This window comes from Gilvimarinus sp. DA14 (assembly GCF_024204685.1).
In the GTDB taxonomy this organism is placed as follows: Bacteria; Pseudomonadota; Gammaproteobacteria; order Pseudomonadales; family Cellvibrionaceae; genus Gilvimarinus.
In genome coordinates, this window is sequence record NZ_CP100350.1 from 287439 (window position 1) to 402781 (window position 115343).

Annotated in this window: 91 protein-coding genes and 1 tRNA gene (2 of these 92 cut by a window edge); 56 read left to right on the forward strand and 36 right to left on the reverse strand. The window is 53.4% G+C overall.

The window, feature by feature from the left end; all coding sequences use genetic code 11:
• The 7 genes from NHM04_RS01175 to NHM04_RS01205 form a co-directional block, all read left to right on the forward strand.
• A protein-coding gene (locus tag NHM04_RS01175) for a M23 family metallopeptidase (protein ID WP_254265232.1) crosses the window boundary here: on the forward strand, positions 1–208 show its final stretch. 626 nt of this gene lie to the left of the window's left edge; only the last 208 of its 834 coding nucleotides appear in the window; its start codon lies beyond the left edge, outside the window; it ends in the stop codon at positions 206–208.
• Between the two features lie 85 nt (positions 209–293).
• Positions 294–491 carry a Trm112 family protein gene (locus NHM04_RS01180; protein ID WP_254265233.1) on the forward strand — a complete coding sequence of 66 codons (198 nt, stop codon included), beginning with the start codon at positions 294–296 and terminating at the stop codon, positions 489–491.
• 61 nt (positions 492–552) lie between these two features.
• Positions 553–3153 (forward strand): alanine--tRNA ligase, encoded by a 2601-nt coding sequence (gene alaS, locus NHM04_RS01185; RefSeq protein WP_254265234.1) that lies wholly within the window; start codon positions 553–555, stop codon positions 3151–3153.
• Positions 3154–3297: 144 nt separating this feature from the next.
• Entirely contained in the window at positions 3298–4533 is a 1236-nt protein-coding gene (locus NHM04_RS01190; protein WP_254265235.1) for an aspartate kinase, read from the forward strand.
• 228 nt (positions 4534–4761) lie between these two features.
• Complete coding sequence (gene csrA, locus NHM04_RS01195; RefSeq protein ID WP_020209341.1) at positions 4762–4953, forward strand: carbon storage regulator CsrA; 192 nt, start codon at positions 4762–4764, stop codon at positions 4951–4953.
• A 188-nt stretch (positions 4954–5141) separates the two neighbouring features.
• Positions 5142–5231, forward strand: a tRNA-Ser gene (locus NHM04_RS01200).
• 660 nt (positions 5232–5891) lie between these two features.
• Positions 5892–7154, forward strand: a complete 1263-nt coding sequence (locus NHM04_RS01205) for a glycoside hydrolase family 5 protein (protein WP_254265236.1) — start codon at positions 5892–5894, stop codon at positions 7152–7154.
• Positions 7155–7189: 35 nt separating this feature from the next.
• On the opposite strand, the gene NHM04_RS17340 is transcribed toward NHM04_RS01205, so the two are convergent.
• The 3 genes from NHM04_RS17340 to NHM04_RS01225 form a co-directional block, all read right to left on the reverse strand.
• Positions 7190–8485 (reverse strand): PAS domain-containing methyl-accepting chemotaxis protein, encoded by a 1296-nt coding sequence (locus tag NHM04_RS17340; protein ID WP_305881956.1) that lies wholly within the window; start codon positions 8483–8485, stop codon positions 7190–7192.
• Between the two features lie 162 nt (positions 8486–8647).
• A complete protein-coding gene (gene metH / locus NHM04_RS01220) occupies positions 8648–12349 on the reverse strand; it encodes a methionine synthase (RefSeq protein ID WP_254265237.1) in 3702 nt (1233 codons plus the stop codon).
• A 114-nt stretch (positions 12350–12463) separates the two neighbouring features.
• Positions 12464–13393, reverse strand: coding sequence for a D-hexose-6-phosphate mutarotase (locus NHM04_RS01225; RefSeq protein WP_254265238.1), 930 nt, complete (start codon positions 13391–13393; stop codon positions 12464–12466).
• Positions 13394–13577: 184 nt separating this feature from the next.
• Between NHM04_RS01225 and rapA the strand changes: the two genes are divergently transcribed.
• The 7 genes from rapA (at position 13578) to NHM04_RS01255 (ending at position 23285) form a co-directional block, all read left to right on the forward strand.
• Complete coding sequence (gene rapA / locus NHM04_RS01230; RefSeq protein ID WP_254265239.1) at positions 13578–16529, forward strand: RNA polymerase-associated protein RapA; 2952 nt, start codon at positions 13578–13580, stop codon at positions 16527–16529.
• An 85-nt stretch (positions 16530–16614) separates the two neighbouring features.
• Positions 16615–16902 (forward strand): hypothetical protein, encoded by a 288-nt coding sequence (locus NHM04_RS01235; protein ID WP_254265240.1) that lies wholly within the window; start codon positions 16615–16617, stop codon positions 16900–16902.
• An 85-nt stretch (positions 16903–16987) separates the two neighbouring features.
• Complete coding sequence (locus NHM04_RS01240; protein ID WP_254265241.1) at positions 16988–17539, forward strand: PH domain-containing protein; 552 nt, start codon at positions 16988–16990, stop codon at positions 17537–17539.
• Positions 17526–19043: a PH domain-containing protein gene (locus tag NHM04_RS01245; protein WP_254265242.1), complete on the forward strand. Its 1518-nt coding sequence runs from the start codon at positions 17526–17528 to the stop codon at positions 19041–19043. The genes NHM04_RS01240 and NHM04_RS01245 overlap by 14 nt, the downstream gene beginning before the upstream one ends.
• Before the next feature lie 1301 nt (positions 19044–20344).
• On the forward strand, positions 20345–20779 hold the full coding sequence (locus NHM04_RS01250; protein WP_254265243.1) for a hypothetical protein: 435 nt from the start codon (positions 20345–20347) through the stop codon (positions 20777–20779).
• A gap of 850 nt (positions 20780–21629) precedes the next feature.
• Complete coding sequence (locus NHM04_RS17395; RefSeq protein WP_371872566.1) at positions 21630–22085, forward strand: hypothetical protein; 456 nt, start codon at positions 21630–21632, stop codon at positions 22083–22085.
• A gap of 159 nt (positions 22086–22244) precedes the next feature.
• A complete protein-coding gene (locus NHM04_RS01255) occupies positions 22245–23285 on the forward strand; it encodes a hypothetical protein (RefSeq protein WP_254265244.1) in 1041 nt (346 codons plus the stop codon).
• Positions 23286–23672: 387 nt separating this feature from the next.
• Here NHM04_RS01255 and NHM04_RS01260 read toward each other — a convergent pair whose 3' ends face one another.
• Positions 23673–25370, reverse strand: a complete 1698-nt coding sequence (locus NHM04_RS01260) for a DEAD/DEAH box helicase (protein WP_254265245.1) — start codon at positions 25368–25370, stop codon at positions 23673–23675.
• Between the two features lie 374 nt (positions 25371–25744).
• Between NHM04_RS01260 and NHM04_RS01265 the strand changes: the two genes are divergently transcribed.
• Both NHM04_RS01265 and NHM04_RS01270 read left to right on the forward strand, forming a co-directional pair.
• Positions 25745–26590 carry a phage antirepressor KilAC domain-containing protein gene (locus NHM04_RS01265; RefSeq protein WP_254265246.1) on the forward strand — a complete coding sequence of 282 codons (846 nt, stop codon included), beginning with the start codon at positions 25745–25747 and terminating at the stop codon, positions 26588–26590.
• Between the two features lie 14 nt (positions 26591–26604).
• Entirely contained in the window at positions 26605–26997 is a 393-nt protein-coding gene (locus NHM04_RS01270; RefSeq protein ID WP_254265247.1) for an HIT family protein, read from the forward strand.
• Positions 26998–27068: 71 nt separating this feature from the next.
• On the opposite strand, the gene NHM04_RS01275 is transcribed toward NHM04_RS01270, so the two are convergent.
• The gene (locus NHM04_RS01275; protein ID WP_254265248.1) at positions 27069–27605 is read right to left on the reverse strand and encodes a DUF3806 domain-containing protein; all 537 of its coding nucleotides are present in this window, start codon (positions 27603–27605) and stop codon (positions 27069–27071) included.
• Positions 27589–29157 carry an FMN-binding glutamate synthase family protein gene (locus tag NHM04_RS01280; RefSeq protein WP_254265249.1) on the reverse strand — a complete coding sequence of 523 codons (1569 nt, stop codon included), beginning with the start codon at positions 29155–29157 and terminating at the stop codon, positions 27589–27591. The genes NHM04_RS01275 and NHM04_RS01280 overlap by 17 nt, the downstream gene beginning before the upstream one ends.
• A gap of 91 nt (positions 29158–29248) precedes the next feature.
• On the opposite strand from NHM04_RS01280, the gene NHM04_RS01285 reads away from it, so the two are divergent.
• The 3 genes from NHM04_RS01285 (at position 29249) to NHM04_RS01295 (ending at position 31281) form a co-directional block, all read left to right on the forward strand.
• On the forward strand, positions 29249–29611 hold the full coding sequence (locus NHM04_RS01285; protein ID WP_254265250.1) for a hypothetical protein: 363 nt from the start codon (positions 29249–29251) through the stop codon (positions 29609–29611).
• A 28-nt stretch (positions 29612–29639) separates the two neighbouring features.
• The gene (locus tag NHM04_RS01290; RefSeq protein WP_254265251.1) at positions 29640–30398 is read left to right on the forward strand and encodes an AsmA family protein; all 759 of its coding nucleotides are present in this window, start codon (positions 29640–29642) and stop codon (positions 30396–30398) included.
• A 556-nt stretch (positions 30399–30954) separates the two neighbouring features.
• On the forward strand, positions 30955–31281 hold the full coding sequence (locus NHM04_RS01295) for a hypothetical protein (protein ID WP_254265252.1): 327 nt from the start codon (positions 30955–30957) through the stop codon (positions 31279–31281).
• Between the two features lie 80 nt (positions 31282–31361).
• Here NHM04_RS01295 and NHM04_RS01300 read toward each other — a convergent pair whose 3' ends face one another.
• Positions 31362–32678: a type II toxin-antitoxin system HipA family toxin gene (locus NHM04_RS01300; protein ID WP_254265253.1), complete on the reverse strand. Its 1317-nt coding sequence runs from the start codon at positions 32676–32678 to the stop codon at positions 31362–31364.
• The gene (locus NHM04_RS01305) at positions 32672–32998 is read right to left on the reverse strand and encodes a helix-turn-helix transcriptional regulator (RefSeq protein ID WP_254265254.1); all 327 of its coding nucleotides are present in this window, start codon (positions 32996–32998) and stop codon (positions 32672–32674) included. Before NHM04_RS01305 ends, NHM04_RS01300 begins: the two co-directional genes overlap by 7 nt.
• A gap of 579 nt (positions 32999–33577) precedes the next feature.
• On the opposite strand from NHM04_RS01305, the gene NHM04_RS01310 reads away from it, so the two are divergent.
• Positions 33578–34054, forward strand: a complete 477-nt coding sequence (locus NHM04_RS01310) for a DUF6231 family protein (protein WP_254265255.1) — start codon at positions 33578–33580, stop codon at positions 34052–34054.
• A gap of 360 nt (positions 34055–34414) precedes the next feature.
• Complete coding sequence (locus NHM04_RS01315) at positions 34415–35179, forward strand: CPBP family intramembrane glutamic endopeptidase (protein ID WP_254265256.1); 765 nt, start codon at positions 34415–34417, stop codon at positions 35177–35179.
• Positions 35180–35237: 58 nt separating this feature from the next.
• On the opposite strand, the gene NHM04_RS01320 is transcribed toward NHM04_RS01315, so the two are convergent.
• The 8 genes from NHM04_RS01320 to NHM04_RS01355 all read right to left on the reverse strand — a co-directional run bounded on the left by NHM04_RS01320 (position 35238) and on the right by NHM04_RS01355 (position 46153).
• The gene (locus tag NHM04_RS01320; RefSeq protein WP_254265257.1) at positions 35238–37832 is read right to left on the reverse strand and encodes a glycoside hydrolase family 9 protein; all 2595 of its coding nucleotides are present in this window, start codon (positions 37830–37832) and stop codon (positions 35238–35240) included.
• 228 nt (positions 37833–38060) lie between these two features.
• Positions 38061–39155, reverse strand: coding sequence for a metalloprotease (locus NHM04_RS01325; RefSeq protein WP_254265258.1), 1095 nt, complete (start codon positions 39153–39155; stop codon positions 38061–38063).
• Between the two features lie 8 nt (positions 39156–39163).
• Positions 39164–40846: a BatD family protein gene (locus NHM04_RS01330; protein ID WP_254265259.1), complete on the reverse strand. Its 1683-nt coding sequence runs from the start codon at positions 40844–40846 to the stop codon at positions 39164–39166.
• A gap of 5 nt (positions 40847–40851) precedes the next feature.
• The gene (locus NHM04_RS01335) at positions 40852–42753 is read right to left on the reverse strand and encodes a tetratricopeptide repeat protein (protein WP_254265260.1); all 1902 of its coding nucleotides are present in this window, start codon (positions 42751–42753) and stop codon (positions 40852–40854) included.
• Entirely contained in the window at positions 42750–43769 is a 1020-nt protein-coding gene (locus tag NHM04_RS01340; RefSeq protein ID WP_254265261.1) for a VWA domain-containing protein, read from the reverse strand. Before NHM04_RS01340 ends, NHM04_RS01335 begins: the two co-directional genes overlap by 4 nt.
• Positions 43762–44253 (reverse strand): DUF4381 domain-containing protein, encoded by a 492-nt coding sequence (locus tag NHM04_RS01345; RefSeq protein WP_254265262.1) that lies wholly within the window; start codon positions 44251–44253, stop codon positions 43762–43764. Before NHM04_RS01345 ends, NHM04_RS01340 begins: the two co-directional genes overlap by 8 nt.
• Positions 44250–45194: a DUF58 domain-containing protein gene (locus NHM04_RS01350; protein WP_254265263.1), complete on the reverse strand. Its 945-nt coding sequence runs from the start codon at positions 45192–45194 to the stop codon at positions 44250–44252. The genes NHM04_RS01345 and NHM04_RS01350 overlap by 4 nt, the downstream gene beginning before the upstream one ends.
• The gene (locus tag NHM04_RS01355) at positions 45194–46153 is read right to left on the reverse strand and encodes a MoxR family ATPase (RefSeq protein ID WP_254266667.1); all 960 of its coding nucleotides are present in this window, start codon (positions 46151–46153) and stop codon (positions 45194–45196) included. The genes NHM04_RS01350 and NHM04_RS01355 overlap by 1 nt, the downstream gene beginning before the upstream one ends.
• A gap of 464 nt (positions 46154–46617) precedes the next feature.
• Between NHM04_RS01355 and NHM04_RS01360 the strand changes: the two genes are divergently transcribed.
• The 4 genes from NHM04_RS01360 (at position 46618) to NHM04_RS01375 (ending at position 54310) form a co-directional block, all read left to right on the forward strand.
• Positions 46618–51414, forward strand: coding sequence for an NAD-glutamate dehydrogenase (locus tag NHM04_RS01360; protein WP_254265264.1), 4797 nt, complete (start codon positions 46618–46620; stop codon positions 51412–51414).
• Positions 51415–51442: 28 nt separating this feature from the next.
• Positions 51443–52912 (forward strand): NAD-dependent succinate-semialdehyde dehydrogenase, encoded by a 1470-nt coding sequence (locus NHM04_RS01365; RefSeq protein WP_254265265.1) that lies wholly within the window; start codon positions 51443–51445, stop codon positions 52910–52912.
• Between the two features lie 19 nt (positions 52913–52931).
• Complete coding sequence (locus NHM04_RS01370; protein ID WP_254266668.1) at positions 52932–53144, forward strand: DUF2835 domain-containing protein; 213 nt, start codon at positions 52932–52934, stop codon at positions 53142–53144.
• A 62-nt stretch (positions 53145–53206) separates the two neighbouring features.
• On the forward strand, positions 53207–54310 hold the full coding sequence (locus NHM04_RS01375) for a quinone-dependent dihydroorotate dehydrogenase (protein WP_254265266.1): 1104 nt from the start codon (positions 53207–53209) through the stop codon (positions 54308–54310).
• Positions 54311–54409: 99 nt separating this feature from the next.
• Here NHM04_RS01375 and rmf read toward each other — a convergent pair whose 3' ends face one another.
• A complete protein-coding gene (gene rmf, locus NHM04_RS01380) occupies positions 54410–54631 on the reverse strand; it encodes a ribosome modulation factor (protein WP_254265267.1) in 222 nt (73 codons plus the stop codon).
• Positions 54632–55061: 430 nt separating this feature from the next.
• Between rmf and rlmKL the strand changes: the two genes are divergently transcribed.
• A complete protein-coding gene (gene rlmKL, locus NHM04_RS01385) occupies positions 55062–57290 on the forward strand; it encodes a bifunctional 23S rRNA (guanine(2069)-N(7))-methyltransferase RlmK/23S rRNA (guanine(2445)-N(2))-methyltransferase RlmL (protein WP_254265268.1) in 2229 nt (742 codons plus the stop codon).
• 5 nt (positions 57291–57295) lie between these two features.
• Positions 57296–57565, forward strand: a complete 270-nt coding sequence (locus NHM04_RS01390) for a hypothetical protein (protein ID WP_254265269.1) — start codon at positions 57296–57298, stop codon at positions 57563–57565.
• A gap of 15 nt (positions 57566–57580) precedes the next feature.
• Here NHM04_RS01390 and NHM04_RS01395 read toward each other — a convergent pair whose 3' ends face one another.
• Positions 57581–59410: an ABC transporter ATP-binding protein gene (locus tag NHM04_RS01395; RefSeq protein ID WP_254265270.1), complete on the reverse strand. Its 1830-nt coding sequence runs from the start codon at positions 59408–59410 to the stop codon at positions 57581–57583.
• A 370-nt stretch (positions 59411–59780) separates the two neighbouring features.
• Between NHM04_RS01395 and NHM04_RS01400 the strand changes: the two genes are divergently transcribed.
• Together NHM04_RS01400 and NHM04_RS01405 are read left to right on the forward strand one after the other, a co-directional pair.
• Positions 59781–60170 carry a hypothetical protein gene (locus tag NHM04_RS01400; protein ID WP_254265271.1) on the forward strand — a complete coding sequence of 130 codons (390 nt, stop codon included), beginning with the start codon at positions 59781–59783 and terminating at the stop codon, positions 60168–60170.
• A gap of 29 nt (positions 60171–60199) precedes the next feature.
• On the forward strand, positions 60200–60748 hold the full coding sequence (locus tag NHM04_RS01405) for a hypothetical protein (RefSeq protein ID WP_254265272.1): 549 nt from the start codon (positions 60200–60202) through the stop codon (positions 60746–60748).
• A gap of 56 nt (positions 60749–60804) precedes the next feature.
• Here NHM04_RS01405 and NHM04_RS01410 read toward each other — a convergent pair whose 3' ends face one another.
• Both NHM04_RS01410 and NHM04_RS01415 read right to left on the reverse strand, forming a co-directional pair.
• Positions 60805–61656, reverse strand: a complete 852-nt coding sequence (locus NHM04_RS01410; protein ID WP_254265273.1) for a pirin family protein — start codon at positions 61654–61656, stop codon at positions 60805–60807.
• A 61-nt stretch (positions 61657–61717) separates the two neighbouring features.
• Positions 61718–62323 (reverse strand): FMN-dependent NADH-azoreductase, encoded by a 606-nt coding sequence (locus tag NHM04_RS01415; protein ID WP_254265274.1) that lies wholly within the window; start codon positions 62321–62323, stop codon positions 61718–61720.
• Between the two features lie 129 nt (positions 62324–62452).
• Between NHM04_RS01415 and NHM04_RS01420 the strand changes: the two genes are divergently transcribed.
• The gene (locus NHM04_RS01420; protein WP_254265275.1) at positions 62453–63361 is read left to right on the forward strand and encodes a LysR family transcriptional regulator; all 909 of its coding nucleotides are present in this window, start codon (positions 62453–62455) and stop codon (positions 63359–63361) included.
• 6 nt (positions 63362–63367) lie between these two features.
• Here NHM04_RS01420 and NHM04_RS01425 read toward each other — a convergent pair whose 3' ends face one another.
• Positions 63368–63733, reverse strand: a complete 366-nt coding sequence (locus NHM04_RS01425) for a SirB2 family protein (RefSeq protein ID WP_254265276.1) — start codon at positions 63731–63733, stop codon at positions 63368–63370.
• A 373-nt stretch (positions 63734–64106) separates the two neighbouring features.
• Between NHM04_RS01425 and NHM04_RS01430 the strand changes: the two genes are divergently transcribed.
• The 3 genes from NHM04_RS01430 to NHM04_RS01440 are packed head-to-tail and all read left to right on the forward strand — an operon-like array spanning position 64107 to position 68650.
• Positions 64107–65309 carry an efflux RND transporter periplasmic adaptor subunit gene (locus NHM04_RS01430; RefSeq protein WP_254265277.1) on the forward strand — a complete coding sequence of 401 codons (1203 nt, stop codon included), beginning with the start codon at positions 64107–64109 and terminating at the stop codon, positions 65307–65309.
• A complete protein-coding gene (locus NHM04_RS01435) occupies positions 65306–68449 on the forward strand; it encodes an efflux RND transporter permease subunit (protein WP_254265278.1) in 3144 nt (1047 codons plus the stop codon). Before NHM04_RS01430 ends, NHM04_RS01435 begins: the two co-directional genes overlap by 4 nt.
• A gap of 12 nt (positions 68450–68461) precedes the next feature.
• Positions 68462–68650, forward strand: coding sequence for a hypothetical protein (locus tag NHM04_RS01440; RefSeq protein WP_254265279.1), 189 nt, complete (start codon positions 68462–68464; stop codon positions 68648–68650).
• Positions 68651–68749: 99 nt separating this feature from the next.
• Here NHM04_RS01440 and NHM04_RS01445 read toward each other — a convergent pair whose 3' ends face one another.
• Both NHM04_RS01445 and NHM04_RS01450 read right to left on the reverse strand, forming a co-directional pair.
• Entirely contained in the window at positions 68750–69037 is a 288-nt protein-coding gene (locus NHM04_RS01445) for a hypothetical protein (RefSeq protein WP_254265280.1), read from the reverse strand.
• Positions 69038–69376: 339 nt separating this feature from the next.
• Positions 69377–72232, reverse strand: coding sequence for a valine--tRNA ligase (locus tag NHM04_RS01450; RefSeq protein WP_254265281.1), 2856 nt, complete (start codon positions 72230–72232; stop codon positions 69377–69379).
• Positions 72233–72421: 189 nt separating this feature from the next.
• Here NHM04_RS01450 and NHM04_RS01455 point away from each other — a divergent pair, with 189 nt between their 5' ends.
• Positions 72422–73060, forward strand: a complete 639-nt coding sequence (locus NHM04_RS01455; RefSeq protein ID WP_254265282.1) for a hypothetical protein — start codon at positions 72422–72424, stop codon at positions 73058–73060.
• 133 nt (positions 73061–73193) lie between these two features.
• On the opposite strand, the gene NHM04_RS01460 is transcribed toward NHM04_RS01455, so the two are convergent.
• The 8 genes from NHM04_RS01460 to uxuA all read right to left on the reverse strand — a co-directional run bounded on the left by NHM04_RS01460 (position 73194) and on the right by uxuA (position 82898).
• The gene (locus NHM04_RS01460; protein ID WP_254265283.1) at positions 73194–74642 is read right to left on the reverse strand and encodes a methyltransferase domain-containing protein; all 1449 of its coding nucleotides are present in this window, start codon (positions 74640–74642) and stop codon (positions 73194–73196) included.
• A 48-nt stretch (positions 74643–74690) separates the two neighbouring features.
• Entirely contained in the window at positions 74691–75725 is a 1035-nt protein-coding gene (gene dapD, locus NHM04_RS01465; protein ID WP_254265284.1) for a 2,3,4,5-tetrahydropyridine-2,6-dicarboxylate N-succinyltransferase, read from the reverse strand.
• A 36-nt stretch (positions 75726–75761) separates the two neighbouring features.
• Positions 75762–76112 carry an ArsC family reductase gene (locus NHM04_RS01470; RefSeq protein ID WP_254265285.1) on the reverse strand — a complete coding sequence of 117 codons (351 nt, stop codon included), beginning with the start codon at positions 76110–76112 and terminating at the stop codon, positions 75762–75764.
• 139 nt (positions 76113–76251) lie between these two features.
• Positions 76252–76926, reverse strand: a complete 675-nt coding sequence (gene nth / locus NHM04_RS01475) for an endonuclease III (protein WP_254265286.1) — start codon at positions 76924–76926, stop codon at positions 76252–76254.
• A 2-nt stretch (positions 76927–76928) separates the two neighbouring features.
• Positions 76929–78125, reverse strand: coding sequence for a succinyldiaminopimelate transaminase (gene dapC, locus NHM04_RS01480; RefSeq protein WP_254265287.1), 1197 nt, complete (start codon positions 78123–78125; stop codon positions 76929–76931).
• 12 nt (positions 78126–78137) lie between these two features.
• A complete protein-coding gene (locus NHM04_RS01485) occupies positions 78138–80837 on the reverse strand; it encodes a [protein-PII] uridylyltransferase (protein WP_254265288.1) in 2700 nt (899 codons plus the stop codon).
• A gap of 2 nt (positions 80838–80839) precedes the next feature.
• The gene (map, locus tag NHM04_RS01490) at positions 80840–81610 is read right to left on the reverse strand and encodes a type I methionyl aminopeptidase (RefSeq protein ID WP_254265289.1); all 771 of its coding nucleotides are present in this window, start codon (positions 81608–81610) and stop codon (positions 80840–80842) included.
• A gap of 103 nt (positions 81611–81713) precedes the next feature.
• On the reverse strand, positions 81714–82898 hold the full coding sequence (uxuA, locus tag NHM04_RS01495) for a mannonate dehydratase (RefSeq protein WP_254265290.1): 1185 nt from the start codon (positions 82896–82898) through the stop codon (positions 81714–81716).
• Positions 82899–83186: 288 nt separating this feature from the next.
• Here uxuA and rpsB point away from each other — a divergent pair, with 288 nt between their 5' ends.
• The 16 genes from rpsB (at position 83187) to dnaE (ending at position 101546) form a co-directional block, all read left to right on the forward strand.
• Complete coding sequence (rpsB, locus tag NHM04_RS01500) at positions 83187–83930, forward strand: 30S ribosomal protein S2 (RefSeq protein WP_254265291.1); 744 nt, start codon at positions 83187–83189, stop codon at positions 83928–83930.
• A gap of 106 nt (positions 83931–84036) precedes the next feature.
• On the forward strand, positions 84037–84906 hold the full coding sequence (tsf, locus tag NHM04_RS01505; protein ID WP_254265292.1) for a translation elongation factor Ts: 870 nt from the start codon (positions 84037–84039) through the stop codon (positions 84904–84906).
• 137 nt (positions 84907–85043) lie between these two features.
• The gene (pyrH, locus tag NHM04_RS01510) at positions 85044–85787 is read left to right on the forward strand and encodes a UMP kinase (RefSeq protein WP_020209202.1); all 744 of its coding nucleotides are present in this window, start codon (positions 85044–85046) and stop codon (positions 85785–85787) included.
• Positions 85777–86334, forward strand: coding sequence for a ribosome recycling factor (frr, locus tag NHM04_RS01515; protein ID WP_254265293.1), 558 nt, complete (start codon positions 85777–85779; stop codon positions 86332–86334). The genes pyrH and frr overlap by 11 nt, the downstream gene beginning before the upstream one ends.
• 109 nt (positions 86335–86443) lie before the next feature.
• Complete coding sequence (gene uppS, locus NHM04_RS01520; RefSeq protein WP_256527035.1) at positions 86444–87199, forward strand: polyprenyl diphosphate synthase; 756 nt, start codon at positions 86444–86446, stop codon at positions 87197–87199.
• Complete coding sequence (locus NHM04_RS01525; RefSeq protein WP_254265294.1) at positions 87192–88040, forward strand: phosphatidate cytidylyltransferase; 849 nt, start codon at positions 87192–87194, stop codon at positions 88038–88040. Before uppS ends, NHM04_RS01525 begins: the two co-directional genes overlap by 8 nt.
• On the forward strand, positions 88033–89238 hold the full coding sequence (gene ispC / locus NHM04_RS01530) for a 1-deoxy-D-xylulose-5-phosphate reductoisomerase (protein WP_254265295.1): 1206 nt from the start codon (positions 88033–88035) through the stop codon (positions 89236–89238). Before NHM04_RS01525 ends, ispC begins: the two co-directional genes overlap by 8 nt.
• 10 nt (positions 89239–89248) lie before the next feature.
• Positions 89249–90604 (forward strand): RIP metalloprotease RseP, encoded by a 1356-nt coding sequence (gene rseP, locus NHM04_RS01535; protein WP_254265296.1) that lies wholly within the window; start codon positions 89249–89251, stop codon positions 90602–90604.
• Positions 90605–90691: 87 nt separating this feature from the next.
• The gene (gene bamA / locus NHM04_RS01540; RefSeq protein WP_254265297.1) at positions 90692–93352 is read left to right on the forward strand and encodes an outer membrane protein assembly factor BamA; all 2661 of its coding nucleotides are present in this window, start codon (positions 90692–90694) and stop codon (positions 93350–93352) included.
• 56 nt (positions 93353–93408) lie between these two features.
• Positions 93409–93921: an OmpH family outer membrane protein gene (locus NHM04_RS01545; RefSeq protein WP_254265298.1), complete on the forward strand. Its 513-nt coding sequence runs from the start codon at positions 93409–93411 to the stop codon at positions 93919–93921.
• A 19-nt stretch (positions 93922–93940) separates the two neighbouring features.
• Positions 93941–94966 carry a UDP-3-O-(3-hydroxymyristoyl)glucosamine N-acyltransferase gene (lpxD, locus tag NHM04_RS01550; RefSeq protein ID WP_254265299.1) on the forward strand — a complete coding sequence of 342 codons (1026 nt, stop codon included), beginning with the start codon at positions 93941–93943 and terminating at the stop codon, positions 94964–94966.
• A gap of 54 nt (positions 94967–95020) precedes the next feature.
• Entirely contained in the window at positions 95021–95458 is a 438-nt protein-coding gene (gene fabZ, locus NHM04_RS01555; protein ID WP_254265300.1) for a 3-hydroxyacyl-ACP dehydratase FabZ, read from the forward strand.
• A gap of 20 nt (positions 95459–95478) precedes the next feature.
• Positions 95479–96249, forward strand: coding sequence for an acyl-ACP--UDP-N-acetylglucosamine O-acyltransferase (gene lpxA, locus NHM04_RS01560; RefSeq protein WP_254265301.1), 771 nt, complete (start codon positions 95479–95481; stop codon positions 96247–96249).
• A gap of 7 nt (positions 96250–96256) precedes the next feature.
• The gene (lpxB, locus tag NHM04_RS01565) at positions 96257–97429 is read left to right on the forward strand and encodes a lipid-A-disaccharide synthase (protein ID WP_254265302.1); all 1173 of its coding nucleotides are present in this window, start codon (positions 96257–96259) and stop codon (positions 97427–97429) included.
• 3 nt (positions 97430–97432) lie between these two features.
• Positions 97433–98038, forward strand: coding sequence for a ribonuclease HII (rnhB, locus tag NHM04_RS01570; protein ID WP_254265303.1), 606 nt, complete (start codon positions 97433–97435; stop codon positions 98036–98038).
• Between the two features lie 4 nt (positions 98039–98042).
• Entirely contained in the window at positions 98043–101546 is a 3504-nt protein-coding gene (dnaE, locus tag NHM04_RS01575; protein ID WP_254265304.1) for a DNA polymerase III subunit alpha, read from the forward strand.
• 36 nt (positions 101547–101582) lie between these two features.
• On the opposite strand, the gene NHM04_RS01580 is transcribed toward dnaE, so the two are convergent.
• The 4 genes from NHM04_RS01580 to NHM04_RS01595 all read right to left on the reverse strand — a co-directional run bounded on the left by NHM04_RS01580 (position 101583) and on the right by NHM04_RS01595 (position 107352).
• Complete coding sequence (locus tag NHM04_RS01580; RefSeq protein WP_254265305.1) at positions 101583–104639, reverse strand: error-prone DNA polymerase; 3057 nt, start codon at positions 104637–104639, stop codon at positions 101583–101585.
• An 8-nt stretch (positions 104640–104647) separates the two neighbouring features.
• A complete protein-coding gene (locus NHM04_RS01585) occupies positions 104648–106024 on the reverse strand; it encodes a DNA polymerase Y family protein (protein WP_254265306.1) in 1377 nt (458 codons plus the stop codon).
• 3 nt (positions 106025–106027) lie between these two features.
• Entirely contained in the window at positions 106028–106711 is a 684-nt protein-coding gene (locus NHM04_RS01590) for a hypothetical protein (RefSeq protein WP_254265307.1), read from the reverse strand.
• A 152-nt stretch (positions 106712–106863) separates the two neighbouring features.
• A complete protein-coding gene (locus NHM04_RS01595; RefSeq protein ID WP_254265308.1) occupies positions 106864–107352 on the reverse strand; it encodes a MarR family winged helix-turn-helix transcriptional regulator in 489 nt (162 codons plus the stop codon).
• A gap of 371 nt (positions 107353–107723) precedes the next feature.
• Here NHM04_RS01595 and ectA point away from each other — a divergent pair, with 371 nt between their 5' ends.
• The 6 genes from ectA to uvrB all read left to right on the forward strand — a co-directional run bounded on the left by ectA (position 107724) and on the right by uvrB (position 114475).
• On the forward strand, positions 107724–108215 hold the full coding sequence (ectA, locus tag NHM04_RS01600) for a diaminobutyrate acetyltransferase (protein WP_254265309.1): 492 nt from the start codon (positions 107724–107726) through the stop codon (positions 108213–108215).
• A gap of 55 nt (positions 108216–108270) precedes the next feature.
• Complete coding sequence (ectB, locus tag NHM04_RS01605; protein ID WP_254265310.1) at positions 108271–109545, forward strand: diaminobutyrate--2-oxoglutarate transaminase; 1275 nt, start codon at positions 108271–108273, stop codon at positions 109543–109545.
• Positions 109546–109617: 72 nt separating this feature from the next.
• Positions 109618–110016: an ectoine synthase gene (locus tag NHM04_RS01610; RefSeq protein ID WP_254265311.1), complete on the forward strand. Its 399-nt coding sequence runs from the start codon at positions 109618–109620 to the stop codon at positions 110014–110016.
• Positions 110017–110063: 47 nt separating this feature from the next.
• Entirely contained in the window at positions 110064–111500 is a 1437-nt protein-coding gene (locus tag NHM04_RS01615; RefSeq protein WP_254265312.1) for an aspartate kinase, read from the forward strand.
• Positions 111488–112402 carry a tetratricopeptide repeat protein gene (locus tag NHM04_RS01620; RefSeq protein ID WP_254265313.1) on the forward strand — a complete coding sequence of 305 codons (915 nt, stop codon included), beginning with the start codon at positions 111488–111490 and terminating at the stop codon, positions 112400–112402. Before NHM04_RS01615 ends, NHM04_RS01620 begins: the two co-directional genes overlap by 13 nt.
• Positions 112403–112468: 66 nt before the next feature.
• A complete protein-coding gene (gene uvrB, locus NHM04_RS01625) occupies positions 112469–114475 on the forward strand; it encodes an excinuclease ABC subunit UvrB (RefSeq protein ID WP_254265314.1) in 2007 nt (668 codons plus the stop codon).
• A 28-nt stretch (positions 114476–114503) separates the two neighbouring features.
• On the opposite strand, the gene NHM04_RS01630 is transcribed toward uvrB, so the two are convergent.
• Positions 114504–115343 carry the end of a bifunctional serine/threonine-protein kinase/formylglycine-generating enzyme family protein gene (locus NHM04_RS01630; protein WP_256527045.1) on the reverse strand. The gene runs 1725 nt beyond the window's last position, so 840 of the gene's 2565 nt are visible here — the last part of the coding sequence; its start codon lies beyond the right edge, outside the window; it ends in the stop codon at positions 114504–114506.

Consider the following 115343-nt stretch of genomic DNA (forward strand, 5'->3'; position numbering starts at 1 on the left):
CGACCATGGACAGGGGCTGTCATCAACCTTTATCCATCTGTCTAAAATTCTGGTGGCGCTGGGAGATCAGGTGACCCAAGGTGAGGTAATCGCCGAAGTGGGCGCCAGTGGCAGGGCTACTGGCGCGCATCTGGATTGGCGCATGAACTGGCTGGGTGAAAGGGTTGACCCCACCACGCTGGTTGGCCCTATGCCAGAGCAGCCCTGAGCAGTAACGCCGCAAGACACAAGGGCCCGGGCGGTGTAAACTACCGCCCCTTGAATTTGTCGCCAACCCTATTAGGTAGTGAGCAATGATAGACAAAAAGCTGCTGGGAATTCTGGTATGTCCGGTCAGTAAGGGCGAGCTGGAATACCACAAAGAGGCCTCGGAGCTGGTGTGTTACAGCAGTGGCTTGGCCTATCCGGTGCGCGATGGCATTCCGGTAATGCTGGAGTCCGAGGCGCGCCGCCTGAGTGATGAAGAAAAACAGGCACACAAAAACCGCTGATTCTGCCCGCCGCACGAGTCCGCATGCAATCGATTGACGAGAGTGATCCGACGGAAATTCTATGAAAAGCGCTGAAATTCGCGACGCCTTTTTAAAATACTTTGAATCAGAAGGGCACACCATTGTGCCATCCAGCTCGCTGGTGCCGGGCGATGATCCGACCCTGCTGTTTACCAACGCGGGAATGAACCAGTTTAAGGATGTGTTTTTAGGCAGCGACAAGCGCGCCTACAGTCGCGCCACCAGCTCGCAGCGTTGTGTGCGCGCAGGTGGTAAGCACAATGATCTGGAAAACGTCGGCTACACCGCGCGTCATCACACTTTCTTTGAAATGCTGGGCAACTTCAGCTTTGGCGATTATTTCAAGCGTGATGCCATTAAGTTTGCCTGGAAGTTTCTCACTGAAGTGCTGGGCCTGCCCCCCGAGCGCCTGTGGGTAACGGTGCATATTTCCGATGACGAAGCTGCGGATATTTGGCAAAAAGAGATGGGCGTTAGCCCAGAGCGTTTCTCGCGTCTGGACGAAGACAATTTTTGGCAAATGGGTGATACCGGTCCCTGTGGGCCCAGCTCTGAAATTTTCTACGATCACGGCGCCGATGTGCCGGGTGGTCCGCCGGGCAGCGAAAACGACGATTTAGACCGCTATATCGAAATCTGGAACCTGGTGTTTATGCAGTACGAGCGCCAGGCGGACGGAGAGTTAAAACCCTTGCCGAATCCCTCCATTGATACCGGTATGGGCCTGGAGCGTATTGCGGCGGTCATGCAGGGCGTGCACAACAACTACGATATCGATTTGTTCCAACACCTGCTCAAAGCCGCTGCTAAGGCGACCGGCTCGGACGATTTAGAACATAAATCGCTGCGGGTGATTGCCGATCACATTCGCTCCAGCGCCTTTTTGATCAGCGATGGCGTACTCCCCTCTAATGAAGGCCGCGGCTATGTGTTGCGCCGTATTATCCGCCGCGCTATCCGCCATGGCCACAAGCTGGGGCAAAAAGACGCTTTCTTTAACACCCTGGTGGATGCTCTGGCCGAGGTAATGGGCGAAGCCTACCCCGAGCTAAACGAGCGCAAGGCACAGATTGCCAAAGTACTGCTCACCGAGGAAGAGCAATTTGCCAAAACCTTGGATAAAGGTATGGGCGTTTTGGAAGAGGCACTAGCCGATTTGTCCGGCACCGAAATTCCCGGCGATGTGGTGTTTACCCTGTATGACACCTACGGCTTTCCGGTGGATTTGACCGCCGATATCGCGCGCGAGCGGGATTTAACCATTGACCAGGCGGGCTATGAGGCCGCCATGGAAGCCCAGCGTCAGCGCGCCCGCGCGGCGGGGAACTTTAAAGTCGACTACACCCAGGCCTCTCTGGATGTGCCTGCGACCGAATTTACCGGCTACAGCGAGCTGGCCGGTGAGAGCAAGGTGCTGGCTCTGCTGCGCGACGGCGCCAGTGTCGAGCAAATCAGCGAAGGCGAAGAGGCCGCGGTGGTGCTGGATAGCACACCGTTTTACGCCGAGTCTGGCGGCCAGGCCGGTGATAGCGGCTATCTTGAGGCCGAGGGAATTCGCTTTGAAGTGCGCGATTGTATTAAACAGGGCAGTCACTTTTTGCACCTGGGGCAGCTGTTGCACGGCAACCTGGTCTCCGGTGCATCCTTGCAGGGGCAGGTGGACGGCGAAGTGCGTCAGGCAACCGCGTTGAACCACTCGGCCACTCACTTGTTACACGCAGCCCTGCGCAAGGTGCTGGGTGACCATGTGACCCAGAAGGGCTCACTGGTGAATTCCGAGCGCTTGCGCTTTGATTTTTCGCACTTTGAGCCCTTGGCCCACGAGCAGATCAAAGCTATTGAGCAGATGGTCAACGAGCAAATTCTTGCCAATACCCCCGTAGCCACCGAGCTGTGCGATATGGAAACCGCCCAGGCCAAAGGTGCGATGGCACTGTTTGGCGAAAAATACGGCGACGAAGTGCGCGTGCTGAGCATGGGCGTGGATAGCTTCTCAGTTGAACTGTGTGGTGGTACCCACGTTAACCGCACCGGCGATATTGGTTTAATGCGTATTGTCAGTGAGTCGGGTATTGCTTCGGGAGTACGCCGGATTGAAGCCATTACCGGCAAGGCGGCGCTGGCGGCCTTTGACCAGGCTGAAGCACGTTTGGCTAAGGCCGCTGCCCTGATTAAAGCCAATCCAGATAATCTGGTGGAAAAGCTGGAGCAGTTGACCAGCCAGAGCCGCAAGCTGGAAAAAGACCTGGCTGCGCTCAAAACCAAGCTGGCCACCGCTGGCAGCCGCGACTTGATGGCCGAGGCCGTCGAGGTGGGTGGTCTTAAGGTTCTGGCGGTTAAGCTCGAAGGCGCCGATGCCAAATCCCTGCGCGACAGCGCCGATCAGCTGAAAAACAAGCTGGGCTCGGGCGTAGTTTTATTGGCGGCTGAAGATGCCGGCAAAGTGGCTTTGGTTGCAGGTGTGACTAAAGATGCCACCGCCAAGGTCAAAGCCGGCGATTTAATGCGCTACGTGGCGGAACAAGTGGGCGGCAAGGGCGGCGGCCGTCCGGATATGGCTCAGGGCGGCGGCACCGATGTCGGCGCTATTGAGGCGGCACTGGCATCGGTTGCCCCCTGGGTTGAGAGCCAGCTGGGATAAATATGACAATTCTGTAAAAAAATGTTTTTACAGCTCAAAAATTGATTAACTTTTGACAGCTTATCGTGTTTAATTGCCGCTTTTTGCGCCCAGGCGCAGCAATTGTGCGTCGATAAGACGTTAAGTGTGAGGGATAGGCCGGGAATGAGCTTATTGGTACAAAAATACGGCGGTACCTCTGTGGGTACGGTCGAACGCATTGAAGCGGTCGCGGAGAAAGTGGCCGGTTTCCGTGCCCAGGGGCACGATATGGTGGTCGTGGTGTCTGCCATGAGCGGCGAAACCAACCGCCTGATTGCCCTGGCCAAGGATATCCAGAATACCCCGGACCCCCGGGAGATGGATGTGTTGGTCTCCACCGGTGAGCAGGTGACCATTGCGCTGTTGTGCATGGCGCTGAAAAAGCGTGGCTGCGATGCCCGCTCTTATACCGGCGGCCAGGTGCGCATTCTCACCGATAGCTCCCACACCAAAGCCCGCATTCAGGAAATCGACGAAGCCAATATGCGCGCCGATTTGAATGCCGGACGGGTCGTGGTAGTGGCGGGTTTTCAGGGGGTGGACGAAAGCGGCAATATCACCACCTTGGGACGCGGCGGCTCCGATACCACAGGTGTAGCACTGGCGGCGGCGTTAAAAGCCGACGAATGTCAGATCTATACCGACGTTGACGGCGTATACACTACAGACCCACGGGTGGTCGACAAGGCCAGACGCCTGGAGAAAATCACCTTTGAGGAAATGCTGGAAATGGCCAGCCTGGGCTCTAAGGTGTTGCAAATTCGCTCAGTAGAGTTTGCCGGCAAATACAATGTACCACTGCGGGTGTTGTCCAGCTTTAAAGACGGCCCCGGCACTTTGATTACCCTCGATGAGGAAGACAGCACTATGGAACAGCCCGTTGTTTCCGGGATTGCGTTTAACCGCGATGAAGCCAAAATTACCCTGGCCGGTATCCCCGATACCCCCGGCATTGCCTCTAAAATTTTGGCGCCGGTGGGCAAAGCCAATATTGAAGTGGACGTTATTGTGCAAAACGTTGGCGCCGACAACACCACGGATTTAACTTTCACCGTAAATCGCGGGGATATGAATAAAACCGTCGATTTGTTGTCTAACGTAGTGAAGGAAATAGGCGCGCGCGAAGTCATTAGTGATGATGCCATTGCCAAGGTTTCCATTGTCGGTGTGGGCATGCGCTCTCACGCAGGTGTTGCCAGCACTATGTTTACGGCACTGGCAGAAGAGGGCATTAATATTCAGATGATCACCACCTCAGAGATTAAAATCTCGGTGATTATCAGTGAAAAATACTTAGAGCTTGCTGTGCGCACCTTGCACAGTGCGTTTGGCCTGGACGCCGAACCTGCGCAGGCTTAATTGAGCTTTTTTTGCTCGCTGCGCAACAATAAGGTCGGATGATCTTGGGTTTGAAAAAACCTGAAAAATATTTGGGGGCAGTTCCCCTTTTCGCGAAAAATGGACAATACTTAAAACAAGGAACGTTCTTCACCGCGCAGGTGGTTAACGATCGCAAAAAGGGGCTAATAGCGGCAGCGGAGTTGGATTCCCAGCCGCACTCACAGGATGGATTGAAGGAGTTTTACTATGTTGATCTTAACCCGCCGTATTGGCGAAACCCTGATGGTTGGTGATGAAGTTACAGTTACCGTGCTGGGTGTAAAGGGCAATCAAGTGCGTATCGGCGTTAACGCGCCCAAAGACATTGCTGTACACCGCGAAGAAATCTACCAGCGCATTCAGCGTGAAAAGCAAAATCAGCAAGAAGGCTTGGTATAAGCTTCCACTGATTGCACAAACGGCAACCACAGGTTGCCGTTTTTTTATGCGTTTTGTTTATGCCTTCGGCGCTGCGGTTAAAAAGTTTCTACCTAAGCCACACAAGTCTTTGAATTTCTGCCAAATATGGTATGATGCCGCCCCAGTTGACGAGATGCCCCGGCAACTCGATCTGGACAATTTGATACGGAGAAGTGGCCGAGTGGCCGAAGGCGCTCCCCTGCTAAGGGAGTATACCTTGATCGGTATCGAGGGTTCGAATCCCTCCTTCTCCGCCATACAAAAAGCCCAACCGAAAGGTTGGGCTTTTTTTATGCGGGAAGGCGGGTGAGAAGCCTCGCCGGGTTCGACAAAACGCCGGGAGCGTTTTGCACCGAGCGTAGCGAGCCCGCAGGGTGGGCGCAGGACGCGTCCAGTACATCCCTCCTTCTCCGCCATATATTAAAACCGCCGAAGGTCATTTAACCTCCGGCGGTTTTTTTAGACACAAAAGGTTAACAGGAGGCGTTCGACCGCTCATCTGCCTCCCTGCAGTCGCGGCATTTGTGCATCCATGCACATCAAACCCGACTGAGGCTCGACAAAACGCAGGGAGCGTTTTGCACCGAGCGCAGCGAGCTCGCAGGGTGGGCGCAGGACGCGCCCAGTAAATCCCTCCCGCAGCACATACCAAATCCGCCGAAGTCCCTATCATCTACGGCGGTTTTTATACACTAAAGCCCCGCAACCGACGCTCGACCCCAAAGCCATTACACTTGCCTCACCGAGCTACTCCCCTAGCATTCCCCGTACCCCGTACCCCGTACCCCGTACCCCGTACCCCGTACCCCGTACTCCGTACCCCGTCGATTTCATCATAAATAAATAACCATTTAAATATAAAAACAAGTACGGTAAAGTAATCGATTACACAATAACGAATAATACGAGGAGAGTCTGTGTCTCGCTTAAGTCATATCTGTATTCCCGCTTTTGTCTTGGCCTTGTGTGCCTGTGGATCAGGCGGCGGTACAAGCCCGTCCAGTAACAATGTATCCAGCCAGGTCTCGTCTGTGGCGTCCAGCTCGTCGGTGTCGTCTGTGACCGAGCCCGGCAGTGAGTCCTCATCCAGTCAATCCTCTGTCGCCAGTTCTGAGCCCAGCAATTTTGATTTAAGCAGTGTCGCGCTCAGCCAGAAGCTGGGCGTTGGTTGGAACTTGGGTAATACCCTTGAGGCCGTGGGTGGTGAGACGGCCTGGGGCAACCCCAAGGCCACTCCCGAGCTTATGCAGGCGGTCAAGGCGGCGGGCTTCGATTCAATCCGTATTCCTGTAGCCTGGAGCCAGTTCAGCGATGCCGCCAACTTTGTTATTGCCACCGAGTGGATGGACAGAGTTGAAGAGGTGGTTAATGATGCGCTGGATGCCGAGTTGTACGTGATGATGAATATGCATTGGGATGGCGGCTGGATGCAGCCCACCTACGCCGAGCAGGATTATGTGCTACAGCGTATGGATACCATGTGGCGTCAAATTGCCGAGCGTTTTGCGAATTACGACGAGCACCTTATTTTTGCCTGTACCAACGAGGTGATGGTGGAGGGGGACTATGGTACCCCGAGCGAAGAGTATTACACAGTGCAGAATGGCTATAACCAGCAGTGTGTAGATACGGTGCGCGCCACCGGCGGGAATAACCCCCAGCGCTTTTTGGCGGTGCAGGGCTTTAACACTAATATTGACCACACATTGAGTTTTTTTGCCTTACCCGAGGACCCGGCCGACGACAAACTGTTGGTTGAAGTCCACTACTATGATCCTTTTAACTTTACCCTTAACGCTGAAAGCCAGATTACCCAATGGGGTGATGAGGCCGAGGACCCTAGTAAAACAGAAAGTTGGGCCAATGAAGGTCACGTCGATCGTCAATTTGGGCGAATGAAAGCGCGTTTTGTGGATCAGGGCATTGGGGTGATTCTGGGCGAGTATGGCGCCATGCATCGCCCGAATATCGACCATCACCAGCAGTATCAAGTGTATTGGGACGAGTACATCACCGCCTCTGCGCTTGAGAATGGCCTGGTTCCCGTGGTGTGGGACAATGGCGTTACCGGTAATAACGGACTGGGACTGTTTAATCGTTCCAGTGCCGAGCAGGCTTTTCCAGTGCTGATAGACGCGATCACCGGGGCGCGCCATAGCGCTAACTCTTTTGTCCGGTAATCGATGCGATTGTCTTCGCGATAGGTCGTCTGGCGTTAGTTTTCCGCCAGACGATTTACGGTTTGTGCAAAATTCATCACGCCCTGTTCGATTTGGTCGACCCCTTCGGATACATGGTGAATCTTGGTTTCTCCCTGCTCGGAAATTGAGCTCACTTCTTCCATTTGCGATTTGATCTGTTGCGCCAGTTCGTGGTTGTCGCCTACCACACGAGAGATCTCTTCAGTGGCCTCGCTGGTGCGCCCGGCCAGCTGACGTACCTCATCAGCCACTACCGCAAAGCCCCGGCCCTGATCGCCCGCACGGGCGGCCTCAATGGCGGCATTAAGCGCGAGCAGGTTAGTTTGATCGGCGATTGAGCGAATGGTGGTGACAATTTCTGAAATGTTTTCAGATTGAGCGTTTAGCTTATCGGTGATCTCGGCGGCCTGTTTAATTTGTGCGGCTATTTTTGTTGAGGTTGCCACCGCATCGTCCAGCAGGCTTTTGGCGTTGAGGGTGATTTGCGAGGTTTCCTCGGAGGTGGAAGAAGCCGCCTCCACCGCTTGCATGGCCGTGCGCACACGCGGTGAAATGTCACTGGCAAACTTGATGACTTTATACACTTTACCCGACGCATCGCGTACGGGGTTATAAGTGGCTTCTAGCCACAGCGTTTCGCCATGCGCATCTTTGCGTTCAAATTTACCAGACATAAATTGTCCAGCGGCGAGTTGGGCCCAAAAATCCGGATTCTTCTGATAAAAATTGTCGTAGCAAAACATTCGATGGTGTTTGCCGACAATATCCTCCAGTTGGTAGCCAATAGTGTTTAGAAAGTTGCTGTTGGCGGTAAGGATATTGCCAGTCGGGTCGAATTCAATAACCGCTAAAGAGCGGTCAAGCGCTTCAAAAAGGGCATTGCGATCGAGCAATGAATTGCGAGACTCGGTCACATCGGAGGCGATTTTAATGACTTTCGAAACCCGATTGCCTTCAAAAACCGGAAAATAACTTGCCTCAAGCCAGATCACATTGCCGCGCTTGCCGTAGCGTTTAAACGTTCCCTGCTGGCCTTCACCGGCCGCCAGGGCGCGCCAGAAGCTTTGATATTCCTCGCTGGCAGCATAGCCTGAGTCGCAAAACATCCGATGGTGGCGGTTACGTATTTCTTCAAGAGGATAACCGACCACATCCAGAAACAAGTTATTGGCATCGAGGATATCGCCCGACGGCGTGAATTCGATATAACCCATATGGTTGCGTATGGCGTCGAGACTTGCGGCCAGTTCGCGATTATTGTTTTCTAGCTCCCCAATATGGGCTTCCTGCTCTTTATTTTTGCCAAACATATCCTTTTTTGCTCCTTATCAAGCATAGGCAAAAATAATTATCGGCAATATTTGATCTAGCTCAAGTTTTATTTGAAAAAAACTGGCTAAAACATCGACAGTAAAAGCAAAAACCACCCTAGAGGGTGGTTTTTTCGCTTAGATCTTCTGTTATTTGGCCACTCACGGCTCATAGCCAAGCACGGGACTTAACCAGCGCTCAAGCTCGGTCTGTGACATGCCTTTTCGTTCGGCCAGCGATTCCACCTGGTCTTTTTCGATTTTACCAATGGCAAAGTATTCGGACTCGGGGTGCGAGAAGTACCAACCAGAAACGGCCGCAGTGGGGAACATGGCGTAGTGCTCGGTCAGGGTCAGGCCGGTGTTTTTCTCGGCATCCAGCAGCTTAAACAAGGTACCTTTTTCGGTGTGATCCGGGCAGGCGGGGTAGCCAGGTGCCGGGCGAATACCCCGATAGCGCTCGCGAATCAAATCCTCGTTTGCCAGCGCCTCGTCTTTATCGTAACCCCAAAACTCTTTGCGCACCCGCAAATGCATATGCTCGGCGAGTGATTCGGCCAAGCGATCCGCCAGGGCTTTAACCATAATCGCGTTATAGTCATCGCCTTTGGCTTCATACTCTTTGGCCAGCTCTTCGGCGCCAATGCCGGCGGTGACCGCAAAGCCGCCAATATAGTCTTGCTTGCCGCTGTCTTTAGGGGCGACAAAGTCGGCCAGCGAAAAGTTGGGTTTGCGGTTGCCGGGCTTTTGCTGCTGCTGGCGCAAGTGGTGCAGGCGCGCCAGCTCTTCGCCATCTTCGCCAAACACGGCAATATCGTCGTGATCGACGGTATTGGCGGGCCAAAAGCCGAGTACCGCACGGGCTTTCAGCAGCTTTTCGTCGATAAGCTTTTTCAGCATCTTTTGTGCGTCGTCAAACAGGTTGCGCGCCGCTTCGCCCACGACTTCGTCTTCCAAAATGCGCGGATACTTACCCGCCAAATCCCAGCTGATAAAAAACGGCGTCCAGTCGATGGTGTCAATCAGCTGCTCCAGCGGGTAGTCGTCAAAGACTTTAACGCCGGTAAAGCTGGGGGCAGGGGGGGTGTAGTTTTCCCAATCGGCCTTAAAACCGTGCTCAATGGCGTCTGGGTAGGTGCGCAAAGTGCCACGGGGTTTGCGGTTGGCGTTGCGCACCCGCACGGCTTCGTACTCGGTTTTCAGGTCGGCAACAAAACCGTCGCGGTTGGCATCGCTTAGCAAGGTGGAGCATACCCCCACCGCGCGCGAGGCATCGGCCACATAAACCACCTGGTTGATATTAAGCGCCGGATCAATTTTGACGGCCGTGTGCGCCTTAGAGGTGGTGGCGCCGCCAATCAGCAGGGGTTTATCGATGCCCTGGCGCTCCATTTCGCGGGCGACGCTGACCATTTCGTCCAGCGATGGCGTAATCAAGCCGGACAAACCGATAATATCGCAGTTTTCTTCTACGGCGGTTTGCAGGATTTTTTCGCCGGGTACCATCACACCCAAATCCACCACTTCAAAGTTGTTGCACTGCAAGACTACGCCGACAATATTTTTGCCAATGTCGTGCACATCGCCCTTTACCGTGGCCATTAAGATTTTGCCGTTGGGTTTTGCCCCTTCGACTTTTTCTGCCTCGATGTAGGGCTGCAAGTAAGCCACCGACTGTTTCATCACCCGCGCGGATTTCACCACCTGGGGCAGGAACATTTTACCGGCGCCGAATAAATCGCCCACCACATTCATGCCGTCCATCAGCGGGCCTTCAATCACATCCAGGGGTTTTTCTGCCTGTTGGCGGGCCTCTTCGGTGTCTTCAACAATGAAGGCCGAAATACCTTTTACCAGCGAGTGCTCAATGCGCTTGTTAACGTCCCAGCTGCGCCACTCCAAATCTTCTTTTTTGCCGCTCTCGCCACCGCCTTCGCGGTATTTTTCGGCAATATCTAACAGCGCTTCGGTAGCATTGTCGTTGCGGTTTAAAATCACATCTTCGACTTTTTCTCGCAGCTCCTCGGGCAAATCGTCGTACACGGCCAGCTGGCTGGCGTTAACGATGCCCATGTTCATGCCCACTTTAATTGCGTGGTACAGGAATACCGAGTGAATCGCCTCGCGCACCGGGTTGTTACCCCGGAAGGAGAAAGACACATTGGACACGCCGCCGGATACACCGGCGTGGGGCAGGTTTTCGCGAATCCAGGCGGTGGCCTCAATAAAATCCACCGCGTAGTTGTTGTGCTCTTCAATACCTGTGGCAACGGCGAAAATATTGGGGTCGAAAATAATGTCTTCCGGCGGGAAGCCGACTTTATCCACCAGCACCCGGTAGGAGCGCTCGCAAATTTCTTTTTTACGCGCGGCGGTATCCGCCTGGCCGGTTTCGTCAAAGGCCATGACTACCACGGCAGCGCCATAGCGCATGCACAAGCGGGCCTTTTCAATAAACTCCTCTTCGCCTTCTTTAAGGCTGATGGAGTTCACTATGCCCTTGCCCTGAATGCATTTAAGCCCGGCTTCAATCACCTCCCACTTGGAAGAGTCCACCATGATCGGCACGCGGGAAATGTCCGGCTCGCCTGCAATCAGGTTTAAAAAGCGCACAATCGCCGCTTCGGCGTCGAGCATGCCCTCATCCATATTAATGTCGATAACCTGAGCGCCGCCCTCGACCTGCTCCAGCGCGACTTCTAACGCGGTGTCATAGTCTTCTTCGACAATTAGGCGTTTAAAACGGGCCGAGCCTGTGACGTTACAGCGCTCGCCCACGTTCACAAACAATGAATCTTGGGTGATGTTAAAAGGCTCCAGGCCCGACAAGCGGCACGCGGGCTCGATATCGGGAATCTGGCGCGGCGGGTGCTTGGCCACGGCCTCGGCAATGGCCTGAATATGATCGGGCCGTGTGCCGCAGCAGCCGCCGATAATGTTTAAAAAGCCGGACTGGGCGAACTCTTCGATAATCGCCTGCATTTCCTCGGGCTCTTGATCGTACTCGCCAAACTCGTTGGGCAGGCCCGCGTTGGGGTGAGCCGATACATGGCAGTTGGCGATACGCGACAGCTCTTGTACATACTGGCGCAGCTCGGCCGCGCCCAGGGCGCAGTTAAGGCCAATGGACAAGGGCTTGGCGTGGGCCAGCGAGTTATAAAAGGCTTCGGTCGTCTGGCCTGACAGGGTGCGGCCCGAGGCATCGGTAATGGTGCCCGAGATCATCAGTGGCAGCTCGGTGCCCAGCTCTTCGAACACCTCCTGCACCGCAAATATGGCGGCTTTGGCGTTTAGCGTGTCAAAGATGGTTTCGATCAGAATCAGATCCGAGCCGCCCTCAATCAGCGCTTTGGTCGCTTCTATGTAGTTCTCTACTAGCTGGTCAAAGGTGACGTTGCGCGCGCCCGGGTCGTTAACGTCCGGCGAGATAGAGCAGGTGCGCGAAGTGGGGCCCAACACCCCGGTGACATAACGGGGTTTGTGGGGTTCGGCCTCGGTAAGCTCGTCGGCTACCTCGCGGGCGATGCGTGCCCCGGCCAGATTCAGCTCGTAGGCGAGATCTTCCATGCCGTAATCGGCCATGGAGATTCGGGTGGAGTTAAAGGTGTTGGTTTCAATAATATCCGCACCGGCTTCCAGATATTCCCGGTGAATCTGCTTCATTAGCTCGGGCTGGGTGATGTTCAGCAGGTCGTTATTGCCCTTTACATCGCGGTCGTAATCGGCGAAACGTTTGCCCCGGTACTCTTCCTCGCTGAGCTTGTGGCTCTGAATCATGGTGCCCATACCGCCGTCGAGCACCACAATGCGCTCGGTTAGGGTTTGTTTTAGTTGGGCAATGCGTTGCTCGCGAGGGTTGTTCATGGGGTAAACCTGTTTCTCATAGCGGAATAAACAAAAGCCCGCGATTTTACAGTAATTGCGGGCTAAGGTCGTGTTTTTACTGATACAAGTGCCGGGCGGCGAACCGCTCTTAGCTTAAGCGGGCTTAATGCTCATATGCGCGCTTCGCACTTGTCCGGCGGGCAGGTGCCAGGTATCGCCAAGGCAGGCGCCGCGCTCAACGCACACATAGCCCTTGTGATTGTCGGGACCGATATCGGCAATTTGGCTGCCGGCCTCGGCGCCGATATTCCACACCACCACGCTCGGGCACAGGTCGCCTTCAATGCGGTAGCGGTGCTGGCCGTCATCCAGGGTCACGGGTAGCTGAATATCTTCGTACACCCGGTCAACTTCGCCGCTGAATGTAACCGGGCCGCTCTGGGTAAAGTACTTACCACCTTCTACTTTGTCGGAATACTCACGCCCGTCCAGACCCTCGACTCGGGTTGTCTCTAAGCTGTTGATGGCGAAGTAGGTGTGCATTACCCAGCTGGCGTCAAAGTCCGACTGGCCGGTATTGGTTAGACTCAGGTGCAGCGTTGGCGTGAGTCCGAGAGACAGGGTCAGCTCGGCGGTAAAATCATGCTCGAACAGCTCGTCGGCGCTGTGGTGTAGGCTGAGCTTAAGGTGACATACGCCTTCGCTGTCCAGACTGGCGCTGTTTAGCTGCCAGGTGCGGGTGCGGGCTATGCCGTGTTTCGGGCGCGAGCTGTCCGTCGGGTGGGGGCCAAACCACGGCAGACACAGAGGAATACCGCCGCGCAGGCTGGCGCCCGGACTGAACTGGCAGTTGGGGCTAAGCCACAGCAGCTCATCGCCACCGGCCGGGGTAAAGCTCAGCAGGTGTCCGCCATTGGTACTGACAATAGCTGTGCAACTGTCGGTTGCTATTTTGATCAGAGTCAGGCCTGTGCCCTGGCTGCCGGGAAAGCAGGTTTTACTGTCTGTCAGGCTTAAAAAATCGTGTTGATCCACAATATCTTGTAGCGCTTGCGGAACCTCGGGGCTAGGATTTTGACTCATACTGCATCCATTTTCTGAATTTGGTTTTGACGAGCCAGCTATTTTAACAAAAACCGAATGCGGGGTTTAGGGCGGTTTGTTCGGCTCGTGCCGCTCTCGCGGTTAAACGCAAACCCGCTGCATCCTTTAGTTTGCCGTCCAGTCGCAGTATGATGCGCGCCCAAATCACAGCAGCGAGGTTACCGTGTCGCAGGTAGAAGTCACCTTAGGTCAACGTTATGTCAGTGATACCGAACCCGAGTTGGGGTTAGGTGTGGTGTTACAGGTGGACGGTTCTACCGTGGATATCGGCTTTCCCGCCGCCGGTGAAAGGCGCACATACTCGCTTAAGCAGGCACCGTTAAGTCGGGTGCGCTTTACCGAAGGCGAGAAAATCAAACACCAGGATGGCACCCGTGTAGAGGTGCAAGAGGTGATAGAGCAGGCCGGTTGCTTGCTTTACCAAACCCTGACCGAAGATGGAGAAGAGCGCGCCGTGCCCGAATTTGAGCTGGACAGTTACGTTCAGTTCTCAACCCCTCGCGAGCGTTTATTTGCCGGGCAAATCGACAAAAGTAATCACTTTTCGCTGCGCTACCAAAGCCGGGTGTTGCGTCATAAGGTAGAGCAAACCGACACCTTTGGTCTGGGTGGGCCGCGAGTCTCACTGCTGCCGCACCAGCTGTACATTGCCGAACAGGTCGCCTCGCGCTTTAGCCCGCGGGTATTGCTGGCCGATGAAGTAGGCCTGGGTAAAACCATTGAGGCGGGCATGATTCTGCACCGCCAGCTGCTTACCGGGCGCGCCTCTCGCGCTTTGATTATTGTGCCCCCGGCGCTGTTGCATCAGTGGCTGGTGGAAATGCTGCGCCGCTTTAACCTGTCGTTTACCCTTCTGGATGAAGAGCGCTGCCTGTCGTTAGAGGGCAAAGACACCGAAGAAGATTTGTTGGACTTTGAGCTGGACGGCGAGGCATTGCTAGATGAAGCAGAAGCCGAGGCCATTAACCCCTTCGAGCAGGCCCAGTTGGTATTGTGCTCGCTGGATTTTATTACCGCCAATGAGCACCGACTTGCTCAAGCCGAGGCCGCCGATTGGGATTTGCTGCTGGTGGACGAAGCGCATCACCTGACTTGGAGTCCGAACGCTGCCAGCGAGGAATATCAGGCGGTGGAGCGTTTGGCCCAGCGCGCGCGCGGCCTGCTGCTGCTTACCGCAACGCCGGAGCAACTGGGGGTAGAAAGCCACTTTGCCCGCCTGCGCCTGCTGGACCCAGACCGCTACTATGACCTGGAAGCTTTTACCCGCGAGCAGGCCGATTACGGCCCGCTTAGCGATCTGGTGGAAAGACTGCTGGCGCTGCGCCCGGCCGAGAGTGAGCAAACGGGCGCTATTCCCGCCGATATTCAGACCGAGCTGGCTGAGTTCTTAGACAAGCCCCAATTAGAGTCTTTGCAAAAGCAGGCCAGCGCAGATTCTTTAGCGGCGACCATTGATGAGCTGATCAGCGTGTTGCTGGATCGCCACGGCACCGGCCGCGTACTGCTGCGTAATACTCGCCATGCGGTGGCAGGTTTCCCCCGTCGCCATCTGCACACTTACGAGCTGGAACTTGAGGCAGGCGATGCTGACGTTCTGGCGGCAATGGACTTAGCCGCACAGCTGCACCCGGAAGAGTACTGGCAGGCACAGGGCGACTGGTGGCTGAACGACCCGCGTGTGCTCTGGCTAAAAGACTTGATAAAAGAAAAACGTGGGCAGAAAATTCTGGTGATCTGCGCCAGCAGCGATACCGCGCAATCGCTGGAGCTGTACTTGCGGTTGCGACACGGTATCGCCTCGTCGGTTTTCCATGAGGATATGAACCTAATTGCCCGCGACCGGGCCGCAGCTTATTTCGCCGATACCGAAGAGGGCGCTCAGGTGTTGATTGCCTCGGAAATCGGCAGCGAGGGGCGTAACTTTCAATTTGCGCAGGATTTGGTGTTGTTCGATTTGCCGCTCAATCCAGACCTGCTGGAACAGCGCATCGGCCGTTTGGATCGCATAGGCCAGGCCGGGGATATTCATCTGCACCTGCCGCTTTACAGTCATGCCGACAACCCCACCGCGCAACAGAAGCTGGCGCGCTGGTACCACGAGGGTATCAACGCCTTTGAGCATACCTGCGCAATAGGCCACAGTGCCTTTGTAGAATTTGAAACGCGTTTGCTAAAGGCGCTGCAGGGCGAGGGCGAAGACTTCGCCGCGGTACTGGACGATACCCGCACCTATGCCGACAAGCTCAATGCCGAACTTCAGGCCGGGCGCGATAAACTGCTGGAGCTGAACTCCTGCCGCCCGGGTAAGGCCGAAGCTTTGGTGCACAGCCTGAGCGAGCAAGACGCCGACCCGGAGCTGCCCGAGTACATTATGCGCGCTCTGGACAGCTTTAACGTGGACTATGAGCGCCACAGTGAAAATGCCTGGGTGCTGCATCCGGGCGAGCATATGCGGGTCGATCCATACCCGGGCCTGCCAGAATCCGGTTTAACCGTTACCTTTGATCGGGAGCAGGCCCTGTCGCGGGACGATATGAGCTTTCTTACCTGGGAGCACCCTTTGGTGCGAGGCACCCTGGAGCTGATAGCCGACACTGAATACGGCAATACCGGTGTGGCCACTCTGAAGCTGCCACCACTTAAGCCCGGCACCTTAATGGTCGAAGCGGTATTTTGTCTCTACAGTCCCGCCCCGTCTGAATTGCAGTTAAGTCGCTATATCCGCGAGCCTTTGGTTCGGGTATTGTTAGACAGCAATGGTAAAGACTTTGCCCAAGTGCTGGGGGCTGACAAACTGCATCAGTTGCTGAAAAAAGTCCCCCGCGCCAGTGCACAAGAGTTGGTGCGCCACAGTCGCGAGCCTATCTCCAAACTACTGGACCAGGCCGAAGCACAGGTAGCGCCACTACGCGACCAGCAGGTGGCCGATGCCCAGGCGCTGGCTAAAGCCGATATCGGCCGCGAGATTGAACGTCTGCAAGACTTGGCTCGGGTTAACCCCAACATTCGTGAAGAAGAACTCAATTACCTGCAAACCCGGCTGGACACCAGCTTGGAATGTTTAGACCACGCCAGCTTAAAACTGGATGCAGTGCGGGTAATTATTACGGTGTGATTTTCCGTCTGAAGTCCGATGTCTGACGTTTAAGTGTTTACGTCTGACGTCAGACCTCCGACATCAGACAGTTTTCGAGGCTTTTATGTTTATATTTTCCGCCGACGCCACGGCCCGCAAAGACATCGACGAAGATGTTAAACAGGGCCAGCAGGTGCCGTTTATTGTCTATATCCACTTTGCGGATATGTTCGGCGCCGAGCAGTTGTGCAAAATTTATTTAATGCGCGCGGGCTTTACCGATATCAAAATCAACAATCGCAAAACGGTCGCCCCCTCGCTGCTAGCCGATGAGCGCGTACTCGCCGCCGACAAAGCCATGAGTGAAGCGGTGGACGGTGGCTATCATATTCAGATGTTTGACGATTTTTAAACTTTCACCACCGGCCGCGTAACCCACCATACGCGACTCCCATATTTCAGATAAGATACCCTCATAATAATCAAGGAATGTGTTTATGAGCCTGCAAGACGCGGTAGTCACCGCCGAACAACTCCCTCCGCTTGACCGTGAGCCCTGGTCTGCGATCTCGCCATCCTATCGCGCCGTGCTGCGCTGGACGGTGTTGCTGTATTGTCTGTTTCCCCTTATTGGTCTTGGGTTGGTCATTACTTTTAATCTGGAGCATTTGCAAACGCCCGCCAAAATTGCGGCGGCGGTACTCATTGTTTTCGCCTTGTTTTTGCTGGGGGTGTGGGTACCGCGAAGGGTGCATCACACTCAGTATTTGCTGCGAGAGCTGGATATTCACAAGCGCACCGGCTTTTGGTGGCATAAAACCGTATCCGCGGGCACCAATCGCATTCAGCATATTGAAGTCACTCAGGGGCCCATTGAGCGCTTGTACCGTTTAAGCAAGCTGGTGCTGTACACCGCTGGAGGTTATCAGTCTGATATAAAAATCCCGGGTCTGCCAACCGACGAGGCGCACCGTTTAAAGCAGTATTTAACCGAGCGCATTGCTACCGAAGAACTGGCAGATGCGGAGACCGACCATGGCCAGCATTGAGGCGGAGGCCTTAACCTGGCACCGCGTTTCGCCCATTGCCACGGTTTACTTTGCGTTAAAAACCATTCCCGCCCTGGGCCACCTGTGGCCCGCACTCATTCCGCTGGTGGCCGCGGGTGAGACCGTGCGGCATTTCTTCTTCACCTGGGGTTTTCCGGCGCTGATTTTACTGGTGCTGGTGGGGGTGGTGCTGCACTGGTGGTTTTTCAGCTTTGCGATTGAAGAAAAACGCCTGACGCTGCGCAGCGGGGTGCTTAACCGCACCCGTTTAAGCCTGGACTTTGAGCGTGTGCAGCAGGCGGATATCGCTCACCCGTTTTACTTTCGCCCGTTTAACCTTGCCACGCTGGGGTTAGAAAGCGCCGGCTCTTCGCAGCAGGAAGTAGACATACCCGGCATACCCATTGCGCTTGCAGAATCATTGCGTCGGGATATTTTAGAGCAGCAGTTGCAAGCGAAAAGTGATAAGCAAACGCTTGAAAGCGAGACGCGAACAACACAAAAAACCGCACCGGATTATCAGCTGAACTTAAACGCTGCAGAAATTGTCCGCTACGGCTTAATGCATAATTCTCTGTTGTACTTAGCGCCTCTGGCGGCACCTTTTGGTCAATATTTGGGGCCAGTGTTCGAGCAATCACTCGCGCAGCTTGAGGCCTCGCAGTGGTATTCATTGTTCGATTGGCTGAGCACTAATCTCGCTATTTCCATCGGCGTGGTGTTGGCGGTGTTTGCGGTGCTGGTGGGTACAACATTCCTGTTTGGTTTGTCGGTGATCTTAGCGTTATTTCGCTTTTGGAATTTCGAATTAACCCGCGTAGGCGAGCGCTATCAAAGCCGCGCCGGGCTCACCACCATTCGCACCCGCGGTTTTAAAACTCACAAGCTGCAAAAAGTCACCTTAGCTCAGGGGCTAATCGCCAAATGTTTAAAACGCTATACCGTGCACATCAGCAAAGCCGGTGGCGGCGTTGCCGTGCAAACAGCCCAGTCGCAAGACAAGCACTTTCTTGTGCCGGTAGTCGATTGGCTTAACTGGTTGCTACTGCGCGGTGAACTAAACATGCCAGCGGCTCGCTGGCGGCGAGTGCACAGCTTTAGCTGGCGTTTTCCCTTTGTGGTTTACTCGGCGTTGATTTGTACCTTGAGCGCAGCCTTCGCCATTGCCTTCGGCCCCTGGGCGCTGCTAGGTTTGTTGCTGCTACCGCTGGTGTTTTTCATCAGCCGCCGCCTGTGGCGACAGAAGGGCTATTTTTATAACGGCGAGTGGCTCGCCTGGCGCAAGGGGTTTATCGGCTTTAGCGAACAGTGGTTGCCGGTGGGCAAACTGCAAAAAGTCGAGGTGTGCGAAACACCGCTTAAGCGCTGGGTGGGTTTGTGCGATCTGCAAGCACTAGGGGCGGATGGCAAGGTGATTTTGGTGTGTTTGCCGAAGGCCGAAGCGCTTCGGCTTCGGGATGCGCTTTTGACAGGAGTGGTGATGTATAAAAAGCCTTGGTTTTAGGCTTTTTGTTTGCCCGGGTCGCCGGGTGGGCGAGTCACTTTTCTTTGTTTGGGCAAAGAAAACTAACGAAAAGAAAGCCCACCCCGGCGAATGGCCCTTCGGGTACCCTCACTACGGTCAATTTTTGAGGGCCGTATCGACGCGTCGTCCGTGGCGCGGGGATACTTGCGCAAACGTCCGTGTTTGCTTACCCACAAAAATAGACCTTCGTTCGGCTCATTCGCAGGGGCCCGGGGTGTGCCATGCTGATAATTAGGCGGATATGGATCATCCGATTGCGCTTATTTTGTCGCAGGGCAATCATTTTCTTCGTCGAACTTCAGACGTCCGACATCAGACGTTACCCCGTTGCCAAACGGGGTAACCTGTGGCACTATTTTCATCAAGTGTTTAGTGGTCTTGGTCGGCTTGTTTAAGTCGGATTAAATCCACATCCGGGCCAGCGGAAAGGTAGGGTAAACAGTGCGTCGGGACTGATGTGCGGGCACTTCGCCCTTCTGTTTTGAAATCCAATCTTTCCCTTTGGCCCGTTATGATATGTCGTGAACTATTGGTTTTTGATCAGCAAAACCATTGTGATTGTAGAAAGTAAGCTGGCTCACTTTGTTTTTCTGGTTTCACTGATGTTGCTGCAATAAATGCGATAGTATTCAGCTGCTTAGAGCGTAAATCTAATACTCTAAGCAGGAGTGATATGTTGCCAGTGTGAAAGTAAGACGGCTTCTTTACAAACTAGAATAAATACGCCAAGTGGTCATCAATTTGAGAGTTATCATAAGCTTGGAAGAAATTCTTAAAAGTTTTCTAGGGAAGATATATTGCCTAGCGTATTTTTCAACTCGCACATTAATAAGCTGTTAGTGTTCTTTATGAAGAGTAGAGTGCCAATAATATTTGTAATTTTACTCGTTCTACTATTGATGGCGGGCGGGACTTTCCTGGGCCTTTTTTCTTGCGGCGGCTATATTTGGCATGAGCAAGTAATTTATTCATTAATCATTGTGCTTGTAGCTCTTTGTATGTTCAATCCAGTTCGCGCGTTCAGAGGTAAGTGGCAAAGAGGCCTCATTCCTATAGCCGCTTTGGTATCGTTCCTTTCTGTTAGAGCGTCGGTATCAGCATTTTATCCAGCGGCACCAGATTCAATTGCGTCTTTTATCCAATCTTTTTGGGTCGGTCTTATTCATGGTCCGTGCTAAAACACTAACAAGTCAATTAACTACGCGCCTACGGCGCCGGACGCAGAAAAGCTGCGCCGGTTATTGAGGCGTTAGGCGCGCGAGTAAATTGAGCAATAAAATATGAATCCCATTCAAAATCTCAGACAGCATATAACGAAAGATTACCTAGAGCGTCTCAGTAATATGGCACTTGCAGCGGCGGGTTTTTCTAGCGGTTTAATTGTTTTACTCGTTCAAGCAAAGGGTCAAGCACACTACAACGAAATTTCCGTTTGGTCTGCCATACTGTCACTAATGTTATCACTTGGTGGGTGGCAGTATTTTCTACCTTATATTTTGTATGGGGAGAAAACGTACGAGCATATCAATTTATATTTGGTGGCCTTCTTGCAGGTATTTATTGTGCTTGCACTTTTCATTGCTGTGTGTGCACTTGTGTGGAAGTTGATGTGGTGTGCAGGGGTGGCTCTTATAGTTACAGGTATTGGCCTAGTTATATTTGTAGTCCGCCACAATTGGAAAGTCGCAAATTACAGTGGTAGTCAAAAAGCCTAACAAGGCCCATCAGGCTCAGCCGCGTAGCGGCTTGGACCTCCGTTGCGGTGCTTGTTTTGCGGTTTACGCTACGCTACCGCAAAACATTCACCTCCACTGCGGCCCCGGTGGGTGGTGTTACGTGTGTCAAGATATGAAATGTTTTCGAGATAAGTCGCACTATTTCTATTGGTTTTTGGGAGTGGCGATTATCGGTTTTGCCTCAAGGGTAGCTTATAAGGTTTACAGTGGAGATGGTCTTGAGACATATCTCAGCGTTAGTTTAGTTCAATGGAATTACGTTGGCGCTTTGGTTTTTTTGGTATCTGTGCCGGTGGCATGGATACTTTTTAGAGTTTGTTTCAGCCTGGAGGAGAAAAACGCCTTTCGTAAATGGAAGTCGGCCTTGAAAGAGAGTAGAGCGAATCGTGCTAGCAAAAGTAGAAACACGAAGAAAAGGTGACAGATTTATTTTTCGTGTTTTACGTCGAGTGAGCCGGGTTTCGCCCGATTACATCTGAGCTGAACGGAGGCCTGTTTTAGTGGTTGAGCGCTCTGGACGAGCGCGAAAGGATTGAGCGCACAGGGACGTGCGATTTAAACCGACCGCTAAAGTAGGCCGGAGAGAGGGCACCCCGCAGGGGCCAGATGTTGGGCAGGGTTTTTGGTTACTTTTTGCCGCAAAAAGTAACTCGCAACGCCCGGCGATGCGGGCATATAAAAAGCCGTTAATTTATAACTTATCACGAGCTATTGAGACAAGAGATTCAGTTAAATAAGCGATAAATGGGGACAAGCGTGAGTATATACTCACGCACACCAAGCTGCCTATTACATAATTTTGGCTTTTACCTGTGATGAAATAGTATCTATGATCGACCACGAGAGATTTCGGGCCTTGGTTAAGGATCTTTATGCCACGGTCAACGAGCTGGAGTGTATGTTTCCGGGCAGGCACTTTACACCGGATGGGCATATGGTCGGCAGCTTGGGAGAGTGCCTAGTAGCTGATGCCTACGATTTGACGCTTATGACAGCATCTAACAAAGGCTATGATGCTGTGACGGAGAGTGGCTTAGAGGTTGAGATTAAGGCGACACAATCTAATACTGTTGGTTTCCGAAGTCAGCCTCAGCATGCAATCATCATCAAAATTATGCGTGACGGGACATTCGAAGAAATCTATAACGGGCCCGGAGCTTTAGTATGGGAGCTATTCACGGGTAAACGGCTACCGAGTAATGGTCAGTTTCAGGTGTCTCTCAGTAAGCTACGACAACTTAACCAAACTGTGATTCAAACGGATCGGGTACCTAGAATTAACTGAAATGGCAATATTCGTATTGCTGAGGACTCGGCCTTACATTTCCGCCTAAGCGGTAAATGAATCAGCATTCTAAATAAGCATCGCGACATACAGATAAACATTGGGGCTAAAATGCTGAGTAGGCGGCATACAGCAAAATATGAGTATAGATAAAGGAATATGCGTTTTAACACTAAGCTATTAATTGGCGCTGTGGTTTTTCTGCTTCTGGTTTTTGTCAGCTTTAAGGTGGTATTAAAATCCACAAATCAGGAATATCCTGCCAAGTGGCAAAATACAGTGGTAAATCCAGTCGCTCGCACTCCAGCGGCCGATCCGTCAAAGAGCGAGAAAACCGAAACGGCGAGCGGCTTGTCGAGTGAAGCGTCTCAGGCTCGGGGATATCACGGGGGTGAGACGTTTGAAGATTGGTTGGTTCAGTACTTAGCGAATTCGGCCAGGCCGAATGAGATGCTGGCGTTGATGTTGATGCGTATACCCGATAGTTCAGAAGAAGTCGCGCGTCTACGTGAGCTGATCAACCAGACATCAGAAAAGGCGCTGGCGCTGTGCCTGTTGGCTCAATCCAGTGTGGAGGATGCCCCAGTCATCACTTCGCAAGAACTGGAAATGTTGAAATCTTTGGCGCCGGATAATGCGGTGGTGGACGATATTCTTGCTGAGCACGCTTATCGTTCTGGTGATTTTTCTCAAGCGTTAGAGCATTTTCAGAACGCCGGAAATGCGCCGAGCAATAATGCCTATCAGGCGAAATATATAGAGATGATTGGCGATGTGTACCTTGATCGCTACGGTTATCTCACCGGCGATGAGTTCACAGATATACTAGGCGTGAGCGCGGCTCAGACGGTGCCTGGCTTGAGATTCGTTCATCAGGTTTGCTATGCAAACGCCCTTGATGCTGCTTGGCATAGTGCGTGTGCCAAACGTGCGGACGTTTTATTTAGGCAAGGAGAAACGCTGGTCGAACGCGCGGTCGGCGCTGGTCTAGCGTTAGATTTCGACGACACTAATGCTGCGCGGTATAGCGAGCAGATTCAACGAGATCAATTGGAGTTTATGGAGTTGAGCGAAGCCTTGAATGAGAAAATTACCGTTTCCGGCGGCATGATTAACCGCGAGCTTTGGCAGGAATATATCGCCCTCTACGAACAAGAAAGGCAACTGGCTGCGTTACGTTTTCTGGTGAAAAGATTGTAAGAGGCTAAGATAGCTTTGATAAACGGATCAGGTGAAACCTGTACATCCAATGATCAGAGTGGCACACCTGGGGCCCCTGCGAATGAGCCGAACGAAGGCCTGTTTTTGTGGGTAAGCACGCAGGACGCGTGCGCAAGTATCGCCGGGACAGGGAGGTCTTGTCGATACGGCCCTCAAAAATAGGCCGTAGTGAGGGGGACCCGTCAGGGCCATTCGTCGGGGTGGGCTTCTCTTTTCGTTAGGTTTCTGTTGGCCAAACAACAGAAAAGTAACTCGCTACGCCCGGCGATGCGGGCATATAAAAAGCCGTTAATTTATTAACGCCCAATAAAAAACCGCCACAGCAGTCTCCTGCTGTGGCGGTACATCAATTACCCGTAGGTGAGCTTACGCTTTACGCTTACGCGGCTTAGCCTTCCCCTTATCCCCACCTTTACGCATAGGCCCGCGGTCCTCACTCAGTGACAACTGCTGACCACGCACATGCAGCGAGGCAATTTTCTTCGTCTGTGCGGGAGCTAGGTCTTCAGGCAGATCCAAGGTCGCGAAGCTGTCGAACAGTTTAATCTGGCCGATGCTGCGGCCTTTTAAACCGGCTTCGTTGGCGATGGCACCGACGATATCACCTGGGCGTGCGCCGTGGTTGCGGCCCACTTCAATGCGGTAGCGCTTCATGCCTTCTTCCGGGCCACGGTTGCTGCGACGGGGGCGTTCGCCACGCTCGCCGCGATCACGGCTGCGCTCGCGCTCGGGTTTGATTTCGGCAAATTTAACCTGCAGCGGACGGTTCTTTTGCAGCAGGTAGGCCAGGGCGGTGGCAATCGCTTCTGGCTCTAGGTCGTTCTCACGGCTGTATTTGGCCAGCAGCTCTTCGAAAAAGCTCATGTCTTCTTCGCTGTTGACCACATCGGTAATCTGCTGCAAGAACTGATCGATACGCGCGGCACTGACCGTGTCGCCGCTGGGCAGCTTCATGGCTTCAATGCGCTGGCCGGTGGCTTTCTCGATTGAGTAAAGCAGGCGTTTTTCGCGCGGGGCGACAAACAAGATGGCTTTGCCCGAGCGACCGGCGCGGCCGGTGCGGCCAATGCGGTGTACGTAGGCTTCGCTGTCGTAAGGAATGTCGTAGTTAATAACGTGGCTGACGCGCTCAACGTCAATACCGCGGGCGGCAACGTCGGTGGCAATCAGAATATCCAGCGATTTGTTTTTTAAGCGCTCAATGGTGCGCTCGCGCAGCGCCTGGTTCATGTCGCCGTTAATGGCGGCAGCACTGTAACCACGGGCTTCGAGTTTTTCGGCAAGTTCGACGGTGGCGGTTTTGGTGCGCACGAACATGATGATGCCGTCGAAAGGCTCCACTTCCAGAATACGGGTTAGGGCATCCAGTTTGTTGGTGCCGCTTACCATCCAGTAGGCCTGCTCGATGTTGCTGCCAGTGGTGCTTTCGCGGGCAATTTTAATTTCTTCGGGCGAGCGCAGGTAGGTGTTGGCAACACGGCGAATTTCTTTGGGCATGGTGGCCGAAAACAACGCGGTTTGGCGGGTCTCGGGGGTGTGCTCCATAATCCAGGTCACGTCGTCAATAAAGCCCATGCGCAGCATTTCGTCGGCTTCGTCCAGCACCATGGCTTTAAGGCCGGATAAATCCAGACTGCCGCGACGCAAATGGTCCATAACACGGCCGGGGGTGCCTACCACCACTTGAGCGCCACGCTTTAACTGGCGCAGCTGGCCGCGCATATCCTGACCGCCGTAAATGGGCAGTACGTGAAAGTTGTTCAGCTCGCTAGCATAGCTTTGAAAGGCTTCGGCGACCTGAATGGCCAGTTCGCGGGTCGGGGCCAACACCAGCACTTGGGTGTCGGTGCTCTTGGTGTCGATGCTCGACAGCAGGGGCAGGGCAAAAGCGGCGGTTTTACCGGTACCGGTTTGTGCCAGGCCGACAATATCTTTACCGTCCAGCAGCGCGGGAATGGCGCGTGCTTGAATCGGTGAGGGGGTTTCGTAGCCAATTTTAGAAATGGCGTTAAGAACGGGCTGAGACAGGTTCAGCTCGGAAAAAGCAATGTTTTCTGATGACATGAATACATCCAATTGTGGCGCGGGGCGCCGATTGCAAAATGGCGTAATGCGTACGCCGCGAGTCGGAGATTGACTCAAACAGACAGGTCAGGGCGCCAAAGCGCCGGTAACAATCACAGGTTTACCGCAGTGCCCGCAGGCCGCTGCTTTCAGGTATCTAATTCAGGCGGGAAATACATAACCGCTTGAGGCATACGCTGGAGTAAATCTCCATCAGTAGTTGCCTCATAGCACGGTGCGCAAATGGCGCGGGTCTCGAACGGAGCTCTTAGGGCTCTTGTGAGGCTTTCACTGAGGGCGCGGAGTATAGGGTATTGTTTAACCTTTGGCCAGTACTTTCGTGCTAATCTTGCACAAAAGTAATGGGCGGGCTTATGAGTAGGGACTCACAGCAAAAACATCTATCCACCACGGCGCTGGCGAAGGCGATTGGTAAAGACAGTAAAGAGCTGTTTATTTTGCTGGCCAACAGCGGTTGGATTATTAAGGTGGACGGTCACTGGCAGTTGACCGAGAAGGGGCGTTTTGAAGGCGGTACCTACGCCAACCACCCCAAGTATGGTGAGTATATTGTGTGGCCCGAAAGTTTGAAGAACCATCCGGTGATGGGGCTGTTACCCGAGGCGCCGTTGGGTGCGCGTAACTTGGCGTTAAAGCTCAGCCTGCCGGCGCGATTAATTAATGTGTTGCTGGCCGAGCGCGGCTGGATTGAAAAGCACGTGCACGGCTGGCTGGCGACCGAGGCGGGTAAAGCCCTGGGGGCGCAGCAGCACGTCAGCGAGAGCACCGCTATCCCTTTTGTAACCTGGCCCGAAACCTTGCTGGATAACCCAGCCTTGCAGCAGACCGTGGCGGCTTTAAAGCCCGATGCGGCACATTGCTTAGACGGCCACGAGCCTGCCGAGAGCGGCTTAAACCTGATTAACAATTGGCTGTATGTCACAGGCTTAACACACGCCCGACGTTATGCTTTGGCATTGACCTTGGGGCAATACCGTGATCAATCAGTGACGGTTGATTTTTATTTACCGCAGCAGCGGGTGGCCATTGTGTATTGGCCTGCCGAAGCCGCTCCGGGAAAGTTGGCCGCCACGCTTGAATTGCGCGAAAAACTCAAGGCCGCCCACTGTCCGGTAATTGAATTAGAGCAAGCGCAGCTGGATAATCTGGACGAAGTGTTAGCGCGCGAGCTGATGAAGCTCGGAGTTGCTGTTTATTAATTAAGGAGGCCACTATGGCAAGTGTATTCAGCAAAATCATTGCCGGTGAATTGCCGGGGCATTTTGTTTACGAGGATGATATCGCGGTGGCCATAATGACCATTGCGCCGCTAAAAGATGGCCATGTACTGGTGATTCCCCGCGAGGAAATCGACCACTGGTACGACCTGCCCGCCGAGACTCTGGCGCATCTGACTGTTATTAGCCAAAAGGTAGCCAAGGCGCTGCAAAAGGCTTTTCCGGCCACCCGCGTGGGTATGATGATCGCGGGGCTGGAAGTGCCCCACACCCACCTTCACTTGGTGCCTATGGATGAAATGAGCGAGCTGGATTTTGCCAATGCCAAGCCCGCTGAAGGTGATGTGCTGGCTGCTCAGGCAGAGAAGATTAAGGCGGAGTTGGAGTAAAGCTGTCGGACGACTGATGTCTGAGGTCTGACGCGTTAGCATCTGACTTCAGACATCCGACTTCAGGCTTTTTAATAAGCCTTATACTCCCGTACCTCGCCATAGGGAAGTTTGGGCAGTGATTCGGCAATCAGCTCCAGGGCTTCTACGTAAACTTTTTTTACATCCGGCTTTAACCCTACGCGCATGCGCCGTGACAGCATAGTCACTGGGAATAGGCACTCTTCGACGCTCATGGCGCACAGGGCGCGCGAGCGGCCCACTTTGTCTTCGTACACTTTCCAGGTTAGCTCTTGTTCGTCTTTGAGCATGACATCGCCCAGTACCACTCCCAGCGCCTGCTGGGTGATGGTGTCATCTTTTTTGACCAGCTCGCGGTCGATAATGCGTTGCAAGGTGCTCAGGTCTGATTTGTCGCCGCGAATCTGGCTGCCTAAGTTTTCCCGCGCTAACCGGTCGATACGTGCACGCTGTTGCGATAAAAAACTTTCATCGGTCCAGCTTAAATCGCTGATGGTGACCACATCTGGGTTGTCATTTTGCTGCGCCTGAACACTGCTGCAGACGACTAGTGCGATGAACGTCAGCCATTTAATTGATGCTTTCATGGGGTACCTCTTTGTTCGCTTTGCCGGCGCTGCTGGCGTGCGCCTGGTCCTGGTCGTCTATCAGAGTCACAGGCTCGGGGTGAAGTTCACTTAACGGCGCCGATAACCCAGATGCCATAACAATTTGCACATGGTCGCGGCGCAGTCCGCGCGGCTCCGCAACCCCGCAGGCGTGGGCAATCAGGCCTACGCCGTAGGTCATATTGCGTTGATAGTGGGCCACACGCTCGGCTTTGTCGGCCGGGACGAGGCCGCGCTGCAGTTTCGGGTCGTGGGTGGTGACCCCAGTGGGGCAGGTATTTTTGTGACACTGCATGGCCTGAATACAGCCCAGGGCGAACATAAAGCCCCGCGCGCTCACGGTAAAATCAGCGCCGCAGGCCAGGGCCCAGGCGACTTTAGAAGGGGTAACCAGCTTGCCCGAGGCGATCACTTTAATACGGCTTTTTAAGCCGTGCTGGGTTAGCAAGTCACACACCCAGGGCAGGCTCTCTTTGAGCGGCAGGCCCACATAATCTATCAACGGCTGGGGGGCGGCGCCGGTACCGCCGTCGCAGCTGTCAATGGTTATAAAGTCCGGTGCCCGGTCGATGCCGCGTTGTTTTATGGCAGCGACTAAATCTTCCAGCCATTGCTTGCTGCCAATGACCGCTTTAAAGCCCACGGGTTTGCCGGTGACTTCACGCACATGCTCAATCATATCCAGTAGATCATCCACCGAACGGATATCCGGGTGGCCGTTGGGGCTGATGGAGGCGTGACCTTCGGGAATGCCGCGAATAGCGGAAATTTCGGCCGAGACTTTTTCGGCGGGCAGAATACCGCCCTTGCCGGGTTTGGCTCCTTGGCTGAGCTTGATCTCAATCATTTTTACCTGTTCGTGCTCGCCCAGGTGCTTTAGCCGTTCATCGCTGAGGTGGCCTTCGTGGTTGCGCACGCCGTATTTGGCGGTGCCTATCTGGAACACGACATCGCAACCGCCTTCCAGGTGGTAGGGCGACAGGCCACCCTCGCCGGTATTGAGCCAGCAGCCCGCTTTGGCGGCGCCTGCGGAAAGCGCGCGTACGGCGGGCTTGGACAAGGCACCAAAGCTCATGCCGCTGATGTTAAAAATGGAACTGGTGGTGTAGGGCTTGCGGCAATAGGGGCCTACAATCACCTCTGAGGGCAGCGCGGCATCTTTTTCCAGCGTGGGAAAGGCGGAGTTTAGAAACATCACTTCGCCGGTTTTACTTAAATCGCGGGTTGAGCCGAAAGCGACATTGGCGTCCACATTTTTGGCCGAGCGATACACCCAGGCGCGCTCGGCGCGGTTAAAGGGCAGCTCTTCACGGTCCATGGCAAAAAAGTACTGGCGAAAAAATTCCCCCAAGTGTTCAAACAGGTAGCGAAAGCGGCCAATGACCGGGTAGTTGCGGCGAATGGTGTGAGCGCTTTGGTTGACATCGACCACATACATAATGACCACGGCGATAATGGTCAGGACAATGGCGCCGGTAAATAAGATGGCAATAATGCCCAGTAAATTCAGGGCGAGAGAGCTATCATTCATAAGAGCTTGTTTTCACGGTTGTGTTTTGTTGCTTAGTGCGCGTTATGATAGGCGTTTTTCAGCGTTGGCGCATTGCTTAGGAGAAGTGAATATGGGGTTTTTCGCGCGTTTACTACTGATTTTATTGGTTATTGCGGTGTCGGCGCAGGGCGCGGCACTGTACTGGGGTTATCAGCAACACATGCAGCTTAAGGCCCGGGTGGCCGAGCTGGAAAGCCAATCGGCGGATTTACAGGCGCGCGCCCAGGCGCTCAGCAACACAATTAAGAAAATGGAGCAGGATTCGGTTGGCGCTATGGTGAAAAAGGCCAACCAGGTGATCGTGCAGGGCTGGGATGCGATCATCAACTCGGTGGAAGCGGAGATGGATCGCGCCCGCGAAGCGCTTGAGCATTTAGATGACGAGCCTGCCACTGGCGGACAAGCTGCGCCGCAAACACAGCCAGCTCCTTAAAACTAATTTTCGGCAAAGGAATACCTATATGAAAGCGTTAAAAATCATTCTGATTATTTTACTGGTGCTGTTTTTGTTGATAGGCGGCGGTATTTATTATTTGGTTAAAAACTTAGACACCATAGTCGCGGGTGCGATTGAGCGTATTGGCACCGAGGTGCTGCAAACCGAAGTCAGCCTAGACTCCACTCACTTTGAGCTAAAGCAGGGGAGAGGCGAGCTGCACGGTTTGTCTATCGCCAACCTGGAAGGCTTTAATGAGCCCTACCTGTTTCAGTTAAATGAGGTTGCCCTGCAGGTTGAGCCGGCCACCTTGCGCGACCCGGTGATCGTTATCGATGAAATCCTGATCGATGGCGCGCAGTTAACGGTTGAGGACAAAGGTATTGCGCAAACCAATATTCAAGAGTTGATGCGCCGCTTGAATCAGGGAAGCTCGCAAGAAGAAGCACAGCCGGAGTCATCCTCAGGCGCCGCACCGCGCTTTATGGTGGAAAAACTGAGCTTTACCGATATTTCCATGGACTTGGTATCGCCGCAGTATAAAAATCGCACCGTGGCTCTGAGCGATATTACCCGAACCAATCTGGGCGATCGCGAAAACGGCTTAACCGGGCCCCAGCTGGCGAAAGCCATTGTTCAGCCATTGATCGATAAAGCGCGCGATCGTGCCGAGGCTGAACTTAAATCTCGTGCCCAAGACGCCGCGCAAAAGGCGATTGAAGAGAATTTGTCAGACGAAGATAAAGAGAAAGTGAATCAGTTGCGTGGGTTGTTGGGGCAGTAATACTTGTCACTTTTCTGCTTGTCCAGAAAAGTAACCAAAAGAAGACACCCCGGTTCGCGGCCCTGCGGGTGCCCTCACTCCAGCCTATTTTAGCGGGCCGTATCGACGCGCCGTCCATGGCGCGGCGATACTTGCGTGAGCGTCCTGCTCACTTACCCCCTAAAATAGGCCTCCGTTCGGCTCGCTCGCAGGGGGGCGGGTGTGCCAAAGTTAGATATGGGCAGTTTTTCGTTGTCTTTCTCGGCCACGAGCTTAATTTAGTCAAACTTGTTTGCGGCAATCATATTGTGAGGTCTTAGGGAGTGAAATTCAGAACTGACAAGGAGACGTTAAAGACAGTCGCTATTCTTGTGCTTTTGCCTTTGTTGGCTTTATCGATTGTTCGTGAGGTGTTTGTTAGCCGTTTTTTATTAGATATGACGACGGAAAGTATGGAAAATTTTACCGAGGGAAGACGTATAGAGCGTCAGGTCGATTTTTCCACGAGTCGAACTTACATCGATCGTTTGAGAGCAATAACACGCGAGAGGTTCTCTATAGCCTTTACAAGGCTGCAATGGACGATATTCAGTGCGTAGATGAAGCTGTATCGCAATGTATTGCTCCGGGAAACCGCGAAGAGTTTAACGCTAAGTACGAGGCCTTTATGGCTCGCGAGTGTGATAATAACTTTTACCCGGCCTGCCTGTCTTACGGTGATTTCCTATCTCAGCGTGATGATTTTGACCTTGCTAGCAAAGCTTATGTGAAAGCCGCGAACAATGGTAACGAGGCAGCCACCTCGCGCTTGTATTACTTGTACAGTAATCAACATTGGGACGGCCACTCTGATGAAAAATCCGAATATTGGCTGGATCGGTTGACTGCAGAGCAACCAAATTGATCTCGGGTGGGCGGGTTTACGCAGTAGCGGCTATATCTTTATCTGTAGTTTTCCTCGCTTTTGTTGTAATTGAGTGAAAATTATAAGTCCAATCTAAAATTTCCCTCTATTTCTTTAAGCAAACTTTTGGGTACGGCATGTTCGGTGGCGAGCGTTTTCCATTTACTTACGCTGTCGCAGGTTTGCTCTAACGTTTGGTCGATTTTCTTACGGGTGAATAGGGGGCTTATTTTGCTCAGGCTGTACAAGTCGTCGCGGGTGAACTGGTCGCGTTTACCGTTTAAGGTCATCCAGTGGCTGTTAACCCAGCGGCTGCCGGGTTTGTAGCTGTAGGCGATGTCGTAGGCCGGGGCCAGACGCCAGGTGTTGTCTTGCAGGGTGAAGGCGAAGTTTTTGGCGTGGTCGTCGTGGTTGCGCGCGACAACGTTAAACACCAAACGCTTTAGCAGTTGTTCGGCGTCTTCGGCTGGCAGTTTCAGCTGCCGCGCCACTTCAAATAATTCGGCGTAGGAAAAAGAGCCGGGCATTTTGTAGTTCACGTGAGCCAGGCCGTTTAGGGTTTGCACGTGTATTTTATCGTTGCCTGTGCGGTCAAAGCGCTGGGTGATAAAGTGGCGCCGCTCGCCCTCGTTGATTAAATGGCAGGGCATCATATTAATGTCGCAGATTTTGGCCATTAAGTAGTACACATATTCCATGGCGCCAAAACCCATGGGGTCGCCAAAGGTTTCGCGGTCGGCATTGTGTTCGCTGACGCCGTCGAATTTCATGATGTAGTGCTCAAAGCCTTCTGGCACCCGCGCCTGGCCAGAGCGCACCTGGGTAAAGTCTTTATTAAAGGCCAGCACGGCCTTAGGGCGTGCGCCGCCCGCGCTCATGCCCACAGAGAGTAACGCCAGCATGGCTTCGCGCTCGTCGCTGCCATCGCTTTGCAGGGAAACCTTAAATTCTTCGCGCTGGTCCAGAATTTCCTGCGCAATCGTCACCAGTTGTTCCACTTCAACCTGGGTGGACGCATTCAGACTTTTTAAGCGGGTGGCCGGATGGTATTCCAGCGCCCCCATGCCCCGACGGCCGGTGTATTGCAGTCTCTGCAAGGGGGTGATGTCGGCGGTCTGTTTGCCCTGGCTGGCGACCCAGGCGTTAAGTACCGCGTTGCCAAAGTCGTCGGGCAGCGAGTCGGCAATCATTCCCGGCAGGCCTTTAAAGGTGTGAAAGTCCAGCTCGGGGAAGGTGTAAATACGCCGCGCCAGCGGCATTTTCAAGGGCGACAGCTCGATGCCAGTTTTGATAAAGCTCTGGGTGTATTCAAACGCGCCCAGGCCTGTGGCAGTATCAAAGCTTACCGCACCCACCTCGTGTTCACCGTAGGTGACAGCCACCACTTCCATTACCATGCGCTGGGCTCCTCGTCGTGCTCATCTTTACGGCTGCCGGAGGCGCGCTTGCGCTTTTTGCCCTGTAGTTTGGCCAATTGCACCGGAGAGACGGGCGGGGGAGGCAAAAAGTTATCCAGCTGCGCGGCCTGATCAAGTGCGTGCATAATGGCAACAAACACCTCCAGAGTCGCTTGGCCCTTTTCGGCGTTTAACACCGCTTTGCGGGTAACACCCGCGCGCTCGGCGGTCTCCACCTGGGTCAGGTCGAGGTTAAGGCGCGCCTGCTTTAGGCGTTCGCCCAGATCGGCGGCGGTGATTGTGTCGTTGCTTTGTCTCATAAAGTGCTAAAAGTCGAATTTTGTTGCGGTATTCTATGTTTGTGTTCCTAATATAGCACTTTAAGTGGTGTTTTTGTAAGTCCTTTATAAGGGATTTATTGGCTGAAACACCAATTAAAGTTCCAAATATTGAACTTTATGGTGGGGTTCGTGCTTTTACTGGTCGTTAACCGTCTATTGGTCTGAGCTTTTTTTCGTGATGCGCATTTTGCCGACGGCTTCAGGTGAAGATTCCGCGCCCGTTTCACAGTTTTCAGCCTAAGCTCGGTGTTGGCCGTGGCTTGGGGCACCCTTGTTGTTTTTCATACTTCACCTGGGCGATCTTCCAGCCTTGGGCTGGGGGGCGCTGGTTTAATCTGCACAGCGACAAATGGTAAGGCGACTTTTCGGCTGTTGTCCCTCGGGGTGTGTGTTATTGCCAGCGATCTTCTATTTTAAAAAGCTCGGCAAAATGTCATTCCCTGGGTTCGTTATCGTTTAAAAATAGTCCTCGTCAAGCAGCAAGGTTCTTATGCTTGTCTTGCGACCTCTTCACTAAAGGTGTGATACTGAAAAGCACACTCAACTTCTTAGCACTCTATGTCCGAATCAAATCAAGCGCTAGCTAATATCATCGACGCTTGCCAACCCCAAACAATCGTTGTCCTAGGTGACACAAGTGAAGCCTTGGCACAGCGGTGGTCGGAGCATCATTCCTGTAAGGTTACTTGTCTTGCGCCGGGCGATACAAAAGAAGGCTTGGCGCTTTCCGAGATACAGGATCTTGCCTTGGTGACCGAGACACTTGAGCACATAGATCACATCCAGGGGCAAACGTTAATCGGCCTGCTGCGCAATTACGGTACTCGCCAGATTGCGGTACTCGTGAGTGAGAAAAGCGGTTGGAGTAAAAGCGATTTTATCGGCTTGGGTTTTAAAAGGCAGGCGCAGTTGGAAGAGGGTGGCGAGGCCTTGGCTCTCTACACCTATAATATCAGCAACTATAACCATAAACGCGCCTGGAATAACCCGCGCTTTTGGGCCAACCCGGAAATGTGGGATAAAGCTCGTTGGTAGGCGTGCTTAATACAATAATAATTATCACGGAGTTGTATGTCGCACCAATGCCCGAGCTGCTGGCACGTCTTTACAAGTCAGCAGGCGCTATGCGAAGAGTGGCGCAATCCAGAAAAATCCTTCGGGTGCCCTCATTGCGGTTACTATATCCGCAAAGACTTGAGTCCCAATATCCGTCAATCCGTTTGGGTGGGTGTTATGGCGGGGGGAGTTACAACACCCGCGCGAATGGCACGGTCAGAAACCTGGACGTGTGGTACCAGGCCTTTTCTGAGGGCCCGGACGATGCGCTGTATCTGCCAAGAGAACAGCGGATTAGCACATGGTAAGCATTTTTTTAAAAGGGTATAGTGCGTGACGATGAGCAATACGGCAGCTAAGCCTTTGGTGAGGGGGCTGGAGCGCCCCGGCGATGACTTCCCGTTTTATGCGGGCCAGCCCGTCACAATATCTACCCGCCAGTGGTTGATGGTATTGGCTGCAGTGGCCTTGGGTTTTACCTGCTTGACACTTAATGTTCCCGTACTGACCGGTGACCCGGGTATTTTAATTCGCACCCTGTTGTTTCCCGCTATTCCCCTTGCGGTTCTGCGATACGTCGCTGGCCCCCATTGGCGGAGTCTGTTTCGTAGGCTTCGCGCGGCAGATTTCGGTTGGATGCTGGCTTTTGCCCTGTTGAATTTGGTGGTGAGTTCGTTGGTGGGCGTGTTGGTGATCAAGCTTTTCGGCGCCGACCAGAATATTGCGGTGCAAACCTTGGCCGACCAAAGTCTGGCGCAGCGCGAATGGTTTTTTCTGCGCAGTATTCCCCAGCTTTTTGGGGAAGAGGTTCTGACGATACTGCCGCTGCTGGCTATTTTGTATTTAGGCCACCAGCGTTTGGGGTTGTCCCGTACCAAGGCGGTGTTACTGGCCTGGTTGCTTTCATCCGTTATCTTTGGTCTGGTTCATCTGCCATCTTACAACTGGAATTGGCTCCAGTGTGTGCTGGTGATTGGCACGGCTCGATTGGTGTTGACGCTCGCCTACATTAAAACCAAAAATATTCTGGTTTCTACCGGCGCTCACATTATTAACGATTGGGTGATTTTCGGTATCGTGCTGCTAGGGGCAACTAAGGGGTAATGAAAAAAGGCCGACACCACAGGGGTGTCGGCGCAAGGCTCACATTTCCACGCAAAAACTACTTTTCTAACAAGGCCTGGGCGGCGTGGGTCAAAAACAAATAGCGGCTGCCCATAGGAATCACATACTCATTCTGTCCCCAAAAGAAGGGCCAATTGCTTTTGTTTTCGGGTAAGTCCGGTGCCAATACCAGTACCCCGGGCACAACCCCGCCGGGAATATAGGAAAAGTCCGCGCGGTTGCTGCCGTAGGCAGCGGTTTGCGACTCGGCGCCGATACCCGAGGCAAAAGAGTAGTTAGAGTCCGGGTGGGTGCCGTAAATATAATTCAGGCTGCGGAATACCAAGTCTTTTTCTACGATCTCGGGGAAGGCTTTGTTCAGCCAGTAGTTGGTGATACCAAAACCCATAACGGTGCCGTTACCGGCCCAGCCACCGCGAGTAATGGGGACACCGTAGGGGTTATCTTTTTCGATTTCGCTAATGCCCTCGCGATATTCGCGCGCCAGGGTTTCCAGCTCGGTGGCGTAGGCGTCATCCATATAGGGCAGAGCGGCGACTAGCATGGTGACGTTTTCACCGTGAAAGTTTTCTTTTACCTGGGGCAGTAGCTCGCGCACCGCGTCCGCGTACTTTTGCTCTTGGGTGGCGAGCAATAATTCCACTGCCGCTTTCAGGTGCTCTTCTTCCAACTGGCCGCCGGTGGTATTGCCAAAGCGGTAGGTGTTGGGTTCGCGGCCCGCTTCGTAATCCCACACTTTTTTCGCCGTTTCCAGGCTTTCGGCGGCGAGATCTGCGTTTAGCGACCCCAATACTCGGCTGGCACCGGCCAGGGCGGCGGCCGAGCCATAGTTAAGGGCAGTGGTATTGCTGGTAAAGGCCCAACGGTCGTCAAAGCGGCCACTGTGAGTGCCGTTTTCGGGCATCAGGTCTTCACCGGCGGTGGGGTCTACAGTCGAGGGCTCGTACATATCGCCCACGGCGCGTTCATCGGCGTGGGGGTCCATGCTGGCGTCGTAAACCATATTGTCGGTTTTGGTGGAGCCATCGCCCAAGTGGGGGTACTGGTATAAACGCCCGGCGACAATACCCGGAATGGCGTGGCCAATGGCGCGATGCTGGGCAATCAGCGCCAGGGTGCCGTGTTCAATCTGCTGCAGAATATCCTGCTGGCCGTCCGGGCGATTTATTTGAGTGAATTTTTTCGCTTGGTCGACGGTGGTGTTGTCGCGCTCAATGCCAAATTCTTCCACCGCATGCACCAGCCCTTGCACTGTGTGGTATTGCGACTGAGTGCGAATGTCGTAGTCACCGGCGTCGTACCAGCCACCGTAGTTTAAGCCGTCAATATGTTCAAAGGGCGCAAAGTCTGTGTCCAGGTTTTCATCGTGGGCGTAGAGGTCAAAGTGCTCGTAGCTGGGTGGCGCCTGCAGGGCATCGTCCATGTGCGAGCGACCATGCCAGACGCGGTAGGCCTCGCGCACTAGCATATGGTCCATTTGCACCGGAAAGAAAAAGTCCAAGGTCGGCTGCCAGACTTTGGTCAGCACATCTTCACTGATGGGGAAGGCGTTACCGGTCTGCTTGCCGTAGCGCAATTGATACAGGCCGGGTTCATCAACCTCGGAGAAGTCGAAGGTGAGGTACTGATAGCGAAGATAATCGCCCCAGGGTTTGGGTTTGCCGCTTAGGGCCACTTCTGTGCTGCCGTCGGCGTTGACACGCAGAAGCTGGATGTTGCTTTCGGGGCTATCGTTAGGGTCCAGCTCAATCACCGCTTGCTTGGATTGCGCTGGGTGATAGCCTACCTGTGAATAGCCCACCACGGGTTCGCGCACCCAGTCAGGGATGGCGCTAATCTCTATGTCCCATTCCACCACTTTACCGCTAGCGCCGGCCGGAATCATATCGCGAACCACATACCAGCCGTTTTGTGCCTTGGTACGACCATCAAATAGCATCAACTCGCCATCACCCAGGCTTTCTTTAATGGTTACGCGGCGTTCGTCATCCTCGGGCGCCAGTACCAGGGTTTTACCCCGAGCAAAGGGCGTGGGTTCGGTTAAGCCGTCATCGTTTATTAACATGCCGTCGGTGGTGGAGGCAGAGCGTGGGAATTGGCCCGGCTTGCCGTCGGCCAAATAGGTTTTATCCCAGTATTCAGCGGGCACAAATTCCATATTAAAGCCGGCTTTGCCTTCCAATTCGGGCGGTAATGGCTGGTCTAAATGCACACTGACAGTCACACCCGTGGCGTTTGCGCTAGCCTGCACGCGGTAGCTAAAGTCGTGCTCGGGGTAGGCCAGTTCGGTGGTGATGGTGCCGGTTTGCGGGTCGACATCGCGGTCGACAAACTGCCCCATACCGTCCCACTGCTCGGGGGTGTGTAACAGACGAACATCACCGTTGGTGGCGGTGCGCTCGCCGTGTTGAACAATTTCAATACCCGCGGTTTTAGAATCAAAAAACAGGCCGCCCGGTTTGCTGGAAAAGGCAAAAACATCCACGGCGGCCGAGTCAAAATACTCTTTGTCGTTAATGCTAAAGACTGACTTCTGACTCGATGTGGGTTGGCTGGCGCAGGCGGCGAGCAGGGTGGTTCCGGCAATGGCGGCCGCCAATGGGCGCCAATTAAAACGGGTGTGGCTATACATGAGTGTCTCCTTGTTATTGTGCACTTTCTGTTGTTATGTTCAGTGTGACTATATGGAAATAAGATAGCGCAAATTTGAGACGATTGCGATAGCCAGAGATTCAGCGAAAGATTGGACGCCAGACTTTACGGGGCGGGGGCTGCGGAAGGTTTTAGGGGGATAAAGCCTAGGATAAGGTTTGTAAATTTTTACCTTTTCGCCCTAAGCGGGTAAGGCGCGAGCAAGGGGTCAGCTTGAGAGAAATACAAAGGGCAGGTTTGCCCCGGCAATCCCCGAGCCCGCCATGGCCCAGGAGATAGCCACCAGCACCGAGACAACAAAAAAGTAGAGCCCGGCGCACACCGTCATGCCATAGGTGTTCATGGGCACCTGGCGTTGATACTCCTTGCTGCCGCTGGCGAGTAAATCAACCGCGCCTAAAATGCCAAAAAACACCAGCAGAGTAAATCCGAAGGCGGCGGCTCCGGCCACCAGTACGGCGCTCAAGGCCAGCATAATAATATGACCGAGTTTGCCGGGTTTGCTGTAGGCAATGGCTTTAATCGCCTGACCGCCATCCAGTGGGACAATAGGCAACAAATTAAAAATATTTAATAGCAAGCTAACGGCGGCGAAAATCGCGAGAGTTTGGTTGCCGGTTAACAGCCAGGCAAGCCAGCCAGCAACAGCACCGGCGCCGCCCACAATCGGGCCTGCCATGGAAATTTTATAATCCTGCCAGCGGGTTTTGGCCTGTTCACTGACCGCCGCGCCGCCCAAAAAGGGAATAAGGTAAATACCTTTTACCTTTAACCCACACTGGCGCATGGCCATCACATGGCCAAACTCGTGAATAAACAGTGCGGCGATAATGCAAATGGCCACTTCCAGGTTAAACAGCCAGGCCCACCCGGCCAGAGCGGTACCGGCGAGCGCGGCTTTTAGCGCGCCCGCGCTTTTGATCAATTTAAAAAATAATCCGAATAGGGCAATGCCGTGATTTTTTACCGCGTCGGTGGCTTTACTTTCAACGTTGTGTGAGCTGGATTTTGATTCAGTCGCATTGAATGGATTTAGCTCTCCGGTGATAACTGATTGGCCTTCGGCTAACACCTGCTGGCCCGAAAGAATACGGTAGTTGCAGTTGCGGGCGGTGTTATCCAGGGAATACTCGAGGGTAACTGTGCCATGGCCCGGCAAGTGAAAGGCGTGCACGCCGTGCCATTCACGGCGCAGGTTTAAAGACACTACCTTGTCGTCCAGGCGCAGCTCATCCAGAGAACTCTGCAAGCGCCGCAGCTTTAATATATGGCCTTCAAGTTCAAGGTTTAGCAGCTCGGTCATTGGTTAACTTACGCCGGGTAGAGTGGGGCGAGCGTTTCGCTTTTGCCGTCGCGTTTGTTAACGCGCAGTTGTTGCAGCTCGGGTAATAATTTGCCCGGGGTAAAGTTATGCAGTTGGCCGCTGTAAATGGCTTTGTCTAGCTCGTGCAGTTGTTGGCGAATAGTGTCGCTGTTGGTAGTTTCTTTGCCGGCCAGTCGGCTCAGCTCGTCCAGTCCTTTTACGGGGCTGTGCCAATGCACGCTCGCCCACTGCAATAAATTTTGGCGCAGCTGGCCCCAGTTCTCATCGGCAGCGCTGCGTTTGACTTTTTTCCATAGGGCCTTGTCGCTGGAGTCACTTTCTTTATTGCGACTGTGTGTTGGCTTGGCTGTTTTGGGGGCGAAAAAATAAAGCGCGGCAAACAGGACCAGCAATAAAGCTGTGATTGCCTGGCTGATAATCAACCACAAAGGCGCCCGTTCGATTACTGTCACCTCGCCTGTGCCTCCACTGGTGTCAGGCTCGCTGGCGATACTTACAGCTTTGCCCGGTTTACTTGGCAAGGTGGCATTCACCTCCAATGCCGGCAGGCTTGCCGTTTCAAACTCACCTGTGGTGGTGTTAAACCAGCGCAGCTCTACCGGTGGCAAGGTGGCGCGCCCTGCGGCATTGGGTACCAGTGCCAGGGTTTCGGTGCGGGTACTGGTTACGCCCGAGCTGCTGCGGTTTTCATCGGTTTGGGCTTTGTCTTTGTAGCTGCTGTAGCCATCGATAGCGCCAAACTCAATAGGCGGGAGTTGGGTGGGCAGTAAACCCTCGGCCTCTATGGTGACGCGTCGGGTAACCGGTTCACCAGCCACTAGAGTTTCCGGATCATGACTAAAATGTTGCGTCAGCTTAATCCCTTTTGCCGGCAGCCAGGCGCTACTGCCATTGGCCGCAGGAATGGGTTGCACCTCAATATCCAAAGCCTGACTGCGACCGCGACGCACCGGGCCAGAGCTAAAACTCATGAGTGAACGGCCGCCGCTGCGTAACTGCGCGGCGTACTGCAGCGGAGGAATACGCAGGGTGCCACTTTTTTGCGGGTAAAGGGCAAACACCACTTCGTACACCAGGTGTTGCACACCATTAATGGTCGAGACGTACTCGTCTTCACTCACGGCTTCAACCAGGGCGTTGTCCAGTTCAAAACTACCCAGCTCGCGCCCGCTCCAGTTGTACTTTGAATACAGCTTGGCGGTAACCAGCACTTGCTCTTGCACATAAACCGAGTCTTTGTTCGCGGTGACTTCTAAAAAAGTTTCTGCATTGGTGTCGGCGGGTGAATCGGGTGCGTTAGTGACATTAATGGTAACGGGCTCGGAGCGCACGCCGCCGGCCTCTAAGCTGGGAATAATAATATCGCCGCGTACCTTGGGCGCTAACGCCAGCTGCCAGATAACCGAGGATTCGCTGCGGCCATTAATACTTATCGATTGCACCCGACGGCTGATGTCCAGAATATCAAAGTCGTCGCGCAGCACCGAAAAGTCTGGTTCATCGCTGGTGCTGGCGTCTTTTAAAGTGACATTCAAAGTCAGCTGATCGGTTATCGCCAGGGTATCGCGGCCGGGTTCAACCGTTAAACTGGCGGCCCATAAAGGGCTGACCGTTAACAGCAAAAAAAGCGCGATGAGGTAGCGGGTCATTGAATATTTTTGCGTGTTCATTTGCTTCACCAGCGTTGCTCCGTATTGCCCATATCGTTTAGCTGCTTAAGCTTTGATTCCAGGCGTTTTTGCTGATATTCGTACTGAAATTTATTGCGCAGCAGGCCCGATGGGTCGTCGGGTATTTGCCGTAGCCACTGCTCTTGGGCTTGTTGTTCTTCCAGCTCTTCAGGGGTAGGCTGGGCGCGCACCTCGGCTTCACTTTTTTCGCCCTCAGCCGTCGCGCTGGAATTTTGTGCCTGGCCCTGGCTAGACGATTGCGCAGCGCCATTTTGGGGTTCGTTTTCCTGGCTATTGCCACTGCTGGCGCTGGAGGACTGGCCCTGTTGGTTCTGCCCGTTTTGATTCTCGGGCGAGCTGCTTTGCCCCGCTTGAGCTTGCGAATTGTTGGGCGCGGCTGAACTTTGCTGTTGCTCGCTTTGCTCTTCACCTTGCTGGCCAGACGAGCTGTTTTGTTGCGACTGATTCTGCTGCTGATCCTGATTTTGTTCGCTGTTCTGCTGCTTGTCCCCGTCCTGATTTTGCTGTTGCTGCTCTTGTTGCTGTTGTTTTATTTGCTCGACAATTTCCTTATTGGCTTTGGCATCGGCAAAATTCGGGTCGCGCTTTAGCGCTTCGTCATAAGCTTTTAAAGCTTCGTCTAATTGATTGGCGCGCGCCAGCGAATTGCCGCGATTGTAGTGACCGAGCGCAGTGTCTACTTTGCTAAAGCTTTCGGCGGCCGCTTCGTAATTGCCGGCGCGATACTGTGCAGTGCCGCGCCAGGCGGGGTTGGTAAACGCTTCGGCCGCCGCTTCGGGCTGGTTTTGCTGCATCGCACGGGCGCCGCGCTGGTCGGGCGTCAATAGGGCATCAGGCAAAGCTTGCGCCTGCACAGGCGTGGGCAGCAAGCCTGCGGCGGGCACCAGCAACAGCGCCAGGATAACGCCGCGACGGAAGGTGTAGAGCGCAATGGGTAGCAGTATTAGTACCAGCCAGGGGCCGCGATCCAGCCAGATGTCCATGCTGGAGTCGGTTTGCTGGTGCCTGGCGCTAAGCGCGGACACGTTCTGGCTTAAGTAGTCCACATCGCGGGTGTCAAAGGTGCTGGTGATGTAGCGTCCGCCGCTTTGCTGGGCTAAACGCTGTAAATCTCCACTGCCAAGCTCGGTGGTGACAATATTATTTTGTCCGTCACGCAGAAAACCGCCCTGACCAGAGCGAATAGGCACGGGTTCATCGCTGCCTATGCCCATAATGGAAAGCGTGTAGGGGGTTTCGGCCAGCAAATCGGCAATGGTGCGTTGCGCGCTGGAGGCAACCCCATCGGTCAGTAAAAGCAGGCGGCCGCGATCAAAACCGGCATCTTGCAGCAGGGCGATAGCGCGTTCTACGCCCGCTTCGGGGCGACTGCCGGGCACTGGCATCATGCCCGGCGACAGCACGGGCAAGAGCGACTGAATGGTTTCGGTGTCTTCGCTAAGCGGTGTCACGACATGGGCGTCATCGGCGTACACCAGCATGGCCGTTTCCCCCTGGTCGCGCCGCTGCAGCAAGTCGGCAATTTTTAACCGGGCCCTCACTAGGCGGCTGGGTTTGATGTCGTCGCCAATCATTGAGGGCGATAAATCCAGCAAAATCACTAACGCATCTGACTGACGGTGTACCTGGCTTGGGGCGCGCTCCCAGGTGGGGCCGGCAAGGGCGAGGCAGGCTAGTATCCAGGCTAAACTGAGCACCACCAGGTAAAAGCGCGATTGTTTTTTCTGCTTGCCGTCGCTCAGCGCCGCCAGTAGCTCTGGCGCAATCAGAGACTGCCAACCGCCCAATCGGGTGCGCGAAAACCACAATAAAATGGCAATCAGCAACAGTGGCACTAACGCCAGCAGGGCCCAGGGGCGAATAAAGTGAAAGTCGGCAAGCGTCACGACAGTCCTCCATTGGCCTTGGTGCGGCCGAGGTGAATGCGGCTGGCGGCCAGTAGTGCTGAGAGCAACAGCGCCACACCCAGGGGCCAGTAAAACAGCCGATTCATCGGACGCACGGTGCGTTCGTCCAGTTCGATGGGTTCGAGGGCATCCAGTTGTTTGTGCACTGCGGCCAGTTCTTCGGTAGATTCGGCGCGGAAAAATGCACCGCCGGTCAGCTCGGCAATTTGCTGCAGGGTGCGTACGTCTAAATCTGCCGAGGCGCTGCGGCTGAAGAAGCCCCCGGTCGAGCGATTGGAGCCGAAGCCAATGGTATACACCTTAACGCCCATGTCGGCGGCAATGCGCGCAGCTTCCAATGGCTCGGTGTTACCGGCGGTGTTAGCGCCATCGCTGAGCAGAATAATACGGCGGCTGCCCTCGGGGCGTTCGCGTAAGCGTTTAATGGCAAGGCCTAGAGCGTCGCCAATGGCGGTGGCCCCCCCGGCAAAGCCTATTTGCGCCTCTTGCAAAAGCTGGTTAACGGTTTGGGTGTCGTAGGTTAACGGCGCCTGCACATAGGCCTGATCACCAAATAAAATAAGGCCCAGGCGGTCGCCCTTGCGTCTTTGCACAAAATCTCCCACCACGGCTTTCACCGCGACCAAGCGGTTAATGGGTTCGCCGTTTTGAAACTGCATGGCGACAATGCCCGGCGGCAACATATCGCGAATTTCCATACTCTTGGAAATATCCACCGCGAGCATCATATCGCGACCGCTGTAGGGTTGTGACTGCGCCTCACCAATCCAGCGTGGGTCCGCCGCTGCGGTCACCAGCAAGCTCCAAATAAGCCACAGGGTGAGGCCTTTACCCAGGCGTTTGCGTTTTATCTCTCCGCTGCCCGCCAGCGCTGCCGCGCTTTGGTAAAACGGCACTTGAATAGCGGGGGCCGAATCGGTTTTGGGCTTTACCCAGCGCATAAGTAAGGGGGCAGGCAACAGCACTAGCAACCAGAGCAAGCCAAACTCAAACATGCTTGCCCCTCCGTATTAGCGCTGATTTTTTCTGGTGATGTTTAATCCAGCTGGCGGCATAAGCGCGCAAAGCGGCTTGGTCGAGACTTGGGTTGGCCTGGTAAGCGGCGTCTGCCAAGGGCCGGGCATTTTCAGCGTTGAGTTTGGGCGCACTTGTGCGTAAAAAAGCCAGCCACTTTTCCCCGTGCAAGGTGGCGCAGGCATTTTCGCCATAGGCGCTGATGGCGGTGCGTTTGAGCAGCGTGTTGAGCTGCAAAGCAAAGGTCTGATTGTCCTCATCGGCTGGAAGCTTATGCAACTCTAGCAGTGCTGTGCGGCGATACTGATTGCGCCGGTAGCGCTGCATTAACAGCACAATAACTGTTGCCAGCAGGATTAACGCAAGCGCAATAATGACCCACCACAAAGGCGCCAGCGGCCACCAGCCGATGGCCTCGGGCGTGTGAATATCTTTTAATTGCGCCATAGGATCGGAGGCGTTCATGAGCTCCTCCTGGCACCATAGCGCTGTCGCAACAGCTCGCGGTAGTCGTCTGCAGTCGAAGCGCTGATTATTTCCAGCCCCAGTCGCTTGGCGCGCTCTTCCAACGCCTGCTGCTGCGTTTGCGCCTGTTGCGCGTAGGCTCTTTGGAACTGTCTGTCATGCGCGGGCAACTGGGCTTTTGCCTTGCCGTCGGTAATGTTCAAAGCCGCCGCGGAGCGCAATTGATGCTCTAGCGGATCGGTAATTTGAATCAAGGTAATGTCCAAGTGGCGTGCGAGATGAAACAACTGCTTTTCCGCTTCATCGTTCAAGTCGTGCAGGTCGCTCAATACAAATAAGGCGGCGCCCGGGGTAGCAATGCGCCTGGTGTCTTTTAACATTTGCGCCAAATCGAGCTTTGCGCTAGCGGCCACTGGAGAGTTGAGCTGGACATTAAAGCTGTGCAGCAGTTGCAGGGTTTGCAGAACAGTGTGCTTGCTGCGCTTGGGGCGAATATCGCGAAACTGGTTATCGCCAAAAATTACCGCGCCAATGCGGTCGCCACTGTTAAGTGCGGCCCAGCTCAGTTGGGCGCCAATGTGGCAGGCGAGGGTGCTTTTAAAGCAGTTCACACTGCCAAAAAACATGGGCGCGCGCTGGTCGCATAAAATGTACACCGGCCGTTCGCGCTCTTCACTGTAAAGCTTGGTGTGAGGTACCTGGGTGCGGGCCGTGACGCGCCAGTCGATGGAGCGAATATCATCTCCGGCCTGGTACAGACGAACTTCTTCAAAGTCTACGCCACGGCCGCGAAAGCGGGTGCGAAAGCGTCCGCTTTGCACACTCTGCACGGTTTTACGGGCAAATAAATTTAGCTCGCGGGCGCTAAAACGCTCGCGCAGCAGGGCCTGTAAATCGCAATAGGGCCCCTGGGCCAGATTGTCTGACGCTGCTTGGCTCATTAGGCGATGGCTACGGATTTTAGCAGTAGGTCAATGACTTGGTCGCGGGTGGTGCCGTCAGCTTCGGCTTCAAAGCTTAAAATTATTCGGTGGCGCAGGCAGTCGTGTAGCACGGCGGCGACATCGTCCGGGCTAACAAAGTCTTTGCCCGCCAGCCAGGCGTGGGCTCGGGCGCAGCGCTCCAAAGCGATGGTGCCACGGGGGCTGGCGCCGTATTCGAGCAAACCGGCCAATTGTTCGCTGTACTGGCCAGGGCGGCGGGTGGCGTTAATCAGCTGCACGATATATTCCTCTACCGCTTCGCTCATATGCAGCTTGAGGATTTCCTGGCGCGCCCGCATGACCGTTTCTTGGCTCAGCGGCGCCGGTGCTGATTGCGCTTCGTGGCTGGCTTCGGCGCGTACCAGTGAGAGAATTTTGCGCTCCGCTTCAACACTTGGGTAGTCGACATTTACGTGGAGCAGAAAACGGTCCAGCTGCGCTTCCGGCAGTGGATAGGTGCCTTCTTGTTCAATAGGGTTTTGCGTCGCCATCACCATAAACAGCGGTGGCAGAGGGTAGGTTTTGTTGCCGACGCTCACTTGGCGCTCAGCCATAGCTTCAAGCAGCGCCGATTGTACCTTGGCAGGGGCGCGGTTAATTTCATCGGCCAGCACTAGGTTGTGGAAAATCGGGCCGGCCTGAAACTCAAACGAGCCCTGCTCCGGGCGATAAATGTCGGTGCCGGTCACATCGGCCGGTAATAAGTCGGGGGTAAACTGAATACGGTTGTAGTCGCCTTCAATGGCATCGGCCAGGGTTTTAATAGCTTTGGTTTTGGCAAGCCCAGGAGCGCCTTCGACCAGCAGGTGGCCGTCGGCTAAAAGCGCGATTAACAGGCGCTGTACCAGGTGCTCTTGACCGATGATCTGGCTGCTAAGCCAATCCGTAAGCGTTGCAAGCTGCTGTTGCATGTTCATACCCTTTTGTAATGCTGGTGTTTTATTGGCGCTGTATGACATTGCCATGTGGAGGCAGTTCCGCAAATTTCAACTCCGGGGCGTCTATACTGGTGGCGACACCCGCTGCGGCGCCAAAGTAAGTCTTTGCCGACGGTTGCAAATTAAAAGTTAACCTATAGGTTTGCGCTAGGGCCTGTTAACACTAATTAGATGCAGCCTGTTGCGACTAAAAATTTGCCAAGCAAGGCGCGAGGAGAGTGGTTTGGTTATTCCAAATGAACGACGAGCAACGCAGAGTGGCGGATTTTTAGCCGCAACCCGAAGGGCTGGAGCCAGTTTTGCCCCCAGCGTTGTTGCCGATCGCTTATTTGGGGTTACCAAACTACGCTCACGGCGCCTAGCTGGAGACAAAACTGGCTTCCAGCAGGCGCATCTAATTAGTGTTAACAGGCCCTAGCGAGATCAATTTAGGGAGAATGTGAATGGGACATGCACAAGAATCGTCAATCGATATCGACACACTCGCCGAGGCCGTCGGTGAGCAAGCCCAGCCCAGTGAACGCGACGCGTGTACAGAATTTGTACGATTGTTTTTTCATCATTATCGTCCGGCCGATATGGCCATCGATTCATTGGATCATTTGCAGGCGTGCCTCAGTTACTTGTGGCAGCTGGCAAGAGTCGCGAGCGACACATCCGCCGTAGAAGTATTTAACCCCAGTGCGGATGACACAGGCTGGAGCAGTCCTTACACCCTGGTGGTCATTCGCCAGACCGATATGCCTTTTCTGGTCGATTCCGTGCGTATCGAGCTGGCCAGCCGCAATATTCCCATTTACAGCATAAACAGCACCCCCTACTGCGCGCAGTGGGAGGGCGAGGTCATTACCCAGGTCAGTGCGGTTGCCTCGCAAGAGGTGCCAGCCCAGGCTCTAATTTATCTGGAAGTGGGGGCGATCAGTGCTCATGGTTTTCTGCAGGAGTTGCGCGACGCCTTTACCGAAGTGCTGGGCCAGGTGACCCAGGTAGTCAGTAGCTTTAGCCCGCTGCGCCAGCAAATGTTAACGACAGCCGATCAACTTGACGTGGTAAAAGACCAGGCGGGCGTTCAGGATGTGGCGCAAACTCAAGAGTTTTTACGCTGGCTGGCGAGAGATCACTTTACTTTTTTAGCCTACACAGAATTCGATTTGACTGAGCGCGACGGTCGCCAGGTGTTGGTGGAAAATCGCGAGGCGCGTCTGGGCTTATTCGATGATGCCAGTAAGGTCAAATTTAAAGCGTTGGACGACGCCCACCCAGGGGTAGAGCGCTTCTATTTATCGCCTGCGGCCATTGCCTTTTCCAAGTCGCCACAGCGCTCGCGGGTACATCGCAATGCTTATCCTGATTACGTGGTGGTGAAGCGTTACAACGATCGCGGTGAGGTGTGCGGCGAAGCGCGTTTTTTAGGTCTGTACACATCCAGTGTTTACAATATTTCACCGCGTCGGATTCCCCTGCTGGACAAAAAAATTGCTCATATTTACGAGCGTATGCAGCTTAATGAGTGGAGCCACGAGGGTAAGGCGTTGGAGCAAGTGGTGGAAACTTTCCCCCGCGACGAGTTGTTCCAGGCCAGCACCGCCGAACTTTTCGATACCCTGCAAGGGGTGCTTTCTATCAGCGAGCGGTACCAGGTGCGCTTATTTACCCGACGCGATCGCTTCGGCAAGTTTGTGACTTGTTTGCTGTATGTGCCCCGAGAGCTATTTTCCACCCGGTTGCGCGAACAAATTCAGCAGTTTATTGCCGAGCGCGTGGGTGCCAGCGATCAAGAATTTACCACCTTTTTTTCCGAATCGGTATTGGCTCGGGTTCATTTGGTGTTTCGCATCGCTAAGAATCAGGCGCTCGAGTTTGATCCGCAGTCGCTCGAACAAGAGGTGGCCGAGCTTGCGAGATCCTGGAGTGATAAGTTGTTCGCGGGTTTGCGTGAGACTTACAACGAAGAGCAGGCGCGCAAGCTGGTGTCGCGCTATCGCAATAGTTTTGGCCCCGGTTATCAAGAGGCCTACAGCGCTTTGGATGCCCGACGCGATATAGAGTTGCTCGATCAGCTTGAGCAAGGCCAGACTCAGGCTTTGGATATGTTCGCCGATGCCGATATGCTGCGCTGCAAGCTTTTTGTGCGTGAGCAGGCGGTGGCGCTGTCTGACATTATTCCGGTGTTGGAAAATTTCGGTTTTTGTGTGCTGTCAGAGCACCCATACAAAATTTTTGATAAAAACGGCGATTGTCTTTGGCTGCACGATTTTTACTTGCAACCCCAGGGGCAAAAGGCGAGCGATATTGCTGAGCGTGCTGAAATTTTTAAACAGGCGCTGTGGGCGGTGCGCGACGGCAAGGCAGCCAATGACAGCTTTAATAAACTGGTGCTGGCCGCCGAATTGGATTGGCAGCAGGTAAATTTGCTGCGGGTTTACGCCGCGTATATGCGCCAAACCCAGTTTTACTATGATACTGAAACTATTGCCAAGGCGCTGATCAGTCAGGCGCAGTTGACCCGTCGTCTATGTGAATTATTCAGCCTCAAGTTTGACCCACAGAGCAAGCGGAATGAAACCAAGCAAGAAACTTTGCTGGAGGAGATATATCGCCAGCTAGAAGAGGTTCCCGATCTGGGCGAAGACCGAGTGATTCGCCAGTATCTGGCACTGATTAACGCCAGCCTGCGCTGCAACTATTACCAAGACAAGGAGCGCGATTTTTTAGCGATTAAATTCGCCGCTCGCGAAATCCCGGATATCCCCGAGCCGCGACCGATGTTTGAAATATTTGTATTCTCACCGCGTTTTGAAGGCGTGCATTTGCGCGGTAGTAAAGTGGCACGCGGCGGTTTGCGTTGGTCCGACCGATTGCAGGATTACCGCACTGAAGTGCTGGGCTTGGTCAAAGCGCAACAGGTAAAAAATGCGGTGATTGTGCCGAGCGGAGCTAAAGGTGGATTTGTCTGTAAGCAAGCCGAGGGGCTGGACCGCGATCAGCGTCAGCAAGAGGGCATTGCCTGTTATCGCCAATTTATTACCGCCTTGCTGGACTTGAGCGATAACTTAAAAGACGGTGAGATTGTGGCGCCGGAAAATGTTGTGCGCCACGATGAAGACGATCCGTACCTGGTGGTAGCGGCCGATAAAGGCACGGCCAGTTTTTCTGATATCGCCAATGAAGTGGCCAACCAGGCAGATTTTTGGTTGGGTGATGCCTTCGCTTCTGGCGGCAGTAATGGCTACGACCACAAGGCCATGGGCATTACTGCAAAGGGCGCATGGGTCAGTGTGCAGCGCCACTTCAAAGAGCGCGGTTTAAATGTTCAGCAAGACGCATTTACCGTCATTGGTATTGGCGATATGGCCGGCGATGTGTTCGGTAATGGCATGTTGTTGTCAGAGACTTTGCAGCTCACGGCGGCGTTTAATCATTTGCATATTTTTATTGACCCCAACCCGGATGCAAAGGCCAGTTTTGCTGAACGCCAGCGGCTGTTTGAAATGCCCCGCAGTCAGTGGACGGACTATGACGACGCTCTGATCAGCGAAGGCGGCGGGGTATTTGAGCGCTCCGCAAAATCTATTGCTATCACGCCGCAAATGCAAGAGCGGTTTGCCATCAAGGCCGATAAACTGACCCCCAACGAGCTGTTGCATGCTCTGCTTCAGGCGCCAGTAGATTTGATTTGGAACGGCGGTATTGGCACGTATGTTAAGGCAGAGTCCGAATCTCACAGCGATGTCGGTGATAAGGCCAATGACAGCGTGCGTGTTAATGGTAAACAGCTGAACTGTAAAGTGTTCGGCGAAGGCGGAAACCTGGGGATGACTCAGGCCGGTAGAATCGAATTCTGTCGCAGCGGCGGCGCGTGTAATACAGACTTTATTGATAACTCAGCCGGGGTGGATTGCTCAGATCACGAAGTAAACATCAAAATCGCCCTGGCAGAGCTGGTAAAAGCCGGTGAGCTCGACTTTGCCGAGCGCAATCAGCTGCTTGAGCAAATGACCGATGCGGTGGCTCGGGATGTGTTAAACAATAATTACCGGCAGACACAGGCGATCAGTCTGGTGCAGCGCGATGCTTTGTCACGCACCTCGGAGTTGCGCCGTTTTATCAATCAGCTGGAAGACACTGGCCGTCTCAATCGCGCTCTAGAGAACCTGCCCTCAGACGAGGCTCTGTTAGAGCGCCAGGCAGCGGGTGAAGGCTTAACCCGGCCAGAGCTTGCGGTTTTGCTTTCTTACGCCAAGGTGGGGTTAAAAGAAGATTTGGCGGTAGAGGATATCAGCGAGGATCCTGTTATTGCTCCGCTGTGTGTTGAATTTTTTCCTGAGCGGTTGCAACGGAATTACCCTGAACTGCTGCAAAAGCATCAGCTGCGCAAGGAAATTATCGCGACTGCTCTGGCCAATGAAATTGTCGATTTTCAAGGGCCGACATTTGTTCAACGCATGCAGGATGCCGCTGGTGTTAGCGCCGTGACCGTGGCGCGCGCTTATGTGGTGGCGCGCGACAGTCTCGCGCTTACGGACTTGTGGCAGGGCATTGAAGCGCTGGATTATCAAGTCGAAGCCCAAGTCCAGCTCGAGCTTATGAAGCAGTTGATGCAGCGCATGCGTCACGCCTGCCGTTGGTTTTTACGCAACCGGCGGGGCGATTATCAAGTGGCCGAGCAAGTGGATACTTTCGCCCAACCGCTAAAGACCCTTAGCGATTATTTGCCGCCTCTGCTTAATGACGCCGCCCGTGCAAACCGCGCCCAGCAGCTTGAAAAAATTACACACAAAGGTGTCCCCGCTGAACTTGCGGAAGCAGTCGTGTCCCCGGGTTATCTTTATTCTGGCCTGGGTATTGTTGATGTGGCCGAGAGTTTGCAAATGGACTTAGAAGCGGTCGCCCAATTGTACTTGGCGCTGATTGATAAGCTTCGCCTGGATGGCTTCGCCCGCCAACTGACCGAGGCGCGGGTGGATAATTACTGGCAAGCGATGGCCCGAGAGTCTTATATGGACGATTTAGAGTCTCAGGTGCGCAGCTTAACCGCCACTTTGGCAAAACGCCTGAGCCATTGTTCTATCGACGAGCTGCTAGAGCAATGGCAGAGCGATCATCAGCTCTTGCTCAGTCGATGGAATACCATGGTGACTCACGCTCAGGCGAACACGAGTACAGATTATGCAATGTTTGCGGTGGCGCTGCGCGAGCTACTGGATTTGGCGCAGGTGACTAAGCACAAACCCGAATAGACGACGTTTAACGACAAAGGTGATGTTAATGGATATTGCACTGCAAGACTCCCGGTTATTCCGCCAAGCCTGTTATAGCAACGGCGAGTGGGTGAGCGATGGCAATGCCGGGAGTATCGAAGTGGTTAACCCGGCTACCGACGAAGTGATTGGTCGTGTCCCCTCGCTGGATGAAGGGCAGGTGAGCGCTTCAATCGCAGCGGCGGCCGAGGGCTTTGCCAGCTGGCGAAAAATGTCTGTTGCCGATCGCTCCGCCTGCCTGCGACGTTGGTTTGAGTTAATGCACGAGCACAAGGAGGATCTGGCTCGCATTATGACGTTGGAGCAGGGCAAGCCCATCAGCGAGTCGCTCGGAGAGATTGACTATGCTGCCTCCTATATTGAGTGGTTTACCGAAGAAGCTAAGCGTGGTTACGGCGAAGTTATTCCTGCGGTAAAAGCCAATCAGCGTATTGTCGTGCGCCCGGAGCCTGTGGGTGTAAGCGTGGCCATCACCCCTTGGAATTTTCCGGCGGCCATGATTACTCGCAAAGCCGCCGCTGCGCTGGCGGCGGGTTGTTCTATGTTGGTTAAACCTTCAAGCCTAACACCCTTTAGTGCCTTGGCATTGGCAGAGCTGGGTGAGCGCGCCGGTCTGCCCGCGGGGGTATTCAGTGTGTTAACTGGCTCTTCCTCGGTCATTGGCGAGGTATTTACCCAGTCGACCACAGTGAAAAAGCTGAGCTTTACTGGCTCGACCGAAGTCGGGCGCAAACTGATGGCCATGTGCGCTGATAATCTGCACAAACTCTCATTGGAGCTGGGCGGTAATGCGCCGTTTGTGGTGTTCGATGACGCAGACCTGGACTTGGCGGTTAAAGGTGCGCTGGCGGCTAAGTTTCGCAATACCGGGCAAACCTGTATTTGCCCCAATCGTTTTTTAGTTCAGGCGGGGGTGCATGATGCCTTTGTGGACAAGCTGAGCGCGGCGTTAAGCGAATTCAAGGTTGGCGACGGTTTTGCTGAAGACGTCAAGCAAACTTCGCTTATCAACGCCGATGCAGTAAAAAAGGTCCAGCGTCACTATGATGACGCCCTTGAGCATGGCGCCAAGGTAGTCTTGGGTGAGCGCCCGGGTGCGCTGGCAAATAATCGGGTCGCTCCCATTGTGTTGACAGGCTTAACGGCCGATATGCAGATCTGGCAGGAGGAGACCTTCGGCCCTCTGGCGCCGGTAATGAAGTTTGACTCTGAGCAAGAGGGCATAGACGCGGCCAATGACACACCCTTTGGCTTGGCAGCCTACTTTTACGCCAGCAATAACGACCGAGTATGGCGGGTTAGTGAAGCTTTGCAGGCCGGTATGGTAGGCGCTAATGAAGGGGGCATATCCAACGCGATGGCACCCTTTGGCGGGATTGATCAATCCGGTTTTGGTCGTGAAGGTGGCCGTCAGGGTATGGCAGAATATCAGCAGTTGAAATATGTGTGCTTCGGCGAGTCGGGGCCCACGATGTGAGGAATCTGTATTGCCCCAGGTGGTTGTCAGCTTGTCCATTAGCCCCGAGCAGCTGCAACGCTGGTATGCGGGCAATGTCCGCGATGTACTGGCCTACGCCCGCGATGGACGCAAGGTGCGCTTTCCGGTATCGGTGTTGCGACCTCATGTGACCCATCGGGGGGTGCAGGGGCATTATGCGATTGTCTTTGATGCCTCCAACCGCTTTCAAAAGCTGGTTAAAATTGGCTAAAAGTGGGCTTTTTCAGTATGCTTGCGGCCCATTTCATTCCTGCATAGCCCCGAGAGGATTCCATGTACTCCGCCATTCGTAAATTGCTCTTTTGCATGAACCCCGAAGTCTCCCACGAGTTCAGTTTGGATGCCTTAGGCGCCTCCGAACGCCTGGGTTTGAGTGGGCTAGTGGGCAAGAAGATAGCCGACGACCCGGTGGAGGTGATGGGGCTGTGCTTTCCCAATCCGGTGGGTCTGGCGGCTGGTCTGGACAAAAATGGCGATTATTTTAACGCTCTGGGTAAGCTCGGCTTTGGCTTTGTCGAAATAGGCACGGTTACTCCACTGCCGCAGCCGGGTAATGCTAAACCTCGGTTGTTCCGCCTGACAGAGCAGGGGGCCATCATCAACCGCATGGGGTTCAACAATAAGGGTGTTGAGCATTTGGTCGCCCAAGTTAAAAACCGCCGCTATCAGGGGATTTTGGGGATTAATATCGGCAAAAACGCCAAAACGCCGGTGGAAAATGCATTAAGCGATTACAAGATTTGCCTGCGTAAGGTATATCCCTACGCCGACTATATCACCGTAAATGTTTCTTCACCCAACACTCCAGGGTTGCGCAGCCTGCAGTTTGGCGACAGCCTGAAGGATTTGCTGGGCGGCATTAAGCGCGAGCAGTTGAAGCTTGCCGATGCCCAGGAGCGCTATGTGCCTATCGCGGTAAAAATCGCTCCAGATATGGACGACGAAGCCATTGAATCTGTGGCCAATACTCTGCTCGATTTGGAGTTAGATGCGGTTATTGCCACCAATACCACCATTGGCCGCGAGGGCGTGGAGTCTAACCCACTGCACGAAGAGGCCGGTGGCTTGAGTGGCAAGCCGGTGCGCGACAAAAGCACCAGAGTGATCGCCAAGCTTGCCGAAGTGCTGCAGGGGCGCTTGCCCATTATTGGGGTGGGGGGCATTGACTCTGGTGAGGCGGCGGTAGAAAAGCTGCGTGCCGGAGCCAGTTTGGTTCAGGTTTACTCCGGGTTTATCTATGAAGGGCCTGAACTGGTAGAAGAGTGTGCAAAGGAGATTGCCAAGTATCGCAAAGAGCAAAGCCCGAGTATGGAAAGCCAAGGCGCGCAGGCGGAAAAACCGGCAGCGAGTCACACCGAGGATAAGTCCGAAGGTTAATTCATGCCGTAAAAAAGCCCGCTTAAGCGGGCTGAGTCTGCTGGTGGCAGACGTTCGGTGGCAATACTTAACAGACTGTCAGATTGTGTAGCATTCGTATTAGGGCATACCTCCGTAGGAAAGATTGCTGAGCTTTTGCACTTGCGCCATGCGATTGAAGCCGTCCCATTGATCGGTGCGCGCTTCGCGCCAGCCACTCATCCATTGCTGTCGGGCCATTCCAGACACGTGGGGGCAGAGACTTCGGGATCTCCCGTCAATGCCGGCCTGGTAGCCTTTACCGAAAGCTCGTTCAATATGATCACGTTTTTGGCGTTTCATGCTTAGCAATACCTCTGGTTAGTCATTAAGATGACGGCGTGCCGGAGATGCCGGAACCGATCCGTCGTTGGTCAATTGCGTAAAGCCGATTGCCTCCCTCTGTTTAGGTTAGCGACTCAGTGGCGACTTTTTTCAGGCCGAACAAGTCCGCGGTGCGCTTTAATATGTAAAGCGACCGGATGGCCCAAGAGGCCGTCACTGATGTTGGATTGCCCGCTTAAGAAGCCGAGATAAATTCGGCGATTTGAAGTTTTCTGTAGCGGGACGTTCAGTACATCAAAATGCGGACGGCTTGTGAACGAATTTATTCTTATAGGCAGTCTGTCTTATAGATCAGTTGAGTCTTAAAAATGTCATCTATTTTTGTTAGCGGCCTCTGCGATAATAAAGGTCCGATATATCGATCAACCCTACAGGCCAAGGCTAAACAATGACGAATGCCGACACTCATACACAATATTTCGCTACATGCCCTAAGGGGCTGGAAAGTTTGCTGCTGGAGGAGCTGCAAGCGCTGGGCGGCGAAGATTGCCGGGCCACGGTGGCAGGGGTTTATTTTAGCGGTACACTGGGCGCCGCCTACCGTGCCTGCCTTTGGTCGCGTTTGGCCAATAAGGTGTTGTTGCCCCTGACGTCTGGAAGTGTGCGCAATGCCGACGAGCTGTACGAGTTGGTTAAAACCTTACCCTGGCAGGAACACTTGAGCACTGAGGGTACCTTGTTGGTAGATTTCAGCGGCCAGGGCAGTGGTATCCGCAACACCCAGTTTGGCGCAGTTAAGGTTAAGGATGCGATTGTCGACTGCCTGCGTGAACAGACGGGTATGCGCCCTTCGGTGGCCAAGGTAAATCCGGATGTGCGGATCAATGTGCGCCTAAATCGCGGCCGTGCCAATATCAGCTTGGACTTATCCGGTGACAGTTTGCACCGGCGCGGTTATCGTCAGCAGCAGGGTGAAGCCCCACTGAAAGAAAATTTGGCGGCCGCTATTTTAATTCGCGCCGGCTGGTGTGCCCAGCCAGAAACCGCGCTGCTTGACCCTATGTGTGGCTCGGGCACCTTCTTGATTGAAGCGGCACTTATGGCGGCTGATATCGCCCCCGGCCTTTACCGCAGTGAGTTTGCTTTTGAACGCTGGCGCCAACATCAGCCGCTGGTGTGGGCCGAGCTGATTAAAGAGGCGCGTGAGCGGCGTCTGCAGGGGCTGGCGCGAGACGACTTACCAGAGGTGCGCGGCTATGATGCCAACCTAAAAGTAATTCGCGCCGCCGAGCAAAATATTACCCGCGCCGGACTGGACGACTGGTTGCGGGTATCGCGCAAAGAGCTACGCGAATTTAAACGCCCCACTCACACATCCCTGCAGACGGGTTTAATTGTGTGTAACCCTCCCTATGGTGAGCGTTTGGGTGAACTGGAGTCGATGAAGATTCTCTATGCGCATATGGGTGAGCGTTTTCGCGATGAGTTTACCGGCTGGCGCGCCGCTGTCTTTACTGGCAACCCCGAGCTCGGCAAGCAAATGGGGTTGCGCGCTCATAAAAAATACAAGCTGTTTAACGGCACTATCCCTAGTGAGCTTTTGCTGTTTGATATTGCCAACGAGCAGTTTGTCAGCGCACCGCCGCCAGCTGACTCTCAAGATACGCAAGTTCCGCAAATTAGCCCCGACGCTCTCACTGACGGCGCGCAAGGACTGGTTAACCGCTTGCAGAAAAATCAGAAAAAGCTGAAGAGTTTTCTCAAACGCAGCGGCGCGACTTGCTACCGTCTGTACGATGCAGATATACCCGAATACGCCTGCGCCATCGATGTATACCAAGGAGTGGGTGTGCCTGGCGGTGGACAGAAATTACAGGTGCATGTGCAGGAGTATCAGCCACCGCGCTCGGTGGATGAAGACAAGGCGGCCGAGCGCTTTGCTGAAATCCAGGCGGCTGTGCCTGTGGCGTTAAACGTTGCCCCCGAGAATGTCAGCTATAAACAGCGACGTCGCAATAAAGGCACCAGTCAGTATGAAAAACTGGCGGATCAGGCCGCAGGCGAGCTGCTGCAAGTTCAAGAAGGGCAGGCGCGGTTGCTGGTGAACCTGTGGCAGTATTTAGACAGCGGAGTGTTTTTGGATCATCGTCCACTGCGTTTAAAAATTGCCCAACAAGTCAAAGGCAAGCGCTTTTTAAACCTGTTTTGTTATACCGCTGCCGCCAGTGTGCAGGCCGCAGTGGGCGGTGCGCGTTTTACCCTCAGTGTGGATATGTCGCAAACCTATTTAAATTGGGCGCGAAAAAATCTTGCTCTGAACGGTTTGTCTGAATCGAAAAACCGGCTAGAGCAAGCGGACTGTTTGCAGTGGTTGCAACAGCCACATACCCAGAAGTTCGATATGATTATGTTGGACCCACCGAGTTTTTCCAACTCTAAGCGCATGGCTGATGTATTAGACGTTCAGCGCGATCATGTGTTTTTGCTGCAAAAAGCCATGGCGTTGCTGGAAACCGATGGGGTGCTTTATTTTTCCAATAATTTGCGCAGTTTTAAGTTGGATGAACAAGCTCTTGAGGCATTCGATATCAAGAACATCACCCGAGAAACCATCCCGGAGGACTTTGTACGCAATCAAAAAATTCATCACTGCTGGGAAGTGCGCCATAGGCGCTAAGGCTAATGTTCAAGCGTATGCTAAACAGCGTCTGGCGTCACAATCCGATCACCCGGATTGTCTACGCCAAGGCAGAAAAAGAAATAAAATTAATTGCTCTGTCTTTAGTGTTAGTGTTGGTGTGCGCTCTGCCGTTAATGCTTAACAACCTGTTTCAGCTGGTAGAGCCAACGCCAAAATTTTTGGTGTACTTGTTTGCTGGTGGCGCCTTGCTGGCCCACGTTGGGTTTTTAGTGGGCCTGAGCGCTATGATCTGCAAAAACTATTTTCGTTAGCTGCGGCGGCTAGGCTTACTCTTCGCCCAAAAAACCACCAGATTGATGGGCCCAGAGTTGAGCGTACAAGCCGCCTTTGGCGATCAGTTCACTGTGGCTGCCTTGTTCCACAATACGTCCCTTGTCCAGGACCACTAGTCTGTCCAGTGCGGCAATAGTAGACAGCCGGTGGGCGATAGCGATCACGGTTTTATTTTCCATCAGTGCGGTTAGGTTGTGTTGTATTACCGATTCTACCTCTGAGTCCAACGCCGAGGTGGCCTCGTCAAGAATCAGAATAGGCGTGTCTTTTAACAGCACCCGCGCAATGGCAATACGCTGGCGCTGACCGCCGGATAGCTTCACGCCACGCTCACCCACATGGGCATCGTAACCTGTGCGTCCCTGCGCATCTTCCAGCCCCAGAATAAAATCGTGGGCTTGGGCTTTTTTAGCCGCGCGAATCATATCGTCTTCGCTGGCGTCCGGGCGACCATAGAGCAAGTTGTCGCGAATGGATCGGTGCAGTAGTGATGTGTCCTGCGTCACCATCCCGATATGTTGACGCAGGCTGCGCTGAGTGACGGCGTTAATATTTTGCCCATCAATGCTTAGGCTACCGTCTTGAACATCGTAAAAACGCAAGAGTAAATTCACCAGGGTGGACTTCCCAGCGCCAGAACGCCCCACCAGGCCGATCTTTTCCCCGGCTTGGATATGCAGGTTAAAATCTTCCATCACATTGGCGCTATTGCCGTAGTGAAAATTTACCTGCTCAAAGCGAATGTCTCCAGCATCGACTTTAAGCTCGGGGGCATTTTCGCTATCGGTGACACTGAGTGGTTTGGATAGCGTGTTGGCGCCATCCTGGGCGGTACCGATATTTTCGAACAGGGCAGAAATCTCCCACATGATCCACTGCGACATGCCGTTAATGCGCAACACCATCGCCAGGGCAGCGGCAATGGCGCCGGTGGTGATGGCGCTGTCGGCCCACAAGCTGATGCCCAGGGCTCCCAGAGAGAAAATTAATACTGAGTTAAGCGTCCACACACAGGTGCTCAGTACGGTCACCATGCGCATTTGCGGGTGTACCGTTTGCAGAAACTGATTCATCCCCTCGCGGGCGTAACTCGACTCGCGACCGGCATGAGAAAACAGCTTTACGGTATGAATGTTGGTGTAGGTATCAACGATGCGGCCGGTCATTTCCGCGCGAGCGTCCGCCTGCTTGCTAGAGATACGTTTTAAACGCGGCAGAAAGTAAGCCAGAATGCTGATGTAGCCCACTAGCCATAACACCATGGGGATCGCGAGTCTGATATCCAGCGCCGCCATTAGGAAGATCATGCTGCCAAAATACACACTGATGTATACCGCCACATCCAGCAGTTTCATTACGGTTTCGCGCACCGCCAAGGACGTTTGCATCAGCCGTGTTGCCAGCCGGCCCGAAAATTCATCCTGGAAAAAATGCACACTCTGTTGGATGAGATAGCGGTGCGCTTTCCAGCGTATGGCCATGGGAAAGTTGCCCAGCATGGTCTGATGAATCAGCGTGGCATGGATAAAAATAATTACCGGCAGGCCAATAAGTAAAGTCAAACCAATTAAGGTAAGCGGCGTGCCGTAATCGCGCCACAGGTTTTCCGGGTTGGTGTTGTTAAGCCAGTCCACCAGGTTACCCATGGCGCCGAACAGCGAAATCTCAATAATCGCAATCAGTGCCGAAAGACTCGCCATCATAAGTAGGTAGCGTTTGGCCCCGCGAGTATAGTGCCAGCAAAACGCGAACAGACCTTTGGGGGGCTGGCTTACCGGATCGTCGGGAAAGGGTTTGAGTAATCGTTCGAAAAAAGAAAACAAAAGGGCACCTCTGTCAATTGCTTGCGGTCTCTGGCTTTCAGGAATTTTCTCTAGCAAGGCGCGCGATGCAGACGGGCTGGTTGCCCCGTCGAAGCAGTGCAACGCAGCTGGAGGGGATTCCTGAAAGCCCCTCCGGGCGCAGCCTGTGCGGCACCACAGCGGCGTTTCTTTGCTTGTGAAGGCAACCAGCCTTCATCTGCGCAAAGGGCCTTGCTTGTGGCACCGCGCAGGTTGCGCAGAGACCACAATCAATTGATAGCGGTGCCCTAAGACTTTAACTTATCGTTAAGGGCGGATATGCTTGGCGCTGATTGTAACAGGCTGTCAGTAAACTTGTGTTATTGTCGGCCGCCGGGTTAGAAAGAAAACGATGAAAAAGTGGTTTTTGGTTTACGGCGCGGGCACCTTGGGTGCGTTTATCGCTGCAATTGCGCTGTGGTTAGCGGGGCGTTACGGCTTGACCTCGGCACTGGATGTTCGCATAGCCCCTGGGTTGTCAGCCCACTGGCTGTACCCGCGTTTAGTGTGGGGCGGTCTGTGGGGTTTTTTATTGCTGTTGCCTGCATTTGGTAGCCGCTGGATTTTCAAGGCCCTGGTGTTGGCGCTGGTGCCCACGCTGGTGCAATTGTTCGTGATTTACCCTTACACCACAGGTTATGGTGTGGCTGGCTTATCGCTGGGCCTGCTGACCCCGCTGGTGATTTACTTGTATTTTGCCGTATGGGCACTGGTGGCCTCTATTACCTTGCGCCTGGCATAAAACGCAGTCTTGCCTTTAGGAGAAATAGTATGCAGATGTTTTGGAAAAACCGTTTAATGAACCAGGTTATGGTGCTACTGGCAGCGCTGCTGGTGAGCGTGTCGGTACAGGCGGATGACGCCGAAGATTTAGACCGCTGGCTGGAAACCACGCAAGAGTTTATGCCGATGAAAGATGTATTCGAAGCTATTGGCGAAAACTCGACCATTGCGAATCAATACAGCGAAGAAGAGTTTCTGGCCCTGAGCGTAGACAAGCAAGATGAAGTGCTCGACGATATGCTCAAAGAGCAGGGCGTTTACGATAAAATGTATAAAGTGTTAAACGAAAAAGATTGGGATAGCGCCGGTGAATACGTGCGCACCAGCGCTCGCTATGGTAAAGCCATTGCGTATCAGATGCGTGAAATGCTGACCGCCAGTATGCCCGAAGAACAAAGACAAATGATGCAGGAAATGTCCGGTGAAATTGAGGCAAACCCAGCTGATGTGAAACTGGTAAAAGATAATTGGGGCAAGATCACCACTTTTATGTCGAAGCACATAGAGCAGGGTAATTTGCCCCCGGCTACTCGCTAATGTTCGCTTGCCCCCTATAATCGCTTGAGAATAATGGGCCTATATGGCCCATTTTTTTAGCCTGCCAACCGACCATTGCGGTAATCATCAATGGCCTGTTCAATCTCATCGCTGGTGTTCATCACAAAGGGCCCGTACTGGGCTATGGGCTCGCCGATCGGTTTGCCGCCAATCAGTAACAATCGCACTGGCTCTTTGGCTTCCAGCTGCACACTCGATCCCGGGCTCAGCAACCCTGCCTGACTGGTGCCCAGGCCGCGCCTGTCGTCACCTACGAGTAGTTCGCCCTCATAGGGGTAAATAAACACATGATGCTGTTCAGGCAAGCTGAACTCAATGGTGCTGGCGGCGGGCAAATGTATATCCCAGTAGAGCGCTTCAGTGGAAGTTCCATTAATAGCGCCGCGGGTCGTCGTGCCATCGTCTGCAGTAAATTCGCCGGCAATTACCTTGACTCGACCACCACTTGTTAAAAGATGCTCGGGAATATCATTTGCTGCAATATCCCGGTAGGCGGCGGGTTTCATTTTTTCGGCTGCGGGTAGATTGATCCACAGCTGAAAACCGCGCATGCGACCCTCTAGTTGTTGCGGCATTTCGGAGTGAATAATACCCCGGCCAGCGGTCATCCACTGTACGTCTCCGGCGCGCAAGTCGCCGCGATTGCCCATATGGTCTTCGTGCAGCATGTGGCCGTCGAGCATATAAGTGACGGTTTCGAACCCGCGATGCGGATGCGACGGAAAACCCGCAAGGTAGTCGGCGGCCTCGTCTGAATTGAATTCGTCCAGCATCAATATCGGGTCCAGCCGCGCGCCCGGTGATTGTCCCAGGCTGCGCTTGATCTTCACCCCAGCGCCATCGCTGGTCGCAAGGGCGGGTATGATTTGCTGTAACTGTCGGCTCATGGTGGCCTCCTGTATTCAGTGAGCTGTGCCTTTTGGGGGCGATATTTGCTCTGGGCGACTGTTACGCCGCCACGGTATCTTCAATTTCGTTTACGGCCTTATTCAGTGCATCGGTTTTACCATCTTCGCCCATTGCCAGGCCTTCAGCGTAGATAAACCGGGTGTCTTGCAGGCCTAAAAATGCCAAGAAAGTTTTCATATAGCCGGTTTGTGAGTCGGCTTGCGTGCCCTGGTAGATGCCGCCGCGGGCCGCGAGAATGTATACGGGAATATTGGGCAGCAAGCCTTCGGGGCCGTTCTCGCTGTAGCGGAAGGTCACACCGGAGCGGGCAATATGGTCAAAGTACGCTTTCAAGGTTGAGGGAATGCCAAAGTTGTACATGGGCAGGCCGATGGATATCAGGTCGGCCGCTTTAATTTCCTCAATCAGCTCGTCAGAGTAGGCGACGATCTTTTGCTCGGAAGCGCTGCGCTTTTCCGCCGGGCTTAAAAAGGCGTTAAAGCGTTCGCCGTCCAGATGCGGTACCGGGTTGGCCGCCAGATCGCGAACAATCACTTTGCCTTGTGGATTTTGCGCCTGCCAGCGGGCGACAAACTCGTTGCTCAGGTAGTTGGATTGGCCATTGTCACCGTTCAAGCTGGTCTTGATTTGCAGCAGAGTTTTCATAAAAGGCTCCTTTGTTGTATTCGGGTCGTCATGTTGATGCTTTGATGTTATTTAAATATTTATCGTGTAGATGATAAATAGCGATTTTTGGGGTAGATTAATCGAAATGTTCGATTTAATGAGGCGGGTATGGCTAAGGATAAGGATAAGGATACAAAAGTAACCCTGGAGCAGTGGCGCGCACTGATAGCGGTGATAGAGCAGGGTGGCTATGCCCGCGCGGCAGAAGCTCTGTGTAAAAGCCAGTCCACGGTTTCCTACGCCATCAGTCAGTTAGAGCAAGCGCTGAATGTGGCTCTGTTCAAAATCGAGGGGCGTCGCGCGCATCCTACCGCCGCCGGCGAAAGCCTGTATCGCCGCGCCAAGCATCTGCTGGCAGAGGCCGAAGCCCTCGAAAGCGCCGCTGAGCGTATGAGCCAGAAAATTGAACCGGTGGTGCGCCTCGCGGCGGACTTGTTGATTCCCGGTGATCAGGTGCTCGACAGCTTGGCAGACTTTGCCCGCGATTACCCCGCCACCCGAGTGGATGTCCTGGAGTCGGTGTTAAGTGGCACGGAAGACGCGTTAGTACAAAAACAGGTGGATTTGGCCATCACCGGGCGAATGCCGGCGGGTTTTATGGGCGATCACGTTGCGGATATCTCATTAATAGGAGTGGCAGCGCCGGATCATCCACTGCATAAAATGAAGCGGCGTATTACCCAGGAGGATCTGCGCCATCACCGCCAATTGGTCGTGCGGGACTCGGGTATCCACCGCCGCTACAGCGCGGGTTGGCAGGAGGCTGAGCAGCGCTGGACCCTGGCCCACATCACCACTTCGCTAACCGCAGTGCGCCGGGGTTTGGGGTACGCCTGGTTACCCTGTGGCTATATTCAAAAAGACTTGGATACAGGGGCACTAAAGCGTCTGCCCATGGTGCAGGGCGGGGAACGTAAGGTTTCAGTGTACTTGGTGTACGCCGAGCCAGATATGGCGGGCCCGGCGACTCGGGCCTTGGCCGCGGCGCTGCAGAACAGGCTTAAAGGGCCTAAATAACAGGCCCTAAAACGCTTTGCTCATAGCCAGATGCAAAATGCCCAGAATCCAGACTATTGCCAAAGCTGCAGCAACCCAGCGCGTGGACTTGGCGCTGGCTTTGATGGCGACAACGCCACTTAAAATATAAGCCACTACCAATAATAGCTTCACCGTGAGCCAGTTAATTGGCCAGAGCGGATAACCTACGACCAATATAAGTCCAATACCGCTGGCCAGCAGGCAGGTGTCAATAATGTGAGGCGCAATTTTGAAGAATTTGGCGCGAATAAAACCGGCGCCAGCCTCGCGAGCCAAAAAGCGAACAAAGAAAAGTCCAATTGAGAGTACAACCAATAATAAATGGGTGTGTTTCAGGGCCATGTAGCTCATAGGTTTAACAGTCTCACCAGTTGCGTTTGTTGTTTTTTGTCCAGTAGCAAGTTCGCCGGGTTGTGTTTATTGTGCTCGGCTAATCAGGTTTGCAAGATAAAAATTCACCCTCTATGCAGAGCACGGGCAGGCGATAGAGTACCTTGATCTGCTCCCGGGTCAAAGTATTCGCTCGTATTAAACGACAGTTGCTAGCGGGCCTCATTTCCATGTTGCGGAATGTGAGGTGATTGCATCAGCAATTACTCCTGCCGTATTTATCGGATAAATCGACGCGCAAATATTAATAATTTTCCAATTACTGCAACTGTCTGCTGCGTATATGCGTCACAATGGCATCCTAATCTTAAGGACTTAGTGCGCAGGAGAGCCCATGAAAAAATTTATCTTACCGGTTGCCATCACTCTTGTGGGCGTGGCGACTATCTCTGTGTTGGTACTGGCCAAGCCCAAGCCGGTGCCTCAGCCCCCCGCAGAGGACGCCTCGCTGATTCAGATAAAAGTGGCACCATTGGCGCCAACGCAAGCCAGCCTGAATGTCACCGTGCCGGGAACGGTCAGTCCCAAACGCGAAATCACTCTGGTAGCTCAGGTTTCGGGTCAGGTGGTAAACGTGCAGCCGGGCTTTGTCGATGGCGGTTTTTTTACCGCCGATGAAGCCTTGCTGCAAATCGATGACCGCGACTATAAAGCGGCTGTCATTGCGGCCGAGGCGCAGCTTGCACAAGCGCAGCAGCGCCTTGCTGAAGAGCAGGGCCTGGCGCGTCAGGCTAAGCGTGAATGGCACGATTTGGGTGACGCCAGCGCCAACGAGCTGTTTATGCGCCAGCCGCAGTTAGCGGCGGCTCGCGCCCAGGTCGCTGCGGCTGAAGCTGACCTGGACATGGCCCGGCTAAATCTTGCCAGAACTCACATTCGCGTTCCCTACGACGGCCGCGTAGAGCAGACTCTGGTGAATTTGGGGCAGTATGTCAGTGCCGGCACCGAGCTTGCGCGAGTCTATGACGCGTCTGTGGTCGAGGTGCGCATTCCGCTCACCGAGGAGCAGGCGGCTCTGGTGGATTTACCTTTTGCCAAACCTCACCAGTTAGCAGAACAGCCCGAAGTCACCATAAACGCGACCGTTGCCGGTCACAGTTTGCAGTGGCGCGGCGCATTGACGCGCACTCAGGCGGTGGTTGACGAACACACGCGGATGTTTACGGCCGTGGTTGAGGTGGCCGAGCCCTTTGCCCAAAGCGTGCCCTTGCTGCCCGGCTTGTTTGTCGAAGCTGAGATTCAGGGGCGTGCCTTAGACGGAGTGAGCCGATTACCCCGCGCCGCACTTTACCAGCGTACCCAGCTGCTCACGCTTAATGGCGACAATGAAATTACCGTAAGCCCCGTTAAAATTCTGCACAAGACGCAAGAGCATGTTTGGCTGCGCACTGATTTACCTGCCGCTACTTTGGTGAGTCTGGAAAAGCAGAGCCTGACACCTGCTGGCACTGTCGTCGAACCGCTACAGGAGTCGACCGTTGCCGAGCCCGAGCAGCCCATCGATCTCGCCGTTCATCACTCGGGGGATAAACCATGAACGCCATAGTGAAATGGTTTGTCGATAATCCCATTGCCGCTAACTTACTGATGTTGGCGATGTTGTTGGGCGGAATTGTCAGTTTTTCGGCAGTAGAAAAAGAGGCGTTCCCTCGTTACGAGGGCAATATGATTAATATTGCCATGCCCTATCCGGGCGCAGCACCGGCTGAAGTAGAGCAGCAGATTGTGGTGCGTATTGAAGAGGCGATCGCCGATCTACCCGGTATCTATCAGATTACTTCCGAGTCTCGCGAGGGGATCGGCCGGGTGGCGGTTCAAGTTATCGAAGGTCATGACCTGCGTGCGCTTCTCAATGATATCAAAGGCAGAGTGGATGCCATCAATACCTTTCCGCCCTCGGCAGAGAGGCCTGTGGTTAATCAGTTGGTGTTTCGTGAAACGCTGATGTGGGTCGCCCTCTTTGGTGATGCCGACAGGCGGCAGTTGAAAGATTGGGCCTATCAAATCCGCGATGAAATGTCCCTGTTAGAGGGCGTATCCGAGGTTCAGATTAATGGCGTTAAACGCGATGAGCTGAGCATTGAAATTTCAGAGCAGACCATGCGCCGCTACAATCTCAATTTTGCCGAGCTGTCACAGGCGATTCGAGGCGGCTCGGTCAATTTGCCGGCAGGGGTGATTCGCAGTAAAGACGGCGATGTGCAAATTCAAACCCGCGCACAGGCATTTACGGCCAATGACTTCGCTCGCATTGTGGTGCGCAGTGGACGCGATGGCAGCCGTTTACTGTTAGGGGATATCGCCGACATTGAAGATGGCTTTAGCGAGGAAAATGTTGAGTTCTTTATGAACGGTAAGCCCGGCGTCAATCTCGAAGTCAAGATGAGTGACGACCCGCTGCTAATCGAAGGGACAAAAAATGCGCGCGCCTATGTCGAGGCGTTTAATGAGAAGTTGCCAGCGGGGGTGGAGTTAAAAATTAACTTCGAGGCCAAAGACCTGTATGACAGCCGCTTTAACTTGTTGGCAGATAATGCTATCAGCGGCTTGCTGTTGGTGTTTTTGATTTTGATGTTGTTCCTGCGGCCTTTGCTCGCCTTTTGGGTGGTTGCGGGTATTGCCACGACATTCGCCGGTTCAATTTGGCTGCTGCCGTATCTTGATGTCTCCATCAATATGCTGTCGATGTTCGCCTTTTTGATGGTGTTGGGCATAGTGGTGGATGACGCGATTATTGTGGGCGAGAGTGTTTACCGCCATCAGCAGCGCGGTGAGCGCGGCAAGCTGGCGGCCATTACCGGTACCCGCACGGTATTACTGCCGGTCCTCTTGGCGGTCAGTAGCACCATTATCTTTTTTATCCCTATGATTGATGTGCCTTCGGATATTGTGGTGTTTACTCGCTCAATATTCTGGGTGGTGTTTTTGTGTTTAAGTTTTTCTTTGGTTGAATCGTTACTGATTTTACCGTCTCACCTGTCACACATGCGCCCGGAAAGTCCCAGTCGATTTAAGCCGCTGCGCTGGCTTGGTCAGTTGCGCCACAAGTTTTCCAGCGGTATGGAGAGTTTTGCACAGACTCGGTATCAACCCGCTTTGCGGGGAATGTTAGCGCGTCGCGGTAGCACCTTTCTGGGGTTCTTTTTTGCCTTTGCGATTACCCTGGCGATTGTTATTTCGGGTTGGGTAACCATGAGTTTCTTTCCTCAGGTGCCCAACCCTATGGTGCATGTGCGGGTGAGCTTTTCTGAGGGCGCGCCTTTCTCGCAAACGCAGAAGGTTGCGCAATTTATTCGCGACCGAGTCGATGAGCTGGCCTCTGATGAACAGCTGTTAGCACAAAATAATGATCAGCCCTTTATTCGTGAAGTTAACCGCACCTTAAATGCCACCGAAGCCACTATTTTTGTCGGCCTGACGCCGGACGAAGAGCGCAAGCTTAGTGTGCAGCAAGTGGCCGATGCACTGCAGGAATACATCGGCCCCTTACCCGAGGCGAAAAGCTACTCGCTTAGCGCCACTATGGCTGGCGGTGGCCCGGATATAACTCTGAATATGAGTATGCTGGAAAACCGCCGCGACATTCAGCAGAGCGCTATTGCTGATGTGAGCAGTGCGCTCAGCCGTTACCCCGGCGTATTTAACGTGCGCAATAATCTCGATACCGAACGCACAGAAGTAGAGGTGGCACTCAAGCCCTATGCCGAGGCTCTTGGCATCACCCTAGGCGATGTTGCAAACCAGGTCCGTCAGGGTTTTTACGGTGTGGAGATTCAGCGAATTCCGCGCAGTAAAGAAGATGTGCGAGTGATGCTGCGTTACGCGGCAGAGCAACGACGCACTCTGGATACCCTGGATCAGATCCGTATTCGCACTGACGATGGCCGAGAGCTGCCCATCAGCGCGGTCGCGGATATTACCCTGGTGCCCGGCACCAGCACTATTCGCCGGGTGGACCGCAAGCGCAATGTCACTATTACCGCCGAGGTGGAAGAGGGCACGGATGCCGCTGCCATTACTCGAGAGCTGTTGGATAGTAACCTCGATGCATGGCAGCAGAGCTATCTTGGCTTTAACTTATCACTCGATGGCGCGCTGCGTTCGCAGGCGCAATTTGGCGACAACTTTGGCACCAACTTTATCAAAGTGTTTGTCGTGGTTTTGGCGCTTTTTGCCATTGCCTTCCGCTCATTTTTTCAGCCCCTGCTGGTGATGCTCGCGGTGCCTTTTGGTTTTGTCGGCGCGGTGCTGGGGCATTTGATTATGGGGGTAGATTTCAGCTTGTTTTCGGGTTTTGGTTTTCTCGCTTGCTCCGGAGTTGTAGTAAACGATAATCTTGTGTTGCTGGAGCGCATTAATACGCTCCGTGCTCGTGGCGAGAGTACAGTAAACGCGGTGTTAAGCGCGGGGGTGGACCGCTTTCGGCCCATTGTTTTGACCTCCATCACCACGTTTATCGGTCTGTTACCGATTTTATTTGAGCGCAGTCAGCAAGCTCAGTTTTTGCAGCCAATGGTGATTTCGCTGTCTTTTGGTGTGCTCTTTTCGTCTGTCGTGACCTTGTTTCTGGTCCCCTGCGCCTACTTTTCCGGGGATCGTTTAAGGCAGTGGGCTGTGCAGCACTTGCCCAAGTTTCGCACGGACACACAAAATGAATCGGGTTTAAAGGCCGAATAACCGGAGAGCTGTATGAAATATCTTGCGATTGTGGTTGCCCTGCTTGTACTCAGTGCCTGTGATTCGGGTGGTGAGTCAGAGCCAGAGCCAGGAGCGTTTGAGTCTTACACCGAGAGTCAGCAACAGGCGCTGGAAAAAGCTCGCGAGCTTGAGGGGCAGCTGCAAGAGGCGAGCGAAAAGAGAATGAATGATTACGAATAGTTTGTCTGCTTGTATAAAAAAGCCCCGCAGTGCGGGGCTTGTAGTACACCTACTAAAACTAGGCAGTGCTTAAACCTATAGGGTTCAAGCGAGAAACTTTTAGCTATTCAGCTTTTTGAACTCGCGGATGGTTTTGTTGAACGCATCGGCGTAGGCGCGCAGCTCGTCTTCGGCTTTACGCACATCGGAAGAGCTCATGCCCGAGCAGGACAGATATTCTTCAGTCGCTTTTACATAAGCTTTTACTTCATTGTTCGACTTCACCATCTGCGCGGTAACGGCGGTGGTGGGGTCGGGGATAGCCGGCTTATTTTGCGGCTTTTCACACGCCAGTGAAGGGGCGGCAATAACGGTCAGGGCAATAGCGGCAAACAATGATTTTTTCATAACTCGTTCCATAAATTAAAAAGTCATCGGGCGGTCTTGTGGACGCCGTTAGGTTTGTGAATATACATTTGATAATGTGATCTACATCTCAAACTTGTGGCTATTCTGCCAGCAAATTTGCCTCTCGAATACGCCGATCACTAATCATTTTGCTATGGATGTGGCGTAAAAATGCACAAACAGTTATTTCGTATGGGTCTAAGTCAGCTGCCTCTTTATTCTTTGACGAAATTATGGCGCAGGGGCGAGCGGTTGGGCTGGAGCAAATGCGAGTGTGAGTTTTTTGACGCAAAAAAAAGCCGGCATACGCCGGCCCCAAGGGTGAAACTGGTAGGTCCGTTACATGGACTCGATCGCTTTTAACTGTTCGGCCAGGGCGTCAATGCTGGCAGATATTTCATTTAGCTTAGATTTTTCCTTTTCTACCACGGCTGCGGGGGCTTTGTCGACAAAATTAGGATTGTTCAACTTGCCGCCAACGCGCTGCTGTTCTTTATTCAGACGTTCAAGCTCTTTATTTAAGCGGGCCTTCTCGGCTTCTACATCGATCAGACCTGCCATGGGCACTAGAATTTCCAGTTTCCCCACCAGCGCCGTTGCCGACATGGGGGCTTCTTCGCCGTGGTTCAGCCAGGTAATGCTTTCCAGGTTGGCCAGCTTCTGCAGAAACTGCTGGTTGGCCTGCAAGCGTTGTTGGTCTGCCTCGGTACCGTGCTGCATGTATAACGGGATGGTTTTACCCGGGGCGATGTTCATTTCGCCGCGAATATTACGCACGCCCACAATCACTCCTTTCAGCCATTCGATATCAGCCGTGGCGGCCGTGTCTAGCAGTGATTCGTCGGCCACCGGGTAGGGCGCCAGCATGATCGTCTCGCCGTTTTGGCCCGCCAGGGCTTTGACTCGCTGCCAGATTTCTTCGGTAATAAAAGGAATCAAAGGGTGAGCTAAGCGCAGCGCCGCTTCCAGCACGCGGATCAGGGTGCGACGGGTGCCGGTTTTCTGTGCTTCGCTGGCATGTTCGTCCCAGAGCACGGGTTTAGACAACTCCAGATACCAGTCGCAGTACTCGTTCCAGAAAAACTCGTAAAAAGCCTGAGTGGCTAAATCCAGCCGGTAGCTGTTGAGGGCATCGGTGACCGATTTCTCAGCTTCTTGCAGACGGCTGATAATCCAGCGGTCTGCCAGTGATAATTCAAAGTCTGTGGCGTTGTTTTGGCCACAGTCCTCGCCCTCGGTGTTCATCAGCACATAGCGGGCGGCGTTCCACATTTTGTTGCAGAAATTGCGGTAGCCCTCTACTCGGCCCATATCAAATTTGATGTCGCGCCCGGTGGAGGCCAGCGAGCAAAACGTCATGCGCAGGGCGTCTGTGCCATAGGCATTGATACCGTCTGGAAACTCCTTGCGGGTTTGTTTCTCAATTTTGGGTGCGTCCTTGGGGCGCATCAGGCCACGGGTGCGCTTGGCTACCAGGCTTTCCAGGTCGATGCCGTCAATGATATCCAGCGGGTCCAAGACATTACCCTTGGATTTACTCATTTTCTGGCCCTGGGCATCGCGCACCAGACCGTGCACGTAAACGGTTTTAAACGGTATCTGGCCTTTGCCGTTATCGTCCTTAACCAGGTGCAGGGTGAGCATCATCATCCGCGCTACCCAGAAGAAAATAATATCGAAGCCAGTGACCAATAAATCGGTGGGGTGGAACTTCTTTAAAAAGTCCGTCTGTTCCGGCCAGCCCAAGGTTGAGAATGTCCACAGGCCAGAGCTAAACCAGGTATCCAGTACGTCTTCGTCCTGCTGCAGCTCCACTTCGGGGCCCAGGTGGTACTTGGCGCGGGCCTCTTCTTCACTGCGCGCAACATAGACATTACCGGCCTTGTCGTACCAGGCGGGAATGCGATGGCCCCACCATAGCTGACGAGAAATACACCAATCCTGAATGTCGCGCATCCAGGAGAAGTACATGTTCTCGTACTGCTTGGGTACAAATTGCACCTCGCCGTCTTCGACCGCTTTAATCGCGGGTTCGGCCAAGGGTTTGGTGCTGACATACCACTGATCGGTGAGCCAGGGCTCGATCACCACGCCCGAGCGATCGCCGCGCGGTACTTTGAGGGCATGGTCGTCGATTTTTTCCAGCAGGCCCGCGGCTTCAAAGTCGGCCACAATTTGCTTGCGCGCGTCATAGCGATCTTTACCCGCGTAGGCTTGCGGCAGGCTGGTGTCCAGATCATCGCGCGGGCTGCCGTCCAGGTTAAAAATCTGTGCTTCACCCAGTACCTGCGCAGACTCGTCCAGCACGTTAATGAGCGCCATATTGTGGCGTTTACCCACTTCGTAATCGTTAAAGTCGTGGGCCGGGGTAATTTTGACGCAGCCGGTACCAAACTCGCGGTCGACGTACTCATCGGCAACAATGGGAATGCGGCGGCCCACTAAGGGCAGCACAATTTCTTTGCCGATCAGCGCTTGATAGCGTTCGTCCTCTGGGTGTACCGCGACGGCAGTGTCCCCCAGCATGGTTTCCGGGCGGGTGGTGGCGACGACTAAATAGTCTTTGCCTTCAGCGGTGGTGGCGCCGTCGGCCAGCGGGTAGCGCAGATTCCACAAATAGCCTTTTTCGTCGTGGTTTTCTACTTCCACATCGGAAATAGCCGTGTGGAGTTTTGGGTCCCAGTTCACCAGGCGCTTGCCGCGATAAATCAGGCCGTCTTCGTGCAGGCGTACAAAGGCTTCTTTTACCGCATCGGAAAGGCCTTCATCCATGGTGAAGCGCTCACGGCTCCAGTCCAAAGAAGAGCCCAGTCGGCGAAGTTGGCGGGTGATATTGCCGCCAGACTCGGCTTTCCATTCCCACACTCGCTCAAGAAATTTTTCCCGGCCCAGATCGTGACGGCTGATGCCATCGGCGGCCAGTTGACGCTCGACCACCATCTGCGTGGCGATACCGGCGTGATCCGTACCCATCTGCCACAGAGTGTCGTCGCCTTGCATACGATGAAAACGGATCATTGCGTCCATGACCGCGTTATTAAAGCCGTGCCCCATGTGCAGGTTACCCGTGACATTGGGTGGCGGGATCATAATGCAGTAGGGCTTATCGCCGCCCTGAGGTTTGAAATAACCCTTGTCTTCCCAGTTTTGGTAGCACTGGGTTTCGATGGCCTGGGGCTGGTAGGTTTTATCCATGAACTGTCGGACCTTTGCCTTGCGCGGTTAATTAGCTAGTGAGCCGGCGTAAAGTTGCCGCGGGCTCCTTAGATCAAAAGGCGCGATTATAGCGGGTTTACCGCCACAAGTAGAGAGTGCGCGGCTTGAATTAACCTCGGAGATACGCGACAGTACAAGGGTACTTCCAACCAGGGCAGCGAGGGATACATGTTCAGACTGGTGTTCGCCGGTGAGTTACTGACAGGGTTTGACCAGGAGTCTGTAGAGCGCAATCTGGCCAGGTTGCTGAACCAGGATGAGCAGAAGATTCGAGCGCGTCTTTTCAGCGGTGAGCCTGTCACGGTCAAAAAGGTTGAAACCCAGCAAGAGGCATTTAAGTGGCGCAAGGGCTTTGCTAACGCCGGTGCCGTCTTGGTGGTGTTGAGCTTGGGCGATACCCCGCCTGCCAACCCGGTGGTTGATGAACGCGATGGCACTCTGCCCGACGAACCCATAGGCAATCAAGGCGGTGAGGAGCCGCAGCAGGTCGATATCAAAGACCCGCAGGCCACTAGCTACGAAGAGCCCACCCTCGATAGCGAGGCCAAACGAAGTCCCGGCGTGCGTATGCGCAATAAAATTTATGTGCTCTTGGGCACTGCGGCCCTCGCGTTCGTCGCTTTGGTGGTGTTGGTGCTCTGGTCTACCAAGGGCTTGTGGCAAGGGGTGGAGCTAGAGCAAAACCAGCAAGACTTAGGTAGTGCGCTGCTGCGCGAGAACACTCACGCCCTGGCGCGCACAGAATTGCCTAAAGCTCGCGAACTGGCAATTGTGGCAGCCCAAGAGGGAGCCAAGCTCGGCGTCTAGGCTTCAGCGTGTCAGGGCGTTACCGATTGCAGGCCGAGCAGAAACCAGGTTTGCGCAACGCATGATGTATGACAGCGTGGAGCTAGAAATAAATATGGCGCTAGTTCCGGTGTTTGGCTATGGAGCAACACAGCTAATCCTTGAACGCAATCCAGGCACTGAAGGTTAGGTTGTTAAAGATGGTACTGACTCGCGTCAGTCCCGCTTGCTGCAGCAGCTCGATATTCTCGTCTTCATATAAAGGGGTCATGACCCCCGCTAAGCTTGCGGATTTCGCGTTAATTTCTTCTTTACTGAAACCTTGATCCAGTTTGTACTGGCCGTGAGCGCGTTGCAGAAGTTGTTCTAATTGGGTGTCGCGCCGCTTGACCTTTTCGGCCAAGATAATCGCCCCGCCTGACTTGAGTTGGGTCTGTATTTTTTTGAGCAGCTCCAGGCGCCGTTCAGGTGCGACAAACTGCAGGGTGTAAGAGAGTATTGCCACCGAGCAAGATTTCATTGGGTGCTCGAGAATGTCCGCGCAATGGTATTGCACCGCACCGCCTGCGGCCTCGGCGGCCTGAATCATATTGGGCTCGATATCGACACCAATCACATCGGCACTGGGAAGCCGTTGTTTCAGTTGGCGGCACAGGCTGCCGGTAGAGCAGCCCAGTTCGTACACCGCGCCGCCGTCCGTCAGCAGTTGTTCGCACAGACGAATGATTACTTCGTGCAGCTGCGGGTAAAAAGGAATAGAGCGGTGAATATGGCTATCAAAACTGCGCCAGACCTCGCCGCCAAAACTCCAGCTGCGCGGGGCAGCCTCAATACCATCACCCACACTTGCGGCGCTTTTGCGCAACATCCAATAGCGTTGGTTCTGATGCCGATAGGCGAGCTCATAGGTAACTAGGTAACCGCTGTCGATAACCTCAAAGTTCTGTGAAAACAGTGCTTGGTAGCTCGTCACACTGCGATAGTTTTGTACTCTTGCACTGTTAAATGTCATCCACAGCGCGTTTTTCCAAAATGGGCCGCGAAACTTTTGCAGACGGTAAATGCTTTGTTGTTTACCGGGTTTGATGGTTTGCCAGCCGCTGTGCAGAAAATTGCGCAGCCAGCTTTTACCGTTATAGGCGTATTCGCAACTCTCGCGAATAAATATCTGGCCACCGGGCTTTAGCGCATGTTGCAGGTTTTGCAGCAGCGCCTGGCTGTCATCGTCGTCCAGATACATAAACAGCCAGTTGATAAAAATAAAATCGAAAGGCTGTGTCTCATTGTGGTATTCGAGAGCGTCAATGCTCTGGTAGGTAATGTTGTTAAATTGTGCGTGCTTAAGGCGGTTTTGTTGCAGCGCCTCGGTGGAAATATCCAGCGCGGTTAGCGATTGCGCGCGGCGTGCAAGCTCGCCGGTAAAGCGGCCGGTACCAGCGCCAAGCTCGAGCACCTGGCAGCCATCCAGGGGCGGCAAGAGGGCGAATATTTCTTTAAGCTCACTGTCATTTAAGGTTTTTAATTCGGGGCGGGAGGCCAGCGCCGTGCCCAGCGCTTCACCATTGGAGGCTTGCCAGAACTTCTTGGAGACGCGATTGGCCACTTTGCTTACTCGTAAAAAGCCCGCAGGCAAACCCTGCGGGCAGCGCGATTACGCGTTTTTGTGCAGCTCTTCGTTCAGCTGAACTTTGGATTTATTGGTCAGGCATTCGGTGCGGCCGGTCTGCGAATTGCGACGGAACAAGAGGTCACTCTTGCCGGCCAGATCGCGGGCTTTCACTATTTCGACTTCGCTGCCACTGTCGTCCAGTACCGCGACCTTGGTACCGGCTGTGATGTACAGACCCGACTCGATGGTGCAGCGATCACCCAGTGGAATACCGGTGCCGGCGTTGGCGCCCAGCAGACACTCTTTGCCCACGCTGATAACGATATTGCCACCGCCTGACAGAGTGCCCATGGTGGAGCTGCCGCCACCTAAGTCTGAGCCCGACTCGACAAATACCCCGGCTGAGATGCGGCCTTCGATCATGCCAGGGCCCGCGGTGCCGGCGTTAAAATTGACAAAACCCTCGTGCATGATAGTGGTGCCTTCGCCAAGGTAGGCGCCCAGGCGCACGCGAGCGGTGTGGGCAATACGCACACCCGTGGGCACAACGTAGTTGGTCATCTTGGGGAATTTATCCACACAGGCAACTTCCAGTACTTCACCGTTGAGGCGCGCTTGCAGCTGGCGGGCAGGTAACTCGTCCAGCTCAATCGGCCCCTGGTTGGTCCAGGCCAGATTTTTCAATGCACCGAAAAGACCGTTAAGGTTGGTGCCGTGGGGTTTAACTAGGCGGTGCGAAATCAGGTGCAGCTTTAAAAAGCCCTCCGGTACCGACTCGGGAGCGGCATCGCTGGCCAGCACCGTGGCCACCAGGGGGCGGGCGCTGGCAGTCAGCTGCAGGGCAACCTGGGCTTGATCTATATTGCCAGCAGCGTTTAAGGCTTCGGCGAGGCGTTGGCAGGTGTCGACAGTCAGTTCGATAACCTGGTTGCCGCCTTGATAGTCCAGCACGTCACTCAGTGCTTTGGCGGTCGCCTGGTCGGGGTTGAGCTCGGGGGCAGGGTAGAAAACTTCCAGCCATTCGTCCTTGCGGTTTTTGGTGCCGACGCCCAGGCCGACGCTGTATAACTCAGTCATGATGTATCCCGTGTTTAAGGCGTTAAATGCAAATGTTCAGTGAAAAAGTTCCGCATACTGATCGGCCTTGAAGCCGACCTGTACTTGATTGCCGGTGTCAATGACCGGTCTTTTAATCAGTGTAGGATGCTCCAGTAGCAGATTCAGCACATCACCTTGTTCGGCTTGCTGCTTTTGCGCATCGGTCAGATTTTTCCAGGTGGTAGAGCGCTTGTTCACCAGCGCCGCGCTCCCCAAGGTTTCGAGCCAGGCCTGGACCAATTCGGCGCTCAGCCCGTCGCTGCGAAAATCGTGGAAGGCGTAATTCACCCCGGCGTCTTCGAGCCAGCGGCGTGCTTTCTTCACGGTGTCGCAGTTTTTTATTCCGTAGAGGGTGGTAGTTGCCATGGGCCACTCCGTGCAAAAGCTCGCCATGATACCAAAAAAGCCGGTTTAGGGCCTGCTGACGTCCATTTAATTCAGCTTGCAGCACCAAGAAGTTTGTCCATTTAAGCGCGGCAGGTTGTGGTAACTGAGCCCGGACGCGCTAAGGTTTATGGACCTTTTTCGGATGTTTGCGCGCCGGGTAGCAGGCACGGCACAGGCCGCATACGCGACCGTCGCAGCCGCGTGCGGTGCAGTGTTCACGGCCGTAAAAAATAATCTGTAAATGCAGCTTATTCCAGGCATCTTTGGGGAACAGGCGCTTCAAGTCTCGCTCGGTTTGCACCACATTTTTACCGCTGGTGAGTCCCCAGCGTTGTGCCAGTCTGTGAATATGCGTATCGACCGGGAAGGCGGGTACCCCGAAAGCCTGGGCCATGACTACACTGGCGGTTTTGTGGCCAACGCCCGGCAGTGATTCCAGCGCTTCCATATCAGCTGGGACCATGCCGTTGTACTCCGCAACCAGACGCTGGCTGAGCACGGATATCGCCTTGGATTTTTGCGGCGACAGGCCGCAGGGGCGAATCACCGACTGGATCTGCTCCACGGGCACCTTCGCCATATCAAAGGGGTTATCGGCGAGCGCCCAGAGGCTGGGAGTGACCTGGTTGACCCGCTCATCGGTGCACTGCGCTGAAAGCAGCACCGCCACTAACAGGCTGTAGGCGTCAAAATGATCCAGTGGAATAGGCGGCGCGGGGTAGAGTTGATTCAGTGTTTGCTGAATCAGCGCTACGCGCTCGGCCTTGTTCAGGTTTTTAGCTGCTACCTCCATGCTTACAGCTCGGTGACAAAACGGCGGATACGATGGGCGGCTTCGACGCATTCAGCTTCAGTGGCCACCAGCGCCATACGCACATAATGCTCGCCCGGGTTTACCCCATCGCACTGGCGTGACAAATAGGCGCCGGGCAGTACGGTAATGTTTTGCTCGGTAAATAACCGTCGGGCAAATTCTTCGCCGCTAATGGGAAGCTTGGGCCAAAGATAGAAGCCCGCCTCGGGCATAGTGACATCGAGGCAGCCGTCGAGCGCGTCCAACACCGCGTCAAACTTGGCACGGTAGGCGTCGCGGTTAGCCAATACATGGTCTTCATCGGCCCAGGCCGACATGCTGGCGATTTGACTGGGCACAGGCATAGCGCAGCCGTGGTAGGTACGATAGCTGAGAAACTTTTGCAGTATGTGCGCATCGCCCGCGACAAAGCCCGAGCGCAGACCCGGCAGGTTAGAGCGTTTGGATAGACTGTGAAACACGACGCAGCGCGCGTAGTCGGTGCGCCCCATATCGCTGGCGGCCTGTAGCAGCCCTGGGGGAGGGTTTTGCTCGTCGCGATACAGTTCGCTATAGCATTCGTCCGAGGCGATCACAAAGTCGTACTGGTCGGCCAGGCGAATCAGCGTTTGAAACTGCTCGGTGCTCATTACCGCGCCGGTAGGATTGCCGGGCGTGCAAATATACAGCAGTTGGCAGTCGCGCCAGACTTGTTCATCCACCGCATTAAAATCCGGAATAAAGTTGTTCTCGGCGGTGCAGTTTAAAAAATGGGGCTTGGCCCCGGCCAACAGGGCCGCGCCTTCATAGATTTGGTAAAACGGATTGGGGCTGACTACCAGAGGGTTGCTTTTGCTGCGATCGACCACCGCCTGGGCAAAAGCAAATAGGGCCTCGCGAGTGCCGTTAACCGGCAGTACCTGGGTTTGCGCATCCAGCGCTCGGCACAGTTTAAAACGTCTGCCCGCCCAGTTGGCGATCGTCTCGCGTAATTCCGGTAAACCTTTGGTGGCCGGGTAGTTGGCTAAACGGTTTAAGTTTTCACTGAGCGTGCGCAGAACAAACGCGGGCGGCTCGTGTTTGGGCTCACCAATCGACAACGCGATGTGCGCTAAATTTTCTGGCGGTGTTGCTCCCGCTTTTAATTGTGCGAGCTTTTCAAACGGGTAGGGGTGAAGTAATTCTAAATCGTGATTCATGTATTTGCTTCGTCAGTAGCCTGCGGCCTGGTCGACCCGATCGTCCAGCTGGCGGCAAATCTCAGCTTGTAAACGTTGGCACAGCTCTGGATCAGACAGCGGGTTGCCCTGGTTGTCGGTAATAAAAAAGATGTCTTCTACGCGCTCGCCCAAGGTGGCAATCTTGGCGTTTTGCAAGTGCAAATCAAAGTCGATAAAAACACGCCCGATGCAGGCCAGCAGGCCGGGGCGATCCGGGCTTATCACTTCAAGCAAAGTGCAGCCGCTGATAATATCGTTGCGAATAATGGTGCGCGTGGGCATGGCAAAGTGTTTCAGCCTGCGCGGGGTGCGACGCATCGCAGGGTCGCGCCCGTCCTCGGTGTTTTGCAGCTCTCGGTGCAGTGTGTCGCGAATACGCTTTAGTACGGCCGGGTCAGTGCCTAGTGGCTCACCGTCCTGGTTAAGGACAAAAAAGGTATCCAAAGTGTAGCCGGACTTTGAGTTGTAGATACGCGCATCCTGCACGCTTAAGTTCATCATATCCAGCGCCGATGCAACCGCAGCAAACACATTGTCACGACCTTTGCTGCGTACAAATATTTGTGTTGCCCCTTCCAACTCACGACTGGATGTTTCCTGAATTAAAATCAGTGGGCCACTGGCATCATCGTGTTTGACAATTGCCTCGGTATGCCAGGCAATATCGAGAAAAGATTCGCGTAAAAAATATTCGTCGTTAACGTCCTCCCATACCGAGTTGCACTGCTCGGTGCTGACGTTGTGACGGTTGAGTCGGGCGATGGCAGCCTGTTGGGTCTCTTCAATCCAGTCCTGTTTGTCGATCGGGTTTTCCAGGCCACGGCGCATTGCGCGTTTGGTCTCCAGATAAAGCGTGCGCATTAAACTGGCGCGCCAGGTGTTCCACAAATCCGGGTTGGTGGCGTTAATATCGGCCACAGTAAGGGCGTATAAATAATCCAGATGCATCTGGTCGCCCACCGTAAGGGCGAAATTGTGAATCACCTCTGGGTCCGAAATGTCCTGCTTTTGCGAGACCGCAGACATTAACAGGTGCTTTTCTACCAGCCAGCTGATGAGCCGGGTTTCTCTTGGCGATAAGTTATGACGCTGGCCAAACTCTTCTGCATCCACGGCGCCCAGTACCGAGTGATCGCCGCCGCGGCCCTTGGCAATGTCATGATAGAGCCCCGCGATTAACAGAGTTTCAACCTTGGGTAGGCGGCGCATTACATGCCAAGCCACGGGATAGTCTTCGCGTGCCTGGGGCAGTAAGAAATTGCAGAGGTTTTGCACCAGCAGCAGGGTGTGCGCATCGACGGTGTAAATATGAAATAAATCGTGCTGCATCTGCCCGGTGACGCGACCGAACTCGGGTAAATACAATCCTAAAATACCGTAGCGCGACATGCGTTTTAGGTTTTCGACCAGCTGATCTGGATAGCTGAACAGCTGTAAAAATAATTCGGTGTTGCGTGGGTCGGCGCGGTAGCTCTCATCGATTAGGTAGCGGTTCTCCCGCATCAGGCGAATGGTGGAGGCGCGCACGCCGCGGATGTCCGGGTTTTGCGCCATAAGCACAAAAATTTCCAGCAGCGCAGAAGGGGATTCTTCGAACACATAAATATGCGCAACTTCGATATAGTCATCGCGGCGCTGAAAACGCTCATTGATGGGAGTAACGGTTTTCTTCACCCCGCGTTGCAAAATGGCTTCGTACAAAAATTGCAGTAGCACATCGTTCAATTCTCGCAGCGACATTACCAGCCGGTAATACTTGTGCATAAACTGCTCAACGGCGAGGTTTTCATCGTTGTCTTTGTAGCCAAATATTTTTGCCAGTTCGCGCTGGTGGTCGAACAGTAAGCGGTCCTCGGGGCGCTTGGCAATCATGTGCAGGCCATAGCGTACCCGCCAGAGAAACTCCTCGCCGTTTTGCAGCAAGGAAAACTCCTCTTCAGTGAAAAAACCCTTGCCGTCCAGCTGTTTTAGCGTGCGAACTTTAAAGAAACGTTTTGCCACCCAGCCGATCATTTGAATATCGCGCAGCCCGCCCGGTGCGTTTTTAATGTTCGGTTCGAGGTTGTATTCGCTGTTTTTGAATTTTTCGTGGCGCTGCTGCTGCTCTTCGAACTTGGCCTTAAAGAACTCATCAGCTGGCCAGAGTTTGTCGGTATCGGCTTTGGCTCGCAGCTGTTCACGCAAACTTTCATCGCCCACCAGAGTGCGCGATTCCATTAAATTGGTGGCCACGGTAATGTCAGAACGACCGATTTCAAGGCACTGGTTGACAGTGCGCACGCTGTGGCCAATTTCCAGGCCGATATCCCACAGCAGGGTGAGAAATCGCTCCAGGTTATCGCGGCAGCTTTCTTCGAGACCTTCGTCCAGCAAAATTAGCAGGTCGATGTCTGAATGCGGATGCAATTCGCAGCGTCCGTAGCCGCCCACAGCCTCAAGGCTGATGCCGTTGGGCCAGTCGAACTGATACCAGGCGTAATGCAGCAAACAGTCGACAAACAAAGCGCGTTCGTGAATCAGCGCGCGTATGTCCTCACCTTCACAAAAGCGCACGTCAAACTGAGCGTTGGCAGCGGTAATGGCGTCTTTGAAGACAGTGATTACGGGTTTGTCTGCCAGAGCGCGGCGAAAGCGGCTCTGGTCAAAGAAAAACAGCGGGCGAGTAAAGTAGGGCAGGCTATCGTCGGTCACAATTAAAAGGACTCTTCCTTACGTGCGGTTAGAACTTCTACGCCATCGGCGGTAACGGCCAGTGTGTGTTCCCACTGGGCAGACAAACGACCGTCTTTGGTTTCGACTGTCCAACCGTCGCGCTTGAGCTTAGTGGTGGCTTTCCCGGCGTTAATCATAGGCTCGATGGTGAATGTCATGCCTTCTTTTAGCTCGAGGCCGGTACCCGGGCGGCCGTAGTGCAGCACCTGAGGCTCTTCGTGAAACACGGTGCCAATGCCGTGGCCGCAATATTCTTTAACTACCGAGTAATAGTTGGATTCGGCGTGCTTTTGAATCACAGCGCCAATGTCCCCCAGTCGGCAGCCAGGCTTCACCAGCTCAATACCCTTGTAGAGACATTCTTGAGTCACTTCTACCAGGCGCTTGGCGTGAGGGGCAGGCTCGCCGACGAAATACATTTTACTGGTGTCACCATGGTAGCCATCGTAAATCACGGTAACGTCAATATTGATAATGTCGCCGTTTTTGAGAATTTTTTTCTCAGACGGAATGCCGTGGCATATGACATGGTTAACCGAGGTGCAGACGGACTTGGGAAAACCGCGATAACCGAGGCAGGCGGGAATCGCTTTTTGCTCGTCGACAATATAGTCGTGGCAAATTTTGTCCAGTTCGGCGGTGCTAACGCCCGCTTTGACGTAGGGCTCGATGATTTCCAGCACTTCGGCGGCCATACGGCCGGCAATGCGCATTTTGGCAATATCTTCGGGGGTTTTGATCGATACGGTCATGATGTCTCGCTTTAGCAGGGGGCTGCCCGGAACTTAAAAGCGCTAGTTTACCCGATTGACCGCCGGGACTACAGCCCGCCAGGCGGCGGGCCGGCTGGAGGCGTTAGCGGGTGGCGAGCGCTTCCAGTGTGTGGATGACCCCGCGCAGCTCGGCCAGGCCGCGCATGCGACCGGCGTAAGAGTAGCCAGGGTTAATACCCGCCTTGCCGATTTCATCCCCCATCAAATGGCCGTGATCGGGGCGCATGGCGATGGGCGGTAGTTGGCTGCCGCTGGATTGGCGGCGTCTCTCTTCTTTTAATAAGGCGTCAACCAGGCCCACCATGTCATTGTCGCCGTCCAGGTGGTCCGATTCGTAAAACGAGCCATCCGCTTCGCGCTTGATGTTGCGCAGGTGCACAAAATAAATGTTGCCGCCGAACTCGCGCACCATGTCCACCAGGTCGTTGTCGCCGCGGGCGCCGTAAGAGCCCGCACACAGGGTCAGGCCGTTGGCGGGGCTTTTCGCCGCCGCCAGCAGCGCGCGGGCATCCGCCTGGGTAGAAACTACGCGGGGTAAGCCAAACAGAGAAAACGGCGGGTCGTCCGGGTGAATGGCAAGGCGCACGCCCACCTCTTCAGCAACGGGCACCACCTCTTGCAAAAAGGCGAATAGGTTGGCGCGCATGCCGTCATCGCCCAGCTCGATAAACTGCTCGATGGCGGCGCGAATGCCGTCGCGATCGTAGCTGCCTTCGCCGCCAGGCAGGCCGGCGATAATGTTTTTTTCCAGCAGGGCTTTTTCCTGCTCGCTCATGGCGTCTAGGCGAGTTTTGGCTTTTTCCAGCACCTCGGGGGCGTAATCGTTGCTGGCTCCTTTGCGCTTTAGTATGTAAACGTCGTAGGCGGCAAAATCGCTCATCTCGAAGCGCAGCGCCTGGGAGTGATTGGGCAGGGTGTAGGACAGGTTGGTGCGGGTCCAGTCAACTACTGGCATAAAGTTGTAACACACATCAAACACACCGGCCTCGGCAACATTGCGCAGCGACTGCTGGTAGTTGGCGATATAGCGCTGGTAATCGCCGCTGCGGGTTTTGATGTCGTTGTGCAGCGGAATGCTCTCGATCACGCTCCATTCCAGGCCTGCCGCCTCGATTTCATCTTTGCGAGCCCTAATGTCTTCGCTGGGCCAAACCTCCCCAGTGGGAATATGATGCAAAGAGGTGACAATGCCTGTGGCTCCAGCCTGGCGGATGTTGGCTAGAGTGACGGTATCTTGGGGGCCGAACCAGCGCCAGGTTTCTTTCATGTGAAGCTCCGTTAATTTTACTTGGTGTAATGGTTTGGTGGACCATAAGTGGCGGTAGTGTAATCTTGGCGCCCGCAGCCAGCAAAGACTTTATTTAGCGTGGCGGCTGTGGTATAAAGCGCGCCTCCTGTAAATAGCTTGGTGCAAAAGCGTCCCGCTTACGTCCACTTTTTGCCGGAGATTAACACTTTTAAATGTCACACATATACCGACACGTTCAGTCTGGGTGCCCGTAAGGGTTGGCTGGCGGGGTGTATGGAGGCCTAACCCGATACACAGGAAAAGATTATGCCTACAGTAAGCATGCGCGATATGCTGCAAGCGGGTGTCCACTTTGGTCACCAAACCCGTTACTGGAACCCGAAGATGAACCGCTTTATCTTCGGCGCTCGTAACAAGATTCATATCATCAACCTGGAGCACACTGTTCCAGCGTTCAACGAGACCCTTGAGCTGGTTAAGCAAATGGGCTCGCAAAAGAAAAAAATTCTGTTTGTTGGCACCAAGCGCGCTGCACAGAAAATCGTTAAAGAGCAAGCCGAGCGTGTAGGCCAGCCTTACGTTAGCCATCGCTGGTTGGGCGGCATGCTGACCAACTACAAAACCATTCGCGCCTCTATTCGTCGCTACCGCGATCTGGAAGCTCAGTCTCAAGACGGTACCTTTGAGAAACTGACCAAGAAAGAAGCGTTGATGCGCACCCGTGATATGGAGAAGCTTGAGCGCTCCATTGGTGGTATTAAAGATATGGGCGGCCTGCCTGATGCGCTGTTTGTGGTTGATGTTGATCACGAGCGCATTGCTGTTCAGGAAGCCAACAAGCTGGGTATCCCGGTTATCGGTGTGGTTGATACCAACTCTGATCCCGATGGCATCGATTATGTTATCCCAGGTAACGATGACGCTATCCGCGCCATTCGCCTGTATGTGACTGCCATTGCTGATGCCGCCGCTGAAGGCGCTTCTCAGGCTCAGGCAGTACCGAACAAAGACGAGTATGTCGCCGCCGACGGTGAAGCTGCTGCTGAATAAGCTGCACGCTTGTAATCTTTAGTACGTAAAGTGCGACACAAAAGGGGTGGGCCAGCCGGTTTGCCCCTTTTTTCAATAGACATTTGCAAATCAAGAGGATAGATACATGGCAGCTATCTCTGCTTCTCTGGTAAAAGAACTGCGCGAGCGCACTGGCCTGGGCATGATGGAATGTAAAAAAGCTCTGGCTGAGGTAGATGGTGATCTGGAGCAGGCAATTGAAAACCTGCGTAAGGCCAGCGGCCTGAAGGCATCGAAAAAAGCTGGTCGTACCGCCGCTGACGGTGTTGTTGCTGCAAAAGTGGCCGACGACAACAGCTACGCTGTGGTGCTGGAAGTTAACAGTGAAACCGACTTCGTGGCTCGCGACGAAGGCTTCCTGGCTTTTGTGAGCACCGTTCTGGATAAAGCCTTTGCGGACAAGCAAGAAGACGTAGCCGCGCTGATGAGTGGTGAGTTGGAGTCTGCGCGTGAAGCGCTGGTACAGAAAATCGGTGAAAACATCGGTGTGCGCCGTGTGGCCGTGGTTGAAGGTGGTTTGGTAGACGCCTATGTCCACTCTAACAACCGTATTGCTACCATTATTAAGCTCGAAGGCGGCAACGCCGAGCTGGCCCGTGATATCGCCATGCACGTGGCGGCGGTAAACCCACAAGTGGTTAAGCCAGAAGATATGCCTGCTGACGTGGTGGAGAAAGAGAAGGAAATCATCAAGGCGCAGCCTGATATGGAAGGCAAACCTGCGGAAATCGTTGAAAAAATGATGGTAGGTCGTATCAACAAGTTCTTGAAAGAGAGCAGCTTGATCGAACAGCCTTTCGTTAAAAACCCGGAGTTGACCGTGGGTAAGCTGGCGAAAGAAGCCGGCGCTAGCATTACCAGCATGGTGCGCTTTGAAGTGGGCGAGGGTATCGAGAAAGAAGAGGCTGACTTTGCCGCTGAAGTTGCTGCTCAGGTAGCCGCTTCTAAGGGCTAATCAGCGCTTTTTGCGCCTAGCGCTTGTTCCCGCCTCTAGGGCGGGGCTCACACAAAAGGAGGCCGGATACCCATCCGGCCTCCTTTTGTTGTAAACTGCCCCCCGTTTTTATCCCCCCGGCTTGCAGGAGATCCGTCATGCCCAACCCCCGCGATAAGAAATACAAGCGTATTTTGCTGAAATTAAGTGGTGAAGAGTTAATGGGGGCCGAGGGCTTTGGTATTGATCCCAAGGTGCTGGACAAAATGGCGCTGGAAATTGGTCAGCTAGTGGGTATTGGTGTACAGGTGGGGCTGGTGATCGGCGGCGGCAATCTGTTCCGCGGTGCGGCGCTCAGTGCCGCTGGCCTGGATCGCGTAACCGGCGACCACATGGGTATGCTGGCCACAGTGATGAATGCGCTGGCTATGCGCGATGCGCTGGAGCGCTCCAATATTTCCTCGCGGGTTATGTCCGCCATTCCCATGAGCGGTATCGTGGAGCACTACGACCGCCGCCACGCCATCCGCTGCTTGAATGCAGGCGAGGTGGTGATCTTCTCCGCCGGCACTGGCAACCCCTTCTTTACCACCGATTCGGCCGCCTGTTTGCGCGGCATTGAAGTGGAAGCGGACATAGTGCTCAAGGCCACCAAAGTGGATGGTGTGTACACCGATGATCCGATGAAAGTGGCCGACGCCACCAAGTATGATCGCCTTACCTACGACAAGGTGCTGGAAGATAAACTGGGGGTAATGGATTTGACCGCGATTTGCCTGTGCCGCGAGCACGACATGCCGGTGCGGGTATTTCGCATGAATAAAAGTGGTGCCCTGCTCAATATAGTAGTGGGCAGCAACGAGGGTACATTAATAGAAGAGGGTAGCTCCCATGTTGAATGATTTGAAAAAAGACGCCGACGACCGTATGAAAAAAGCCCTGCAAGCGATGGGCAATAGCATGAACAAAATCCGCACTGGTCGCGCGCACCCGAGCCTGCTGGAAGGCTTGACCGTGTCTTACTACGGTTCTGAAACGCCTTTGTCACAGGTGGCGAATATCACCGTTGAAGATGCTCGCACCCTGTCGGTTAAGCCTTGGGAGAAGCAGCTGGTTCCGGAAATCGAAAAAGCGATCATGAAATCGGATTTGGGGCTCAACCCCTCCACCGCTGGTGAAAATATCCGCATTCCGCTGCCCATGCTGACCGAGGAAACTCGTAAGGGTTATATCAAGCAGGCGCGTGCCGAAGCTGAAAATGGCCGTGTGGCTATTCGCAACGTGCGCCGCGATGTGCTGTCCGATGTTAAATCTCTGCTGAAAGAAAAAGAGATTACTGAAGATGAAGATCGTCGCATGCAGGATGATATTCAGAAAATTACCGATAAGTATGTGGCTGAAGTCGACAAGGCTCTGGCGCAGAAAGAAGAAGAGCTGATGACCGTATAAGGTCCGGCTGCGGCCGACGTAAAATAATGGGCCCGAGCGCCCGGCTATTGGCCGGGCGCTGCTGTAAAGAGGGCCGACAATGGGCAGTCTTATCGCCCCGGAGTGAAGTGTGACCGGCAGTTCTCTACGTCATATCGCCATTATCATGGATGGCAACAATCGCTGGGCTAAACAGCGCAATCTGTCTGGTATTGCCGGGCACCGTGAAGGGGTAGAGCGCATCCGCGATGTGATGGCTGCCTGCCAAGAGCTGAAAGTCGAAGCTCTAACCCTGTTCGCCTTTAGCAGTGAGAACTGGCGCCGCCCCGCCAAAGAGGTGGACGCTCTGATGTCGCTGTTTCAGTTGTACCTGAAAAAAGAAGCGAAAGATTTAAAAAAGCGCGGCGTGCGCTTAAAAGTTGTGGGTAATCGCGATCGTTTTAGCGAATCGTTAAAAACCTCTATTGCCAAAGCCGAAGCGCTTACCGACACCCAGGATGCCGCCACCACGCTAGTGATTGCCGCCGATTACGGAGGTCGCTGGGATGTGGTGCAGGCCGCCCGGAAAATGGCGCAGGCTGCTGTGTTGGGTGAGCTGACCCCGCAAGCGATAGATGAAGCGGCGTTTGATCGCGCCACGTCTCTGGCCGGTTTGCCGGAGCTGGATCTATTAATTCGCACCGGTGGCGAGCACCGTATCAGTAATTTCCTGCTGTGGCAGGCCGCCTACGCCGAGCTGTATTTCAGCGATGCGCTGTGGCCCGACTTTAACGGTGAGCTTTTAAAAGCAGCTGCGGCAGACTTTACGCAGCGTCAGCGCCGTTTTGGTCGTACCTCTGAGCAGTGTGAATCCGGCGCCGCTTTTGCTGGAGATTCCTATGCTTAAACAGCGCGTACTAACCGCCATTGCACTGGCGGCAATATTTCTGTTAGCGCTTTTCTATTTGCCCGAGCGTTACTTTCCTGCCTTTATTGCCGCCATTGTGCTGATTAGCGCCTGGGAGTGGGCGAACTTAAGCGGTTTTGAAAAGCCCTTGAGCCGCGCTCTGTATGTTCTCGCCCAAGGCGTTTGCATCGCTCTGGTGGCGGTGTACATCGGCGTGATTCCGGTAGATGCCATCGACATTAATCGGGTGCCTGCCAGGTATCAGCATGTACTGCTTGCCGGTTGCACCTGGTGGGCGCTGGCGTTGTTGTGGGTGCAGGGTTATCCCAGCAGCGCGCTCTTGTGGGGGCGCCGCTTTATGCGGGCCTTGATGGGTTTTTTGGTGCTGGTGCCTACCTGGGCTGCGGTCAGCTATGTGCGTTCTGAAGAGTTTGGCGCCTGGCTGGTATTGCTGATTGTAATCATTGTCGCCACCGCGGATATCGGTGGTTATTTTGTCGGCCGCCGGTTTGGTCGTCATAAGCTCGCCCCCAATGTCAGCCCCGGTAAAACCCTGGAAGGTTTCTTGGGAGGAGTGGGCGCGAATCTGATTCTGGTGTTTATCCTGTGGTATCTGTCTGACAATCCTTTGTTCCCATTGCTGGCGCTAATATTAGTTACCTCTCTGGCCTCAGTGCTCGGTGATTTGCTTGAAAGCATGGTTAAGCGAGAGCGCGGTATCAAAGACAGCAGCTCGCTGTTGCCCGGCCACGGAGGTGTGCTTGACCGGGTCGACAGCCTGACTGCGGCGGCCCCAGTGTTCGCCCTTATTCTGTTGTCGCTGGAGTTGAGCTTTGGCTGATTCGCCCCAACAGGTCACTGTTCTTGGTTCTACCGGTTCCATCGGTGTCAGTACGCTCGACGTATTGGCGCGTCACCCAGCTCGCTTCCAGGTTTTTGCGTTGGCGGCTCATTCCAGCTGGGAGGCGATGGCGCAGCAGTGCTTGGCCTGTAATCCGCGCTACGCCGTTTTAGTGGATGAAAAAGCCGCGCAAAAGTTGCGCGAAGCTCTTGCCGATGCCGGCTCACAGACGCAGGTTCTAAGCGGTACACGCGCTTTGGAGGAAGTGGCTGAGGCGCCGGAGGTGGACACGGTTATGGCTGCTATTGTGGGTGCGGCTGGATTATTGTCGTGCTTCGCCGCGGTAGAGGCGGGCAAGCGAGTGCTCTTAGCCAATAAAGAAGTGCTGGTAATGGCAGGTGGTCTGTTTATGGCTGCTGCCAGACGTTCTGGGGCCGAAATTCTACCTATCGACAGTGAACACAACGCCATTTTTCAGTGCCTGCCCCTAACCGGTGGCCTGTCCGCCGGGCTTGATCTTGCTGCGCTGGGCGTCAGCCGCATCCTGTTAACCGCATCCGGTGGCCCGTTTCGCCAGGCCAGCTTGCAGGAGTTACAGCGGGTGACGCCGGAGCAGGCGTGCGCGCACCCTAACTGGAGTATGGGGCCAAAAATATCGGTGGATTCGGCCACCATGATGAACAAGGGGCTGGAGTTTATCGAGGCCTGCTGGTTGTTCAATGCCCAACCCGCCAATATCGAAGTGGTGATCCATCCCCAGAGCGTAATCCATTCATTGGTGGAGTACATTGACGGCTCGGTATTGGCTCAGCTGGGTAACCCTGACATGCGTACCCCCATCGCCAATGCCTTGGGTGCGCCCGAGCGCCTGGCCGCAGGTGTTGACAGTCTGGACTTGGTGGCTACCGCCAGATTGGATTTCGAAGCGCCGGATCAGGCGCGTTTTCCCTGCCTAACACTTGCACAGGAGGCGGTGGCTACCGGCCTCAATGCGCCTGCGGTGCTCAATGCCGCCAACGAAGTGGCGGTAGCGGCTTTTTTGGCCGAGCAATTGTCCTTTACCGCCATTGCCGGGGTTATCTCTGCCACCTTAGAGCAGGTAAAATTCACTGAACCGGACAGTTTAGAGGCTGTCCAACAGGCCGATCTTGAGGCCAGGGGTGTGGCGCAGAGATTGATTGCTGCCAGCGCTAATTAACGAGGCTTATGTGAACATTCTCCAATACGTATTTTGGTTTTTTGTTGCCATTTTGGTGCTGGTGACCATCCACGAATTTGGCCACTTTTATGTCGCCAGGCGCTGCGGTGTAAAAGTGCTGCGCTTTTCCATTGGTTTTGGCAAGGTGCTTACCAGTTGGCGTGATAGTCAGGGCACGGAGTTCGCGCTCTCTGCCATTCCTCTGGGTGGCTACGTCAAGATGCTGGATGAGCGCGAGGGACCGGTGGCTGAAGATGAGCTGCACCGCGCGTTTAATCGCCAGAGTGTTGGTAAGCGCATTGCCGTGGTGTTGGCAGGGCCGGTAGCTAATTTGATTCTTGCGGTACTCATTTTTTGGCTGGTATTGGCGGTCAGTGGCGAGCGCGGCTTGGCGCCGGTGATTGGCAAGGTGGAGCCAGGCTCGGTGGCGGCCAGTGCCAACCTTGAGGCGGGCCAGGAAATTATTGCCGTAGATGGTGTGAGCACTTTGTCCTGGCAGATGGTGCAAAAACAACTGCTGCGTCGTCTGGGTGAGAGTGGGCCGCTGACCTTTGCCGTGCGCTACCCGGACTCCAGTTTGCGCTACGAATCTGAAGTCGTGCTGGACGACTGGCTGCGCGGGGTGGATGAGCCAGAACCCTTGTCTGGGCTAGGGGTTACGCCTTACATTCCCGCGGTTCCGGCAATCGCCGGGGAAATTCAGGATGCTAGCCCGGCGAGTGAGGCGGGTTTGCAGCCCGGTGATCAGATTATCGCCGCTGATGGACAAGCGATTGCCAGTGCTCAGGACTGGATCGATTATGTCAAAGCCCGGCCCGAGTCGCTAATCAATCTCACGGTAGAGCGCGGCGGCCAGGAGCTAGAGTTAGCGATTACGCCGGAGCGAATCACTGAGGCAGGTACCAGCTTCGGCAGGGTGGGGATGGGCTTTGCGCCTTACGAGTGGCCGGAGGACTTGATTCGCCGTTGGGATTATTCACCCATCAGCGGATTTGTGGCCGCCGTAGATCGCACTTGGGAAACTTCTGCCTTTGTGTTGCTGTCAGTTAAGAAGCTGATTTTTGGGGAAATTTCCACAAAAAACTTGAGCGGAGCTATCACCATTGCTAAGGTTGCGGGTTCTGAGGCGGAGAACGGCTGGCGCAGCTTCTTGCGTTTTCTCGCGGCCTTGAGCGTCATGTTAGGAGTTTTTAATCTGCTACCTATTCCTGTGCTCGATGGTGGTCATTTAATGTACTACCTGGTCGAGCTGGTAAAAGGAAAACCGGTATCGGAAAAAACTCAGATGGTGGGCTATCAAGTGGGCCTGGTTTTGGTAATCGGCCTGACAGTACTGGCGCTTTACAACGACATCATGAGGCTTTAATCCTGTGGGAGACAGTTGACCGCCAATCTCTGGTGGTGAGGGTGTTGTGTTTGTGCAAACTGACAAATCTAAAATAGAACGTAATATATGATGCATGTTTTCTCACGAATGATCGGCCTGATGTTGGCGCTTTGCTTTTCGCTAGCCGTTCATGCACAAACCTTTCGCGTTAATGACATCCGGGTAGAGGGGCTGCAGCGGGTTTCCGCCGGCACAGTTTTCAGCGCTCTACCGATTCGCGTTGGCGATACGCTTAGCAACCTCGACGTTCAGCGCGCCACTCGCGAGCTCTTCAAGGTCGGTTTGTTTACCGATGTTTCTATTGGTCGCGACGGTGATGTACTGGTGATTATGGTTGATGAGCGTCCCGCCATTAACGAGATCACCATTGAAGGTAACAAGGTCATTAAGACCGAGCAGCTTATGGAGAGCCTGACCGAAAATGGGCTTTCCGAGGGGCAGATCTACCAAAGTGCAACTCTGAACATGATCAGCCAGGCGCTGGAGCGCGAATACATAGGCCAGGGGCGCTACGGCGCCTCGGTTGATATTGAGGTAGAAGATCTACCGCGCAATCAGGTCAAGGTGTTGGTTAATATCGATGAGGGTGAAACCGCCCGAATCAAAAAAATCAACATAGTTGGTAACACAGCGTTTGCGAATGACGAGCTGTTGGATTTGTTTGAACTGCAAACCACAGGCTTCTTTTCTTGGATTACCGGGGATGACAAATACAACCGCGAAAAGTTGACTGGCGATATCGAGAGGGTCGAGTCATACTATCTGGATCGCGGTTATCTCGCTTTTAATCTTGACTCCACCCAAGTTTCCTTAAGCCCAGACAAATCCCAGGTTTTTATTACTCTCAATATTACCGAGGGTGATGTATACACCGTGAGCGAAGTGGATTTGGCTGGCGACCCAGCTATCGATGAGCGTTTTATTCGCCGCATGATTTTAATGCGCGAGGGGCAAACCTTTTCACAGGCACTGATGACGACCTCGTCCGAGTACATAACCAATCGCTTGGGTAATGAGGGCTACACCTTTGCTGAAGTTGAGGGAATTCCAGAACGTAACGACGAAGATAAAACCGTAAAGGTGACTTTCTTTATCGATCCGAAAAAACGCGCCTATGTCAGACGCATTAATTTCCGCGGTAATACCACTACCCAGGATCAGGTGTTGCGCAGGGAAATGCGGCAGATGGAAGGGGGTGCCGCCTCTACAGCGCAAATTGAACACTCTAAAGTGCGTTTGGAGCGTTTGGGCTTCTTTAAAGAAGTGACCGTAGATACAGTTGAAGTGCCGGGTGTCGCCGACCAGGTAGATGTTGACTTCACTGTGGAGGAACAACCCTCTGGCAGTATGGGCTTACAGTTGGGTTATGCTGAATATTCAGGCCTGCTTATTTCGGGCAATATTCAACAGAACAACTGGTTTGGTACCGGTAAACAGGTGGGCATCTCTGCCAGCCACTCGAAGTACCAAACGGCTTATAATTTCCGTTACAACGATCCGTACTTTACGCCGGACGGCGTGAGCCGCGGGTTTAATATTTTCTATCAAAGCAGCGACTATGCCAGCGTAAACGTGGCGGGCTATAGTACCGATGTATTTGGCGGTAATGTCAGCTTTGGTTACCCGATTTCCGATGTGGAGCGCTTAAGTTTTGATGTGGGCTTCCGCAACCTGGAAGTAAAGCCCAGCCAATATTCCGTGCGTGAGATTATTAACACGCCTCTTTATTCTTCTTCGGCCAGTTACATTACCCAAACCGAGTATCTGGAAATTCTGGAACAGTTGTCGACCGGTAATGATTTACCTGAGATCCCTTTCGACTCTACCCCTGTACCCAGCCTGGAAGATGATGTCAACGGTATTCGCGGTGAGCCAGGCTTTTTGGATACCCATGGCAGGGAGTTCCACGACTTTGTGGCCAATGCGGCTTGGGCAAAATCCACGCTTAATCGCGGCATTCTAGCCACCCGTGGTGCTTCGCAACGTTTGGGTATTGAAACGGCACTGCCAGGTGGCGATTTGGAATACTACAAAATCACCTACGACGCGCAGATGTTCCAACCCTTAACACGCCATCTGACCCTACGTTTACGTACCAGTTTGGGGTGGGCGGACTCTTACGGTAAAACCGAAGAGCTGCCTTTCTTTGAGCATTACTATGCCGGTGGTTTTGGCTCTGTGCGCGGCTTTGAGCGCAATAGCTTAGGGCCTCGAGGCACCTATGCCGAGAGCCAGTTTTTACCGCGAACCACTTGGGATGACATGAACGGTGATGGGGTGGTGGACACTGGTGAAACTGGCTCTTTATATAATGTGCTCTGCGAGGATCCAGAGTTGGGCGGCTACAGTGGCGGTATCTCTTGTCGCCCCGGTCAGCTGATGACATCTACTGGTGGGCAGGTGACCGATCAAAGCCGCTCTTTCGGTGGTAACTTCTTGGTCGAAACCAGTATGGAAGTGATTTTCCCGCTGCCTTTTGTCGAGGACCAGCGCTCTTTCCAAACCGCCTTTTTCATCGACGCGGGTAACGTTTTTGATACCAACTGCGGCGCAACACAGGTAAACTGTTTCGACTTTGCTCTGGACCGCATGAGTATTTCTGCGGGCTTGGGCTTAACGTGGATATCGGCCTTTGGCCCTATGACCTTCTCGGTTTCCGAAGCCATTCAGAAAAACGAGTTTGACGATGAGAAAGGATTTAACTTCTCCCTCGGCCAAACTTTCTGATGAAGGTGGCCCGGGGCGACTATTACACTCACTACAGATTATAAAAGGGGAAAAATGTGATTTTGCTTAAGAAGATGATGTTGGCCGCGACTCTGTTGCTGGTTAGCGTGGGCGCTGTGGCGGCTGGTAAGGTAGTTACCCTGGATATGCAAGCGGCCATTCTGGGCACTGACCTGGCGAAAAAAAGCGTCGATAGCCTGCAAAAAAATGCAGAGTTTACCGCTTTACGCGCCAAGGTTGAGAGCTTAGTTGCCGACATTAAAGCGCTGCAGGAGTCCGCTGAAAAAGATGGTATGACTTGGTCGGAAGATCAGCAGGCCGAGCATCGCAAAAAGGTAGAGTACCTGCGCGCCGACTATGAGCTGGCGACGAAAAAACTGCAGGCCGAACAGCAACAAGTATTGCAGCGTGTACAACAACAACTGACGCCTAAAGTGCGTCCCGTTCTGGAGCAGTTAATCGCCGATGAGAAAATCGGTATGATTATCAATGCTCAATCTGTATTCCACGCCGATGCCGATCACGATATTACCGCTCAGCTGATTGAGCGCTTGAATAAAGCCAAGTAACCGCAGTTGGATTGATTGAGTGACTAGTCTTTCTCTCCGTGAGATTGCGGATTTTTTATCAGCGAAACTCGAAGGCAATGCCGGTTTATCCATAACCGGCATTGCTGGTTTGGTAACGGCAAAAAACAGCGATATTAGTTTTCTGGCAAACAAGGCCTACGAGGCTCAGTTACAGAATTCTGGTGCCGGTGCCGTTATTTTGCGCGAACAAGAATCGCATTTGTACGATGGCAACAAGCTGATCGTTGCCGATCCCTACCTCAGTTATGCTCGTCTCAGTCGATTATTCGATCGGGCACTGGAGATCACGGCCGGGATTCATCCCAGTGCAGTGGTTGATTCCGAGGCGACCCTTGGCGCTAACGTCACCCTCGGCCCCCACGCGGTAATCGGTCGGGGTGTGGTGCTGGGTGATAATGTCGTTGTGGGGGCGGGTTCGGTTATAGGTGATGGTAGTCGCGTCGGTGCACGCACCCGCTTGGCGGCCAATGTCAGTATTTATCACGATGTAGTCATCGGCGAGGATTGTCTGTTTCATAGCAGTTGTGTCATCGGCGCTGACGGTTTTGGTTTTGCTCCGGATCGGTCTCAGGGTGGATGGTGTAAAATACATCAGCTTGGCGGGGTAGTGATTGGCAGTCGCGTTGAGGTGGGTGCCACCACCACAATTGATCGCGGCGCCCTGGATGACACCGTTATCGAAGACGGTGTGATTATTGACGATCAGGTACATGTAGCGCACAACTGCCACATTGGCGCCAATACCGCCATTGCCGCCAATTGCGGTATCGCCGGCAGCACTAAAATTGGCCGCAATTGTACCCTCGCCGGCGCTGTCGGCATCGTTGGCCATATCGAGATTACCGATAACGTCCACATTACCGGTATGACCATGGTCTCTAAGTCGATAACAGAGCCCGGCAGCTACTCTTCTGGAACCAGTGCCATAGGCACCCGCGAATGGCGCAAGAACGCCGTTCGTTTTAACCAGTTAAATGATCTGGCGCAGCGCTTGAGAAAGCTCGAGTCCGGATCCGATCAGTAGAATCCGTAAGTTTTAGGCTGGCTTTGCGCCAGCGATATATAAGGCGTCAATGAAATGATGGATGTAAATGAAATTAGGCAGTATTTGCCGCACCGCTACCCTTTATTGCTGGTGGATAGAGTGGTCGAGCTGGTAGAGGGGGAATCAATTGTCGCTTACAAGAATATTTCTATCAACGAAGAAGTATTTAACGGTCATTTTCCAGAGTTTCCGGTATTTCCGGGGGTAATGATTCTAGAGGCTCTGGCCCAGGCTTCGGGTATTTTGGGATTCAAAACAGTCGACAAAAAACCGAAAGATGGTTCCATTTACCTGTTTGCCGGAATAGACGATGTGCGCTTTAAACGTCAGGTTGTTCCCGGTGATCGTCTGCAGCTGGAGTCGCGCATTATTTCCTCCAAACGCGGTATTTGGAAGTTTGCTTGCAAGGCAACAGTCGATGGTGAATTGGTCGCCTCGGCTACCATTTTGTGTGCCGACCGAAAAGTATAACCCGCGAGAGAGAGCCAGCTTTGATTGATTCACAAGCTATTGTTCATCCCGAGGCCAAAATTGCCGATGATGTAAAGATCGGTCCTTGGACAACCATCGGGCCCGATGTCGAAATTGGGCCTGGTTGTGTCATTGCCTCACACGTGGTGATCAAAGGCCCGACAAAAATTGGTCGCAATAATCAGATCTATCAGTTTTCATCGGTGGGCGAAGATACGCCAGATTTGAAGTACAACGGTGAACCTACGCGGTTGGTTATTGGCGACAACAATATTATTCGCGAAGGCGTTACTATTCATCGGGGCACCGTGCAAGATCGCTCGGAAACCACCATAGGTGACAACAATTTGATTATGGCCTATGTGCATATAGGTCATGACAGTGTAGTGGGCAACCATTGCATACTGGTGAATAACACTGCACTTGCCGGGCATGTGATTATCGGTGACTGGGCCATCTTGAGCGGTTTTACGCTAGTGCATCAGTTTTGCAATATTGGCGCCCACAGTTTTACCGGTATGGGTAGTGCAGTGGGTAAAGACGTACCTGCCTTTGTTATGGTAACAGGCGCACCTGCAGCGGCGAAAAGTATTAACTCGGAAGGTTTACGGCGTCGCGGTTATAGCAAAGAGCAAATAGCGGCTATTAACCGGGCTTTTAAAATTATTTACCGTCGTGGCCATACGGTCGAAGAAGCGCTGAATCAGTTGCAGCAGATCGAAAGCGAGGAACCCGTGGTGGCACTGATGATCGAATCTCTACAAAAATCGAAACGCGGAATCGTTCGCTAATCTCACTATGAGCCGTCCCATCCGCATAGGAATAGTCGCCGGCGAGGCTTCCGGGGATATTCTCGGGGCTGGCCTTATTCATGAGCTGAAACATAAATACGATCATATAGAGTTTTCCGGCATCGGCGGGCCGCTGATGCTGGCTGAAGGTTTTCATTCCTTTTTTCCCCAAGAGCGTCTGGCGGTGATGGGGTTAATAGAGCCCCTTAAACGCTTGCCGGAGCTGCTGCGAATTCGTAACTTTTTGAAGCAGCACTTTACCGAACAACAGCCGGATGTTTTTATCGGTATCGATTCGCCTGATTTTAATTTGTCGTTAGAGAAGCATTTAAAGCAACAGGGCGTAACTACCGCTCACTATGTCAGCCCGTCGGTATGGGCGTGGCGAAGCGGGCGAATAAAGAAAATCAAAAAAGCTGTCGACTTAATGCTGACTTTGCTGCCCTTTGAAAACGGAATTTATCAAGCGCATAACGTTCCGGTGCAATTTGTGGGGCACCCGCTGGCGGATGATATTGAGCTTGAAGTCGATGGCGAAAAGCCTCGGCAGGATCTGTCGGTAACAGGTCCTTCGCCCGTGGTGGCATTGATGCCCGGTAGCCGACAGTCTGAAGTCGAGCGCTTAGGTCCAGTGTTTTTTAGCGCTGCGCGAGAAATAGTCGCCGCTCGCCCAGGCACAAAGTTTTTAGTGCCCGCTGCCAATGGACACCGTTATCGGCAGTTGCACCAATTGCTCAGCGCTTATAGCGATTTACCGATACGCCTGGTCAATGGTCGTTCACACGATGTTATGGCGGCTGCCGATATTGTCGTACTCGCTTCTGGTACCACAGCGCTTGAGGCTATGCTGCTGAAAAAGCCGATGGTGGTGTGCTACAAAATGGCGGCGCTGTCTTTTCACATTATTAAAGCTATGGCTACGGTGGATTTTGTTTCTTTGCCAAATTTGTTGGCCGGACGTGAACTGGTGCCTGAACTGTTGCAAAAAGACGCTACTTCGGCGGCTGTAACTGAGCGGGTATTGAGCTATCTGGACGATCCAGAAGGGGTCGCTCAATTGCAGCAGGAATTTTTGCAGCTACATCAACAGCTGCGCCAGAATGCCAGCCGTGCGGCCGCTAGCGCTATTGCTGAGTTAATTGAGAAGCCTTCACTAACCAATGAACCCCTAGAGAGTTAGATCATGGAGCCTTTTGTCAGTGTTTATACCGGTCATCTGTTTGCTGGCGTAGACGAAGTTGGCCGCGGCCCTTTAGCGGGGGACGTGGTTGCCGCAGCGGTTGTCCTTGATACCGCGCAGCCGATTGCCGGCTTAGCGGACTCAAAAAAGCTGACTGAAAAGCGTCGCGAAGTCTTATTTGACGAAATTAAGCAGCGGGCTTTGTCCTATTGTATTGCGCGTGCCACGGTGGCGGAAATCGACGATATTAATATTCTTCAGGCCAGTTTATTAGCTATGAGCCGGGCCGTTAACGGATTGACGGTGCAGCCAGAGCATGTGTTGGTTGATGGTAACAAGATTCCCCGCTGGTCTTACCCGGCCGAAGCTGTGGTAAAGGGTGATAGCAGAGTTCCCGCTATAAGCGCCGCGTCGATTTTGGCCAAGGTTACCCGCGACCGAGAAATGGTAGCCATGGATGCAGAATATCCAGGCTACGGTTTTGCTTTACACAAAGGCTATCCCACCAAAGCGCATTTACTGGCGCTGGAACAACACGGCCCATGCAAAGCCCACCGTATCAGTTTTGGTCCGGTGAAACGTCAACTTGAACAGTTGGAAATGTTTTAAGTTTATGTCAGCTTCATTTGTACACCTGCGCCTTCATACCGAGTACTCGCTGTCGGACAGTATTATTCGCATCAAGCCACTGGTTGCGCGCTTGGCTGAGCTGGGTATGCCTGCCTGCGCCATTACCGATCAAACTAACTTTTACGGTTTGATCAAATTCTATAAGGCTATGCAGGGGCAGGGCATCAAGCCCATCATTGGCAGCGATTTTCTAATCGCGGGCGCAGACAGTGAAAGCAAACCGAGTTTGTTGAGCCTGCTCGCGATGAACGATGCCGGCTACAAAAATATTATCGCGCTTATCTCTAAAGCGTACCAACAAGGCCAGCAGCAGGGTATCGCCTATATAAAGCGTGAGTGGATTAGTGAATTTACCGAAGGTGTGATTGCGCTTTCGGGCGGGCGCCTTGGTGATGTCGGGCTGTCTTTATTGTCCGGTCGCAAAGCACAGGCAGCCGAAGAGTTGCAAACCTGGATGCAGCTGTTTCCGGGGCGCTTTTATCTTGAGTTGCAGCGCACCGGGCGCGAATATGAAGAAGCCTATTTGCATGCCGCTGTCGATCTGGCGAGCCATGCACAGTGCCCCGTTGTGGCGACCAACGATGTTCGTTTCTTACAGGCAGAAGATTTCGAAGTACATGAGGCGCGGGTCTGTATTGCCGATAGTCGTACCCTGGACGACCCTCGGCGTGAGCGCCGCTACAGTGAAGAACAGTATTTACGCAGCGCCGATGAAATGCAGGAATTGTTCAGTGATATTCCCGAAGCTTTACAGAACTCGGTTGAGATTGCCAAGCGCTGTACCGTAAATATTCATCTTGGGGAATACTTTCTGCCGCAGTATCCCATTCCAGACGGAATGACCGAAAACGAGTTCTTCGAAAAAGTCTGTTTTGACGGTTTATACAATCGCCTGGAGCGAATTCTTGATAGCAGCTCGCCAAACTACGAGGCGGATAAAGAACGCTACGAAGCACGGCTGCGTTTTGAGCTGGATATTATCCTGCAGATGGGGTTTCCCGGCTACTTCCTGATCGTAATGGACTTTATTCAGTGGGCCAAGGATAACGGTATTCCGGTGGGGCCTGGGCGGGGTTCCGGTGCCGGCTCTCTGGTGGCCTATTCACTGCAGATTACCGACCTGGATCCGCTGCAATACGATTTGCTGTTTGAGCGCTTTCTGAATCCCGAGCGGGTTTCCATGCCCGACTTTGACGTGGATTTCTGTATGGAAAACCGCGACAAGGTGATTAACTATGTCGCTGAGGCCTATGGTCGTGAAGCGGTAAGCCAAATTATTACCTTCGGTACCATGGCGGCCAAGGCTGTGGTGCGCGATGTGGCGCGGGTATTGGGGAAATCCTACGGGCTTGCCGACAAACTCTCCAAACTGATTCCACCCACTCCGGGTATGACGCTGAAGCAAGCGCTTGAAGAGGTAGAGCTGCTGCGAGAGATGCTCGACACTGATGCGGATGCTCAGGAAATTTGGGAGATGGCGGTTAAGCTTGAGGGCTTAACTCGTAACGTGGGTAAGCACGCCGGTGGTGTGGTTATCGCCCCTAACAAGCTGATTGATTTCTCGCCGCTTTACTGTGATGAATCGGGTAAAGGCCTGGTCACCCAATACGATAAAAACGATGTGGAAGAGGCCGGACTGGTTAAGTTCGACTTCCTGGGACTTCGGACTCTAACCATTATTGACTGGGCGCTTGAAATGATTAACGCCCAGCGGCGCAAAGTGGGTGAGCCCGACCTGGATATCAGCGCTATCGATTTGCAGGATGCGGAGACTTTTGCGCTGTTAAAACGCGCCGAAACTACCGCGGTGTTTCAGTTGGAATCCCGCGGCATGAAAGACCTGATTAAGCGGCTTAAGCCAGATAACCTGGAAGATATGATCGCTCTGGTGGCGCTGTTCCGTCCGGGCCCGCTGGATTCCGGCATGGTAACTGACTTTGTTAACCGCAAGCATGGTCAGGCCGAGGTGGCTTACCCAGATGCCAAGTATCAACACGCCAGCCTTGAGCCCATTTTAAAACCTACCTATGGTGTTATCGTTTACCAAGAACAGGTAATGCAGATCGCCCAGGAGCTTGCCGGTTATAGTTTGGGTGGCGCCGATTTGCTGCGCCGCGCAATGGGTAAGAAAAAGCCCGAAGAAATGGCGAAGCAGCGGGTAAGTTTTGAGTCCGGTGCGAAAGATAAGGGGATCGATCCGGACCTTGCGATGAAAATCTTTGACCTGGTGGAGAAGTTCGCCGGTTACGGTTTTAACAAGTCGCACTCCGCCGCTTACGCTTTGGTGTCTTATCAAACCGCTTGGCTGAAAGCCCATTATCCGGCGCACTTTATGGCGGCCACCATGAGCTCGGATATGGATAAGACCGATAAAGTTGTTACCTTTATCGAAGAGTGTCGCAACATGGGGCTCACTCTTCTGCCTCCCGATGTTAACCGTGGCGAGCTTAAATTTACGGTCGACGACGATAACAATATTATTTACGGCTTGGGCGCTATTAAAGGTCTGGGCGAAGGGCCGGTCGACAGTATTATCAAAGCCCGGGAAGAAGGCGGCCCATTTAACGATTTGTTCGACTTCTGTGCGCGTATTGATCCGCGCAAAGTCAATAAACGTGCATTAGAGGCTCTAATTCGTTCCGGTGCCGCCGATAATTTAGGCCCTGGACGCGGGTTGGATCAGGATCGCGCCGTTATGTTTGCAGCTATCACAGAAGCGGTAAAAGCTGCCGAGCAAAGCGCTGCAAATGCCAGTGCTGGTATGGTGGACTTATTTGGCGATGTGGTGCCTGCAGCGGCTGATGGTGAAGAGGCTTACAAAGAATTTGCCCGTGTGCACCCCTGGTCGATGAAAGAACGCTTGCAGGCCGAAAATGATACCTTGGGGCTTTACCTTACGGGCCATCCTATTGATGAATATGAACACGAAATCAAACACCTGGTTTCCTGCCGTATTGCTGACCTGACCCCGGATAAAAATGCTCAGCGAATTGGTGGTCTGGTGGTGGCGTCGCGCACTATGAAAACCAAGCGCGGTGATACCATGGCTTTTATTACCCTGGATGACCGCACCGGTCGGATAGAGATTGCTGTGTTTGCCGATGCTTTTGCTGAGCATCGCGAGCTGTTGGTTAAAGATGCGCTGTTGTTGGTCGAGGGGCAGGTAAGTCACGACGATTATAATAATGCGCTGAAGATGCGCGCCGATAACATCAAAAACCTGGCCGAAGCCCGACAGGAAAAGGCGCGTGCATTGCGGCTCACCCTTGAGGGGCACACCCTGGGGGCAGGGTTTGGTGCGCAGCTTAAAAACTGTCTCGAGCCCTACAAAGATGGCAGTTGTCCGGTGGTTGTGGATTATCTACGTTCCGATGCCCGCTGTGAGTTAATCTTGGGGCGTGACTGGGGGGTTCGCCCCGAAGATGATCTGCTGCAAAGGTTGCGTAACGAATATGGTATAGACAATGTTAAGTTGCAATATACCTAGTACGCTTAGGGCCAAGTTTGACTAGTTATTCTTGGGTTAATGAAAGTCTCTGGATTTATGTTCTAGCTTTCCCAGTAAATGGCTAATATCAATTAATCTGCCGGCCACCACATGGGTCACACCCTGGGCGTGCTCAACCACGCCCTTAACCAATAAAATAGTAGAGGCATAAAATGCCCGCCTTTGCGCACTGGCCGTGGCAGACCAGACAATCACATTGCTATTGCCAGTGTGATCTTCCAGAGTCATAAAAGTTACGCCGCTGGCGGTGCCGGGTCGCTGTCTGCCAACCACTAAACCGGCCACATTTACCAGTGCGCCATGTCGCTGATATTTTAACTCGGTGGCACAGAGGCATTTGGGCAATAGACCTGCTTGCCGCAATAAATGTAGGGGATGATCTTTTAAGCTTAACCCCAAGCTTTGAAAATCTTCCAGCATATTGTCGGTACGGCTGGGGCAGCTTTGCAAGCTGTAGTTTGTTTCTTTTGAATTTAAAGGCTGAGCCTGCTTTTCCATCAGTGACCAGCGTACCTGATAGCGATTGGGGCTAAGGCTATAAAATGCATCGGCACTGGCCAGGGCGTTAATAGCTGAGGCCGACAGTCCGATTTTTTTTACCTCTTGGATGCTGCTAAAGGGTGTGTTGCGATTATGCAGTAGTTTTTCTATGTCGGCCGGTGGCAATCCTTTTATTTGACGCAGACCAACCCGCAGGGCAAGTCCACTTTCTGTTTTCTCTAGAGAGTAGTCGCTGAAGGAGCGATTAATACATACCGGCAATATCTGGCAACCATGACGCTTGGCGTCTTGTAGCAATTGGGATGCACTGTAAAACCCCATTGGCTGGCTGTTTAGCAGGCTGCAGTAAAAGGGCAGGGGGTAGTAATATTTTAGCCAGGCTGATGCGTAGGCAAGCAGTGCAAAGCTGGCGGAGTGGGATTCGGGAAAACCGTATTCACCAAAGCCGAGGATTTGTTCAAATATTCGCTCGGCAAACTCCCGTTGATAGCCTTTGCTTTCCATGCCGATAATGAGTTTGCGTTTGAACTGTAACAGCTTGCCCGATTTTCCCCAGCTTCCCATGGCTCGGCGCAGTGCGTCGGCTTCGCCACCACTGAATCCTGCGGCCACCATTGCCAGCTGTATGACTTGTTCTTGAAAAATAGGTACGCCCAGAGTGCGCTCCAGCACTTGTTGCAGTTCGGCAGAGGGGTACTCCGGTGCTTCAAGGCCCGCCCGTCGGTTTAGGTAAGGTGTTACCATGCCGCCTTGAATGGGGCCAGGTCGAACTATGGCGATTTGCACCACCAGGTCGTAATAACACACAGGTTTTATGCGCGGTAGCATTGCCATTTGGGCTCGCGACTCTATTTGGAAAAGCCCCACGCTATCGGCATTGTGTAAGCTCTGAAAAACAGCCTGATCATCCATGCGGGCCGTAATTTGATGAAGTTTACATTGCCTTTTGTAATGTGTATCGATTAGCGCAAACGCTTTACGCAGCGCCGTCAGCATGCCCAGTGCCAACACATCGACTTTTAGTAAACCCAGAGACTCCAAATCGTCTTTGTCCCACTGAATAACAGTGCGCTCGGGCATGGCTGCGTTTTCAACCGGTACCAGCTCGTAGAGTGGCCCCCGAGAGATTACAAAGCCCCCGACATGCTGAGATAAATGTCGAGGAAAACCTATCAGTTGCTCTGTCAGCGATATCAGACGTTCTGTGTTTGCCGCGCCCTCTGCTAGGCCTAGCTCTATTAACTGATGCTGCCAGCTTTTATTGATGTCTCGAGTGTCAATATTTTTAACAAAAAAATCCAACTGCGACTCGTTAAAGCCCAGGGCTTTGCCCATCTCTTTAAGGGCACTTTTGAAACGGTAAGAGATAACGCTGGCGGCCAAAGCCGCTCGCTCGCGCCCATATTTTTGATAAATGTATTGAATGACCTCTTCGCGTCTCTCATGCTCAAAGTCTACATCGATATCCGGGGGTTCATTTCTCTCTTTAGAAATAAAGCGCTCAAATAGAACATCGATATGGCGCGGATCGACGGCGGTAATTTCCAGGCAATAGCAAACCACAGAGTTGGCCGAAGACCCCCGCCCCTGATATAAAATCCCTTGTTGGCGGGCGAATCTTGCTATGTCGTCGATAGTCAGAAAAAAGTGAGCGTAGTTTAGCTCTGCAATAAGTTTTAACTCTTTCTCTATTTTCTGTTTGATTTTTTTTGGCGTATTTGTGCCAAAGCGCTTCTGTGCTCCTTCCTCTACTCTTTGCCGCAAATAACTGATTGCGGTATGTTGTGGGGGAATGATTTCACTTGGATACTCGTATTTAAGCTCTCCGAAATCGAAATGGCAGGCAGCGCATATTCTCTGTGTTTCTTGCACAGAATCTGCACTGTATAGCTCTGAGATTTTTGCCAGTGAGCGCAGGCTTCTCTCGGCGTTGCTTAGCAGTTGGCGGCCAGCTTTTTGGATGCTGAGCCCTAGCTTGCGGGCGTGCAGGGCTTGTTGTAGAGGGAGGCGTTTGGGGTGGTGCATAAGCACTGCGCCACAGGCCACTAAAGGAATCTGATATTTCTGTGCCAGCTGTTCAGTTTTTTTCAGGTGTTGTGCCTCGCCCTGCGTGAGTTGTTTGCTTATTCCTATCCATACGCGATTACTGTGCCGCTTCTTTAACCATTTGCCCCATTTGTCGTCGTCATCTTCAAAGCTCGGCAGCCAGATTAGAAAGCTTTCTTTTAACGAGGCGAGATCCCATTGGGAAACTTGATAGTTATTTTTTGGGGCCCGGCGTCGCGCATTACTGATAACACGGCAAAGCTCCGCATAGGCTTGGCGGCTGGGGCATATCACAATAACGCGGAGGCTGGCACTGACTTTGAGCAAGCTTCCCGCGATGAGCTTTAGGGAAAGGTTATGTTCTTTGATGGCAGTATAGGCTTTCACCAGGCCGGCCACGGAACATTCATCGGTAATAGCTATGCCTTGATAACCGAGCTGCGCGGCTTGCAGTACCAGCTCTTCTGGGTGAGAGGCACCCAATAAGAAAGAATAGTTGCTCTGGCAGTAAAGCTCGGTGTACATGAGTTGGCCTAGCTAAAATAGCCATGCAAATACCAGGCTTTTCTTGCCTGTATGCCACCTAATTCGCGATAGGCCCAAAGCCAGCGACCTTTTTTATCTCTGACGATGTAGTAATCTCGCAGTACTGGTTTGTCGTCCCACCAGCCTGTAGTGATGCGCTCCGGCCCGCTGATAATAACCACGGGGGCCACGAGTGTGGGTGGCTTTTCAGTTAAAAACGCCGGGCGTAGAGGTAGGGAGACTGTTTGCGATAGCGGCTGGGCGTTGCCGGACAGCTCGGGGCGGTGGTCGTTACCCGCCTGTGGCCAGCTAAAGGCATCCGGCGGCAGTCTGGCCTGCAATAAACTCAATAACTCATTGATTGGCGTGCCCGAGTGCTGGCCAAATAAATCGCTATTTTCTTTGCTCGCTTGGTTGTTGCGTGCCTCCAGGGAAAAGGCGTGAAAGGGGTGTTCGAGACTGAGGTTTTCTAACTTAAGCGATAGCAAGCGCAGCCAGGTTTTTGGACACTGGGTACCCTTGTTGCTAAGGATTTTTATCTGCAAAGGCGTTTGCTCACAAAAGTAAAGACGCAGAATAAGTTCACGTGCCAGTTGTGCTCGTTGGCGCAGATACAGTTGCAGGGCCTCTAATAATTCGGGTAGCCAAGCCAGCAGACCTTCGCTGCTCTGGCAGGGGTAGTTGAGCTCTCGGCGGGCAAAAAAATAATCACTGGGGCTAAAGCGTGCCAGCTTAATGGGTTTTTTGTCGGTTAACTGGCGTAAATAATCAATGCTCTGTGAGTCGAGCCTGTCCGCCAGCTCTGGTAAAGGTATGGCCAGCAGGTCGCTCAAGTAGCGTATGCCGATACGCTCTAATCCCTGAATAACTTTGGGCTCAAGATCTGTCTGGGTTAGATGGACAGTCGCAAATTTGTTGTCCTTTATAGGTGATGTATTTACTGTATGCCCCATTGCGCAGGCTTTAGCGATTAAGGGATTACTGCCGGCTGCGGCGCTGAAATTTACGTTGGCCTGCTTTAATTCTCGAGCAATGGCTTTCCAGTAGCCGTTAAAACCGCGGTAGTAGCGCAGCATAGGTTTAGTGTGCAGGGCGATACCCTGGGTCTCAATGAGACTTAAGTCTGCGCAGCAGTGATAAAGACGGTGTGCCAGCACCTCCAGTTGCTGCTGTTCAAGCTTAAGGTTGTAGGCGTGTACCTGCAGCTCACCGCACAGAGCGCTCGCCATTGCCAGTCCCATGTTTTTGTCTATGCCTTTAGCGGCAGCGCTTTGGTTGCGCTGTAAAATTTTTAGGTGCTTGGTGCAGACAATCGCTGTGGGCGAGTGAGCTTCCATCAGAGTATCCAGCTGTAGGCTGGGAAAATTCAGGTAAAGCCAGTCCATCGGTTAATGCCATTTTTGCGCCCGGGTAGGGCGCGTGCGGGTTTGGCCTTGGCGTTCTGTACATAGATCAGGCCACTGGGCTTGCCAGGTTAAGTCTATAGGGCCGGCGGGCCAGCCTCCTTTGCGTTTGTTAATCATCACCGAAATACCATTGGCGCGAGGTTCTGCGCTTAAGCTTAATGTTAGTGGTACAGAGGCCTGGGCGTTATCGCCACACAGCCAGAGCGTGCTGGTACCTTTATAAGCGGCCAGTTGCAGGCGTTTGCACTCACTGCTGCTTAACGAGCAGTTCCATACCAACAGGGTGGGGCAGCAGCCGCTTTGTAGACACTCTTGAATGCTCCAAAGTAGGTCTCGCTTATGGGGAATGCTCAGACTGAGCAGTTTAGGCGCGGACAGCTCCTGGGCCTGCCAAAAGTCTGGCTGGGGCGGGCCTGGTGGATTAATCAGTACCAGTGGGGCAGAGTTACTTACCCGGTTTTTTATATAGGGCATTAGCAGCCGGACTTCTCCCGACCCTGGCTGGCTGCGCAGCTTACAGACGCCAAACTGTGGAAACCCGCCTCCCAGCACTTGGTTAAGCTCCGTAAACCCTGAGTCCACACACGGGGCGGGAGGCGTCAGCTGGCAGCCTCGATGAATACTGCCACTGTTTTCAAGCGTTTTGAGAATATCGACTCTGGTCATTTTGCCAACCTAAGGCTGTATATGCATACAGTATATTGACCGTATTGATAGATGCAAGGTTTATTGTAGGGGGGGCGCTTTTGTGACTTAGATACGAAAAAGCCCCTGTGGTCAGGGGCTTTGGGGTGGGAATCGGGGCGGATCGAAGGGGGTTAGTTCTTGTCGATTTCGCCGCGATCCAGGGCGCCAATATCCAGAAAGGGTGAGGCGTCCAGCTTATCGGCATTCATCATTTCGGCAACCCGCTGCAATGAGGCGATAATCATGCTTTGCTCCCAATTATCCAAGCCTTTAAAACGACGTACGAAATCGTCTTGCAAGGCAGTGGGGGCGCTCTCTAGAATTTTGCTGCCCTTGTGGGTCAACTGCGGATAAACCTTGCGTTTATCCTGCTGCGAGCGCACTCGGGTAATCAGCTCGCGCTTTTCCAGTCGATCAAGCACGGTGGTTACCGTCGCCTGGGAAAGGCTCATATCCCGCGCCAGCTCGCTGATGGTCATATCCCCTTTGTTATTCAGAATCTGCATGAGCAGTAATTGAGGGCCGGTAACGCTGGCAGTTTTAATCAGTTTTTTGGAGTGTAAATCGGTGGCGCGGATGACACGACGCAGGGCCACCAGTACTTCTTCTATCTTGTCCATTGCCGTTCTCTGGTTAGAAAGCGCGAAATTATAAGCAGCTTTTGCTTCGAGTCCTAATCTTTCTCGGTCGACGGGCGATTTTGTCGCGTGGGCCATAAGAATTACCTTTTGGGTTATCTTTTTGTCCATTGCCCTTTAGCGGATGTGGAGCGAGGGCTAGTTGATGTCGTCTGGACACTGGAATTTACTTAGTGTACTATAGATTAAAGTTTAGAGCACTAACTAATGTGTAGCTGATTTTTCATGGCGCAATTCGTTAGAAGGTGATTTTTTGCCGGTATAGGCTATAAATAATCGCTGGATTGCCAAACTTTGGTCACAAATTAGGTTTAGTGTTTAAATTTATCTCCTTAGAGGAAAAAGTAAATTTCATGTCGGATTCTGTAGAGTTACGTCACCCCACCTCTGAAGATGGATATGCCGTTAATCAACTAGTGGCTGCCAACCCCCCGCTGGACCCGAACTCCATTTACTGCAACCTGCTGCAGTGCTCGCATTTTGCAGACACGGCAGTGGCGGCCTTTAAAGACGGCCAAATGGTGGGGTTTGTCTCCGGTTATGTGCCGCCGTCCATGCCCCATGTGCTGTTTGTTTGGCAGATTGTGGTGGATAAAGCAGGGCGCGGCCTTGGTTTGGCAAAAAAGCTGGTGAAAGCGCAGCTGGATAGTCCCGCCTGCAAAGAAGTGACTCATATCCACACGACGATTACTCCTGATAACGACGCCTCCTGGGGGCTGTTTCGCTCTCTGGCTAAAGATTTGAGCGCCGAGCTGAAAAGCGGCGTGTACTTTGAAAAAGACAAGCACTTTGGCGGTGTGCACGATGATGAGCACCTGCTTGAGATTGGGCCTATTAGCCGTTAATGGCGAATGAACGCCCGCTAATGAATTCTCTATTTATTATTTAACTGAGGTCAGTATGAATATTTTTAACGAAATGGAATCGGAAGTTCAGTCTTATGCTCGCTCTTTTCCGGTAGTGTTTAACAAGGCAAAAGACTGCTACTTGTATGGTGAGGATGGTAAGCAATATATTGATTTCTTGTCCGGCGCTGGCTCTTTGAACTATGGCCACAACAATGACCACTTGAAGCAGGCTCTGCTCGATTACATTGCTGAAGACGGCATTACTCACGGTTTGGATATGCACAGTGCGGCAAAAGCCCGTTTTCTCGAGGTGTTTCGCGATAAAATTCTCGCACCGCGTGATATGGAATATGTGCTGCAATTTACCGGTCCCACCGGAACCAACGCGGTTGAGGCTGCACTGAAAATCGCGCGCAAGGTAACCGGACGCACCAATGTGATCTCGTTCACCAACGGTTTTCACGGCTGCTCGCTGGGGGCAGTTTCGGCCACCGGCAATCAGCATCACCGCGGTGGTGCAGGTGTAGCCTTGAGCGATGTGGATCGTATGCCTTTTTGTGGTTACTACGGCCGCGATGTCGATACCATTAAGATGATCGATAAACTGCTGTCAGATCCCTCCAGTGGTATCGATAAGCCGGCCGCCGCCATTGTTGAAGCGGTACAAGGTGAGGGTGGCCTGAATGTGGCAACCACTGAGTGGTTGCAGGCCCTGGAGCGTCTGTGTAAGAAGCACGACATTTTACTGATTTTGGATGATATTCAAGCCGGATGCGGCCGTACGGGTACCTTTTTTAGCTTTGAGCCCGCGGGCATTAAGCCGGACATTGTTACCCTGTCTAAATCTTTGAGCGCCTACGGCTTGCCGTTTGCAGTCGTAATGATCAAGCCGGATTTAGATATCTGGGAGCCGGGTGAGCACAATGGTACTTTCCGTGGTAACAACCACGCGTTTGTCACCGCAACTGCTGCCATTGAGCACTACTGGAGCGATGACAAGCTAGAAAATGAAATTAAGGCTAAGGCTCAGTTGGTCACCCAGCGTTTTAAGAAGATTATTGAAGCCAATGGTGAGTTAACTCTGCGCCTTAAAGGCCGCGGTTTGATGCAGGGCATTGACTGTGGCACCGGCGAGTTGGCCAGCAAAGTGTGCGCCCAGGCGTTTGAACACGGCGTTGTGATCGAAACCTCGGGTAATCACAGTCAGATTGTTAAATGCTTCTGCCCGCTCACCATCAGCGAAGACGCCTTGAACGAGGGTTTGAATAAGCTGGAGCAAAGCTTTGCCGAAGTCTTTGCCCAAGAGAAGCTGAAAAAGGCATCGTAAGTAGACGATGATCTTTAACGGCGGCCCACAGGGCCGCCATTGTTTTACCGCCACGAATTTAAGGAGTAACCAATGATTGTTAGACGCTTAAAAGACGCAGAAAAAAGCGATCGCAAAATTGTTTCCGAGGGCTGGGATAGCACCCGCTTGGCCTTGCGCAACGACAACATGGGCTTTTCGTTCCACATTACCACTATTTACCGCGATGCGGAGTTGCATCTGCACTATCAAAACCATCTGGAATCTGTGTACTGCGTCAGTGGTTACGGCTCCATTGAAGATCTGGCCACCGGCGAAGTGCACACCATTGAGCCGGGTACCATTTATTTGCTGGATCAGCACGACAAGCATATTTTGCGCGCCGAAGAAGAAATGAAAATGGCCTGCGTATTTAACCCGCCTTTGCACGGTAAAGAAGTTCATAATGCCGAAGGCGCCTACGAATTAGATGCCGAGGAGGTTAAAGGCTAAGTTGAAAGATTACTTTCACTCTCTTTCAACTTAGCAAAGGCAAGTATATGAGTCATACAGTAGAGAAAATTGGCGGCACCTCCATGAGTCAGTATGAGGCGGTGCGTGACAATGTGATTTTAAAAGGCAATAACAGCACCGATATTTACAACAGGGTTTTTGTTGTTTCGGCCTATGGTGGCATGACGGATTTGCTGCTGGAGAACAAAAAAAATGGCAAGCCCGGGGTGTATGGACTGTTTGCCAGCACCAGTGACGATGAAGATTGGCATCAGGCATTTGGCGAAGTGCGCAGTGAGATGTTTGCCATCAATGAATCACTGTTCGGGCAGACCGAGCTCGGTGATAAAGCCAATGAGTTTATCGCTCAGCGCCTAGAAGATGCCGAGCGAGTGCTGAAAGATCTGGAGCGGTTATGCCAGCACGGTCACTTTGAACTGCAAGCCCATTTGTTTACTGTACGTGAAATGCTTGCCAGCCTCGGCGAGGCGCACAGCGCCTGGAATATGGCACACCTGCTAAAGCGTGACGGTATTAATGCCCGCTTCGTGGATTTATCAGGCTGGCAGGCGGATCAGGCCGAGACCTTGGACGACATGATTAACAAGGCGTTTGCCGATGTGGATTATGCCAGCGAACTGGCGATCGCCACTGGTTATACCCATTGCGACAAGGGCCTGATGGCAACCTTTGATCGCGGCTACAGTGAAATGACCTTTAGTCGTATCGCGGTGCTAACCGGTGCGCGTGAGTCTATCATTCACAAGGAGTATCACCTGAGTAGCGCAGATCCTCGTTTGGTGGGGGCTGATAAAGTCGTACCCATAGGTCGCACCAACTATGATGTGGCCGACCAACTGGCGAATTTGGGGATGGAGGCCATTCATCCTCGTGCGGCAAAAGGGTTGCGTCAGGCGGATATTCCGCTGCGGGTAATGAACACCTTTGAGCCGGAGCACGCCGGCACCCTGATTACAGGCGATTATGTGAGCGATACGCCCCGGGTAGAAATTATTGCCGGACGTCGCCGGGTTTATTCCATTGAGCTGTTTGATCAGGATATGATGGGCAGCATCGAAAAGTACGATTCAGGTATTTTAAAAACCATTGCCCGCTTCAAAGCCCATGTGGTGAGTAAAGATATCAACGCCAATACCATTACTCACTATGTCGGGGCTAACTTGAAAACGGTAAATCGTATTCGCCGCGAACTGGAAGAGTTGTATCCCGATGCCGAAATCAACACCCGCAAGGTGGCGGTTGTGTCGGCGATTGGCAGCGATATGAAAGTGCCGGGTATGCTGGCTAAAACCGTATCGGCTTTATCTGAGGTCAATATTAGTATTCTCGCCATGCATCAGTCGATTCGTCAGGTGGATATGCAGTTTATTCTCGACGAAGACGATTACGATCTGGCCGTACAAAGCCTGCACCGCTGCTTGATTGAGGTGCACAATCACGGAGAGGCCATATGCGCTGCCTAAATACGGTGGTGTTATTTTTGGCGCTGGCTTTTGCCAGCGCTTTTTCGTTGGCACAGGAAAACTCTGAGGCCAATACTGCCGAGGTTTCTGAGGCTGATGCCCGCGCTCGGGTAGAGAGCTTGCAAGAGCCTTTATACAACCCCTTTGTCGAGCGTTATGTGCTGGACGAGCTCAAGCAGCTGCGCAGCGAAATGGCGCAGCAGCGGGTTGAATTGACAGAGAAAATTGTCGATCGGCAGGTCGAGTCCATCGACCGTGGGGTTAATTACGCCACCAATACCATCACCTACTTTTTCTATTTGATCGCCGGGGTCAGCTCCATTCTGGTTTTGGTTGGCTGGACATCGGTGCGCGACATCAAAGAGCGGATGAACAAAATTGCCGATGAAGAAGTCGGTAAGCTGGTGAGTACCTATGAAAAGCGCCTGGAGGCCATTGAGAAACAGCTGACCCAGAAAACTCGCCACATCGATGCCAACCGGGAAGAGATTGAACGGACCCAGGAGGTGCACGCGCTCTGGTTGCGGGCTGCGCAAGAAACCATGCCGGCTAACAAAATTGCCGTGTACGATCAAATTCTGGATGTACGGCCGCTAGACTGCGAGGCCTTGACCTACAAAGCCGATGAGGTGCTGGAGTTGGGTGAAGTGCAGTGGGCGATTAATTTGTGTCAGCAGGCCCTGGCTATTGACGCCGATAACGCCCACGCTTTTTATCAGCTCGCTTGTGCCAAAACCATGCTGGGCAACTACGATCAGGCCATTCACTACCTCAGTGAAACCCTAGAGCGCTCTGAGAGCTATCGTGAAACCATGATGGACGACCCGGCTCTGGAGCCATTGCACGAGCTGCCCGAATTCAAGCAGCTACTTACCTCCAGCACGGCGGAAGCCAACAGCTAAAACCTTATACGCAATCGGTTTGGCGGGTTAGAATGGCGCTTTTGCACAATCTAAGAACTTGCGTATATGACTAAACAATTCTCGGTCGAGAGCGCTTTCCAGCCCGCCGGCGATCAGCCCACCGCAATTGCCGAGCTGACTGAGGGGCTGGAGTCGGGGCTCGCCCATCAAACTCTGCTAGGGGTTACCGGTTCAGGTAAGACCTTCTCTATTGCCCATGTGGTGGCCCGCGCCCAGCGGCCCACTCTGGTCATGGCGCACAACAAAACTCTGGCGGCACAGTTGTACGGGGAGTTTAAAGAGTTCTTTCCTCATAACGCCGTAGAGTATTTTGTCTCCTACTACGATTATTATCAGCCCGAGGCCTATGTGCCTTCGTCGGATACCTTTATTGAAAAAGACGCCTCGGTCAACGAACACATCGAACAGATGCGCCTGTCTGCCACTAAGGCTTTGATGGAGCGCAAAGACGCCATCGTGATCGCCACTGTGTCGGCTATTTACGGCTTGGGTGACCCCGAGTCTTACCTGAAAATGATTTTGCATCTGGTGCGCGGCGACCGTATAGATCAGAGAAAAATTCTCCGGCGCCTGGCCGAGCTGCAATACACCCGTAACGATATGGATTTTCAGCGCGCCACTTATCGGGTGCGCGGTGATGTGATTGATATTTTTCCGGCCGACTCAGAATTTGAAGCGGTGAGGGTAGAGCTGTTTGACGATGAGATCGAGCAGATATCTATTTTCGATCCTCTCACCGGCGAGGTGCTTAGCAAAGTGCCTCGCATGACCATCTATCCCAAATCCCACTATGTGACTCCGCGCGAGCGAATTGTTCAGGCTATTGAAGATATCAAAGTTGAGCTGGATGAAAGGCTCAAGCAGCTGCGCGACAATGACAAGCTGGTGGAGGCGCAGCGACTAGAGCAGCGCACTCGCTACGATTTGGAGATGATGCAGGAGCTCGGCTATTGCAACGGCATTGAAAACTACTCGCGCTATCTGTCGGGCCGAGATCCAGGTGAAGCTCCGCCCACACTGTTCGATTACCTGCCAGCAGAGTCGCTGTTAGTGATTGACGAATCTCATGTTACCGTGCCGCAAATAGGTGCTATGTACAAAGGTGATCGCTCGCGCAAAGAAACTCTGGTGGAGTATGGCTTTCGTTTGCCGTCGGCCCTCGACAATCGCCCAATGCGCTTTGATGAATGGGAGGCGAGGGCGCCGCAGATGATCTTTGTCTCGGCCACTCCCGGCCCCTACGAAAACGAGCACGCCGGACAGGTGGTAGAGCAGGTAGTGCGCCCCACGGGGCTGGTGGATCCGCAAGTGGAGATCCGGCCGGCCTCAACGCAGGTGGATGATGTTTTGTCGGAGCTAAAGCGCCGGGTCGAAGCCGATGAGCGGGTGTTAATTACCGTGCTTACTAAGCGTATGGCGGAAGATTTAACTGAGTATCTGACCGAGCAAGGTGTTCGAGTACGCTACCTGCACTCGGATATCGATACCGTCGAACGAGTGGAAATTATACGCGACCTGCGTCTCGGTGAGTTCGACGTACTGGTGGGCATTAACCTGTTGCGCGAGGGGCTGGATATGCCCGAAGTGTCACTGGTGGCTATTTTCGATGCCGATAAAGAGGGTTTTCTGCGCTCTGATCGCTCGCTTATTCAAACCATTGGTCGGGCCGCGCGCAACGTGAACGGTAAAGCTATTCTCTACGCCGATCGTATTACCGGCTCGATGCAGCGCGCTTTGGATGAAACCGAACGTCGTCGCGAAAAACAAATTCAGCACAATCTGGAGCATGGCATTACGCCCCAGGGTATTCGTAAAAATGTGGCGGATATTCTCGAAGGCGCGCAAGTGCCAGGAGCAGGTCTGAAAGGCCGTCGCAAGTCGGATAAACGCGGCGCCTCCGAAACCGTTGTGATCGCCGAGGGCGGCGATGTGTTTAAGCACATTGAGCGTTTGGAAAACGAAATGATGAAAGCGGCCAAAGATCTCGAGTTTGAAAAAGCCGCTGCGCTGCGCGATCAGATTCAAACTCTCAAGCATCAGGCGGCCGGCTAGGGGCTCAAAAAGCAGGTACGTAAAAGAGTTAAAACTCTTCCACTACCAGGCGTATGCCAATATCTGTGTGGTAGGTATGCTGTGGTTGAAAACGGCGGCTATAAGTATTCACAGCCTCGGCATCGTCGTTCATTGAGCCGCCTCTGACCACACGGGCGGGGCAGTTTTCCTGCTGGTAAGCTGTGGTGGCAGTGGTGGCATTGTCATAGTTATCGCGGTAGCAATCTGCTACCCATTCGGCGACATTACCCGCGGTGTCGTACAGGCCAAACTCATTGGCCGCAAAGCTGCCCACAGGGGCCGTCTCACCGCGAAACAATCCCGTATACTCGCTGTCGCAGTGGCGACGACAGTTGGCTTTGCCGCCGGCGTCCTCCGGATTGTCCCCCCACCAGTAAGCGGTATTTTTACCGGCCTTGGCAGCGTATTCCCACTCGGCTTCGGTGGGTAAGCGGTAATTTTTGCCGGTCTGCTGGCTTAACCATTGGGCATATAGCTGCGCTTCTTCCCAGCTAACATTAATCACGGGTCTTTGTTCGCGCCCCCAGCGATTATCGCCAGGCAAAGGCATGGATTGATGCCTGGCAAAACGCTCATATTCGGCGAAGGTTATTTCGTATTTGCTGACTGCGATGGGGCTGTCCAGTACCACTGGGTGAATGGGGCTGGCTGAGGTTTCCGGGCCGCCCATGTTAAACCGTCCAGCGGGAATCACGGTCATTAACGGGCCTTTACCACCACTGGCCAGAGAGTCTTGAAATTCACTGCCTGGCTCGCGTGAAGGGGACAGGGTGACGGGCAGCTCAAGATTCTGGTCTTTCAGTTGGGTCCAGCGTAAATATCTCCGATGCCCTGGTGCTGTGACTTC

Excerpts from the sequence above, each read along its gene's own strand:
- NHM04_RS01525 (WP_254265294.1), top strand. The coding sequence starts at position 87,192 with ATGCTTAAACAGCGCGTACTAACCGCCATTGCACTGGCGGCAATATTT.
- uvrB (WP_254265314.1), top strand. The coding sequence starts at position 112,469 with ATGACTAAACAATTCTCGGTCGAGAGCGCTTTCCAGCCCGCCGGCGAT.
- NHM04_RS01580 (WP_254265305.1), bottom strand. The coding sequence starts at position 104,639 with ATGTACACCGAGCTTTACTGCCAGAGCAACTATTCTTTCTTATTGGGT.
- NHM04_RS01420 (WP_254265275.1), top strand. The coding sequence starts at position 62,453 with ATGGCTAAGGATAAGGATAAGGATACAAAAGTAACCCTGGAGCAGTGG.
- NHM04_RS01355 (WP_254266667.1), bottom strand. The coding sequence starts at position 46,153 with ATGAACATGCAACAGCAGCTTGCAACGCTTACGGATTGGCTTAGCAGC.
- NHM04_RS01610 (WP_254265311.1), top strand. The coding sequence starts at position 109,618 with ATGATTGTTAGACGCTTAAAAGACGCAGAAAAAAGCGATCGCAAAATT.
- NHM04_RS01455 (WP_254265282.1), top strand. The coding sequence starts at position 72,422 with ATGTTCAGACTGGTGTTCGCCGGTGAGTTACTGACAGGGTTTGACCAG.
- NHM04_RS01265 (WP_254265246.1), top strand. The coding sequence starts at position 25,745 with ATGAGTAGGGACTCACAGCAAAAACATCTATCCACCACGGCGCTGGCG.
- NHM04_RS01345 (WP_254265262.1), bottom strand. The coding sequence starts at position 44,253 with ATGAACGCCTCCGATCCTATGGCGCAATTAAAAGATATTCACACGCCC.
- NHM04_RS01305 (WP_254265254.1), bottom strand. The coding sequence starts at position 32,998 with ATGAGACAAAGCAACGACACAATCACCGCCGCCGATCTGGGCGAACGC.
- nth (WP_254265286.1), bottom strand. The coding sequence starts at position 76,926 with ATGGAGGTAGCAGCTAAAAACCTGAACAAGGCCGAGCGCGTAGCGCTG.
- NHM04_RS01360 (WP_254265264.1), top strand. The coding sequence starts at position 46,618 with ATGGGACATGCACAAGAATCGTCAATCGATATCGACACACTCGCCGAG.
- NHM04_RS01325 (WP_254265258.1), bottom strand. The coding sequence starts at position 39,155 with ATGACCGAGCTGCTAAACCTTGAACTTGAAGGCCATATATTAAAGCTG.
- NHM04_RS17395 (WP_371872566.1), top strand. The coding sequence starts at position 21,630 with ATGATCGACCACGAGAGATTTCGGGCCTTGGTTAAGGATCTTTATGCC.
- NHM04_RS01330 (WP_254265259.1), bottom strand. The coding sequence starts at position 40,846 with ATGAACACGCAAAAATATTCAATGACCCGCTACCTCATCGCGCTTTTT.
- map (WP_254265289.1), bottom strand. The coding sequence starts at position 81,610 with ATGACCGTATCGATCAAAACCCCCGAAGATATTGCCAAAATGCGCATT.
- NHM04_RS01585 (WP_254265306.1), bottom strand. The coding sequence starts at position 106,024 with ATGGACTGGCTTTACCTGAATTTTCCCAGCCTACAGCTGGATACTCTG.
- NHM04_RS01320 (WP_254265257.1), bottom strand. The coding sequence starts at position 37,832 with ATGTATAGCCACACCCGTTTTAATTGGCGCCCATTGGCGGCCGCCATT.
- NHM04_RS01390 (WP_254265269.1), top strand. The coding sequence starts at position 57,296 with ATGTTCAAGCGTATGCTAAACAGCGTCTGGCGTCACAATCCGATCACC.
- NHM04_RS01315 (WP_254265256.1), top strand. The coding sequence starts at position 34,415 with ATGAGCAATACGGCAGCTAAGCCTTTGGTGAGGGGGCTGGAGCGCCCC.
- NHM04_RS01295 (WP_254265252.1), top strand. The coding sequence starts at position 30,955 with ATGGACGATATTCAGTGCGTAGATGAAGCTGTATCGCAATGTATTGCT.
- NHM04_RS01400 (WP_254265271.1), top strand. The coding sequence starts at position 59,781 with ATGAAAAAGTGGTTTTTGGTTTACGGCGCGGGCACCTTGGGTGCGTTT.
- NHM04_RS01250 (WP_254265243.1), top strand. The coding sequence starts at position 20,345 with ATGAATCCCATTCAAAATCTCAGACAGCATATAACGAAAGATTACCTA.
- metH (WP_254265237.1), bottom strand. The coding sequence starts at position 12,349 with ATGAACAACCCTCGCGAGCAACGCATTGCCCAACTAAAACAAACCCTA.
- pyrH (WP_020209202.1), top strand. The coding sequence starts at position 85,044 with ATGCCCAACCCCCGCGATAAGAAATACAAGCGTATTTTGCTGAAATTA.
- NHM04_RS17340 (WP_305881956.1), bottom strand. The coding sequence starts at position 8,485 with ATGTTTGGCAAAAATAAAGAGCAGGAAGCCCATATTGGGGAGCTAGAA.
- ectB (WP_254265310.1), top strand. The coding sequence starts at position 108,271 with ATGAATATTTTTAACGAAATGGAATCGGAAGTTCAGTCTTATGCTCGC.
- NHM04_RS01440 (WP_254265279.1), top strand. The coding sequence starts at position 68,462 with ATGAAATATCTTGCGATTGTGGTTGCCCTGCTTGTACTCAGTGCCTGT.
- NHM04_RS01365 (WP_254265265.1), top strand. The coding sequence starts at position 51,443 with ATGGATATTGCACTGCAAGACTCCCGGTTATTCCGCCAAGCCTGTTAT.
- NHM04_RS01260 (WP_254265245.1), bottom strand. The coding sequence starts at position 25,370 with ATGTCATCAGAAAACATTGCTTTTTCCGAGCTGAACCTGTCTCAGCCC.
- ectA (WP_254265309.1), top strand. The coding sequence starts at position 107,724 with ATGTCGGATTCTGTAGAGTTACGTCACCCCACCTCTGAAGATGGATAT.
- rlmKL (WP_254265268.1), top strand. The coding sequence starts at position 55,062 with ATGACGAATGCCGACACTCATACACAATATTTCGCTACATGCCCTAAG.
- rpsB (WP_254265291.1), top strand. The coding sequence starts at position 83,187 with ATGCCTACAGTAAGCATGCGCGATATGCTGCAAGCGGGTGTCCACTTT.
- NHM04_RS01245 (WP_254265242.1), top strand. The coding sequence starts at position 17,526 with ATGGCCAGCATTGAGGCGGAGGCCTTAACCTGGCACCGCGTTTCGCCC.
- NHM04_RS01620 (WP_254265313.1), top strand. The coding sequence starts at position 111,488 with ATGCGCTGCCTAAATACGGTGGTGTTATTTTTGGCGCTGGCTTTTGCC.
- bamA (WP_254265297.1), top strand. The coding sequence starts at position 90,692 with ATGATGCATGTTTTCTCACGAATGATCGGCCTGATGTTGGCGCTTTGC.
- NHM04_RS01300 (WP_254265253.1), bottom strand. The coding sequence starts at position 32,678 with ATGGTAATGGAAGTGGTGGCTGTCACCTACGGTGAACACGAGGTGGGT.
- dnaE (WP_254265304.1), top strand. The coding sequence starts at position 98,043 with ATGTCAGCTTCATTTGTACACCTGCGCCTTCATACCGAGTACTCGCTG.
- NHM04_RS01225 (WP_254265238.1), bottom strand. The coding sequence starts at position 13,393 with ATGAGTCAAAATCCTAGCCCCGAGGTTCCGCAAGCGCTACAAGATATT.
- NHM04_RS01445 (WP_254265280.1), bottom strand. The coding sequence starts at position 69,037 with ATGAAAAAATCATTGTTTGCCGCTATTGCCCTGACCGTTATTGCCGCC.
- uxuA (WP_254265290.1), bottom strand. The coding sequence starts at position 82,898 with ATGAAAGAAACCTGGCGCTGGTTCGGCCCCCAAGATACCGTCACTCTA.
- NHM04_RS01350 (WP_254265263.1), bottom strand. The coding sequence starts at position 45,194 with ATGAGCCAAGCAGCGTCAGACAATCTGGCCCAGGGGCCCTATTGCGAT.
- fabZ (WP_254265300.1), top strand. The coding sequence starts at position 95,021 with ATGATGGATGTAAATGAAATTAGGCAGTATTTGCCGCACCGCTACCCT.
- NHM04_RS01405 (WP_254265272.1), top strand. The coding sequence starts at position 60,200 with ATGCAGATGTTTTGGAAAAACCGTTTAATGAACCAGGTTATGGTGCTA.
- tsf (WP_254265292.1), top strand. The coding sequence starts at position 84,037 with ATGGCAGCTATCTCTGCTTCTCTGGTAAAAGAACTGCGCGAGCGCACT.
- lpxB (WP_254265302.1), top strand. The coding sequence starts at position 96,257 with ATGAGCCGTCCCATCCGCATAGGAATAGTCGCCGGCGAGGCTTCCGGG.
- dapD (WP_254265284.1), bottom strand. The coding sequence starts at position 75,725 with ATGACTGAGTTATACAGCGTCGGCCTGGGCGTCGGCACCAAAAACCGC.
- NHM04_RS01415 (WP_254265274.1), bottom strand. The coding sequence starts at position 62,323 with ATGAAAACTCTGCTGCAAATCAAGACCAGCTTGAACGGTGACAATGGC.
- NHM04_RS01590 (WP_254265307.1), bottom strand. The coding sequence starts at position 106,711 with ATGACCAGAGTCGATATTCTCAAAACGCTTGAAAACAGTGGCAGTATT.
- NHM04_RS01450 (WP_254265281.1), bottom strand. The coding sequence starts at position 72,232 with ATGGATAAAACCTACCAGCCCCAGGCCATCGAAACCCAGTGCTACCAA.
- NHM04_RS01615 (WP_254265312.1), top strand. The coding sequence starts at position 110,064 with ATGAGTCATACAGTAGAGAAAATTGGCGGCACCTCCATGAGTCAGTAT.
- NHM04_RS01430 (WP_254265277.1), top strand. The coding sequence starts at position 64,107 with ATGAAAAAATTTATCTTACCGGTTGCCATCACTCTTGTGGGCGTGGCG.
- NHM04_RS01235 (WP_254265240.1), top strand. The coding sequence starts at position 16,615 with ATGTTTATATTTTCCGCCGACGCCACGGCCCGCAAAGACATCGACGAA.
- NHM04_RS01310 (WP_254265255.1), top strand. The coding sequence starts at position 33,578 with ATGTCCGAATCAAATCAAGCGCTAGCTAATATCATCGACGCTTGCCAA.
- NHM04_RS01255 (WP_254265244.1), top strand. The coding sequence starts at position 22,245 with ATGCGTTTTAACACTAAGCTATTAATTGGCGCTGTGGTTTTTCTGCTT.
- dapC (WP_254265287.1), bottom strand. The coding sequence starts at position 78,125 with ATGAATCACGATTTAGAATTACTTCACCCCTACCCGTTTGAAAAGCTC.
- NHM04_RS01280 (WP_254265249.1), bottom strand. The coding sequence starts at position 29,157 with ATGAATGATAGCTCTCTCGCCCTGAATTTACTGGGCATTATTGCCATC.
- NHM04_RS01410 (WP_254265273.1), bottom strand. The coding sequence starts at position 61,656 with ATGAGCCGACAGTTACAGCAAATCATACCCGCCCTTGCGACCAGCGAT.
- NHM04_RS01290 (WP_254265251.1), top strand. The coding sequence starts at position 29,640 with ATGAAAGCGTTAAAAATCATTCTGATTATTTTACTGGTGCTGTTTTTG.
- NHM04_RS01470 (WP_254265285.1), bottom strand. The coding sequence starts at position 76,112 with ATGGCAACTACCACCCTCTACGGAATAAAAAACTGCGACACCGTGAAG.
- NHM04_RS01435 (WP_254265278.1), top strand. The coding sequence starts at position 65,306 with ATGAACGCCATAGTGAAATGGTTTGTCGATAATCCCATTGCCGCTAAC.
- NHM04_RS01425 (WP_254265276.1), bottom strand. The coding sequence starts at position 63,733 with ATGAGCTACATGGCCCTGAAACACACCCATTTATTATTGGTTGTACTC.
- NHM04_RS01285 (WP_254265250.1), top strand. The coding sequence starts at position 29,249 with ATGGGGTTTTTCGCGCGTTTACTACTGATTTTATTGGTTATTGCGGTG.
- NHM04_RS01375 (WP_254265266.1), top strand. The coding sequence starts at position 53,207 with ATGTACTCCGCCATTCGTAAATTGCTCTTTTGCATGAACCCCGAAGTC.
- NHM04_RS01340 (WP_254265261.1), bottom strand. The coding sequence starts at position 43,769 with ATGTTTGAGTTTGGCTTGCTCTGGTTGCTAGTGCTGTTGCCTGCCCCC.
- NHM04_RS01270 (WP_254265247.1), top strand. The coding sequence starts at position 26,605 with ATGGCAAGTGTATTCAGCAAAATCATTGCCGGTGAATTGCCGGGGCAT.
- frr (WP_254265293.1), top strand. The coding sequence starts at position 85,777 with ATGTTGAATGATTTGAAAAAAGACGCCGACGACCGTATGAAAAAAGCC.
- alaS (WP_254265234.1), top strand. The coding sequence starts at position 553 with ATGAAAAGCGCTGAAATTCGCGACGCCTTTTTAAAATACTTTGAATCA.
- rnhB (WP_254265303.1), top strand. The coding sequence starts at position 97,433 with ATGGAGCCTTTTGTCAGTGTTTATACCGGTCATCTGTTTGCTGGCGTA.
- rmf (WP_254265267.1), bottom strand. The coding sequence starts at position 54,631 with ATGAAACGCCAAAAACGTGATCATATTGAACGAGCTTTCGGTAAAGGC.
- NHM04_RS01180 (WP_254265233.1), top strand. The coding sequence starts at position 294 with ATGATAGACAAAAAGCTGCTGGGAATTCTGGTATGTCCGGTCAGTAAG.
- NHM04_RS01275 (WP_254265248.1), bottom strand. The coding sequence starts at position 27,605 with ATGAAAGCATCAATTAAATGGCTGACGTTCATCGCACTAGTCGTCTGC.
- NHM04_RS01595 (WP_254265308.1), bottom strand. The coding sequence starts at position 107,352 with ATGGACAAGATAGAAGAAGTACTGGTGGCCCTGCGTCGTGTCATCCGC.
- NHM04_RS01190 (WP_254265235.1), top strand. The coding sequence starts at position 3,298 with ATGAGCTTATTGGTACAAAAATACGGCGGTACCTCTGTGGGTACGGTC.
- NHM04_RS01240 (WP_254265241.1), top strand. The coding sequence starts at position 16,988 with ATGAGCCTGCAAGACGCGGTAGTCACCGCCGAACAACTCCCTCCGCTT.
- csrA (WP_020209341.1), top strand. The coding sequence starts at position 4,762 with ATGTTGATCTTAACCCGCCGTATTGGCGAAACCCTGATGGTTGGTGAT.